The 113,450-nt window shown below is 62.2% G+C and carries 106 protein-coding genes, 1 tRNA gene and 1 pseudogene (2 of these 108 running past the window's edge); 49 read left to right on the top strand and 59 right to left on the bottom strand.

The genetic code is table 11. The features are described 5' to 3' along the window. From EJ066_RS01440 to EJ066_RS01390, 10 genes are all read left to right on the top strand, one after another. Positions 1-267 carry the final stretch of an ABC transporter ATP-binding protein gene (locus tag EJ066_RS01440; protein WP_126034476.1) on the top strand. Its footprint begins 1,398 nt before the window's first position, so 267 of the gene's 1,665 nt are visible here — the last part of the coding sequence; the start codon falls outside the window, past its left edge; its stop codon occupies positions 265-267. A gap of 38 nt (positions 268-305) precedes the next feature. Beyond that, the gene (locus EJ066_RS01435) at positions 306-1,976 is read left to right on the top strand and encodes a peptide ABC transporter substrate-binding protein (protein ID WP_126034475.1); all 1,671 of its coding nucleotides are present in this window, start codon (positions 306-308) and stop codon (positions 1,974-1,976) included. Between the two features lie 63 nt (positions 1,977-2,039). Further along, positions 2,040-2,990, top strand: coding sequence for an ABC transporter permease (locus EJ066_RS01430; protein ID WP_126034474.1), 951 nt, complete (start codon positions 2,040-2,042; stop codon positions 2,988-2,990). 34 nt (positions 2,991-3,024) lie between these two features. Then, complete coding sequence (locus tag EJ066_RS01425; protein WP_065009362.1) at positions 3,025-3,903, top strand: ABC transporter permease; 879 nt, start codon at positions 3,025-3,027, stop codon at positions 3,901-3,903. A gap of 58 nt (positions 3,904-3,961) precedes the next feature. Then, entirely contained in the window at positions 3,962-5,275 is a 1,314-nt protein-coding gene (locus EJ066_RS01420; RefSeq protein WP_126043710.1) for an FAD-binding oxidoreductase, read from the top strand. Positions 5,276-5,354: 79 nt separating this feature from the next. After that, entirely contained in the window at positions 5,355-6,782 is a 1,428-nt protein-coding gene (thrC, locus tag EJ066_RS01415) for a threonine synthase (protein WP_126034473.1), read from the top strand. A 29-nt stretch (positions 6,783-6,811) separates the two neighbouring features. After that, positions 6,812-7,783, top strand: a complete 972-nt coding sequence (locus tag EJ066_RS01410; RefSeq protein WP_126034472.1) for a homoserine kinase — start codon at positions 6,812-6,814, stop codon at positions 7,781-7,783. Further along, the gene (locus EJ066_RS01405) at positions 7,774-8,964 is read left to right on the top strand and encodes a glycine C-acetyltransferase (protein ID WP_126034471.1); all 1,191 of its coding nucleotides are present in this window, start codon (positions 7,774-7,776) and stop codon (positions 8,962-8,964) included. Before EJ066_RS01410 ends, EJ066_RS01405 begins: the two co-directional genes overlap by 10 nt. Further along, on the top strand, positions 8,964-9,998 hold the full coding sequence (gene tdh / locus EJ066_RS01400) for an L-threonine 3-dehydrogenase (RefSeq protein WP_126034470.1): 1,035 nt from the start codon (positions 8,964-8,966) through the stop codon (positions 9,996-9,998). The genes EJ066_RS01405 and tdh overlap by 1 nt, the downstream gene beginning before the upstream one ends. Positions 9,999-10,887: 889 nt before the next feature. Further along, positions 10,888-12,210, top strand: a complete 1,323-nt coding sequence (locus EJ066_RS01390; RefSeq protein ID WP_126034469.1) for an FAD-binding oxidoreductase — start codon at positions 10,888-10,890, stop codon at positions 12,208-12,210. A gap of 304 nt (positions 12,211-12,514) precedes the next feature. Here EJ066_RS01390 and ltaE read toward each other — a convergent pair whose 3' ends face one another. The 4 genes from ltaE to EJ066_RS01365 form a co-directional block, all read right to left on the bottom strand. Beyond that, the gene (gene ltaE / locus EJ066_RS01385) at positions 12,515-13,546 is read right to left on the bottom strand and encodes a low-specificity L-threonine aldolase (RefSeq protein WP_126034468.1); all 1,032 of its coding nucleotides are present in this window, start codon (positions 13,544-13,546) and stop codon (positions 12,515-12,517) included. A gap of 73 nt (positions 13,547-13,619) precedes the next feature. Continuing rightward, entirely contained in the window at positions 13,620-14,675 is a 1,056-nt protein-coding gene (locus tag EJ066_RS32510; RefSeq protein WP_189644413.1) for a cupin domain-containing protein, read from the bottom strand. Positions 14,676-14,686: 11 nt separating this feature from the next. Next, positions 14,687-15,685 carry a 4-hydroxythreonine-4-phosphate dehydrogenase PdxA gene (gene pdxA / locus EJ066_RS01370; RefSeq protein ID WP_126034467.1) on the bottom strand — a complete coding sequence of 333 codons (999 nt, stop codon included), beginning with the start codon at positions 15,683-15,685 and terminating at the stop codon, positions 14,687-14,689. Then, entirely contained in the window at positions 15,682-16,749 is a 1,068-nt protein-coding gene (locus tag EJ066_RS01365) for a four-carbon acid sugar kinase family protein (RefSeq protein WP_126034466.1), read from the bottom strand. The genes pdxA and EJ066_RS01365 overlap by 4 nt, the downstream gene beginning before the upstream one ends. A 74-nt stretch (positions 16,750-16,823) precedes the next feature. Between EJ066_RS01365 and EJ066_RS01360 the strand changes: the two genes are divergently transcribed. Further along, positions 16,824-17,702: a LysR family transcriptional regulator gene (locus EJ066_RS01360; RefSeq protein ID WP_126034465.1), complete on the top strand. Its 879-nt coding sequence runs from the start codon at positions 16,824-16,826 to the stop codon at positions 17,700-17,702. Positions 17,703-17,743: 41 nt separating this feature from the next. Here the strand turns inward: EJ066_RS01360 and EJ066_RS01355 are convergent, their stop codons facing one another. Beyond that, a complete protein-coding gene (locus tag EJ066_RS01355; RefSeq protein WP_126034464.1) occupies positions 17,744-18,682 on the bottom strand; it encodes an ornithine cyclodeaminase family protein in 939 nt (312 codons plus the stop codon). Positions 18,683-18,980: 298 nt separating this feature from the next. Between EJ066_RS01355 and EJ066_RS01350 the strand changes: the two genes are divergently transcribed. From EJ066_RS01350 to EJ066_RS01340, 3 genes are all read left to right on the top strand, one after another. Next, positions 18,981-19,847 carry a GNAT family N-acetyltransferase gene (locus EJ066_RS01350; RefSeq protein WP_126034463.1) on the top strand — a complete coding sequence of 289 codons (867 nt, stop codon included), beginning with the start codon at positions 18,981-18,983 and terminating at the stop codon, positions 19,845-19,847. Between the two features lie 20 nt (positions 19,848-19,867). Further along, positions 19,868-21,037 carry an alanine racemase gene (locus EJ066_RS01345; protein WP_126034462.1) on the top strand — a complete coding sequence of 390 codons (1,170 nt, stop codon included), beginning with the start codon at positions 19,868-19,870 and terminating at the stop codon, positions 21,035-21,037. 94 nt (positions 21,038-21,131) lie between these two features. Then, on the top strand, positions 21,132-22,586 hold the full coding sequence (locus EJ066_RS01340; protein ID WP_126034461.1) for an aldehyde dehydrogenase family protein: 1,455 nt from the start codon (positions 21,132-21,134) through the stop codon (positions 22,584-22,586). A 258-nt stretch (positions 22,587-22,844) separates the two neighbouring features. Here EJ066_RS01340 and EJ066_RS01335 read toward each other — a convergent pair whose 3' ends face one another. The 3 genes from EJ066_RS01335 to EJ066_RS01325 all read right to left on the bottom strand — a co-directional run bounded on the left by EJ066_RS01335 (position 22,845) and on the right by EJ066_RS01325 (position 26,034). Then, positions 22,845-23,510 (bottom strand): GntR family transcriptional regulator, encoded by a 666-nt coding sequence (locus tag EJ066_RS01335; RefSeq protein ID WP_126034460.1) that lies wholly within the window; start codon positions 23,508-23,510, stop codon positions 22,845-22,847. 80 nt (positions 23,511-23,590) lie between these two features. Beyond that, the gene (locus EJ066_RS01330) at positions 23,591-24,961 is read right to left on the bottom strand and encodes an aspartate aminotransferase family protein (protein ID WP_126034459.1); all 1,371 of its coding nucleotides are present in this window, start codon (positions 24,959-24,961) and stop codon (positions 23,591-23,593) included. Next, positions 24,958-26,034, bottom strand: a complete 1,077-nt coding sequence (locus tag EJ066_RS01325; protein WP_126034458.1) for a phosphotransferase — start codon at positions 26,032-26,034, stop codon at positions 24,958-24,960. The genes EJ066_RS01330 and EJ066_RS01325 overlap by 4 nt, the downstream gene beginning before the upstream one ends. 583 nt (positions 26,035-26,617) lie before the next feature. Here EJ066_RS01325 and EJ066_RS01320 point away from each other — a divergent pair. The 3 genes and pseudogenes from EJ066_RS01320 (at position 26,618) to EJ066_RS01310 (ending at position 30,354) form a co-directional block, all read left to right on the top strand. Then, positions 26,618-27,307 carry a haloacid dehalogenase type II gene (locus tag EJ066_RS01320; RefSeq protein WP_126034457.1) on the top strand — a complete coding sequence of 230 codons (690 nt, stop codon included), beginning with the start codon at positions 26,618-26,620 and terminating at the stop codon, positions 27,305-27,307. A 124-nt stretch (positions 27,308-27,431) separates the two neighbouring features. Then, a pseudogene (locus EJ066_RS31590) lies at positions 27,432-27,913 on the top strand (GNAT family N-acetyltransferase). Between the two features lie 812 nt (positions 27,914-28,725). Continuing rightward, a complete protein-coding gene (locus tag EJ066_RS01310; RefSeq protein WP_126043708.1) occupies positions 28,726-30,354 on the top strand; it encodes a recombinase family protein in 1,629 nt (542 codons plus the stop codon). Here EJ066_RS01310 and EJ066_RS01305 read toward each other — a convergent pair. Then, positions 30,311-30,387: transfer RNA gene (locus EJ066_RS01305), tRNA-Met, on the bottom strand. The genes EJ066_RS01310 and EJ066_RS01305 overlap by 44 nt on opposite strands. A 331-nt stretch (positions 30,388-30,718) precedes the next feature. Here EJ066_RS01305 and EJ066_RS01300 point away from each other — a divergent pair. After that, complete coding sequence (locus EJ066_RS01300; protein WP_126034456.1) at positions 30,719-31,684, top strand: Gfo/Idh/MocA family oxidoreductase; 966 nt, start codon at positions 30,719-30,721, stop codon at positions 31,682-31,684. 54 nt (positions 31,685-31,738) lie between these two features. Here the strand turns inward: EJ066_RS01300 and mnmA are convergent, their stop codons facing one another. Next, positions 31,739-32,929, bottom strand: a complete 1,191-nt coding sequence (gene mnmA / locus EJ066_RS01295; protein WP_126034455.1) for a tRNA 2-thiouridine(34) synthase MnmA — start codon at positions 32,927-32,929, stop codon at positions 31,739-31,741. Positions 32,930-33,186: 257 nt separating this feature from the next. Between mnmA and EJ066_RS01290 the strand changes: the two genes are divergently transcribed. Continuing rightward, positions 33,187-33,462 carry a DUF1153 domain-containing protein gene (locus EJ066_RS01290; protein WP_006203587.1) on the top strand — a complete coding sequence of 92 codons (276 nt, stop codon included), beginning with the start codon at positions 33,187-33,189 and terminating at the stop codon, positions 33,460-33,462. A 345-nt stretch (positions 33,463-33,807) separates the two neighbouring features. Here the strand turns inward: EJ066_RS01290 and EJ066_RS01280 are convergent, their stop codons facing one another. After that, positions 33,808-34,185, bottom strand: a complete 378-nt coding sequence (locus tag EJ066_RS01280) for a flagellar export protein FliJ (protein ID WP_029349790.1) — start codon at positions 34,183-34,185, stop codon at positions 33,808-33,810. A 450-nt stretch (positions 34,186-34,635) separates the two neighbouring features. Here EJ066_RS01280 and ctrA point away from each other — a divergent pair, with 450 nt between their 5' ends. After that, a complete protein-coding gene (ctrA, locus tag EJ066_RS01275; RefSeq protein ID WP_006203583.1) occupies positions 34,636-35,331 on the top strand; it encodes a cell cycle two-component system response regulator CtrA in 696 nt (231 codons plus the stop codon). A 168-nt stretch (positions 35,332-35,499) separates the two neighbouring features. Here the strand turns inward: ctrA and EJ066_RS01270 are convergent, their stop codons facing one another. Beyond that, positions 35,500-35,868: a response regulator gene (locus tag EJ066_RS01270; protein ID WP_126034454.1), complete on the bottom strand. Its 369-nt coding sequence runs from the start codon at positions 35,866-35,868 to the stop codon at positions 35,500-35,502. A gap of 247 nt (positions 35,869-36,115) precedes the next feature. After that, positions 36,116-36,745, bottom strand: a complete 630-nt coding sequence (locus EJ066_RS01265; RefSeq protein ID WP_126034453.1) for a histidine phosphotransferase family protein — start codon at positions 36,743-36,745, stop codon at positions 36,116-36,118. 440 nt (positions 36,746-37,185) lie between these two features. Here EJ066_RS01265 and EJ066_RS01260 point away from each other — a divergent pair, with 440 nt between their 5' ends. Next, positions 37,186-37,722 (top strand): EipA family protein, encoded by a 537-nt coding sequence (locus EJ066_RS01260; protein WP_126034452.1) that lies wholly within the window; start codon positions 37,186-37,188, stop codon positions 37,720-37,722. Positions 37,723-37,846: 124 nt separating this feature from the next. Next, complete coding sequence (locus EJ066_RS01255; RefSeq protein WP_126034451.1) at positions 37,847-39,013, top strand: hypothetical protein; 1,167 nt, start codon at positions 37,847-37,849, stop codon at positions 39,011-39,013. A gap of 31 nt (positions 39,014-39,044) precedes the next feature. On the opposite strand, the gene EJ066_RS01250 is transcribed toward EJ066_RS01255, so the two are convergent. The 6 genes from EJ066_RS01250 to EJ066_RS01225 all read right to left on the bottom strand — a co-directional run bounded on the left by EJ066_RS01250 (position 39,045) and on the right by EJ066_RS01225 (position 43,954). Next, on the bottom strand, positions 39,045-39,848 hold the full coding sequence (locus EJ066_RS01250) for an RNA methyltransferase (protein WP_126034450.1): 804 nt from the start codon (positions 39,846-39,848) through the stop codon (positions 39,045-39,047). A gap of 145 nt (positions 39,849-39,993) precedes the next feature. After that, positions 39,994-40,332 carry a metalloregulator ArsR/SmtB family transcription factor gene (locus EJ066_RS01245; RefSeq protein ID WP_126034449.1) on the bottom strand — a complete coding sequence of 113 codons (339 nt, stop codon included), beginning with the start codon at positions 40,330-40,332 and terminating at the stop codon, positions 39,994-39,996. Between the two features lie 128 nt (positions 40,333-40,460). Beyond that, positions 40,461-41,267 (bottom strand): HugZ family protein, encoded by an 807-nt coding sequence (locus EJ066_RS01240; RefSeq protein ID WP_126034448.1) that lies wholly within the window; start codon positions 41,265-41,267, stop codon positions 40,461-40,463. A gap of 35 nt (positions 41,268-41,302) precedes the next feature. Beyond that, positions 41,303-42,478, bottom strand: coding sequence for a CaiB/BaiF CoA-transferase family protein (locus tag EJ066_RS01235; RefSeq protein ID WP_126034447.1), 1,176 nt, complete (start codon positions 42,476-42,478; stop codon positions 41,303-41,305). A gap of 6 nt (positions 42,479-42,484) precedes the next feature. After that, positions 42,485-43,246 carry a 3-hydroxyacyl-CoA dehydrogenase gene (locus tag EJ066_RS01230; RefSeq protein ID WP_126034446.1) on the bottom strand — a complete coding sequence of 254 codons (762 nt, stop codon included), beginning with the start codon at positions 43,244-43,246 and terminating at the stop codon, positions 42,485-42,487. Positions 43,247-43,417: 171 nt separating this feature from the next. Next, complete coding sequence (locus tag EJ066_RS01225) at positions 43,418-43,954, bottom strand: N-acetyltransferase (RefSeq protein ID WP_126034445.1); 537 nt, start codon at positions 43,952-43,954, stop codon at positions 43,418-43,420. Positions 43,955-44,237: 283 nt separating this feature from the next. Between EJ066_RS01225 and EJ066_RS01220 the strand changes: the two genes are divergently transcribed. Then, positions 44,238-45,227: a glutathione S-transferase family protein gene (locus EJ066_RS01220; protein WP_126034444.1), complete on the top strand. Its 990-nt coding sequence runs from the start codon at positions 44,238-44,240 to the stop codon at positions 45,225-45,227. Between the two features lies 1 nt (position 45,228). Here the strand turns inward: EJ066_RS01220 and EJ066_RS01215 are convergent, their stop codons facing one another. Next, positions 45,229-45,729, bottom strand: coding sequence for an NUDIX domain-containing protein (locus EJ066_RS01215; RefSeq protein WP_126034443.1), 501 nt, complete (start codon positions 45,727-45,729; stop codon positions 45,229-45,231). A gap of 53 nt (positions 45,730-45,782) precedes the next feature. Here EJ066_RS01215 and EJ066_RS01210 point away from each other — a divergent pair, with 53 nt between their 5' ends. After that, positions 45,783-46,697 (top strand): metallophosphoesterase, encoded by a 915-nt coding sequence (locus EJ066_RS01210; RefSeq protein ID WP_126043707.1) that lies wholly within the window; start codon positions 45,783-45,785, stop codon positions 46,695-46,697. Between the two features lie 111 nt (positions 46,698-46,808). Here the strand turns inward: EJ066_RS01210 and EJ066_RS01205 are convergent, their stop codons facing one another. The 9 genes from EJ066_RS01205 to EJ066_RS01160 form a co-directional block, all read right to left on the bottom strand. Next, positions 46,809-47,432, bottom strand: a complete 624-nt coding sequence (locus tag EJ066_RS01205) for a hypothetical protein (RefSeq protein WP_126034442.1) — start codon at positions 47,430-47,432, stop codon at positions 46,809-46,811. A 223-nt stretch (positions 47,433-47,655) separates the two neighbouring features. Then, on the bottom strand, positions 47,656-48,459 hold the full coding sequence (locus tag EJ066_RS01200) for an alpha/beta fold hydrolase (RefSeq protein ID WP_126034441.1): 804 nt from the start codon (positions 48,457-48,459) through the stop codon (positions 47,656-47,658). Between the two features lie 124 nt (positions 48,460-48,583). After that, positions 48,584-50,362, bottom strand: coding sequence for a hypothetical protein (locus EJ066_RS01195; RefSeq protein WP_126034440.1), 1,779 nt, complete (start codon positions 50,360-50,362; stop codon positions 48,584-48,586). Between the two features lie 402 nt (positions 50,363-50,764). After that, positions 50,765-52,441 (bottom strand): 2-isopropylmalate synthase, encoded by a 1,677-nt coding sequence (leuA, locus tag EJ066_RS01190; protein WP_189644502.1) that lies wholly within the window; start codon positions 52,439-52,441, stop codon positions 50,765-50,767. Between the two features lie 634 nt (positions 52,442-53,075). Next, positions 53,076-55,145 carry a TonB-dependent siderophore receptor gene (locus tag EJ066_RS01180; RefSeq protein ID WP_245455056.1) on the bottom strand — a complete coding sequence of 690 codons (2,070 nt, stop codon included), beginning with the start codon at positions 55,143-55,145 and terminating at the stop codon, positions 53,076-53,078. 218 nt (positions 55,146-55,363) lie between these two features. Continuing rightward, a complete protein-coding gene (locus EJ066_RS01175; RefSeq protein ID WP_126034437.1) occupies positions 55,364-56,452 on the bottom strand; it encodes an AbrB family transcriptional regulator in 1,089 nt (362 codons plus the stop codon). Between the two features lie 72 nt (positions 56,453-56,524). Next, positions 56,525-56,833, bottom strand: a complete 309-nt coding sequence (locus EJ066_RS01170) for a putative quinol monooxygenase (RefSeq protein ID WP_126034436.1) — start codon at positions 56,831-56,833, stop codon at positions 56,525-56,527. Positions 56,834-56,879: 46 nt separating this feature from the next. Then, the gene (locus EJ066_RS01165; protein WP_126034435.1) at positions 56,880-57,680 is read right to left on the bottom strand and encodes an SDR family oxidoreductase; all 801 of its coding nucleotides are present in this window, start codon (positions 57,678-57,680) and stop codon (positions 56,880-56,882) included. Between the two features lie 68 nt (positions 57,681-57,748). Further along, on the bottom strand, positions 57,749-58,186 hold the full coding sequence (locus EJ066_RS01160) for a DsrE family protein (RefSeq protein WP_126034434.1): 438 nt from the start codon (positions 58,184-58,186) through the stop codon (positions 57,749-57,751). A gap of 97 nt (positions 58,187-58,283) precedes the next feature. Here EJ066_RS01160 and EJ066_RS01155 point away from each other — a divergent pair, with 97 nt between their 5' ends. The 3 genes from EJ066_RS01155 (at position 58,284) to EJ066_RS01145 (ending at position 60,062) form a co-directional block, all read left to right on the top strand. After that, positions 58,284-59,357 (top strand): hypothetical protein, encoded by a 1,074-nt coding sequence (locus tag EJ066_RS01155; protein ID WP_126034433.1) that lies wholly within the window; start codon positions 58,284-58,286, stop codon positions 59,355-59,357. Between the two features lie 76 nt (positions 59,358-59,433). Further along, the gene (gene vapB / locus EJ066_RS01150; RefSeq protein ID WP_126034432.1) at positions 59,434-59,679 is read left to right on the top strand and encodes a type II toxin-antitoxin system VapB family antitoxin; all 246 of its coding nucleotides are present in this window, start codon (positions 59,434-59,436) and stop codon (positions 59,677-59,679) included. Continuing rightward, the gene (locus tag EJ066_RS01145) at positions 59,676-60,062 is read left to right on the top strand and encodes a type II toxin-antitoxin system VapC family toxin (RefSeq protein WP_126034431.1); all 387 of its coding nucleotides are present in this window, start codon (positions 59,676-59,678) and stop codon (positions 60,060-60,062) included. The genes vapB and EJ066_RS01145 overlap by 4 nt, the downstream gene beginning before the upstream one ends. Positions 60,063-60,068: 6 nt before the next feature. On the opposite strand, the gene EJ066_RS01140 is transcribed toward EJ066_RS01145, so the two are convergent. From EJ066_RS01140 to EJ066_RS01120, 5 genes are all read right to left on the bottom strand, one after another. Continuing rightward, positions 60,069-61,016 carry a cation diffusion facilitator family transporter gene (locus EJ066_RS01140; protein ID WP_126034430.1) on the bottom strand — a complete coding sequence of 316 codons (948 nt, stop codon included), beginning with the start codon at positions 61,014-61,016 and terminating at the stop codon, positions 60,069-60,071. 5 nt (positions 61,017-61,021) lie between these two features. Next, the gene (locus tag EJ066_RS01135) at positions 61,022-63,211 is read right to left on the bottom strand and encodes an anthranilate synthase (protein WP_126034429.1); all 2,190 of its coding nucleotides are present in this window, start codon (positions 63,209-63,211) and stop codon (positions 61,022-61,024) included. A gap of 248 nt (positions 63,212-63,459) precedes the next feature. Continuing rightward, positions 63,460-64,551: a succinylglutamate desuccinylase/aspartoacylase family protein gene (locus tag EJ066_RS01130; protein WP_126034428.1), complete on the bottom strand. Its 1,092-nt coding sequence runs from the start codon at positions 64,549-64,551 to the stop codon at positions 63,460-63,462. Between the two features lie 108 nt (positions 64,552-64,659). Continuing rightward, complete coding sequence (locus tag EJ066_RS01125) at positions 64,660-66,036, bottom strand: FAD-containing oxidoreductase (protein WP_126034427.1); 1,377 nt, start codon at positions 66,034-66,036, stop codon at positions 64,660-64,662. Beyond that, the gene (locus EJ066_RS01120) at positions 66,033-66,494 is read right to left on the bottom strand and encodes a DUF4126 domain-containing protein (protein ID WP_126034426.1); all 462 of its coding nucleotides are present in this window, start codon (positions 66,492-66,494) and stop codon (positions 66,033-66,035) included. The genes EJ066_RS01125 and EJ066_RS01120 overlap by 4 nt, the downstream gene beginning before the upstream one ends. A 148-nt stretch (positions 66,495-66,642) precedes the next feature. Between EJ066_RS01120 and EJ066_RS01115 the strand changes: the two genes are divergently transcribed. Further along, positions 66,643-67,200 (top strand): sugar O-acetyltransferase, encoded by a 558-nt coding sequence (locus tag EJ066_RS01115; RefSeq protein ID WP_126034425.1) that lies wholly within the window; start codon positions 66,643-66,645, stop codon positions 67,198-67,200. Positions 67,201-67,209: 9 nt separating this feature from the next. On the opposite strand, the gene EJ066_RS01110 is transcribed toward EJ066_RS01115, so the two are convergent. Next, positions 67,210-68,196, bottom strand: coding sequence for a helix-turn-helix domain-containing protein (locus EJ066_RS01110; RefSeq protein WP_126034424.1), 987 nt, complete (start codon positions 68,194-68,196; stop codon positions 67,210-67,212). Between the two features lie 127 nt (positions 68,197-68,323). On the opposite strand from EJ066_RS01110, the gene EJ066_RS01105 reads away from it, so the two are divergent. Then, entirely contained in the window at positions 68,324-68,971 is a 648-nt protein-coding gene (locus tag EJ066_RS01105) for a cysteine hydrolase family protein (protein WP_126034423.1), read from the top strand. Positions 68,972-69,275: 304 nt separating this feature from the next. Here the strand turns inward: EJ066_RS01105 and EJ066_RS01100 are convergent, their stop codons facing one another. The 8 genes from EJ066_RS01100 to EJ066_RS01060 form a co-directional block, all read right to left on the bottom strand. Then, positions 69,276-70,955 carry a formate--tetrahydrofolate ligase gene (locus EJ066_RS01100; RefSeq protein ID WP_126034422.1) on the bottom strand — a complete coding sequence of 560 codons (1,680 nt, stop codon included), beginning with the start codon at positions 70,953-70,955 and terminating at the stop codon, positions 69,276-69,278. A gap of 315 nt (positions 70,956-71,270) precedes the next feature. Continuing rightward, complete coding sequence (locus tag EJ066_RS01095; RefSeq protein WP_126034421.1) at positions 71,271-71,666, bottom strand: ester cyclase; 396 nt, start codon at positions 71,664-71,666, stop codon at positions 71,271-71,273. Between the two features lie 80 nt (positions 71,667-71,746). Next, positions 71,747-72,871, bottom strand: a complete 1,125-nt coding sequence (locus EJ066_RS01090) for a DUF2333 family protein (RefSeq protein ID WP_126034420.1) — start codon at positions 72,869-72,871, stop codon at positions 71,747-71,749. A 34-nt stretch (positions 72,872-72,905) separates the two neighbouring features. Beyond that, positions 72,906-74,210 carry a DUF6638 family protein gene (locus EJ066_RS01085; protein ID WP_126034419.1) on the bottom strand — a complete coding sequence of 435 codons (1,305 nt, stop codon included), beginning with the start codon at positions 74,208-74,210 and terminating at the stop codon, positions 72,906-72,908. A gap of 45 nt (positions 74,211-74,255) precedes the next feature. Further along, the gene (locus EJ066_RS01080; protein WP_126034418.1) at positions 74,256-76,166 is read right to left on the bottom strand and encodes an ATP-binding protein; all 1,911 of its coding nucleotides are present in this window, start codon (positions 76,164-76,166) and stop codon (positions 74,256-74,258) included. 24 nt (positions 76,167-76,190) lie between these two features. Further along, positions 76,191-77,336 carry a hypothetical protein gene (locus tag EJ066_RS01075; protein WP_126034417.1) on the bottom strand — a complete coding sequence of 382 codons (1,146 nt, stop codon included), beginning with the start codon at positions 77,334-77,336 and terminating at the stop codon, positions 76,191-76,193. A 220-nt stretch (positions 77,337-77,556) separates the two neighbouring features. Continuing rightward, positions 77,557-78,645, bottom strand: coding sequence for a hypothetical protein (locus tag EJ066_RS01065; protein ID WP_126034415.1), 1,089 nt, complete (start codon positions 78,643-78,645; stop codon positions 77,557-77,559). A 272-nt stretch (positions 78,646-78,917) separates the two neighbouring features. Continuing rightward, positions 78,918-79,529: a thymidine kinase gene (locus EJ066_RS01060; RefSeq protein WP_126034414.1), complete on the bottom strand. Its 612-nt coding sequence runs from the start codon at positions 79,527-79,529 to the stop codon at positions 78,918-78,920. 229 nt (positions 79,530-79,758) lie between these two features. Between EJ066_RS01060 and EJ066_RS01055 the strand changes: the two genes are divergently transcribed. The 3 genes from EJ066_RS01055 to choV all read left to right on the top strand — a co-directional run bounded on the left by EJ066_RS01055 (position 79,759) and on the right by choV (position 82,846). Then, entirely contained in the window at positions 79,759-80,694 is a 936-nt protein-coding gene (locus EJ066_RS01055; protein ID WP_126034413.1) for a choline ABC transporter substrate-binding protein, read from the top strand. Positions 80,695-80,813: 119 nt separating this feature from the next. Further along, positions 80,814-81,668 carry a choline ABC transporter permease subunit gene (choW, locus tag EJ066_RS01050; RefSeq protein ID WP_126034412.1) on the top strand — a complete coding sequence of 285 codons (855 nt, stop codon included), beginning with the start codon at positions 80,814-80,816 and terminating at the stop codon, positions 81,666-81,668. Further along, entirely contained in the window at positions 81,665-82,846 is a 1,182-nt protein-coding gene (gene choV, locus EJ066_RS01045) for a choline ABC transporter ATP-binding protein (protein WP_126034411.1), read from the top strand. The genes choW and choV overlap by 4 nt, the downstream gene beginning before the upstream one ends. 201 nt (positions 82,847-83,047) lie before the next feature. Here choV and EJ066_RS01040 read toward each other — a convergent pair whose 3' ends face one another. Further along, on the bottom strand, positions 83,048-83,773 hold the full coding sequence (locus EJ066_RS01040) for a cold shock domain-containing protein (RefSeq protein ID WP_126034410.1): 726 nt from the start codon (positions 83,771-83,773) through the stop codon (positions 83,048-83,050). 28 nt (positions 83,774-83,801) lie between these two features. Then, positions 83,802-84,899 (bottom strand): hypothetical protein, encoded by a 1,098-nt coding sequence (locus EJ066_RS31225; protein WP_189644412.1) that lies wholly within the window; start codon positions 84,897-84,899, stop codon positions 83,802-83,804. A gap of 255 nt (positions 84,900-85,154) precedes the next feature. Between EJ066_RS31225 and EJ066_RS01030 the strand changes: the two genes are divergently transcribed. Beyond that, a complete protein-coding gene (locus EJ066_RS01030; RefSeq protein WP_126034409.1) occupies positions 85,155-86,192 on the top strand; it encodes an MBL fold metallo-hydrolase in 1,038 nt (345 codons plus the stop codon). 173 nt (positions 86,193-86,365) lie between these two features. After that, on the top strand, positions 86,366-86,671 hold the full coding sequence (clpS, locus tag EJ066_RS01025) for an ATP-dependent Clp protease adapter ClpS (RefSeq protein ID WP_126034408.1): 306 nt from the start codon (positions 86,366-86,368) through the stop codon (positions 86,669-86,671). 168 nt (positions 86,672-86,839) lie between these two features. Here the strand turns inward: clpS and EJ066_RS01020 are convergent, their stop codons facing one another. Genes EJ066_RS01020 through EJ066_RS01005 form a run of 4 tightly spaced genes read right to left on the bottom strand, consistent with a single transcriptional unit; the run spans position 86,840 to position 93,683 of the window. Beyond that, the gene (locus tag EJ066_RS01020) at positions 86,840-88,942 is read right to left on the bottom strand and encodes a hypothetical protein (RefSeq protein ID WP_126034407.1); all 2,103 of its coding nucleotides are present in this window, start codon (positions 88,940-88,942) and stop codon (positions 86,840-86,842) included. 3 nt (positions 88,943-88,945) lie between these two features. Beyond that, positions 88,946-91,768 carry a DUF4159 domain-containing protein gene (locus EJ066_RS01015; protein WP_126034406.1) on the bottom strand — a complete coding sequence of 941 codons (2,823 nt, stop codon included), beginning with the start codon at positions 91,766-91,768 and terminating at the stop codon, positions 88,946-88,948. After that, positions 91,765-92,679, bottom strand: a complete 915-nt coding sequence (locus EJ066_RS01010; protein WP_126034405.1) for a DUF58 domain-containing protein — start codon at positions 92,677-92,679, stop codon at positions 91,765-91,767. Before EJ066_RS01010 ends, EJ066_RS01015 begins: the two co-directional genes overlap by 4 nt. Continuing rightward, on the bottom strand, positions 92,679-93,683 hold the full coding sequence (locus EJ066_RS01005; protein WP_126034404.1) for a MoxR family ATPase: 1,005 nt from the start codon (positions 93,681-93,683) through the stop codon (positions 92,679-92,681). The genes EJ066_RS01010 and EJ066_RS01005 overlap by 1 nt, the downstream gene beginning before the upstream one ends. A gap of 146 nt (positions 93,684-93,829) precedes the next feature. Between EJ066_RS01005 and EJ066_RS01000 the strand changes: the two genes are divergently transcribed. Genes EJ066_RS01000 through EJ066_RS00990 form a run of 3 tightly spaced genes read left to right on the top strand, consistent with a single transcriptional unit; the run spans position 93,830 to position 96,356 of the window. Further along, positions 93,830-94,459 (top strand): DUF1285 domain-containing protein, encoded by a 630-nt coding sequence (locus EJ066_RS01000; RefSeq protein ID WP_126043705.1) that lies wholly within the window; start codon positions 93,830-93,832, stop codon positions 94,457-94,459. Then, the gene (locus EJ066_RS00995) at positions 94,459-95,091 is read left to right on the top strand and encodes a CoA pyrophosphatase (protein ID WP_126034403.1); all 633 of its coding nucleotides are present in this window, start codon (positions 94,459-94,461) and stop codon (positions 95,089-95,091) included. The genes EJ066_RS01000 and EJ066_RS00995 overlap by 1 nt, the downstream gene beginning before the upstream one ends. Beyond that, positions 95,088-96,356 (top strand): CCA tRNA nucleotidyltransferase, encoded by a 1,269-nt coding sequence (locus EJ066_RS00990; RefSeq protein ID WP_126034402.1) that lies wholly within the window; start codon positions 95,088-95,090, stop codon positions 96,354-96,356. Before EJ066_RS00995 ends, EJ066_RS00990 begins: the two co-directional genes overlap by 4 nt. Before the next feature lie 5 nt (positions 96,357-96,361). On the opposite strand, the gene EJ066_RS00985 is transcribed toward EJ066_RS00990, so the two are convergent. The 3 genes from EJ066_RS00985 to hemF all read right to left on the bottom strand — a co-directional run bounded on the left by EJ066_RS00985 (position 96,362) and on the right by hemF (position 98,219). Next, positions 96,362-96,547, bottom strand: coding sequence for a DUF1059 domain-containing protein (locus EJ066_RS00985; RefSeq protein ID WP_126034401.1), 186 nt, complete (start codon positions 96,545-96,547; stop codon positions 96,362-96,364). 254 nt (positions 96,548-96,801) lie between these two features. Beyond that, positions 96,802-97,062, bottom strand: coding sequence for a DUF1344 domain-containing protein (locus EJ066_RS00980; RefSeq protein ID WP_126034400.1), 261 nt, complete (start codon positions 97,060-97,062; stop codon positions 96,802-96,804). Between the two features lie 248 nt (positions 97,063-97,310). Beyond that, entirely contained in the window at positions 97,311-98,219 is a 909-nt protein-coding gene (gene hemF, locus EJ066_RS00975; RefSeq protein ID WP_126034399.1) for an oxygen-dependent coproporphyrinogen oxidase, read from the bottom strand. 107 nt (positions 98,220-98,326) lie between these two features. On the opposite strand from hemF, the gene EJ066_RS00970 reads away from it, so the two are divergent. Further along, the gene (locus EJ066_RS00970; protein ID WP_126034398.1) at positions 98,327-98,584 is read left to right on the top strand and encodes a hypothetical protein; all 258 of its coding nucleotides are present in this window, start codon (positions 98,327-98,329) and stop codon (positions 98,582-98,584) included. On the opposite strand, the gene soxR is transcribed toward EJ066_RS00970, so the two are convergent. After that, complete coding sequence (gene soxR / locus EJ066_RS00965; RefSeq protein ID WP_126034397.1) at positions 98,581-99,027, bottom strand: redox-sensitive transcriptional activator SoxR; 447 nt, start codon at positions 99,025-99,027, stop codon at positions 98,581-98,583. The genes EJ066_RS00970 and soxR overlap by 4 nt on opposite strands. A gap of 218 nt (positions 99,028-99,245) precedes the next feature. Then, positions 99,246-99,704 (bottom strand): tRNA (cytidine(34)-2'-O)-methyltransferase, encoded by a 459-nt coding sequence (locus EJ066_RS00960; protein ID WP_126034396.1) that lies wholly within the window; start codon positions 99,702-99,704, stop codon positions 99,246-99,248. Between the two features lie 438 nt (positions 99,705-100,142). Here EJ066_RS00960 and EJ066_RS00955 point away from each other — a divergent pair, with 438 nt between their 5' ends. The 4 genes from EJ066_RS00955 to EJ066_RS00940 are packed head-to-tail and all read left to right on the top strand — an operon-like array spanning position 100,143 to position 104,714. Next, a complete protein-coding gene (locus EJ066_RS00955; protein WP_126034395.1) occupies positions 100,143-100,568 on the top strand; it encodes a hypothetical protein in 426 nt (141 codons plus the stop codon). A 29-nt stretch (positions 100,569-100,597) separates the two neighbouring features. Continuing rightward, positions 100,598-102,472, top strand: coding sequence for an ABC transporter ATP-binding protein (locus EJ066_RS00950; protein ID WP_126043704.1), 1,875 nt, complete (start codon positions 100,598-100,600; stop codon positions 102,470-102,472). A 10-nt stretch (positions 102,473-102,482) separates the two neighbouring features. Continuing rightward, complete coding sequence (locus EJ066_RS00945) at positions 102,483-104,366, top strand: ABC transporter ATP-binding protein (RefSeq protein WP_126034394.1); 1,884 nt, start codon at positions 102,483-102,485, stop codon at positions 104,364-104,366. A 33-nt stretch (positions 104,367-104,399) separates the two neighbouring features. After that, positions 104,400-104,714: a DUF6665 family protein gene (locus EJ066_RS00940; RefSeq protein WP_126034393.1), complete on the top strand. Its 315-nt coding sequence runs from the start codon at positions 104,400-104,402 to the stop codon at positions 104,712-104,714. 203 nt (positions 104,715-104,917) lie between these two features. On the opposite strand, the gene EJ066_RS00935 is transcribed toward EJ066_RS00940, so the two are convergent. Next, complete coding sequence (locus EJ066_RS00935; protein ID WP_245455055.1) at positions 104,918-105,601, bottom strand: DUF1326 domain-containing protein; 684 nt, start codon at positions 105,599-105,601, stop codon at positions 104,918-104,920. A gap of 177 nt (positions 105,602-105,778) precedes the next feature. On the opposite strand from EJ066_RS00935, the gene EJ066_RS00930 reads away from it, so the two are divergent. Further along, positions 105,779-106,480: a helix-turn-helix domain-containing protein gene (locus EJ066_RS00930; RefSeq protein WP_126034392.1), complete on the top strand. Its 702-nt coding sequence runs from the start codon at positions 105,779-105,781 to the stop codon at positions 106,478-106,480. A gap of 396 nt (positions 106,481-106,876) precedes the next feature. On the opposite strand, the gene EJ066_RS00925 is transcribed toward EJ066_RS00930, so the two are convergent. Next, complete coding sequence (locus EJ066_RS00925) at positions 106,877-107,233, bottom strand: cupin domain-containing protein (protein WP_126043702.1); 357 nt, start codon at positions 107,231-107,233, stop codon at positions 106,877-106,879. Positions 107,234-107,522: 289 nt separating this feature from the next. Between EJ066_RS00925 and petA the strand changes: the two genes are divergently transcribed. The 6 genes from petA to EJ066_RS00895 all read left to right on the top strand — a co-directional run bounded on the left by petA (position 107,523) and on the right by EJ066_RS00895 (position 112,182). Beyond that, positions 107,523-108,083: a ubiquinol-cytochrome c reductase iron-sulfur subunit gene (petA, locus tag EJ066_RS00920; protein ID WP_126034391.1), complete on the top strand. Its 561-nt coding sequence runs from the start codon at positions 107,523-107,525 to the stop codon at positions 108,081-108,083. A gap of 17 nt (positions 108,084-108,100) precedes the next feature. Then, positions 108,101-109,405, top strand: a complete 1,305-nt coding sequence (locus EJ066_RS00915) for a cytochrome b N-terminal domain-containing protein (protein WP_126034390.1) — start codon at positions 108,101-108,103, stop codon at positions 109,403-109,405. An 89-nt stretch (positions 109,406-109,494) separates the two neighbouring features. Beyond that, positions 109,495-110,367: a cytochrome c1 gene (locus EJ066_RS00910; RefSeq protein ID WP_126034389.1), complete on the top strand. Its 873-nt coding sequence runs from the start codon at positions 109,495-109,497 to the stop codon at positions 110,365-110,367. Positions 110,368-110,581: 214 nt separating this feature from the next. Next, positions 110,582-110,875, top strand: a complete 294-nt coding sequence (locus EJ066_RS00905) for a type II toxin-antitoxin system ParD family antitoxin (protein ID WP_126034388.1) — start codon at positions 110,582-110,584, stop codon at positions 110,873-110,875. Between the two features lie 3 nt (positions 110,876-110,878). Continuing rightward, a complete protein-coding gene (locus EJ066_RS00900; protein ID WP_126034387.1) occupies positions 110,879-111,247 on the top strand; it encodes a type II toxin-antitoxin system RelE/ParE family toxin in 369 nt (122 codons plus the stop codon). A gap of 389 nt (positions 111,248-111,636) precedes the next feature. Then, on the top strand, positions 111,637-112,182 hold the full coding sequence (locus EJ066_RS00895) for an adenine phosphoribosyltransferase (protein WP_126034386.1): 546 nt from the start codon (positions 111,637-111,639) through the stop codon (positions 112,180-112,182). A 36-nt stretch (positions 112,183-112,218) separates the two neighbouring features. Here EJ066_RS00895 and EJ066_RS00890 read toward each other — a convergent pair whose 3' ends face one another. The 3 genes from EJ066_RS00890 to corA form a co-directional block, all read right to left on the bottom strand. Next, positions 112,219-112,689 (bottom strand): MaoC family dehydratase, encoded by a 471-nt coding sequence (locus tag EJ066_RS00890; protein WP_126034385.1) that lies wholly within the window; start codon positions 112,687-112,689, stop codon positions 112,219-112,221. Then, positions 112,686-113,147 carry a MaoC family dehydratase gene (locus EJ066_RS00885; protein ID WP_126034384.1) on the bottom strand — a complete coding sequence of 154 codons (462 nt, stop codon included), beginning with the start codon at positions 113,145-113,147 and terminating at the stop codon, positions 112,686-112,688. The genes EJ066_RS00890 and EJ066_RS00885 overlap by 4 nt, the downstream gene beginning before the upstream one ends. A gap of 135 nt (positions 113,148-113,282) precedes the next feature. Then, on the bottom strand, positions 113,283-113,450 hold the end of the coding sequence (corA, locus tag EJ066_RS00880; RefSeq protein WP_126034383.1) for a magnesium/cobalt transporter CorA. Its footprint extends 807 nt past the window's final position; 168 of the gene's 975 nt are visible here — the last part of the coding sequence; its start codon lies beyond the right edge, outside the window; the stop codon is at positions 113,283-113,285.

The following is a 113,450-nucleotide window of genomic DNA, read 5'->3' as shown; positions in this document are numbered from 1 at the left end:
GACGTGTCGATCCAGGCGCAGATCCTGCAGCTGCTCGACCAGATCCAGCGGGAGACCGGCGTGTCGATGATCTTCATCACCCATGATCTGCGGGTCGCCAGCCAGATCTGCGACGAAATCGCGGTGATGCAGAAAGGGCGGATCGTGGAGTTCGGTCCCCCCTCGCAAATCTTCCTCGACCCGCAATCAGCCTACACGCGTGAGCTGGTGGCGGCGATTCCTGGAGAGCAGCCGGGACCGACCCGTCCGGTTGCGGCAAATGGGTAAGAGCCACGGCGGACACCGCCAGAACAAGGGGAATTTCAATGACTGAACGTACGAACTCCAAATCGAACTACTCACGGCGCGATGCGTTGCGAATGCTGGCCATCGGCGGGGCCGCGGGCCTCATTGCGCCCAATCTGTTGGGCAAACCCGCCTTCGCCCAGAACCCTCCCGCGAGCCCAACCGGCCGCGTCGTCGTCGGATTTTCGCAGGAACCCACCGTCTTCAATCCACTGATGCCGCATACCGAGTGCGACGACGCGGTGCATTTCTCGGTGTTTGATGCACTCGTTCGAATGGACCCCAAGGGCGTTCTTCAGCCCAATCTTGTGGTCGAAGTGCCCAGCCAAAAGAACGGCGGCATTTCGGAGGACGGACTTGTGTGGCGCATCCGCCTGCGTGATGACGTCCGCTGGCACGACGGCCAACCTTTCACGGCCGAGGATGTGAAGTTCACGCTTGAGCTCATCACCAATCCGAAATTCCGCGCGTGGCGCACGGCGGGTCATTCGCTGGTGCGCGACATCAAGGTTGTCTCGCCGACCGAGCTCACCTGGCGGATGGAGGAGGCTTTCGCCCCCTACCTGTCGTTTCTCGCCGAAACCTTCATGGTTCCCAAGCACATCCTCGAAAAAGAGGCGGACCCGAACGCCGCCGCCTTCAATCAGGCGCCTGTCGGCACTGGCGCATTCAAGTGGGCGCAGCGCATCGCCGGCGATCACATCGAACTCGTCGCGAACACGGACTATGCCGGGGAGGGCCCTTATTTGGAGCGGCTCGTCTTCAAATACATCCCCGACATGACAGTGCTCTACACCCAGTTCAAGAGCGGCGACATTGATCTTGTCGACCAGGCATTCATAACCGCCGACAACTATGCGGAAGCCGGCACACTTCCGGATCGCGTGGTCATGTTGGAGCGCGGAGCATCGGTCGAGTCGATCTATCTCAATCTTGAGAAGCCGCAATTCAAGGACCCTGCGGTTCGCCAGGCGCTCTACGCCGCAATAGATAGGAAAGCGATCCTCGAAGGACTTTATTACGGGGTCCACAACCCCACCGAGACCTTCATGCCGCAGAATTCCTATTACTACAATCCGAACCTGCCGGCGCAGGAGTTCAACATCGAGCGCGCGAGCCAGATCCTCGACGAGGCCGGCTGGGTACCCGGATCCGATGGAATACGAGTGAAGGACGGGGTGCGTCTGTCGTTCGCAAACTCCACCACCTCCGGCAACCACCTGCGCGAGCAGACGCAGCAGTTCTTGCAGCAGACGTTCGCCGAGATCGGGGTGGAGATGACCATTTCGAACCTGCCGGCCGCCGTCATGTGGGGTGATTTCTGGCTCAAATCGCAGTTCGAGTCAGCCATCTCCGGTGTAACCAATGTCATCGCAGGCGACCCCGACGCTACCAACCGCCTGCACACAAAGGCGATCGTCGCGAAGGGCGGAAAGGGCTCGAACACCGGCCAATACTCCAACCCGGAGGTTGATGCGCTGCTCGACAAGGGTACCCGCACCTTCGATCGGGAAGAGCGGCGCGCCATCTATCTGCGTGTTCAGGAAATTGTTCGTCAGGATCTGCCGTTCCTGCCTCTGTTTGCCTACGCCAATGTGTTCGGCCGCAAGGCAGGGCTGGAGGGTTTCGAGGCAAATTCCAACACCCGCGTCGCATCCTGGCATGCCGCCGGATGGCATTGGAAGGCCTGACATACTTACGCCGCCGCCTTAGGGCGGCGGCGTGTCACCGGCGTCTTGAAAGGGGAGAGTTGAATGCGTGGCTTCCTGCTCAACCGGCTCTCGCAGAGCCTCATCCTGCTCCTGATCGTGTCGGTCATCGGGTTCGTTGTCCTGAACTTGTTACCGGGGGGGCCACTGGCGCAATTCGGGCTCGATCCCGGCATGACGCAGGACGATCTCGATCGCCTGAAAGAGCAACTAGGGCTCAATCGGCCGCTGTGGATGCAATATCTCGATTGGGCCTGGCGGCTTCTCCAGGGCGACTGGGGCCACTCGTTCCGCGATGGGGCGCCGGTGCTTTCGGTGATCGGCCGGCATCTCTTTGCCACGCTGCTGCTGATGGGCACATCCACCGCGATCGCAATCGCCATTGGCACCTGGATCGGCATCCGTGGCGCCACGCACCGCTACTCGCTGTTTGACCATCTGGCGACGGTTGGCGCCATGGTCGCGCTGTCGATCCCGACCTTTTGGTTCGGGCTCGTCGGCATCTACATCTTTTCGCTCAAGCTGGGCTGGGTCCCTGCGGGCAACATGTACACCATCGGCGACGGCTCGGTGCTGAACTATCTGCACCACCTTATCCTGCCCAGCCTCGTGCTGTCGCTGGTGCATGTGGCGATCTGGAGCCGCTACATGCGCACCTCCACCCTCGACGCGATCAGCCAGGATTTCGTCAAGACTGCCCGCGCCAAGGGCCTGACCGAGCGCCGAGTCATAATGAAACACGTCGTTGGCAATGCACTGTTGCCGATGATCACGCTGGCAGGGGTGCAACTTCCCAGCATCCTGACCGGCGCACTGGTGACGGAGACAGTGTTTACCTGGCCAGGCATGGGGCGGCTGTTCCTCGACAGCCTCGGCTACAGCGACTACCCGGTCGTGATGGGGCTGCTGATGTTCTCGGCCATCCTCGTCATCCTGGGCAACCTGATCGCAGACATCGCGGTGGCGATCGTCGACCCGCGCATTCGCCTGGGTTGAGCGCGCAATCTCACCCCTGACAGGAGGCAGCCACATGACCGCTCTCGTCGCAAATGCAGGACAAGGCCGCTGGTGGCGCAGCCGCACGGTGCGCCGTTTCACGAGTCATCATCTGGCGCTGCTGGGGGTGGCGATGATCACGCTCCTCACGCTGGCATGCGTCTTCGGCCCTCATCTTCTGCCCTATGATTCGCTCTACATCGATTTGCGCGCCCGATTTTCCCCGCCGCTGACCGGCCACCATTATCTGGGGACAGACCCGCTGGGGCGCGATCTGGCAGCGCGATTGCTCATGGCGGGAAGGATCTCGCTGGCGGTGGCCTTCTTCGCCATGTTGCTGTCGACGCTGATCGGAACGCTCGTCGGCGTAATCGCGGGCTATCGCGGCGGCTGGATCGGCGCGGCGCTGATGCGCACGGTCGATGGCTTCCTGTCTTTCCCGTCAATCTTCCTGCTGCTCGCTTTGGCCGCGGCACTGAAGCCGAGCCCGGCCATGGTCACGGTGATCATCGCGGTCACCAGTTGGATGGAAGTGGCTCGAATTGTCGAGGCCGAGGTCCGCTCTCTGCGCGAGCGCGAGTTCGTCCTGGCTGGGCGCATGCTGGGATTGAGCGGCGCCCACATCATGTTCCGGGAGATCCTGCCCAACGCCATGGGACCGATCATTGTGGCCGCCACATTGACAGTTGCGCACGCGATCCTTCTGGAAGCCTATATCAGCTTCCTGGGCTATGGCATTCAGCCGCCGCTGGCCAGCTGGGGTAACATGCTGGAGGGCGCCCAGCAGTATCTGGCGAGCGCGCCTTGGCTGGCGATCATCCCGGGCGCCGCCATCACCATCGCCGTAACCAGCTTCAACTTCATCGGCGACGGACTGCGCGATGCGCTCGACGTGCGAGATGACCGTGTCTGATTTCGTCAGCAAACGCGACCCACTGCAGATCCTAAAAACGCAACGAGAAGTCACGCACGTGCATGAGGAGAAAGTCGCCGATAAGAACACGCCATACTGGTGGGAAGCCGCACCTGTCAGGCCGCTGCCGTCGCAGCCGCTGGCAAAGCGGCTAGATGTGGCAATCGTCGGCGCTGGCTATGCCGGGCTGTCCGCCGGGCTGGTGCTGGCGCGTGAAGGACGGTCAGTTGCGGCCTTCGATGCGATGAACCCCGGGGAAGGAGCTTCGTCGCGCAACGGCGGGATCACCAGCGGAAGCATCCGACCGAACTATGCGACGATCACCAGGCGCTTCGGCGAGGCGAAGGCGATGGCGATCGAGGCCGAGGGCAAGATCGCCCGCGAGTTCCTGTACGACTTCATCGAGACGGAAGGGATCGACTGCGATTTCCAGCTGGTCGGCCGGTTCATGGGTGCTCTCGGATACGACCAGTACCAGAAGATGGCCCGTGGCGCCGAGGCGCTGGCGAAGAGGCTGGGGATCGAATCCTACGCTGTTCCGCATGCCGAGCAGTGCAACTACATCGGCACCGACTTCTACCGCGGCGGCACGGTTCGGATGGACATTGGCGGTTTGCACCCGGCTAAGTTGCACGCCGAGCTCCTGCGGGTGGCCTTGGCTTCCGGGCTGACGGTCCACTCACGAACGCCCGTGATTTCCATCGAGAAAGATGTGTCCGGGTTCCGTGTGGCGACATCGGCCGGGACTGTGCAGGCTCGGCAGGTGCTGGTCTGCACCAACGGATATACCGATGGCGGCGCGCCCTTCCTGCGCCGCCGCCTGGTTCCCGTCCGCAGCCGAATCATCGTCACCGAGGAGCTTCCGCCTGAATTGATGGCGCGGCTGATGCCCAAGCTGATGATGATGGGCGAGAACCGGGAGCTGGGCTTCTACTATCGTCCTTCACCCGACGGCAGGCGCATTCTGCTCGGTGGGCGAGACAGCTCCCGCGGCAACAGCGATCCGACAGCCCCGACGCTCCGCCTGCGTAACGGTCTGATAGAAATTTTCCCGGAGCTGGAGAAGGTTCGCCTTTCGTACAGCTGGTTCGGCAACGTGGCCATGAACCGCGACATGCTGCCCCGCATCTTTGAAAAGGATGACATCGTCTATGCCACCGGCTTTTGCGGTTCGGGCGTGGTCTGGGCACCGTGGGTCGGCACGCGTGCCGCCTACAAGCTGATGGGTCGCGCGCAAGACGCTGGCACGGCTTTCGACTTCCGACCGCCAGCTTCCATCCCCTTCTATAGGGGTGATCCCTGGTTCTTGCCGGCGATCATCAAGGGCTATGCGCTGAAGGACAAAATCGCCTGGTGGCGTGCCCGCCGCTGACGGCCAAAGGTGGCGGCCTTTTGACCATTCGCCGCTGCGGCACCGGCTGAACGATCGCGGCTACAAGGAAGAGTATCACATGTACTACATCTCCACGCGCGGTTATCCCGAACGCAGGAAGTTCTGCGAGATCCTGCTTGAAGGTCTGGCGCCGGATGGCGGGCTCTATGTGCCCGAGACCTACCCGCTTGTGGATGACGCCATGCTGGATCGGTGGCGCGCCCTGTCCTACCCGGACCTCGCCTTCGAAATCCTGTCGCTCTACGTCGACGATATTCCGCCCACCGATCTGAAGGCCATCTGCGCGAAGACCTACACACCCGAGATATTCGGGACCGTGAGGATCGCGCCGGTGCGCGCGCTTGAGACAGGTCTCCACCTGGCGGAGCTGTCGAACGGGCCCACGCTGGCGTTCAAGGACATGGCCATGCAGTTGCTTGGCAATCTCCTTGAATATGAACTGGCCCGCCGGGGTGAGGGACTGAACATACTCGGGGCGACCAGCGGCGATACGGGCAGCGCGGCGGAATATGCGATGCGCGGCAAGAGGGGCATCCGCGTCTTCATGATGTCGCCGCACGGACGCATGAGCGCCTTCCAGCAAGCCCAGATGTTCAGCCTGCAGGACGAAAACATCCAGAACATTGCCATCGAAGGAGTATTCGACGATTGCCAGGACATCGTGAAAGCCGTGTCCGGCGATGCCGACTTCAAGCGGCGCCACCGGATCGGCGCCGTGAATTCGATCAACTGGGCCCGGCTGACAGCTCAGGTGGTGTACTACTTCTTTGCCTATTTTCAGGTGACGGAAGAGAATTCGTCAAAGGTCGACTTCACCGTTCCCTCGGGCAATTTCGGGAACGTTTGCGCCGGTCATGTCGCGCGCATGATGGGGCTCCCGATATCCCGTCTGATCGTCGCGACCAACGAGAACGACGTGCTCGATGAGTTCTTCCGCACCGGTCTCTATCGCGTGCGGGGCCGCTCGGATACCCATGAAACCTCAAGTCCTTCCATGGACATCTCTAAGGCCTCGAACTTCGAGCGTTTTGTGTTTGACATGATTGGGCGCGATGCAGGTCGGACGAGGTCCTTATTCGACGGCCAACTCAGGGAACAAGGGTTTTTCAATCTCAGTAGTGATCCCGCCTTCGCGCACGCGGCAGATCGTTTCGGCTTCCGCAGCGGCAAGAGCACCCACGCCGACCGGTTGGAGACGATCCGTGACACCTGGCAGCGTTCCAACACGCTGATCGATCCGCATACGGCAGATGGGGTGAAGGTCGCGCGCAAGCACTCCGTTCCGGAGACCCCAATGCTCGTGCTGGAGACGGCCCTGCCGGTCAAATTTGCGGGAACGATCAGGGAGGCGTTGGACCGCGAGCCGGATCGACCGCGGCAGTTTGATGGCATAGAGGGTTTGCCGAAACGGTTCAAAGTCCTTCCCGCCGATGCACAGGCCGTGACGAGCTACATCGCCGAGATCGTGCAGCGTGCCGCCGGCTGAAGAACTGCGTATCGGGACCGATTCTCGCCATGGCTGTCTATACAGAGCTGTCAGTCGACGAAGTCGCAGCGTTCTCGCGAGCGCTGGGTCTGGGCCGGCCGCGTTCCGTTCGGGGCATCACGACCGGAATCGAGAACACGAGTTACTTCGTGGACACCGGAGTCGGAGAGTATGTGCTCACGCTGTTCGAGCGGCTCGCATTCGAGCAATTGCCCTTCTATCTCCATTTCATGAAGCATCTTGCGGCGCGGGAAATGCCGGTCCCGGATCCGGTTGCCAACGCCAGTGGCGAAATCCTTCACTCGCTGAAAGGCCGGCCTGCGGTGGTCGTCAACAGGCTCCCTGGCAAGAGTGTGACAGCTCCGACAAAGTCGCATTGTCGCTCCGTCGGGGAGATCCTGGCGCGGATGCACCTGGCCGGGAGCGATTACCCACGACACCAGGTCAATCCGCGAGGTCTCGGATGGTGGGATGAGGCGGTGCCGGTGATTGGCGGTTTCGTCTCGAGTGAACAGCGGTCGTTGCTCACGAGCGAGCTGACCTTCCAGAAGCAGATCGCCGCCTCCTTGACCAACGAGCAGCTTCCCAAAGGGCCGGTGCACGCCGATCTTTTTCGCGACAATGTGCTCTTCGACGGCGAGCAGCTAACGGGCGTCTTCGATTTCTACTTCGCCGGCTGCGACGTTCTTCTGTTCGACATCGCCGTGTGCCTGAACGACTGGTGTGTCGATGGTTGCACCGGCCGCCAACACGACGAGCGAGCCGCCGCTTTCCTCGGCGGCTATGAGTCCGTTCGCGCGCTTACTCCAGCCGAACGCTCATTGCTTCCTGCAATGCAGCGGGCAGGAGCATTTCGTTTTTGGCTTTCGCGTCTATGGGATCTGCACCTGCCTCGCGAGGCTGCGCTGCTCAACGCACATGATCCCACTCACTTTGAGCGCATCCTCCACGTGCTTCGCGGAGAGAACACAACACGGGAGGTGGAGGCATCATGGCGATGACCTTGGAAGACCACATTCGAGAACTTGTTTCACAGATGGAGACGGAGGGCCTCTACAAGAGGGAGCGCGTCATCACGTCGATGCAGTCGGCGGAGATTGCCGTTGCCGGTGGCGGCAGGGTGCTGAACTTCTGCGCCAACAACTATCTGAGCCTCGCCGACAGCGAGGAACTGCGCGAGGCGGCGAAGGCGACGCTCGACCGTTATGGCTTCGGCATGGCCTCGGTGCGTTTCATCTGCGGCACGCAGGAGGAGCACAAGCAGCTCGAGGAACGCATCTCGCGCTTTCTCGGCATGGAGGACACGATCCTCTATTCCTCCTGCTTCGACGCCAATGCCGGGCTGTTCGAGACGCTGCTCGGCGAAGAGGACGCCATCATCTCCGACGCTCTGAACCACGCCTCGATCATCGACGGGGTGCGGCTCTCCAAGGCTCAGCGCTATAGATATGCCAACAACGACATGAAGGAACTGGAGGAGCGGCTCAAGGAAGCGGCCGACGCGCGCTTCTGCCTGATTGCCACGGACGGCGTGTTTTCGATGGACGGCGTGATTGCCAACCTGAAAGGCATCTGCGACCTCGCGGAAAAATACGACGCGATGGTGATGGTGGACGACAGCCATGCCGTCGGCTTCGTCGGCGAGCATGGCTGCGGCACGCCGGAATATTGCGGCGTGGAAGGCCGGGTCGGCATCCTCACCGGTACGCTCGGCAAGGCGCTTGGCGGCGCCTCCGGCGGCTATACCAGCGCGAGCAGGCCGATCGTCGAATGGCTGCGCCAGCGCTCGCGGCCTTATCTCTTCTCCAACACGCTGATGCCCGCGATCGCGGGCGCGTCACTGAAGGTACTCGACATGATCGAAGAGGGCGGCGAGCTGCGCCGCCGGCTCTACGACAATGCCGAGCGCTTCCGCGCCGGCATGACCAAGCTCGGTTTCACGCTGGCCGGCGCCGACCATCCGATCATCCCGGTGGTGATCGGCGACGCCGCACTCGCTTCGAAAATGGCGGACATGCTTCTGGAGCGCGGCATCTATGTGATCGGTTTCTCCTTTCCGGTCGTTCCGAAGGGGCAGGCGCGCATCAGGACGCAAATGTCGGCCGCTCACTCTGCGGGCGATATCAACCGGGCGGTCGAAGCGTTCGGCGAGGTGGGACGCGAACTGGGAGTGATTTCCTGATGTCCAACATGATGCGCGCCCTCGTCAAAGCTCGCCCTGAGCCCGGCATCTGGTTGGAACGCGTCCCGATCCCGGAGATTGGGCCGAACGATGTGCTGATCAAGGTCAAGAAGACGGCGATCTGCGGGACGGACGTCCACATCTACAATTGGGACCAGTGGGCGCAGAGAACCGTGCCGGTGCCGATGGTGACCGGCCACGAATTCGTCGGTACGGTCGCCGATGTCGGCTCCGCGGTGACGGAATACAAGCTCGGCCAGCGCGTGTCGGGCGAGGGGCACATCGTCTGCGGCCACTGCCGCAACTGCCGCGCGGGCAGGGGGCATCTGTGCCGCAACACGCTGGGTGTCGGCGTCAACCGGCCGGGCTCGTTCGGCGAATATGTCGCCATCCCGCAGCACAACGTCGTGCCGATTCCCGACGATGTGCCGGACGAGATCGCGGCGATCTTCGATCCGCTCGGCAATGCAGTCCACACGGCGCTCTCCTTCGATCTGGTGGGCGAGGATGTGTTGGTGACCGGCGCGGGGCCGATCGGCATCATGGGTGCGCTGGTCGCGCAATGCGTAGGGGCGCGGAAAGTTGTGATCACCGACATCAATCCGACCCGTCTCGCCTTGGCGAAAAAGCTTGGCGTCCATAATGTGGTCGATGCCTCGAAGGAAAAACTCGCCGACGTGATGCGCGAGGAAGGTATGAAGGAAGGGTTTGACGTCGGCCTCGAAATGTCCGGCTCGGCGCATGCCTTCCGCGACATGATCGACACCATGAACAATGGCGGCAAGATCGCCATCCTCGGCATCGCGCCGACCGGCTTCGAGATCGACTGGAACAAGGTCATCTTCAAGATGCTGCATCTCAAGGGCATCTATGGCCGCGAGATGTTCGAGACCTGGTACAAGATGATCGCGCTGGTGCAGGGGCCGCTCGACATCTCCGGCCTGATCACCCACCGCATCGGCATAGACGACTACCAGGCCGGCTTCGACGCCATGCGAAACGGCAATTCCGGCAAGGTGGTGATGGACTGGTGAGGCGAGGCGGCCTCCAAGGGTTGCCAGCGATGGTATGAATAGCAGGCAGATTAGCGCGACCTACCCATGCTGAGGGCGACGATGACGCTGGCTTGGGGCTATCGAATCCAAAGCTTGATCGTGCCCGCCACCGCCAGGCGGGTAGTCGCGTTGAGGCATTCCACTGCGGACTGGGCAAGGAAATGAAAACGCATAGTCATCGTTGGCGGTGGAGCTGGAGGTCTTGAGCTTGTTCGCCGGCTCGGCCGCAAGGATTTCGATATCATTCTTGTGGAGCGGAACCACACCTATGTCCAGAAGCCGCTCTTCCAAGAGGTTTTGTGGCCGGGTCATTGATACAAATCTTGACAAGATCGGCTATCGCAGGCCTTGGGCGCCGCTTCTTCTACGGGTCGCTGGAGGTGATCGATCGCAAGACGCCGCAGGTCATAGTGGCGCTGACGCGTTCGCTAATTTCGTGTGTTCGGGCAAAGCGAACCCTAGAACCTGAGGACCGGCGCAGGGTGAAAATATCATTCGGCGTGATGGTGGCTACTATCAGGCGCTCTGCCGTGTCCCTCTCCAAGGTTCTCGATTACGGAATCGACCTCCAGGAGGCGACCGATCTGCCGCGCTTGATGTCGACATCTAGGGTGCCGAGTTCCACAACTTCGCTCGTAGGCTCAAGAGCCTCAAGCGCGATCCAACGGACTCACGAGCAGGTTGCGCCGCCCTGCGCCGAACTGGAACTCGGTCGCGCTTGAGCAGCTCGTATCGATCAAGCGATCAAAAACCTGCACATCTGGCGAAGTTCTGGATGATTTCGGCACATTCTTTCGAGCGCACGATGCGATGAAGGGCTGATCGGAGCTTTGCTTCCGCATTCTTAGCAGCCGAGGTTGGTTGAAACATGTCGCCCCGAGTCGAACGCATTCACAGCGATGAGCGTCTTCCGGCCGAGGTCGACGTCGTCATCGTCGGCGGCGGCATCCTCGGCTCTACGGCCGCCTATTTCCTGGCGAAGCGTGGCCTCTCTGTGGCTCTGCTCGAGAAGGGCCACGTCGCCTGTGAACAATCGAGCCGAAACTGGGGTTGGTGCCGCCAGCAGAACCGCGATCGGCGCGAACTGCCGCTCTCGGTGATCTCCATGCGACTGTGGGACGAGCTCACGCGCGATATCAATCGGGACCTTGGATTTCGACGGTGCGGTCTCGTCTATGCGACTCACGACGAGGCTGTGCTCGCCGGCTGGGAAAGGTGGCGCGAGGTCGCCAGGGAGTACGAGGTCGACACCCGCGTGCTGAGCCGGGCGGAGGTGGCCGAACGCGTCCCCGAAGCGCGCGACAAATGGGTCGGCGGGACCTATTCGGACCGGGACGGTAAGGCCGAACCTGCGCTCGCCGCGCCGGCTATCGCCGATGGGGCCAGAGCTCTGGGCGCCACGATCCACCAGGAATGCGCCGCGCGGGCGCTCGACTTGGCCAATGGCAAGATTGCGGGCGTGCACACGGAGAAGGGCTACATCAGAACCAGCGCGGTGCTGTGCGCCGCTGGCGCCTGGTCCTCGCGCTTCCTGAGGCCGCTCGGGATCAGTTTCCCCCAAGCGAGCATCCGGCAGACCGCGCTGCGTTCCACCCCGACAATCAATATAGGCGAGGCGGTCTCCACACCCTACTGCACGATCACGCGCCGACTGGACGGCAGCTATACGCTTGCGATCAGCGGCAAGGCGAACCTCGAAATCACGCCCCAGGCTATCCGGTATAGCCGGGAATTCATGCCGCAATTCTTGCGTCGCCTGAAGAACGTCAGGCTCGGCATCGGCCAATCGTTCGTTTCGGGGCCGGATTCATTGCCGGCGCTCCTGACCAGTGACGATCGGATATTCGAAAAGAATCGCGTGCTGGACCCTCCACCCTTGAAATGGCTGGTAGGCCAAGTGGTGGAGAGTGTCCGGAAAACCTTCCCTCAACTCGGCGATATAGAGATCGATAGCGCCTGGGGCGGCTTCGTCGATTGCACGCCGGACGCAGTGCCTGTGGTGTCGCAGGTGGACGGGGTGAAAGGCCTCGTCCTCGCGGCGGGCTGCTCGGGCCACGGCTTCGGTTTGGGTCCGGGGCTTGGCCATCTGGCCGCAGAGCTCGTCGTAAACGACACGCCTTGCGTCGATCCTACACCGTTCCGCCTGTCGCGTCTGGTCGACGGTTCGAAGCTGGACATCGCCGCTATCTGAAGATCAGCCGAAAGTCAGGCCTGCCGCACACGACGCGAAGTCAAGGTGTCAGTAGACGGTGAGCGGACTCCCCACGTTCCCTCGCAGTCAAGTCTGCGAGTGCATGAGCTCAAAGTGGTAGGAGTTACACCAGAATCCGCTCGGAAGAGCGCCACGCTCGGTCGACCTGCCCGGTCGGCAGCACCCCTAGCCTGGGAGGAAGGTTGGGCTTCGATCGGGCGCTGTCCGTCCAACCTTCGGATCATCCCGCCTGCGGCTGAAGGCGGGCGCGGTCTAACGGCTCGATCTTTGCCGTACTGTGCGCTCACGGCGCCTCCGCGACCTCGCGCACCGCTGCGATTGCCTCGTCAACGGCGACACGATCGACGTCGAGATGGGTAACCCAGCGCATCCGTCCACCCGGCCAGAAACTCGCCGCGATGCCGAGTTCACGCAGCGCTTTTGAAAGCTGGGTCGCCAGCTCGGGCGCGAGCTCGACAAACACTACGTTGGACTGCGGCGGCGTCACCTGCAATCCCTCGATACCCGTGAAGCCGTCCGCGAGTGCCTGAGCGTTGGCGTGATCCTCGACCAGACGGTCGACGTGATGGTCGAGCGCGTGCAGCCCCGCCGCAGCGATTATTCCCGCCTGCCGCATTCCGCCGCCGAGCATCTTGCGCCACCGGCGCCCACGGGCGATCAATGTGGCATTGCCAACCAGTACTGATCCGAGCGGCGCCCCGAGCCCCTTTGAAAGGCACAACGACACGCTATCGAAGCCCTCTGCCAGGTACCCGACATCAATGCCGAGCGCCGCTGCCGCGTTGAACAGGCGCGCACCGTCAAGGTGAGTGGCGAGCTTCCGCTCCCGTGCAAATTCGACGACCTCGGCCAGATGTTCTCGCGGCAATACCCGCCCGGCGAACGTGTTCTCTATCGTGACCAGACGCGTGATTGCAAAATGCGGATCGTCATCCTTAACCGCGGCGTGTAGATCCTCGATGGGGATAGTGCCGTCGGCCCGGACCGGCAAAGGCTGCGGCTGGACCGAGCCCAGGACGGCAGCGCCCCCCGCTTCCCACAGATAGGTATGCGCTCCGCTCGCGCAGAGATACTCCTCGCCGCGCTGGCAATGGCTCATGATGGCAGCGAGATTGGCCATAGTGCCGGTCGGCAGCAGGAGTCCCGCTTCTTTGCCGAACATCGTGGCAACGCGCGCCTCGAGCGCCTGGACCGTGACATCATCGCCCAACACATCGTCGCCCACTTCGGCGGCCGCCATCGCCGCACGCATTTGTGGGGTGGGGCGGGTGACCGTATCGGAGCGGAAGTCGAGGCGGATAGCATTGGATTGCATTATCGAGACCCTATCGAGGTGAACTACGGTGCCACCGAACTGCGGTGCCAGTCCACGAGTTCGCGCACTCGCCTCAAACCCGACCGAGCTCGGTCACCCTGCGCGCATACTTTGCCGAGCCGGTGTTCACCGTGCTGTCCGGCTCAAGCAGCATGACCTCGCAGGTGTCATCCAGGGCGACTGGGCAATGCTCTACGCCATGCGGCACGACGATGAATTCGCCCGGCTCGACGATCTCGTCGCGATCGCGGAACTTCATGAGCAGGCGCCCCTTGTGCACGAAGAACAGCTCGTCCTCCTGCGGGTGGAAGTGCCAGACGAACTCGCCCGCGAACTTGGCGAGCTTGACCTGAATGTTGTTGACCTGGCCTGCGACCTTGGGCGACCAGGTATCCGAGAAATGCTCGAAGGAGCGCGCCAAATTCTTCTTGTGGAACGGCGAGATGTGCCTGTTGAGCGCGGCGACGTCGCGCAGGATCGCAGCGAGCTGGCTCGACACATCCTTTTCCGGCGCCGGGTATTTGCCATCGAGCGCGGCGGTGCCGATGGTAAAACCGGCGGCTCCAGCGTCCTTGACCACGCCGATCCGCGCCGGTGTATCGATGGATCCGGCGACATAGACGGGCTTGGATACTGCGGCACAGACTGCCTTGATCAGCACTGGCACGTCTTCCTTGGACCGGTAGGCTAATAGGTCCAGGCCATGCACACCATCGCGTGCCGCGAGCGTCCGGGCACTGTCGACGATCTCGGCAATGCTGCCTTCCAGCACGCTCGGGTGGCCCGCGATACGGCCCGGGAAGGGGCAATACTGGATGTCTGTGCCGGCGATCACCGGCAGGACGTCATCGACGCGCGTGCCTCCCAGCAACACATCCACGCCAATCTCGGTCGCGGCGCGTGCAGAGGCGATCTCACTGTCGCGGTCGAGCGACACGACTTCCAGATAGGATGTCGCCCCGCCCGCCTTGATGGCGGCGTTGAGGGATTTCAACTGCTCGATCGGCAGGCCGATATCCTTGAAGCCGATGTGGCGTACGCCGAGCTTCAAGGCGGTCTGGAGTTGTTTGGACGCGTCCTCGACAGTGCGGTCGTTGCGGGTGAGCATGAAGATGAAGCGAAGGCCCATTGGACTACCCTCTAAAGTTCCTTGGTCTTGGTTTGCGCGGCGACGAGCCGCCGGGCGTAGGTGAGCGCGGTCTCCAGACTGGTGGGATCGGCGATGCCTTGACCTGCGATATCGAATGCCGTTCCGTGGTCGGGGCTCGTGCGAACGAACGGCAGGCCCAGCGTGATGTTCACGCCCTTCTCGAGTCCGAGATATTTTACCGGGATCAGGCCCTGGTCGTGATATTGGGCTACGACCACATCGAAGCGACCCTTGCGGGCCTGCATGTAGACCGTGTCGCCGGGCCATGGGCCGCTGGCATCGATGCCCTCGGCGCGCGCCGCCTCAATCGCTGGCCGGATGATCCGGATTTCTTCGTCACCGAAGAGACCACCTTCGCCGGCATGGGGATTGAGCCCTGCCACTGCAACGCGTGGTGCCGCAATCCCGAGGGCCTTGCCGCCGTCATGGGCCAACCGGATCGCCGACATCTGCGCGTCGAAATCCGCCTGGTCGATAGCCTTGCGAAGCGACGTGTGGATGGTGACGAGAACCGTGCGGATATCGTCATTGGCCAGCATCATCGCAACTCGCTTTGCGCCGCCATAGTCGGCCAGAATCTCGGTATGGCCGGGATAGCGAATGCCCGCGCATCCCATCGCTTTCTTGTTAATCGGTGCTGTAACGATGCCGCTGATGGTGCCGGCCTTAGCCGCTGTTATGGCGGCTACAATTGCATCGAAGGAAGCCTGGCCGGAAATGGCGTTGACGGTCCCAAGCGGCGGCAGCGCCCGGATCTGGGTCGCCTCGACCACCTCGATGGACCGCGGCTCGAAGCGTGTTTCTCCAAGTCCGGCGATATGCCTGACCGTCAGGTCGAGACCCAGACGACGGACGACGTCCTCCATCACGAGGTAGCTGCCGAAGATGACCGCGCGCTCATCGCCTCTGGCCAACGTCTTCGCCACGATCTCCGGGCCGATGCCGGAGGCATCACCCATCGTGATGGCAAGGGGAGCGGCTCGGGTCATGACAATGCTTGTTCTCGTACTATAGTGTTCTGGCGGAGTTGGGCGATTGCACGACGAAGCGTATCGTCGTCACCGAAGCCACCGGCCTTCATGGCGATAAGAAGCTCGCGCCCATCCCCGAGCAAGGCGCGACCCAGCGGAAAGCCTGGCTCGAACTCCCGCAGGATATCGAACGCCCGGATATTCAGGCCGTCGAGAATGGCTTCCATAGTATCCCCGCCGGTGGCGATCACGACATCGAAGCGCTTGTCGCGCAGTCGTCCAGTCGCATCCTGAGCGATGTCACGCAACACGGACATGGGATCATCCGCGCGCCAGACCGGAGCCCGCAGCAAGGTGACCCCAGCTTCCGCGGCGATCTCATCGGCCTGACGATGGCTGAGCGGGTTGGCGCTGCCGATTGCGACTAGAATGTCGCCATGAGCCGCCACGGTCGCATTCGATCCACCCGCAACCGTCGCAAGGCGTTTCGCCAAGGCCACCGCCATGCCGGGAGAACCCACCCAAAGGATCGATTGCGGTTCCGGCAGAGCGGCAATCTGTGTGTCGAGATCGTCCTGCGTCGCGGCGTCGAGGATGACGACGTTGCCGACGGTGTCAGGAACAAAGTCGACCAGCCGCGAGTGCCGCGCCGGATGAACGGGGTCGCGGCAGTAGGCGGTTTCGCCTACCGGTACGCCATCCACAAGTTGAACGCCTCTGACGGTCGTGCGTCCTGCAGCGGGGAACGCCGGGCCAAAGACAAGCATCTTGCGGCCGCTTGCCTTGAAAGCGGCCTCCAGCTCAGCCGTCACATGGCCCCGCAGCGTGGAGTCCACGGTTTTGTAGAGGACATCGCGCGAAGCGAGTTGCGCGGCAAGGTCCGCCGCGCGTTCCGCAGCCTGCGTCGCGGCAACAGATCGAGATCCGCTATCGACGGCGACGATCGTTGCCCCCTCCTTCGGCAGGCATCCCCGGCCGACTACGGCTCTCAAGCCCCGCTCGACGAACGGGCCGGCGCCGTCCGCGGCGCTGGTCAGGTCGTCGGCAAGGATGCCGATCGTATACTGTCTATTGGTTCGCATGAATCAATTATGCCGACCCAAAGCCGTTCATAAAGCGATAGTTTTTCGGTCTGATCGGTGATAAGAAATCACCGATGAAGCGGTCCGACATACCCTCGCTGGATGATCTTCGAGCGTTCGAGGCGACGGCTCGTCTCGGCTCGGTCCGGCTGGCCGCGGACAGGCTCGCCTTGACCCATGGGGCCATCAGCCGTCGGATTACCAAGCTGTCCGAAGATCTTGGATTCAAGCTTTTCGAGAAAAGTGGCCGGGGCCTGCGGCTCACGCCGGCTGGAGAGACCCTCAACCTCACGCTTGGCCGGTTCTTCACGGAACTGGCGACAACCGTCGAAAGCCTCCGGACCGCCAACGCTCGGCAAAACGCTCTGGTTCTCTCCTGCGAACCCTCGGTCGCGATGCGTTGGCTCATTCCGCGACTGGCGAACTTCCAGAGCGCGCATCCCGATATCGCCTTGCATCTGTCAGTGGGCGGCGGTCCCGTCGAGTTCCGTCGCGACCGGATAGATATCGCCATTCGCCGGCTCGACTTCGCGCTGCCCGACGCCTGGCATGTCCAGCGCCTTTTTCCTGAAAAGATGGGGCCGGTCATGAGCCCTCACCTCGCGCCGGCGTTTGCCTCGGGGGAGTATATCGCGCTGGGTTCAAAGACCCGGCCGGGCGCGTGGTTGCACTGGCTTTCCCTCCACCCCTCGGTGCCGCGCCCCACGGAAATCCGCTTCTACGACCATCACTTTCTGATCGTTGAAGCCGCATCGGCGGGGTTGGGCGTTGCCCTGAGTCCCATGGTCCTTGCAACCGACGACATAGATAGAGAGCGGCTCATCGCACCGGCCGGTTTCGATCCCGACGGGACCCACTACGGGCTCATATGGATAGGAGAACCTGAACTGTCTGGGAAAGTTCACGATCTTGCTCGATGGCTGGAAGCAGAATGCAAGATTTCGTTTGGCTGAGAAGGTATGCAGTAGAAGTCGGTCAAGTCCCTCGTGCGCGATCAGCGGTGGGACGCCTTAGCGCGGATCAGCGCCTCGGCCATGTAGAGATCCTGTAGGGATATGCCGGAACTGTCGAAGACGGTGATCTCCTCGTCGGAACGGCGTCCCGGCCCACGGCCTTCGATCACATCGCCGATTGGCGTCACGATGAGTGTGCCCGCTTCGACCGACTCGCGCACATGCTGGAACTCACCGATTTGAAGGGACTGGGAAGGCAGGTCGCAGAACAGGCTTGCCCTCGACAACAATTCGCTCGCCAATTCGCGCTTGCCCGGGGCATCCGAACCCATGCTCACGATATGAGTCCCGGGGTTCACCCACGTCGCATCGAACAGCGGTTGGCGCGAGGGTGTCGCCGTCACCACGATGTCGGCCGAGCGTACGGCTTCTTCGGCCGGTACCGCGCGTGCAGTCAGGCCGTGGTCCCGGATCCGGTCTACGAAAGCGTCGCGGCGTGGTGAGGGACTGGCCACGATCAACACGGTCTCGATGGGGCGGATGCGAGCAAGGGCTGTCACCTCGAAACCCGCCTGATTGCCTGCGCCGAAGATCGCCAGAAGCTTGGCTTGCTTCCGTGCAAGAAGATCGGCCGCAACCGCGTCGGCGGCGGCCGTCCTGTAGGCGTTAACCTTACCGGCCTCAATCACCGCACTGAGTCGTCCGGTTTCCTGGTCGAGCAGGACGACGGTGGAGTTGTGGCGGGGCAGGCCGCGCGCGGGATTGCCCGACCAGAAGGAGCCGATCTTGACTCCGGTTAGCTGGTCCGACGAACCGGATTTGATTGAGAAGGTATTGGTCGCCTCCCGTGCACGCCCGAGAACCGCAGGGAAGACCAGGCTCTGTTTCGAAGCGGCAGCAACGAGAGCTCTCCGCACGGCCTCGAAAGCCAGTTCATGGGTGACCAGGGCGGCTGACTCCTCTTCGCTGATGTAGATCATCCCGAATACCTCCTGAGCAACGGTTCATCGTTGGGCGTGTTTGCGACTGTCCGATTGCGGGGGGCTTGGATCGCGTCCGTTGTGAACCCGTGCGGGCGCAACACGGATCGCCAAACGATGAAAGCGAGGCGATACGAGGCGCCGGATATACTTCGCCCGCTTTGCGCAGTTTGGTATGCCGAGGAATGGCTCAAAACGAATAATCTCGCTGATCTGAACGAGCAAAACAGCAGCGAAATCTGTGCGCCGGACGCCACCTTGAGATTCGATCTCTGGATGAAGTGAAGGCTGCTTGCGCATGGCCGTTGGACTCAACACTGACATTGTCGGCGATCCGACCGAGCTGATCGCGTTCGAGACCAGCCATGTGCCGGGCGCGCTGAAGCTGTCGCAGGAAATGGGCTGGCCTTACCGCAGCGAGGACTGGGAGTTTGCCGCCAGGTTGGGCGAGGGCCTTGTCCTCGAGCGTTCAGGCGAGGTGATCGGCTCGGCAATGTGGTGGAACTACGGGCAGGCCTATGCCTCGGCCGGGATGATCATCGTCACCCGCTCCGCGCAAGGCGGCGGCAATGGCTCGCGGCTCTTCAACGCGTTGCTTGAGGCGACGGAAGGTCGCAACGTGCTGCTCAATTCGACCGAAGATGGGCTGACGCTCTACAGGCAACGCGGCTTCACCGTTTGGGGCACCGTGCTCCAGCACCAAGGCCCGCTGAACGTCGCCGTGTCGGCGAAGGCCTGCGGCGACATCCGGCCTGCGACGGTTTCCGACCTTCCGGCGATCCAGGCTTTCGACGAACGGGCCACCGGCATGCCACGAGGGCCGATGGTGGCCGCGCTTGCCGAAGTGGGCGACGTGGTGGTGATAGAGCGCAGTGGAAGGATCGCGGGTTATGCCATCGCAAGGAAGTTTGGACGCGGCTACGTGGTCGGCCCTGTTGCCGCCGAAAGCGCCGAAGACGCGCAACGCCTGATCCTGGATCATCTTTCCAAGCTCCACGGCCAGTTCGTGCGCATCGACGTCTATGCCGAGCATGGATTGGGCGACTGGCTGGAAAGCCTGGGCCTTGTCAGGGTGGGCGGAGCCACCGCCATGGTCAAGGGGCGGCGGCCAACGCCCGATGGCGCGGCCCGCATGTATGCCTTGGCGAACCAGTCCTTCGGTTAGTTTTGAGGAACATCGGGAACATGGCAACGAACGCGGAATTGCTGAAACCGGTCCAGAAGATCGACGGCCTTGTCACCCCGGCGCTGTTGCTGGATCGCGGGAAGCTCGAGCGCAACATAAAGCGTCTCGCCGACCGCGCCAGGAGGCTGGGCGTCGTGTTGCGCCCGCACATGAAGACGGCCAAGAGCATCGACGTTGCTCGACACGTGTTCCCGGACGAACCCGGCCCGATCACGGTCTCGACCATCGCCGAGGCGGAATACTTCGCCAGCCACGGCTATCGCGACATGACCTATGCGGTCGGCCTGTCGCCGGCCTCGGCTCTGCGTGCCGCGGAGCTTTGCGGCCGCACCGGCGTCGACCTGAAGCTGCTGCTTGATACCGTTGAACAGGCCGATGCCCTGGCCGATGTCCGCAAGGCCACGGGCGTCACGCCGTCCGTGCTCATCGAACTGGATTGCGACGACCATCGCGGTGGCCTCAAGCCGGACGATCCCAAGCTCATCGAGGTCGCCGATCGGGTCGTCGCTGCGGGAGCCAACCTTGCCGGCGTCTTGGCCCATGCGGGCGAGTCCTATGGCTTGAGCACGTCAGACGCGCTGGTGAAGGCAGCCGAGAACGAGCGTTCGGCCACCGTGCGCGCCGCCGAAATCCTGCGCGCTCGCGGTCATGCATGCCCGATCGTCAGCCTCGGCTCGACCCCGACCGCGCACTTCGCCAAGAACTTGGACGGCGTCACGGAGTTGCGCGCCGGGGTCTACATGTTCTTCGACCTCGTCCAGCACGGGGTCGGGGTCTGTGCCATCGACGACATCGCGATTTCCGTGCTGGCCACGGTGGTCGGCGCTAAGCCGGAGAAGGGCTGGGTGCTTGTCGACGCGGGGTGGATGGCGCTCTCGCGCGATCGCGGCACCGCGAGCCAGCGGGTAGATCAGGGTTACGGACTGGTATGCGACGGGGCGGGTTGCGTGCTCGAAGACGTGATCGTATCACAGGCCAGCCAGGAACACGGCATCCTGGCGATCCGCAGCGGCTCGGCCAAGAGCATGCCAGACCTTCGGGTCGGTACCCGGGTGCGGATCCTGCCAAACCACGCCTGCGCGATGGCCGGCCAGCACGATTTCTACAGCGTCGTCAACGGAGGAAGTCCGGAGATCGACGCGCGGTGGGAGCGGATCCGCGGCTGGTAGAAGTTCCGCTGGCCGGCGATCCCCGGATATTTCTGGCGTCCCCGGTTCCTGCCAATCCTCGGCGCCTACCTATTGGGATGAAGGACCTCGTGACATGACCACGCCCCTCGAGCACCTGTCTCGCAACGGCCGCCTCGGCACATTCTTCATCGACGGCGAATGGCGCGCGCCAAGGGGCACTGGCCAGGCCGCCGTCACGAATCCGGCGACGGAAGAAGTGGTGACGCGATTTCCGCTCGGAAATGGCGAGGACGTGGACGCGGCCGTTTCCGCGGCCCGCCGGGCATTTGCCACTTGGAGCCGGACCGAGCCGGAATATCGCGCGAGCTTGCTCCATCGTCTGCAGGCGCTGCTCGAAACGCGCCGTGAACTAATCGCACAATGCCTGACCCTCGAAATGGGCGCAGCCATCGGCTATGCGCGCACGGCGCAGGTTCCGCTGGCGATCGCCCATGTGAAGACCGCTCGTGATGTCCTGACAGCCTTCACCTTCGTCGAGCAGCGTGGCCACACGGCTGTCACCCGCGAACCGGTCGGTGTCTGCGCGCTGATCACGCCATGGAACTGGCCGCTCTACCAGATCACCGCCAAGGTCGCGCCGGCGCTCGCCGCGGGCTGCACGCTCGTGCTGAAGCCAAGCGAGCTTTCTCCCTTGAGCGCCCTTTTGTTCGCCGAGGCTATCGAGGAAGCCGGCTTTCCCGCCGGTGTCTTCAACCTCGTCCATGGTGATGGTCCGTGCGTAGGGGCGCGTCTCGCATCCCACGCGGATGTCGACATGATCTCGATCACCGGCTCTACCCGAGCCGGGATCGCGGTGGCCCAGGCGGCCGCACCGACCGTCAAGCGCGTCGCGCAGGAGCTCGGCGGCAAGTCGCCGAACGTGATCCTGCCCGACGCCGATCTCGATCGCGCCGTAGCTCTGGGCGTGGCCGCTGGCTTCCGCAATCTCGGCCAGTCATGCAGCGCGCCAACCCGTATGATCGTGCCGCGGGCGCGGCTTGCCGAGATCGAGTTGATCGCCGAGCGGGCCGCGGACGAGATCGTCGTCGGCGATCCTCTCTTGGAGACCACCACGCATGGTGCAATCGCCAACCGCGCCCAGTTCGACCGGATCCAGACCATGATCGGCGTCGGCATTTCGGAAGGCGCAAAGCTCGTCACCGGCGGAGAGGGCCGTCCGAACGGCCTGAATGTCGGGCTCTATGTCAAGCCGACGATTTTTTCGGAGGTGCGCAGTGACATGCGCATCGCCCAGGAGGAGATTTTCGGGCCGGTTCTCTGCATCATCCCCTACGACACGGTGGACGAGGCCGTCGCCATCGCCAACGACACCGTCTATGGCCTCGGGGCGCATGTGCAGGGCAGAAATATGAATTGTGCCAAAGACGTTGCGTCACGCATCCGCGCCGGTCAGGTGCATCTCAACTATCCGGCCTGGGATCCCCACGCGCCGTTTGGCGGGTTCAAGCAATCAGGAAACGGACGCGAGTATGGTCTCGAGGGCATGTTGGAGTATCTCGAGGTCAAATCTATACTCGGTTATTTCTAGGCTCCTGCATCGTGCAGAAACGCTGCCCTTCATGCTATGTGCCGCGAATAGCTGTCTGTTTGGGAGTACCCTCGAAGAGCCTCGGCCCTTGGCAGTCCGGTATTACGGCATGCTTGATGTTTGGGAACAACGCTGACCTGCCACGGTTTAGGAAGTCCCGGTTAAGGGAAGGGCAGTCGCCCAAGCCGTTGGGTATGGGAAGGCGGGACAAATTTCTGTTGGCCAGTTCTGCGCCGTGACGAATGTAGGGAGCGCTTGTCAGCGCTGATCGAGCAGCTTGATCTGGAGATCTTGCCAGTGCTCCTTGAAGGCCTCCCGGGCGGTGTCGAAGTGGCGGCTTCTCAGGCTTTTGACAAGTCGCTCATGCTCCAGCGCCATTTCCTCGGCGGTGCCATAGAAGGCCTGCCGCTGGACGAGAAGAAGCTCGATCTCCCCTTCGAGGTTCGAATAGGCTCGCTTCAGGCGGGCGCTCCCACTTGCTGCGATGATGGCGCGATGGAAGTCGCGGTCCGCTGTAACCAACGCCGACCTGTCTGAGGACAGGGTCGAGGCATGCATGACCGCAACCGCCTCGAGCGCTAGGGGCGGAATGACTCCGGTCAGCACGATAAAGCGAATGGCTTCGCCCTCTATGGCGCCCCGCACCCGTGTGATGTCGACAATGTCGTCCGCTCCGAACTCGGGCAGCATGAAGCCTCGGTTCGGGATCTGGCGCAGCAGGCCCTGTGTGACGAGCAACTGGGCCGCCGCACGGAACGTGTGCCGAGAGGTCGAATGCTCCTCGCACATCCTGGCGTCGCGGAGGAATTCGCCAGGCTGAAAATCTCCCGACAGAATACGGCGTCGCAGGTCCTGCGCCAGGATATCCACAGCGCTAACGGGGACGGGTTCAGCGTTGGCGTCAAGGTCCTGTACTTGCTTCATGGGCCGGGTCGTTGATGATGTTGCGCGTGCAGCTGCGTCAGGTGCCGCAGCGCCGGCAAAGGATCCTATTGCATCCGCTCCTAGGTCTGCACCGCCCGCAGCGCATTGTCGACACCTTCGAGCAGACGTCCCGCATTCGCTGATGTGAAGACAAGAGGGGGCCTGATCTTGAGAATATGCGCATCTGCTCCGGTCGCGGAGATGAGAATGCGCTGGTCGCGCAGAGCATTGACGGCCGCAAGCGCACGATCCATGTCCGGAACCTTCCTGTCGCGGTCCTTGACGAGCTCGATGGCGAAATAGAGGCCCGCCCCACGCACATCACCGACGAATTCGTATTTGTTCTGCAGGTTGCGGAGGCCGTCGAGGATTTCACCGCCGACCCTGGTCGCGTTGTCCATCAGATTCTCTTCGAAAATCGTGTCGAGCACGGCCTGCGCGGCGGCGATAGCGACGGAATTGCCACCGAACGTGTTGAAGTAGCGCATGCTGGCCCCGAACTCGGCTACGAGTTCGGGCCGCACCACCAGGCCCGCAACCGGATAGCCGTTGCCCATGGGCTTCCCAAGGGTGACGATATCCGGATCGACCTTGTGTCGGGCGTGTCCCCAAAGGTGGGTGCCGGTCCGCCCGAAACCGGATTGCACTTCGTCGGCGATGACCAGGCCTCCGGCCTTGCGGACGACTTCAGCAACTGGCGCCAGCACATTGGTGGGGTCGACATAAAGACCATCGGAGGAGAAGACGGAATCAGCGATGAATGCGGCCAGGCCGTCGCCATGCCTTTCGAGGTCAGCAATCTGTCGGGCAACATCCTCCGCCATCCGCCGGCCGATTTCCGCGACGGGCAGGCGATAGGAGTCCGGGGCAGCGACCGTTCGAACGTAGGGATCCAGCGCCGATTTCTTGCCGAGCGACGGCGAGATTGCCGCCACCGCGCCGCTATTGCCGTGATAGGCTTCGGCCGTGACAATGACGCCGGTCTTGCGTGTGTGATAACGCGCGATACGCAAGGCGAGATCGTTGGCTTCCGAGCCGGTGCAGGTGAACATCGCGCATCCGGTCCGGCCGAGTTCGCCACCGAATGTCTTGATCAGGGTTTCGGCATAGTCCAGCATGGGTTCCTGCATGTAACGCGTGTGGGTACAGAGTATTTCGAGCTGCTTCTGGATCGCCTCGACGACACGCGGATGAGAGTGACCCAGCGATACCACGTTGTTGTAGGCGTCGAGATATTCGTTGCCATGCTTGTCATAGAGGAAGACGCCCTTGGCGCGCGAAATCTCCACCGGCGACTTATAGAAAAGCCGATAGGCGGGGCCAAGCAGCCTTTGCCGCCTGGCCAGATGCGCCGCGGCTTCACTCGGGAGATGAGCCGCATCCTGAGGGTTGAAGCCATTCGCCATGTCGCCACGGAAGCCCTTGGGCAGGGTAGTCGCTTGCTGGGTCATTGCGGTTCCTCTCGCGTCAGAAGGTCCGATATTTGTGCGGTCGACATCGAGTTGAACCACTCGAGATGAGCCCACCCCGCCTCGGTGTTGCGCAGGATGTAGCGGCTGTTCTCAGGAAAGAGCTCGGCTCGCCAGCAGGTCAGAAGCGCGCGGACCGCAAGTCGGCCCTGTGCCAGGAAGGGGATGAGCCGGAGTTCCTCGTCCGTCAGTTCAGCGTGGCGGAGATAGCCGCGCAGAATGTCACGCGGTTCGTCGAACAGGTCACGCCGCTTCCCACGGTCGAAGGTTTTGGGCATCTGGTTCATCAACGCCGTGGAGACATCGACGGCGATGGCAGTACGAACCGCATCGCCGAAGTCGATGACGCCGGTCAGGAACTCCGAGCAAGTGTGATCAACCACCAGGTTCGACGTATTGAAATCGTTGTGGAGCACCTGCCGCCGGCACAGGTCGAGCTGCGGCTTGATCTCTGCAAACCGCTCCAGCGCACGGATGGTCCATGCGCGCTTGCCGCCCGCTGGGATGAAGCCCAGCAGATCGGAGAGATCGAGCAGGTGGGTGACGTCCCATGCCAAGGTCCGAGAGTCGGCGGGATGGGAGAAATCGGCCATGGCGTGGCGCAGTTTCGCCAGGACCTCGCCGATCCGCTCGCGCTGCTGCGCCGTGGAAACTGTCCGGTCGAGTGGGATACCATCGAGGAAGGTGACGAGCCGCACCACACGCCGCTCCCCGGCACTTGTCGTGACGACGGGCAAATCAGCGCCATCGACGTCGCGATGGGGATGGGGGATGGGCAGGTCCGGAGCGCGCTCTGCGATATGCCGCAACAGGGTGACCTGGAAATCGAGTTCTTCCACCCGCTCGGAAGGATGAGCGATTTTCAGGACGAATTTCCCGCGGTCCGCGCAGTCGAGGAGAAACGTGTCATCTTTCTCGGTCTCAAAGCGCGTGGCCGAGCCGCGAATATTATAGAGACGTTCGGCGATTACTTCAGCTTCCGCTGCACCGACGGGATGGCAGGCTTCGGAAAGTTCCGACGCGCGGGCTGGCTTGGTCTGTTGATAGTAACCCATGTTCCACTCAGTTCAGGTGCCGCCGAAACAGGGCTTCAACGCCGCAGGCTTCGCATCTCGCGTGCCATTTTGTACAACAATCTGTGCAGAAGTTCAAGATAGGCTTCTGGTTTGAAGGGGCGGGCAGTGGAAGCCTCGACCCATTTTGGGCTTCAATCCGCAGGTGTCTGGTTCAGTGCCATCACCAAAGATCACAAATTATCAAGTGATATCTGCCTAATATGGACCAGCGGTCCCTTCCGTGTAACGCGGACATCAAGGTGCGCGCCTTGCACCATCATGCCGTCGATAGCAGACCGGCACCGAACGCTCTCTCATAATTGTTGTACAATTATTTTTTAGAAGGGTTGCCCGAAATGCAGTGCGAGCGGGCCTGCGCGGGGGTGTCGATCGTGACGGCACGCTTGGCCACCCGTCCGGCCTTGCAGGTGGCAGGGCGACAGATTGTGCCTAAGGAGCGGCCAAATTCAGTACAATGCACTTCAAGCAGCGAACGTTCGAAAAGTTATGCTCCACTGTTCGCACAATTATGGCGTGCCGAGAGCGGCCAGTCTGGATCGTCAAATTGAAAGGAACGCACGCCATGACCAAATTTAGGCCAAAATATATCACCTTCGACTGCTATGGTACGCTGACCAACTTCGACATGGCTGGTGCAGCGCGGCGTGTGTATGCCGAGCGTCTCTCTGCTGAGGCGATGGCCAACTTCGTCGAGGCTTTCAGGGGCTATCGCCTGGACGAAGTCCTGGGAGCTTGGAAGCCTTTCGCCGAAGTGGTGCACAATGCCGTCGAACGCAGCTGCAAGCGGATCGGTATCCAGTTCAAGCCCGAAGACGCGCAGCGCATCTCTGATGAAGTGCCAACCTGGGGCCCGCACCCGGACGTTCCGGCAGGGCTCTCCAGGGTGGCGAAGGAAATTCCGCTGGTGATCCTCTCGAACTCGATGAAAAACCTGATCATGTCGAATGTGGAAAAGCTCGGCGCGCCCTTTCATGCCGTCATCACCGCCGAGGAGGTTGGCGCCTATAAGCCGCTGATGAAGGGCTTTGAGTATATGCTCGACAAGCTCGGCTGCGGTCCCGAAGACATCACCCACGTCTCCTCCTCGTTCCGCTACGACCTGATGACGGCCTACGACCTGGGGATCAAGAGCAAGGTCTGGGTCAACCGCGGCCACGAACCCGCCAATCCGTTCTATGAATATACCGAGATCAGGGATATCGGCGGACTAGCCGCCGCCGTCGGCCTGGAGCCGGTCCTGAAGCGCGCCTGAAAAACTAGCGCTCAGGCACTGTTGCTACGATGAGACCGGGGCGGTTCATTCGCCCCTTCTCTTACCGTTCGAACGGAAGCAAGCATGGCCTTTTGGGGATCCCTTCCGCACGAGTGACGCCGTCATGCATTTACGCCCCGCCTCATTCGCTGACGCTCCCGCCGTCTGGTCGATCATCGGGCCCGTGATCCGAGCGGGAGAAACCTATGCGCTTGATCGCAACCTGAGCCGGGCAGACGCAATTGCCTACTGGATGGGAGCAGACAAGGAAGTCTTCGTTGCCGAGGAAGCGGGCGCCATCCTCGGCACCTACTATATGCGTCCCAACCAGGCTGGCGGTGGTCGGCATGTTTGCAACTGTGGATACGTCACAGCACCTGTCGCGACAGGTAGAGGCGTCGCACGCCGTATGTCGAACACTCAATGGCGACCGCCCGGGCCCACGGGTATCGGGCCATGCAGTTCAACTTCGTGGTGAGCACCAACCAGCGCGCCATTTCGCTATGGCAGAAGATGGGTTTTGACGTCGTGGGCACGTTGCCGGGCGCGTTCAGGCACCCGACACATGGCTATGTTAGCGCCTTCGTTATGTATCAAGTGCTATGAACGAATTTGGCGTGCGCTCGACTTAGCCTCTCCGTCGCTCACTGCCGCTATGGTGGAACAGTCTCCGTCATGAAGTGCGTTGTCTGATTTCCATTGGATTAGAGCACCTGCCACACCCTTCGTCGCCGGCAATCACCCCAGATTGCAAGGATTCAGTTACTCGCTTCACAGTTCCGTCATTCGGCTAGTTTCTATGCCGATAGACTGCCGTCAGTGACTGGATTCGGCACGTCGAGACTGGCCACTGGGGTTCCCACCAGGCGCGGAACGATACGGAAGGACGGCTGACTTGTGTCCACGAAAAAGCCAATGAAATCAAGAATTTGAATACGTCCTCCGGGCCTACCATATTTGTTCGAGCGATGCGACTTCGCCTTCTCAAATCGCCACAATTAATGAGTGTCGGTATCGGTGGTTGGGTGTCCGCGATTTGAATCTGCGGTTTTTGCAGACCAGGCTGAACGGAGAGCAACCGATTAGGCTCGCGGATTTCCGAAAAGCACGCCGTGCTATCCCTTTCTGCGACCGATGGATTGGACGGCTTTTCTCATCTCCCGCAAGTGCACATCTTGGGAGACATGGACCAAGATCATGATTCAGGCAGGATTGAAGGAGACCACGCATCCTGCGGACTGCTATTTTTCGCAGGAGTACAGCCGGGCCGTAGCGAGCGCTACCCGCAATGGTTGTGAAATCCCAAAAACGGGCCTTGCTCCGAGCGCCTGACAGAGCGATTCTGCGCCTTGCACGCGCACTCGCGCGCCAAGCGGCCCGCGAAGATCACGCGCGTGAATTGGGCGAAAGAATCAATCATGAATCGAGCCGCGATCTACGCACGCTTCTCAACCGATCTTCAGAATGAGCGATCGATAGACGATCAACTCGCGCTATGCCGAACGTATGCCGAGCGCGAGCGTTTGGATGTCGTCGCGACGTTTGACGATCGCGCTCGCTCCGGCGGTTCGGTCGTGGGGCGTGATGGTTTGCTCCACCTCATGGATAAAGCTCGTGAGCACGAATTTGATGTGCTGGTCGTGGAGGCCCTAGATCGCCTCTCTCGCGACATGGAAGACCTCGCAGGCATCCACAAGCGCCTTTCATTTCTTGGTATCGAAATTCGTGCCGTCCACGAGGGCGTGGTCAACACAGTCCTGGTCGGGCTTCGTGGTCTAGTTGGGCAACTTTATCGAGAGGACATTGCTCACAAAGTTCGGCGCGGCCAAGCCGGCCGGATCAACAGAGGTCTCCACGCCGGTGGATTGACCTACGGCTACTCTTACGTTTTAGGCGACCCTGGGAAGCGCCTGATCGCAGAGCATGAAGCTGCGATCGTGCGTCGTATCTTCAGGGAGTACGTCGATGGACAGACCCCGCGTGATATTGCGCACAATCTAAATAGAGACCGCATACCGCCGCCTCGTGGTCGAGCCTGGAATGCCTCTACTATCAATGGAAATGCGCAGAGAGGGACGGGGCTGCTTCATAATGAGCTTTATGCTGGCCGCTTGATCTGGAACAGGGTCAGAATGATCAAGGATCCTGATACGGGGAAACGTGTCTCGCGTCCGAATCCCAAGGGTGAATGGCGAATAGTCGAAGTACCCGGCCTTGCTATTGTTTCGTCCGACCTGTTCGACGCAGCACAAGCGCGGAAGAAGGCGCGCGCAACCACCCATCCAAGCCATCAGCGCCGACCACGGCATATGTTGGCGGGGCTCCTGAGGTGCGGTGCCTGTGGTGCGGGAATGTCGTCAAAAGGCATGGACAAGTCCAAGCGCATTCGCATCCGCTGTTCCGCCGCGACCGAAAGCGGAACATGCGCTGATCCTAAGACCTTTTATTTGGATACGGTCGAAACTGCAGTTCTGAACGGGCTTACCGCCGAGTTGCGCCATCCTGAAGTGATTGCCCAGTACGTCCAGACGTACCACGAAGAACGGAAGCGCTTGGCAGCCGACACCGATGCCAGGCGCACTCGTTTGGAACGACGGCTTGAAGAATTGTCTCGGGAGATCGAGCGGCTGGTCAACGCCATTGCCAAAGGCCACGGCGACCCAGCCGTACTGGGACCGCAATCAACAACGCTAAACGAAGAGCGTAAGTGCATTTTGGCAGAGTTGGATCGGGTGCCCACCGCGACCGGAGTGATCGCGCTGCATCCTGCGGTGCTGGCACGCTATGAGGAACAACTGAACCAGCTTCAGACAGGGCTTGCCAAGGGCATCGCTACTGGCGATTTCGAATCTGCAGAGTCGATGCGGGACTTGATCGAAACCGTCACGGTGTTTCGAGATCCATCGAGGATCGGCGGGATCGAAGTCGAAATCGCTGGGCGGCTAACGGCACTCTTGGGCGAGGGTGCCTTCCCCCACGGCGTCAAAGGAGTGGGGGGAATGGTGGTAGCGGGAGAGGGACTTGAACCCCCGACCCCAGGATTATGATTCCCGTGCTCTAACCAACTGAGCTACCCCGCCAGGGCGGCGAAAGGCCCGAAATCCGCCTTAAATCGGAAGGCATATCGAAGCGTTCGCCAAGGTCGGGCGGATATAAGGTTGGGACGGCAAGCCTGTCAAGCATCGATGCAGCCGGCATGCCAAGCATATTCCGTCGCATCGGAATCGATTTTCGGAAAGCACGATGCGGAGATTCAAGTCTTGAGACGCGCACTTTGTGCGTCCAAGTGGACGCATGTCGTTCTGATCGCCGAAAAGCTTTGCCGGGCAGACATTTGAGCGCACATGCCGGGGTTGAGTTCGACGGGGCGCGCCGCTATGTCTCGGCCACGAAATTCTAGAGTTGGAATTGATGAAACCGCGCATTGCAGTCCTCGGTTGCGGATACTGGGGCAGCAACCACATCCGCACCCTCAAGGCGCTAGGAGCGCTGCACGCGGTCTCGGACGTCAACCGTGCCCGTGCCGAAGGGTTCGCCAGTGAACAGGATTGCCTGGCGATCGAGCCGGAGGCGCTGTTTGTCCACGACGACATCGACGCCATCGTCATGGCGCTGCCGCCGCAGTTCCACGCCGACATGGCCGTGCAAGCCGTCCAGGGCGGCAAGGACGTGCTGGTGGAAAAGCCGATTGCGCTAACGGTGGCGGATGCCGAACGTTCGGTGAAGGCGGCGGCCGACAATGGCCGCGTCTTCATGGTCGGCCACGTGCTGCGCTTTCATCCCGCCTTCGAGACGTTGAAGGCGCTGATCGATAATGGCGAGCTCGGCGAGGTCCGTTATATCCATTCGCACCGGCTCGGGCTCGGCAAGTTCCACACCGAGAACGACGCGCTGTGGGATCTTGCGCCGCACGATCTGTCGATGATCCTCGCCATCACCGGCACGGAACCGATCGAGGTGCGCGGCGAGGGGGCAGCGCTCCTCGACAATCTCAGCGATTTCGCGCATCTGCACATGCGCTTTCCCAACGGTCTGCGCAGCCATCTCTTCGCGTCGCGGCTCAATCCCTACCGCGAACGACGGCTGACCGTGGTCGGCACCAAGGCGATGGCGGTGTTCGACGATGTCGAACCGTGGGAGCGCAAGCTCGCCGTCTACCGCCACGCGGTATGGCAAGACAGCGGCCAATGGGCCTTCACCACCAACGAGCCGTCCTATGTGGCGGTGGGCGAGGGCATGCCGCTGACGCGAGAGCTCGAACATTTCATCCAATGCATCGAGACGCGGGCAGAACCGCGCACCAGCGGCGAGGAAGCCATCAGGGTGCTGCGCATCCTGACCGCGGGCACGGTTACCCACACAGGATCGTCTTCCTGAGAGAAAAATGCCGCTGTGTTAGTTGGAGCCTGATCCATCCCGATAGAATCGGGATCATTCGGCGGGAACTTGCGCCGGCCGGGTCGCCAGCCGTGTCAGCATCGCCTCGGCCTCGGCGCCACGCTCGGAACGCTCGATGAAACCGCCGCCGAACACGCGGGCCTCGTTGCCGTCGTCGGAATAGAGAACGCAGGCCTGGCCCGGCGCGATGCCGGACTCGCCGTCGACCAGCTCCACCGAGGTGATGCCGGCGCTGTGATGCAGCACGGCCGGGCGTGGCGGGCGTGTCGAGCGGACCTTGGCGAAAAGCTCCAGCCCGGCCGCCGGGATGTCGGACAGCGCAGCGTCGCCCAGCCAGTTCATGTCGCGCAAATAAATCTTGTGCGTCTCCAGCGCCTCGTGCGGGCCAACGACGACGCGGGCCCGGTCGGCGTCGAGATGGACGACGTAGAGTGGCTCGCCCGAGGCGACGCCGATGCCGCGGCGCTGACCGATCGTGTAGCGCAAAATACCTTCATGGCGGCCGAGCACGCGGCCGTCGATATGGACGATGTCGCCCGGATTGGCAGCAGTCGGCTTCAGCTTGGCGATGATGTCGGAATATTTGCCCTGCGGCACGAAACAGATGTCCTGACTGTCCTGCTTGGCGGCGACTGTCAGTCCCATCTCCTCGGCAATAGTGCGAACCTCCGGCTTCGACACGCCGCCGAGCGGAAAGCGCAGATAGTCGATCTGTGCCTGTGTGGTGGCGAACAGGAAATAGCTCTGGTCGCGGTCCGCGTCGACCGGCCGGTACAGGGCGCGATGGGCGCCGTTGGCGCCGGAGCGTATATAATGGCCGGTGGCCAGCGCGTCGGCGCCAAGCTCCTTGGCGGTCGCCAGAAGGTCGGCGAACTTCACGGTCTGGTTGCAGGAAACGCAAGGGATCGGCGTTTCGCCGGCCACATAGCTCTCGGCGAAGGGGTCGATCACCGCCTTGCGGAAGCGCTCCTCGTAATTGAGCACATAGTGCGGGATGCCGAGCGTCTCGGAGACGCGGCGGGCATCGTCGATGTCCTGGCCGGCGCAGCACGAGCCGGCCCGGTGCGTTGCCGCGCCGTGGTCATAAAGTTGCAGCGTGACGCCGACGACATCGTAGCCCCCGCGCTTCAAAAGACCGGCAACGACCGACGAATCGACGCCGCCCGACATGGCGACAACGACGCGGGTGTTTTCGGGACGTCCGGGAAGATCGAGGCTGTTCATGGTTCTTTCGTTCTGCACGGCACTTGAATGCCAATGGCAGGAATATAGGTCAAGCTTTCCAGGTGCGCCAGCTTCGCGAGCTCGCCGATTTTTTTGAACGGATTCAGCGCTTGCGGGCAGATATCTCAAATGCCGACGAAAAGACTAACGCGGCGTTCATGATCCTTACCTAGCTATTAGGGTCTGCTTAGGCAAATTTTAAAGCTGTGGCGGTATTGTGGTGTGGATTGGGTCTTTGAGTTTTTGTAGAGAGTACGATGACCGATCTTGTTAGACCGCGAGTCAAATATGTTATTGGGCCTGACGGCAGCCCCCTTACGATTGCCGATCTGCCGCCGACGAACACACGCCGCTGGGTTATCCGGCGCAAGGCGGAAGTGGTGGCGGCTGTGCGCGGCGGCCTTTTGAGCCTCGAAGAGGCGTGCCAGCGCTACAAGCTGACCACCGAGGAATTCCTGTCCTGGCAGGCGTCGATCGACGAATATGGCCTTGCCGGGCTGCGCACGACGCGCATCCAGCAATATCGGCATTAAGGCTGGTTCGAGGACGTCAAAAGGCGCGACCATCCGCGCCCTTTTTGTTTTGCCGGAACGGCTCTCTCTGCTTCAGACCATCAGCACCACCTTACCGATCGGCCTGGCGGCGAGAAAGGCATGGGCAGCGCCTGCTTCTTCGGATGGAAAGGTCTCTGCCACGTGGACGGCAAGCTTTTTCGAGCAGCCCTCACATCAGGGATACTTGGGCGCGGGCGGTCGCGGACAATGACAGGAATTTGGTAGCGCAAGCCTGAAACTGGTGCCCGCCCGATCAGGGCGGCGACGTTCCAGATGAGCAACGCCCTGATCGCGGGGGCGTCGATTGGCCTAAAAGCCTTGTTTTCAGCCGATCATGGCGCTGCGGCCGCCGGTCTCGGCGTCGCGGATCTTGGTGTCGCGCGATTCGAGCATTTCCGCTTTGGAAAGTTCCGCTTCGGCTTCGCCGAGCAGTGATTCGGCAACGCTTCGCTGCTGGGCAAGGTCGCTTTGCGAGTTTCTGAGGTTGTCGCGGCGCAGGCGCGCTGCCTTGGCGAAGGTTGGATAGGCAAAATGGTTGATGTCGGTGATGCCGGCTTTCTTTTCTTCGGCGGTGATCTGAAGCTCTAGTTCGACAGCCATGCGCTCGAACTCGGCGATCATCATGTCGAGTTGCAGCAATTGCCGCCGCTTCTCGTTCACCTGAAATTGCTTCAGCCGAACGAGGTTCTCACGTGACTTCATGATTCGGTACTCCTGGAAACGCACACCTGCACATATCGTCCAATCCACCTGGCAAACGCAGGCTTCACCCGTCTCCACCGACTTTACCGGAACTATGGGAAACAAACTCCTAAAGTTTTTTGCCGGCGGTAACCATTCGTTTACGGGCATTGTTAATCATACGGCTCAGGACTTAAGGCCGGGTAAAAATTCCGGCTCTCGATGCGGAAGCACGGCCAGCGAGTCCGAAGAGTCACTTAGTCTGGCTTATTAATGTTTTGCATTAGCGGTTTGGTCCTGTGATTCGTCATTAGATTCAACAAGGTGTAGAAAGGGGTTAAAAAATCTGATACCGTCAGCGGCACGGAATTAGGTTTTGTTAACCATTCGATGGCAGCCTCTGCTCAGGCAATCACTGCTCCGGTCCTAGACGGGTCGTGAAATGGTCCGGCAGCAGAAAAGGGGAATGAAATGCGTGTTCTGCTGATAGAAGATGACAGTGCAACCGCACAAAGCATCGAGCTGATGCTGAAATCAGAAAGTTTCAATGTCTATACGACCGATCTTGGCGAAGAGGGTGTCGATTTAGGCAAGCTCTACGACTACGACATCATCCTTCTCGATCTCAATCTTCCTGACATGTCTGGATATGAGGTCTTGAGAACACTTCGTCTTTCCAAAGTGAAGACGCCGATCCTCATCCTCTCCGGCATGGCCGGCATCGAGGATAAGGTACGCGGCCTCGGCTTCGGCGCAGACGATTACATGACCAAGCCGTTCCACAAGGACGAACTGGTCGCCCGCATCCACGCTATCGTGCGGCGTTCCAAGGGCCATGCCCAGTCGGTCATCACCACCGGCGACCTGGTGGTCAATCTCGATGCCAAGACCGTCGAGGTCGGTGGCCAGCGCGTGCATCTGACCGGCAAGGAATACCAGATGCTGGAGCTGCTCTCGCTGCGCAAGGGCACCACGCTCACGAAGGAAATGTTCCTCAACCACCTCTACGGCGGCATGGACGAACCGGAACTGAAGATCATCGACGTCTTCATCTGCAAGCTGCGCAAGAAGCTCGACGCCGCTTCCGGCGGACAGAATTACATCGAGACGGTTTGGGGCCGCGGCTATGTGCTGCGCGAGCCGGAAGATATCCGCGTCAGCGCCTGAGCCGACAACGCCGACCCGATCGGTTTTTCCGACAAAAATCCGGCTTCGGCCGGATTTTGCGTTTATGTTGCAGATATTGGAGCGACGTGCGTCCACTTAAACGCACAATGCACGCTCCAATTTGCACATTGTCTTTCGGGACCGAAGGTCGGCTGACGGTCGGACGGGTCAGGCGGCTGTTTTCAAGCTGCGGAAGCACTCGAGAAGTTGCGACCGGTTGAACGGCTTCAGCAGATAGCCTTGAGCGCCGGCGCGCTTTGCCCGCATGATCGAAGCGACGTCGACCTCAACCAGCGAAATCAGGATCTGGGGCTGAACCGGGCTTTCCATGGCGCGCACGCGGCGGATGACGTCCACCGCCTGAATGTCCGGCAAGGCGCCGTCGACGATGATGATGTCCGGCATGTCGGCCGCGCACATCTCGACCGCGTCAAGCCCGCTTGCTGCTTCGATGACCAGCATGTCAGAACCACCCAGGATGCGCCTTGCAACCTTCCTGATGACGCTCGAATCGTCGACGAACATGCAGCGTTTCATTTCCGGCCCCCTTTGCCATGCGGCAATCCGGCAGTGTTACCGTACTGAAAGGCACCATAGGTCCATCCGGTAAAGAAGCCGAAAAGCCATTCGGTAAAATTTTTGAAAGAACGGCTTTTACGTAGGTTTCTTCATCGATGCTTCAGGCCGATCTAGGCGCGGAGGCTCATCGCATTCGAGTGTGGTATCTTATTAAGTATTGCCTAGAAAAGTACTTTTCTGTTCTTTTCAACTAGCTTGGTAAACTTCAGGCAGCGGAAAGCACGATTTCTTCCGCGGTCGCGTGAATCGATATTGTCATGTTGGCCTCGCGCGCCAGAAGCAGCGTGTAGTAGGGCTGCACCGAATGCGCGTCGATCGGTTCCTCGGGCTTGTGGCCGGAATGGAGTTCCAGGAATTTGGGTGGCACGCGCAGCATCGGACCGCTCGCGGCGAGCGCAAACCGGGGTTCGGTGTCCAGGTTTTCAAGTGTGACCGCAAGCTTGCCGCCACGCGGAATGGCGGCGTTGGCGACGAGAATGAGGTTGAGCAGCAGCTTGACCTTATTCTTGGGCAACAGCGCGCGGGTTCCGTTCCAGACCAGTTCCGGCTTCTCGTTCTTTAGGAAGGCGATGGCAACGGCCTCGGCGTCCCCGGTGTCGATCATCATGCCGGCAGAACCGGCTGCGCCGAACGCGATGCGAGCGAATTGCAAGCGGGCCGAAGCGTTCCTGGCGCTCTGGCGAATCAATTTCATGGCGTCTTCGTCGGCGCCGCCTTCATCGAGCAGCTCGAGCCCGTTGTTTATGGCACCGACCGGCGAAATGATGTCGTGGCAGACCCGGCTGCACAAAAGCGCTGCGAGATCGGGTGCGGAAAGGGTGAAAAGCTCAGCCATAGGCGAAAGTCCCTGCAAAATTTCACTAGAAATGGCCGGGCGATCGATGATCACGCCTGTCCATGCGAATCACGCTCTCTCCCACGGCCTACTGAATACACAGCGCCTGAGCGTGCAGCAACAAATCCGGAATTGTCGTTATCGAAAATGTGTGTTCACGCAGGTTCGGGACTGCGCGGGCGACGCGAAACCAGCCTTCTAACCGCCATCTTCATGTGAAAGCTTAATGGTTGAAAAAGGATTACGGCATAGTTTGCCCGTAACAGTCATCCTTAACGGCCGCCAAGAGCCGCACGGATGCGAGGCGTCGGCGAAAGTGCTCCCTGACGGAGATTGGAAGCATGTTTTCCCGATACTACGACCGGACTTTTTTCCGTGTCATCACAGACCGGACCTTTTTCCGTGTCATCACAGACCGGAGTTTTCTCCGTGTCGTCTCAATGGCGATCGCTCTCATGGGCCTTGTCGTCTTTTCAACCTCGGCTTCGCAGGCCCAGGAATACACCGCTCAGGAGATCGTCGATTCCGGTCATAAATTCTTCGGTGCGACGTCGGGCGGGCTCGCCACCGTAGTCGAGAAGATATTCTCCTCCTACGGCCTGCCCAATGGCTATTTGCTTGGCGAGGAAGGCTCGGGTGCGCTGATCGGTGGCCTGACCTATGGCGAGGGCACACTCTACACCAAGAATGCCGGCGACCACAAAGTGTTCTGGCAGGGGCCGTCACTTGGCTGGGATTTTGGCGGCGAGGGCTCGCGGGTGATGATGCTGGTCTATAATCTCGACGATGTGAACAGCCTCTACAATCGTTTCGGCGGCGTTGCCGGCTCTGCCTATATCGTGGCTGGCGTCGGCTTCAACGTGATGAAGAACAACAATATGCTGCTGGTGCCGATCCGTACCGGCGTCGGCGCCCGGCTTGGCGTCAATCTCGGCTATCTCAAGCTTACCCAGCGAGCGACCTGGAATCCGTTCTGAGCAGGCGGGTGCCTCGTCACCTCGAAACATTGCTGCGGCAGACCCTTGCCGCAGCGCTGGAATTCCGTCATGCGAACGTGGCACAGTCCTAACGGTCGTTTGCCGTCCATAACGGATAGTCACCTTGGTTCAGTCGGTCCTGTTCTTTGTTCTCGGCTTTCTCTGCGCCGCCTTTCTGGCGCTGATGATTGCCCCGGCCATCTGGCGGCGGGCCGTGATGCTGACGCGCCAACGTGTCGAGGGCTCGATGCCGCTGACGCTGGCCGAGATCCAGGCGGATAAGGATCGCATCCGGGCCGAGTTCGCCATGTCGACGCGCCGGCTCGAAATGAGCGTCAAATCGTTGCGCGAGAAATCGGCTGAACAGCTTGTCGAGATCAGCCACTGCCGCGAGGCCCTGAAGGGGCTGGCGGTCGAGCAGAAGGACAAGAAACGGGCCCTTTCCGAACTCGAGGCCAAGGACGAAGAACTTCGCCAGCGCGAAGACCAGCTGCAGCTTCTGTCTGATCGGCTTGCTCAAGCCGAGCGCGCTCTGGAAAAGCGTGCGCTCGAGCTGGAAAAGCTGGAGCACATGTATGACGACGCCAGCTTTTCTTCCAGCAGCCGTCAGATCGAACTTGTGGCGCGCGAATCCGAACTGCAGAAGCTGGCCGACGACATTTCAGTGCTGCGCAGCCAGCGCAAGGCGGCGGACAGGCGTCAGCAGGAGATCGCAGCAGAGAGCAAGGCCGCGCGGGACGCTTTGAAGGTCGAGAAGAAAAGGACCGGCGACCTGGACAAGAAGGTCGAACGCCTGCTCGCCACGCTTGCCGATCGCGAGGACAAGCTTGGCCGCCGTGAAAAGGAAATCGCGCGGCTTCGCGAAAAGTCGAAAAGCGAAAGCGTGGAAAACGCGTCGGCGGTGCGTCACGTCGGAGCGCAAGGCAATCAGGCCAGTGCGGCCGTCCAGGGCGACGACCTCGAAAAAGCGATTGCCAAGCTCGACAGCGACCGGGAGCGGCTGGAGGCCACGCTGACGGCGCTGGCCCGTGAGAACAAGAGGCTGAAAACGGATATTGCCGCCTTCGAGGCATCCAAATCCCAAGACGGCAACGATACGCGCCGCGCCACCGCAGCGTTGCGCGAGCAGATGAGCGAACTGGCGGCGCAAGTCGTCGTCTTGACGGCGAAGCTCGAGGGGCCTGAGTCGCCGATCGCCAAGGTGCTTGCGGCACCCAAGCAACCGGGAAATGGCGAACGCAGCCTTGCCGATCGCGTGCGGGCGCTGCAGAAGGCCGAATCGACGCATTGAAACCCAGGCACTGGATGCTGTCTCCCGCGGCTCAGGTCCTGCTTGCGGAAAAATAATGCAATGCGATGGCCGACGCGGCGGCGACATTCAGACTGTCAAAACCTTCAGCCATACCGATTCGCACCGTCCGCAGGCGGGCGAGCAGCCTCTCGGGCAGGCCGTCGCCTTCGGTGCCGAGGTAGAGCGCCAGCCGTTCCGTCCTTTTGGCATCGCGGATGTCGGTCTGCCCGTGCGGCGACAAAGCGAACTGGCCGAAGCCCAGCCGGTCGAGCGCCGCGGTGAAACCGACGGTCTCGGTGAAGGAGGCGAAGGGAACTTTCAGCGCGGCGCCGACCGAGACGCGGATCGCCTTGCGGTACAGCGGATTGCAGCAGGTCGCATCCAGGAACACGGCATCGGCGCCGAAGGCGGCGGCGTTGCGAAAAATGGAGCCCATATTGTCATGGTTGGCGATGCCGACCAGAACGACGACTAGCGCGCCGGCGGGCAAGGTGTCCAGCAAGGCCTCTGCGGGCTGCGCCGCGCCCTTGCGGCCGATCGCCAATATGCCGCGATGCATGTGGAAGCCGGCGATCTTGTCCATGACCTCGCTGGCCGCCACGTAAACCGGAAGGTCCGTGGGGGCCTTGCGCAGAGTTCCATCGAGGCCGGCCAGCCGGTTTTCGAGTACCAGCACCGATTCGGCCGCAAAGCGTTTGGCCGAGAGCAGCATTTCGAGCACCACCTTGCCTTCGGCAACGAAGCGGCCTTGCCGGCCGGCAAGGTCGCGCTCACGGATGTCGAGATAGGCGGCGACGCGCGGGTCTTGCGGGTCGTCGATATGAATGGGGCGCATCTGTTCCTCAACGAGGAAAAATCATCAGCGAGGTAAGAGGCGCGTGGGCCAGTTCTTGTCTTTATGCATGTCGTCGTTCCAAAAGCGCCGCGCCCCCCGGGTTCACGCCCAAGAGTATGCCTTGGGGATGACATGCATCAATCGGTCAAGCCCCGGCACGGCGCAGGCGGTAGGCCATCTGCGACAACTCACCCTCACCGAAAATCCCGTCGAGCATGTTGAGAAGTTCGCGCACGGCCTCGGATTTGCAGGAATAATAGATCATCTGTCGGTCGCGTCGGGTCTCGACGAGATCGAGCGCCCGCAATTTGGCCAGATGTTGTGACAGGGCGGATTGGCTGAGCAGAACCTTCTCTGCGATAGCGCCGACCGACATTTCACCATCTGCCAGATAGTTCATGATCAACAGTCGTTTCTCGTTGCCCATCAGCGTCAGAAACGTAGCTGCTGATTCGGCGTTGGCGATTAGTTTTGTCGAGACCATCGATCCCCCATACCTTCCTGCTTATCCGACGCTATGGGGGCAATAGCGTCTGACTCCATAGACTCACTTGTGAATGTGCGCTGGCGATTCAACGCTACCGGGAAAGGGTAGAACATTTGGCTCAAATCTCAAGGGTTGCTTTCGATCCGACGCGATTTACTGTCGGGCTGTGTTTGGTCCACCGCCCGGCCGGTCCTTGCCATGTCGACCAAAACATGCCTGAGCTCGCGCGCGGCCCCCAACGGCTCGGGGAAGAAGACCCGACAGACATCGTCGCCCAACGCCAGGTCCATGCCATCGGCATCGAAGCCGGTGATGACCCAGCCGTCACCTGCGGCTCCGGCGAAATGGCGCGCATAGACGGCAATTGCATCGCTATGGTCGGCATTCATGTGGTCGAGGGCGGATTGTTCGCCGGCGGCAAGCTCTTCGACGACCGGTGCGGTCGTGACCAGATCGGCGCGCTCGAGCAAATAGGCCTTGCCGAAGCCGCCGTTGAGGCTGGCGCGCTCCGGCTCGAGGCGGAAGATCGAGAAGTCGCCAAGTCCAACATAGAGCTTCGCCTTGGGATTGCGGTTGAGATAACGCCGTTCGGCGCGGGCGTGCTCGCCGGATCCGCGCTCGAGCTGCGCCGCTCGACAGACGAGTGTTATTCGCGGGTGCGCCAGCGGGTCGCCCTTGCCGGGCTCGCCGACAAGCAGCGAACAGCGCGGGTCGGCAAGGATCGCGCCGGTATGCGCGGACAGCATCGATACGAGGATCAGCGGCGTGCCGTCGATATCGGTGGCGACGCCAACCCTGCTGGCCAGCGGCGAACCGGTCCCGGGCTCGATCACTGCCAGCGCGCCGAAACGGGCGCTGCGGATCAGAGTCTTCGCCAGCCTGATCGCCTTGGCGTCGGTTTCGCGAATCACGTCCTTCTTCCGCTCAGTCAAACGCTCACCTCGTTAAGTTGATCTCTTATCTCCAGTTATCGATCAATCACACCGGATTTGACAAGGGCCTCAGTCTCGCTTTCCGAAAAGCCGAAGCGTGCCAGCACGGTTGCCGCCTGACGATCGTGATCGGCCGGCATGGCGGCAAGCGTCGGCCGGGAGCGCGAAAAGCGCGGTGCCGGGGCGGGGCGCTCAAGCGCACCCGACGTCACAAAGGCGTTGCGAGCGCGGTTGTGCGGATGATCCTCGGCTTCCCGCAGCGACAGAACCGGTGCAACGCAAGCATCGGTCGCAGTAAAGAGGCGGACCCAGTCGTCCCGTGTCTTCTGTCCGACCCGATCGACAATGGCGGCGCGCATCTCTGGCCACAACGTCCTGTCGTATTGGCCGCGTACAAAACGTTCGTCGAGCGGCAGCAGTCCTGCGAATTCGGCGAAGAACCGGGGTTCAAGACAGCCGACGGCGATGTGCCGTGCGTCCGCCGTCTCATAGGTGTCGTAGAAGGGCGCGCCGGAATCGAGCAGGTTCGCGCCGCGCCTGTCACGCCACAGGCCCGCTGCCATCAAGGCGTGCACAGGTGTCGCCAGCATCGAAGCACCCTCGGTCATCGCGGCGTCGATCACCTGGCCCTTGCCGGAGCGCGAGCGCTCAAACAAGGCGGCCAGCGCGCCGGCAATCAGCATCATGGCGCCGCCGCCATAGTCGGCGATGAGGTTGAGCGGTGGGACTGGCCGGCTTGCTTCCTGGCCGATGGCGTGCAGTACACCGGAATAGGCGAGATAGGTGATGTCGTGGCCGGCACGACCCGCCAGCGGTCCGTCCTGGCCGAACCCCGTCATGCGGCCGTAGATCAGCGTCGGGTTGCGCGCCAATGCCGCGTCCGGCCCGAGACCAAGCCGCTCCATGACCCCAGGACGAAACCCTTCGATCAGCATGTCGGCCTTTTCGGCAAGGCGCAGCACCAGCTCGACGCCTTCCCTGCGCTTCAGGTCAATCCGCAGGATGGAGCGGCCGTGACGGTCGATGTCGTACTCATCCGGCAGCGACAACAACGGCTGGGTTGACCCAAGCCGCTCGATGCGCAGCACCTCGGCTCCCATCTCCGACAACATCAGGCCGGTCATGGGCACCGGTCCAAGCCCGGCCATTTCGATCACCCTCAGACCGGCGAGCGGGCCGGTCTTCGCTGCCGGGGCGACTTCGGCACTCATGGTCGGCTACTTCGGCGCCATGCGGATGGCGCCATCGAGACGGATGGTCTCGCCGTTGAGCATCTGGTTTTCGATGATGTGCAGCGCAAGCGCTGCATATTCGGAAGGCTCGCCAAGACGGGACGGGAAGGGCACTGCGGCGCCCAGCGAATCCTGCACCTCTTGCGGCATGCCGGCCATCATCGGCGTCTTGAAGATGCCAGGCGCGATGGTGCAGACGCGAATGCCCGACCGGGCAAGGTCGCGCGCCACCGGCAGCGTCATGCCGACGACGCCGCCCTTGGAGGCCGAATAGGCCGCCTGGCCGATCTGGCCGTCATAGGCGGCGACCGATGCGGTGTTGACGATGATGCCGCGCTCGCCGCCCTCCAGCGGCTCAAGCTTCGCGGCCCGGTCGGCGACGAGGCGGATCATGTTGAAGGTGCCGATCAGATTGACCTCGATCACCTTGCGGTACTGGTCGAGCGGGTGCGGACCGTCCTTGCCGATCGTCTTCATGCCGATGGCGATGCCAGCGCAATTGACCAGGATACGGGGTTCGCCGAGCGTTTTTGCCACTTCCGCAACGCAAGCCGCACCGCTGTCGGCGCTGCTCACGTCGCATTGGATGGCGATGCCCCCAATATCGGCCGCAACCTTCGCCGCGCGCTCGATGCCGAGATCGAGGATGGCGACGCTGGCGCCCTTCACGGCCAGCGCACGCGCCGTCGCCTCGCCGAGGCCGGAGCCCCCGCCGGTGACGATCGCAATCTGGCCGTTCGGGTTCATGTCGGCGTCCTCCATCTAAAGCGCGTCGCGTTGAAACGGGATCAATCGACGCGCTTTAAGTCTTTGTTTTATGCATGTCGTTGTCCCAAAATCGCTGCGCACTTTTGGGCGACATGCACGTCGGGCGCATGCTACGAAGCCCGACAGAGCGACGCAACAGCATCCGGACGGTCATGCTATCGCGGCGACGTGCGCGGCAACCCTTGCCTGATCGGCGTGGCAAACGTCCCCTATCAGCCTTGCCACCGCGCCCGGCACGATCTCATGCGACAAAAGCCGGTCGAGATCGACCGGGCGCGGCATGGAGATTTGCCCACGCGGGATTCTCTTGAAGCCAAGTGGGCCGTAATAGGGCTCATCGCCGACAAGCATCACGGCTGACATGCCGGCCTTGGCGGCGGCTTCCAGCGCGATCGCCACCAGCCGGCGGCCGATGCCGAGATTCTTGAAGGCCGGCCGCACGGCAAGCGGCCCGAGCATCAGCGCCCGGCCGGCGCCGGCCGCGATGCGCGTCATGCGCACCGAGGCGACAACGATATCGCCATCGACGGCCACGAAGGACAGAGCGCGCTCATGCGGGCCGCCCTCACGGATTTTGTAGGCGGCCAGCACGAAACGGCCCGGCCCGAAGGCTTCTTCGTTGATGGCTTCGATTTCGGGGTCATGCGCCGGGGTTTCCGGCAGGTATTTCACGTCGGCAAGGCTCATGGTCTTTGCGTTCCGGTATACGAGGAAAGGTTTGCTGCAAACGGCAGCGTTCGCCAGTCAGCGCTTCATCAAGCGCGGGCGCCCTTTCGTCGTCGGTCGAACCGGATCAAAGCAAAGTCGAACATGCGGATTTCCGCTAGCACCAATCTTCAGCCATCGCAATCGGCCGTTTTCGCTTGCCGCGCTTCGTTGTTGCTCTGGCAATTGACGAACTGTTCAACGCCTGGTGGTTTCCGCATGGTCGGCTTGCGCCTAAATCCCTACGGAAACGAAAGGACATCGCATGGGATTGCTGGTCGACGGTAAATGGCAGGATCGGTGGTACAACACCAAGGACAGCGGCGGCCGGTTCGTGCGGGCGCAATCGCAATGGCGCGACCGGGTCACGGTTGACGGCACGCCGGCCGAAGGCCGCAAGCGCGGCTTCAAGGCCGAGCCCGGCCGCTACCATCTCTATGTCTCGCTTGCCTGTCCCTGGGCGCACCGGACGCTGATTTTTCGAGCACTGAAGAAGCTCAAGGACGTGATTTCCGTCTCGGTCGTCCATCATTTCATGGGCACCAACGGCTGGACGTTCCTGGCCGAGGACGGCGCCACCGGCGATACGCTCTACGGCCATGATTTCCTGCATCAGATCTACACCAAGGCCGATTGCGCCTACTCCGGCCGCGTGACGGTGCCGGTTCTGTGGGACAGGCGAGAGCAAACAATAGTCTCCAACGAATCCTCCGAGATCATCCGGATGCTCAATTCCGCCTTCGACGAATGGGGCGACGCCAGCCTCGACTTCTATCCGAAAGCACTGCGCGGCGAGATCGACGCGGTCAATGCGCTGGTCTATCCCTCGATCAACAACGGCGTCTACCGCGCCGGCTTCGCCACCACCCAAGCGGCCTATGAGGAAGCGTTTGGCGAACTGTTCTCAGCGCTCGACCAACTCGAGGACCGCCTGTCTCGCCAGCGTTACCTCGTCGGTGACCGCATCACCGAGGCCGATTGGCGGCTGTTCACCACGCTGGTCCGCTTCGATCCGGTCTATGTCGGCCATTTCAAGTGCAACCTGCGCCGCATCGCCGACTATCCGAACCTGTCGAACTATCTGCGCGATCTCTATCAGGTGCCCGGCGTCGCGGGTACGGTGAGCCTGCACCACATCAAGGCGCACTATTACGGCAGCCACCAAACGATCAACCCGACGCGCATCGTGCCGGTCGGGCCGGAACTGGAATACGCCGCGCCGCATGATCGCAATCGATTCAGGAAGGCGGCGTGATCTACCAGTAGGGCGATATCGCCGCGCCGCCAAAAATCTCAGCAAGCCGCCGCAATGTGGCCGGCGTCGTCCCCGCCGGCAGGCGGTCGAGCGGGAAGAACCCGGCTGCGGCGATCTCGCGGTCCGGCAGCTTCGGCGCCGCCTGATTGAATTGCTCGACCAAATAGAAGCCGACATGGTCGCGGCCGCTGGCCCGACGGTTGAAATGCATCGATTTCAGCACCGGTGGCGCTGTCAATGCAATGTTGCCCTCCTCGAAGAGTTCGCGCGCCAGCGCCTCGATCAGCGTCTCGCCCACCTCGACGCCGCCGCCTGGAAGCTGCCAGCCCGGAACATAGGTGTGGCGAATGAGGAAGACGGAATTGGAGGCGCGGTCGTGGACCAGGCCGCGCACCCCGAGCGTCATCGGTCGCCTCAGCACGAAGTACAGATGAAACAGCCTTGCCCTGAGACCCGGCCAGCCGGTCTGGCGTAACGCTTGCTCCGGATCCGGAAGCGTCATTACCCACGAAACCGTGGGTGGAAAGCAGCGCGCGCGTCGCTTATGAAGAGAGGATGTTCAGGCTCGCGCATATTTCCGATATCCATCTGGGACCGCTTCCCGGTGTAACCTATCGCGATCTCGCCTCCAAGCGGGTGGTCGGTTACGTCAACTGGCAGCGCAACCGCCGGCGCCACATGCACGATGCCGTCATCGACACGATCGTTGCCGATATGAAGGCGAGCGCACCGGATCACCTTGCCGTCACCGGCGATCTGGTCAATCTGGCGCTCGATGGCGAGATCGAGATGGGTAAGCACTGGCTGGAGACGCTGGGTTCTCCCGATGATGTGTCGGTCGTTCCGGGAAACCACGACGCCTATGTGCCTGGCGCCTTCGACAAGGCCTGCCGGTCATGGGCGGCATGGATGACCGGCGACGGCGTCAACACGCCGGTCGACCGCGATTCTTTCCCCTATCTGCGCGTGCGCGGCAATGTCGCGCTGATCGGTGTCACGACGGCGCGCGCCACGGCTCCGTTCATGGCCAACGGCTTCTTTCTGGAAGATCAGGCGGAAAGACTGCGCGAAGTACTCGACGCCACGGCCAAGCGCGGGCTGTTCCGGGTGGTCATGATCCACCATCCGCCAGTGCGCGGCGCCGTTTCGCAGCCCAAGCGGCTGTTCGGCATTGCGCGCTTCCACAAGGTCGTTCACCGGCATGGGGCCGAGCTTGTGCTGCACGGCCATTCGCACGAGCCGACGCTGTTTTTCATCGGCGGTCGGGGCGCCAAAATTCCAGTCGTCGGCGTCGCCGCCGCAGGGCAGGCGCCCGGCGGCAGACACCCGGCAGCGCAATATAATCTGTTGGACATCGATGGCGAAATGGATAACTGGCGGATCAGGCTGACGCGACGTGGTCTGACCGGACCGGCCATCCCGCCTTCCGATCTGGAGGTTCTGGACCTTGGCGCGGACGCTATGGCCTAGAGCCTGTTCCATCCCGATCGAATCGAGATGGGGGCTCTGTCTTCTTGTTTGATCATGATATCCAGCGAAAACCGGATTCCACTTTTCGCCACGCGGACCTTCGGTTCAGGGTCATGGTCTAAAGCTCAGTCCCATCGCAACGAGGCGGTCCCAGAACAACACGATCGATACGGCCAGCCCGACCAGGGCGCCGGCGGCGATCACCCCCAGGCCGGAGAGGAAGGCCGACCAACCCTTGCCGCGCGGGACGGACCGCGGCGGCGGCTCGGCTTCCAGGACCACGGTACGTTTCAGTCCCGCGACAGCCTGCTCGACCCCGCCTTCCATCATTCTCTGGCGTTCGACGACGCGCTCCGCGACGTAGCGCGTCACCTGATCGGCAACCGCTTTCATCTCGGTCGATTCTGCGAGCACCACGCGGCCGATGCGGGTGTCCTTGAGGAAGCGATAGGTGCGGCGGTCGCGCGCCATGGCGACATGGCTGACGGCGTCGATCCACAGGCGCGGCTGCAGCCCTGACGACACGGCGAAGTCGAAATTGTCCATGTCGGCGGGCACGTCAGAGAAGATGGGCGCGAGTTCGGCGGCAAGCAAATCGAGCCGCATGCGATGCGCCTCGCGCATGTCGACCACGACGTCGTCGCGGTCGGCGAAGCCGTTCTTCACATCGCGGATGGCGTCGGACAGTTTTCGCGACTGATCGATCTGAGTGATATTCTGGCCTGCGTCCTTCATCGGCGTTTGCCTCGCGGGTTTGGTTAACAACGAATTAACATAGCCGTCGGCAAAATGCACTTGTGAGATCGATAGGCCTTTGAAGCGCGTCGCGTCTGAAGGGGGCGATGCGATGCGCTTTAAATTCTTGTTCTTATGCATGCCGTTATCCCAACACCGCCGCGCACCCTCGGTTCAAGATCGAGGGGCTCGAAGCCGCGCCATCATGCTTTGGCAGGAGGGATCAGTTCGCCGCGGCAGCGGATTTTGGACGAAGCGGCCTGCTGCGGCGTTTTATATTGCGGCGCGCGATCTCGGCGATCAGGGCGGGTGCTTCCTCGACCAGCATATGGCCGGCCTCCAAGACGTGGTGCAGGTGGAAATGCGCCGGCAGAGCATCGGCCTGGGTGAAAGGCAGCACCGCGTCATCTACTCCCCAAACCACCATCACCGGCATATCAAGCGTTTCGAGCCGTTCGCGCGGGATGACGCCCTGCCGATCGTTCCTGGTCATGGCGGCTGCGATCTCGACAAATTTCTGCAACTGGCCGGGACGCGTACGCATTTCACCGAGAACATCCACGATGCGCTCCGAGGGCAGGCCTTGCGGTCCGGACATGGCGGCGAGGCAGGCATGAATCTCGCTTCTGTTGGCAGCGGCGGCGTAACGGCGCAACAGCGGCCCATTGATCTCAGTTCCAAAGCCGCCCGGCGCCAGAAGCGTCAGCGACGCTATCCTTTCGGGTTCGGCCAATGCCATCAGCACCGCCGCCGCTCCGCCCATCGAGTGGCCAACGAGATGCACCCTCCTGATTCCGCGTGCGGCGAGGTCTGCTAGAACGGCCTGGGCAGCCGCCTTGGCCGGACCGCCGCTCGGGAAATCGAGGGACAGCCCATGGCCCGGAAGATCATAGGCCAGCGTCCGTGAACCAAGCGCGAGTGTCGAAATCACCTCGTGCCAGTCGTCGTGGCAACCGCCGAAGCCATGCAGGAAGACAACCGTCTTCGGGCCGGCGCCCCGTTCGGCAGCGTAAAGGGATGAAATCATGAAAATTTATGGTTTTATTGCAAGACAAGCAGGATGCTAAATTCCGAATCGTGGCTGGATTGCGCCTTGTCCAGGCCGATGGCCAGTAAAATTCTCGCGATCAGGCGAGCAGGTTTAGAGGCAGCTAACTGGCATTGCCGAGCCCGGCGGCACGCAAGGCCTCGACCAGCCGGTCGGTCAGATCGGCGGGGTATCTCCTCTCGACAAAGGTCGCGCGCGGATCGGCAGCGAATTTCGGGAATTTGACAGTCATCTCGTCCACGAGTTCGTGTGCCAGTTGATCGCGGCCGGCCGCCTTCGCTCCGATCAGCCGCGCAGCCAGATAGTGCGATTTCATCGCCGTCGTTTGCAACGCATCGCTGGCAAGCGCGGCCTTGTTCATATCTCCGGTCATGAACTGGCCGATGAAAAGCCCGTAATCCCACCAGGTCGGATGGGCGCTGGAGGTTTCGGCGGCATGAGCAAGGATCGGCGTTCCCTCCCTGTACCTGCCGGCGAAAATCAACCCATAAGCGTAAGCTGCCGCCATGCTGAGGTCGTAAGGATTGAGTTCGTAGGCCTTGCGGATCCAGCGGATCGATTCCTCCGAATTGCCGAGGCGGGAATTGAGATAGCCATAGGCGCGGTGCGCATAGGGGCTTGTCGGCCCCATCTGCACGGCTCGACGGGCAAGAGACACCGCCTGTTCGATCGTTGCGCCGGCTGGATAGGCGTAGTGATCCGTGGCCACCTCGAGATGCAGGCCCGCGAGTTCCGAATAGACGAGCGACGACTTCGCATCCAGCTTGGCCAGGTTTTCGAGACAGCGATAGGCGGCTTCATGGCTTTTGGCGCTTTGGTCGAGATAATACTTGTCGTTGAGCAGCAGACACTCCGTCAGGCCGGTCTGAATGCCGCTCTGTTCGATATAGTTGTAGATCGTGCCCGAGGCGGGAATGGCCGAACTCAAAATGCCGGCGACACTGTCCTCGACGGTGGAGGGGGTGCTGTCGGCGGCAGTCAAATTGCGTGACAGCAGGACCCGTCCGGTCGCCACGCTTTGAAGCTCCAGGGTAACATCGCCTGCCGTTGGTCCCGGCAAGACATCGAATACGAAGCTGATGGCATCGGTGACAGGATCGGGCGGGCCTTCGGCGTCCCGACCGATGAAGCTGACCGTATCGAAGCCGCTGAGGCCAGCGCGCAGCGATGCCGCGACGCGGGCAGCCTCGGCGCTGTCGGCTTTCACAGCAATGTAGACGAGCGGAAGAGTTTCAATCGGAGCCCATGACGCGATGCTGCCGGTTGCCACTGCGCTTTCGATCGTCGACGCGGTATCGCCTCCCGCCAGCAATGCGCCGCTTCCCTGACGAAGGATCAGCACGCCCAGCATGGCGATGACCAGAACGATCGCCAACCAGAAGAACTGGAGATGGCGCAGCAGCGAGGGCGCCGGCTCGCGGACGACAGGGGGCATCAACGATACGGCACGTGCGGCGATGCCGGGTTCTTCGAGCGATCCCGATAAGGCGGCCGCCGCCTCGATGTCTTCCTCCGGCTCCGGCTCGACCGGCAGGCGGATCGCGTTGAGTTCATAGGATGGAACATAGCCGCCACGCGGAATGGCGATGCGGATCGGCTCGGCAACACCCTCGTTGGCAAAGTAATGCTGCAGAAGCTCGCGCAGCCTGCCCGCCTGCACCCGCACCACGGCGTCGGTCGCCGGATCGAAATCGCCGTCCTTGCCGAAAACATCCATCGCGATGGAAAAGCCCTTGAGCTTGTCGGCTTCGCCTGCCTGCTCGCGCTCGACCAGATAGCGAAGCAGTTTACGCGCTCGCTCGGATCGTCCGAACGTTTCGCTGGCTAGCAATCGTTCCAACGTCTCGCGCACTGCGGGGGCGGCAGGCGTGGCATGCTGCAAGTGTCGATCCTTTCGAAGTCGGCACAGGTTGAGACGCGATCATATAGCGCCTGCATTGCCATACAAGCATGCATCCATTATGCGATCGCGTACCCCACCGGATAATTTTCCGGTGGTTAATGGTGCGAAGGACCAAGGCAAGATGATACCATCCGAGTTCATCTTGCTCCAGCCGTCAGCTTTCGACGGCTTGTCTGGAGTGTGTTGATATTCAGGTGATGCCGGCCTGCAAACAGCGGTTTCCTGCGCGTCCGGTACTCATGTACCCAAAAGTACGCTCCGCTCCGGCCTACGCCGGCCGTAGCCCTCATAAGCGCCTCCGTCCTATGAAGGCTACGGCCGGCGTAGGCCGGAGCGGAACCCGCTGTTTTCGACTCGGCCTGACCTGAATCTCAACACACCCTAGTCGACCTCTTGGCCGACGATGCGGTTGGCGGCGGAAACCACGGCTTCCAGCGAAGCTGCGACGATGTTGGTGTTGATGCCGGCGCCGAACAGCTTGCCGCCGGGATGCTCCATCTCGACATAGGAGATAGCCGAAGCATTCGAGCCGCGCTGCATGGAATGCTCCGAATAGTCGAGCACCGACATCGGCACGCCGACATGGCGCGACAGCGCGTCGACGAAGCCGTCGATCGGGCCGGTCCCGGAGCCTGATATCGTCACCTCCTTGCCCCTGTCGAGGATGACCGCCTCCACCGCACGCCGGCCCTTGGTCTCGATGTCCGGATAGGTGTGGTGGTCGAGGAATTTCAGCCGCGCGCCGGGCTGGTCGACATAGGTGTCGAGAAAGCGCTCGTAGATGCGCTTGGCCGGCACCTCCTTACCCTCTGCGTCGGTGATCGCCTGGATAGCTTGACTGAACTCGATCTGCAGGTTGCGCGGCAAGTTGAGGCCATAGTCCGCCTGCAGCACATAGGCGATGCCGCCCTTGCCGGACTGCGAGTTGATGCGGATGATCGCCTCGTAGTTGCGCCCGACATCGGCCGGGTCGATCGGCAGGTAGGGGACTTCCCAGTGCGGCGTGTTGGCCTTGCGCAACGCCTTCATGCCCTTGTTGATGGCATCCTGATGCGAGCCGGAAAAGGCCGTGTAGACGAGCTCGCCGACATAGGGATGACGCTCGGGGATCTTCAACTGGTTCGAATATTCGTAGACGTCCTTCATCCGGTTGATGTCGGAGCAATCGAGCTCGGGATCGACGCCTTGCGTGTACATGTTGAGCGCCAGCGTGACGATGTCGACATTGCCGGTGCGCTCGCCATTGCCGAACAGCGTGCCTTCGACGCGGTCCGCGCCCGCCATCAGGCCGAGCTCGGTGGTGGCTACGCCGGTGCCGCGGTCGTTGTGCGGATGCAGCGAAATGAGCAGGTTCTCGCGGTTGTCGAGATTGCGGCACATCCATTCGATGCGGTCGGCGTAGATATTGGGTGTCGACATCTCGACCGTGGACGGCAGGTTGATGATCAGCTTGTTTTCCGCCGTCGGCTTCACGATCTCGGTGACGGCGTTGCAGATTTCCAGCGCCACTTCGAGCTCGGTGCCGGTAAAGCTCTCCGGCGAATATTCGAAACGATAACCGCCGCCGGCTTTCGCCGCCATGTCGGTGATCATCTTGGCCGCATCGGTGGCGATCCGCCTGATGCCGGCGACGTCCTTTTCGAAGACGACGCGGCGCTGCAGTTCGCTGGTCGAATTGTAGAAATGCACGATCGGGTTGGTGGCGCCCTGCAGCGCCTCGAAGGTGCGGGTGATCAGTTCCGGCCGGCACTGCACCAGCACCTGCAGCGAGACATCGGCTGATACATTGCCCTCTTCGATGCACCAGCGGGCGAAATCGAAATCGGTCTGCGAGGCCGACGGGAAGCCGATCTCGATCTCCTTGAAACCCATGTCGAGGAGCAGGGCGAACATGCGCGCCTTGCGCTCGTGGCCCATCGGGTCGATCAGCGCCTGGTTGCCGTCGCGCAAGTCGACCGAGCACCAGATCGGTGCCTTGTCGATGACCTTCGAAGGCCAAATACGGTCGGTGAGACCGACGGTCGGGTAAGGTTGGTATTTGCGGGCTGCCTCCGGCATGCCCCGGGCAGCGTCCGGCATGCCCCGGGCTGCCTCTGGCATGCCCCGGGCTGCCTTTGCGGCAGGCTTGCCGATCTCCCCGCCATTTGGACGGATGTCTTCTCGTGCGTTCATTGTCGTCTCTCCCGGCGGCTCGCGGGATCCACCTTCAGGCGGATTTGGTGCCGAGCGGCGCCTTTACCAGATATTCATTCGCTTGATGTGACTTGCCAAGGAGCATGCGCGTGAGCGGCGGTTCGACCGCCGGGCGCTCCTTCAGCGAACCCGGCGATCGCCGATAAGGCCGAGAAGCAGCAGGGCGGAAGCAAGTGCGCGCGCGGTCTCACCGGCAAAGCCGGTCTGACGGGAAGCGACGGAGGTGGCGCGCGTGTTCATGGCGGTTCTCATACAGGAGCAGCCAAAGCGAGGCAAGTGGCTGCGTCCTGGCGTGCTCCGCCGTGACCAAAGAGATCACGACGTTCTGCGTGCGTGTCCAAGGCGGATGTTTCGCCGTCAACACGCGCCGAGGCATTCGTCGAAGTCGATGGTCCCGAGACCGGAATCGGGTCGCAATGGTGGAGACCATCGACAACCCGGTTTTACCGGCTTGGGCGCGAGGCCGGAACCGCCGGGCTGCTGCCGGTGATGACGGAGATCAGAAGCGGTAGCGCAAGCTGGCGAACAGCGAGCGGCCTTCGTCGCGGTAGCAATAGCCGGCCGAGCAGATCGTCTTCTGATTGTCGAACAGGTTTTTGGCATTGACCTGCAGCTTCACGCCTTCGAGCTTGGGGTTGCGATAGCCGAAATCATAAGAGAGCGAGGCGTCGACGAAGGCGCGTGCGTCGTTCTTGAAAGTGTTGGCGTCATCGCCGTAGCTGCTGCTGGCGACGCGAACGCCCGTGCCCAGCCCCAGTCCCTCCAGCGTGCCGTTTTCGAACTGATAGTGCCCCCAAAGCGACAGGATGTGATTTGGCGTCGTTGACAGTTCCTTGCCCACGGTACCGTCGGCGCCGCGTTCGATTTTCACCCGCAGATAGGTGTAGGAGGCAATGAAGCTGAAGCCGTTGTCGAGGGAGGCATTGGCTTCCAGCTCGACGCCGCGCGAGTTCAGGTCGAGCTGACGCTGCTTGTTGATGCCGTCCCAGACCTGGAAGACGACACCGTCCTTCTGGTCGATGTCGAACAGGGCGGCGCTGACGGTCGCGTTATAGTCCGGAATTTCGTATTTGACGCCGATCTCCTTTTGCGTCGCGATGGTCGGGCGGGCGACACGGGAGATGTTGCTGGAGACGTCGTCATAGACGAAGCCGATGTTGGGCGAGAACGACGTCGAATAGTTGACGTAGGGCGTTAAGCCCCATTCGGTCTGATAGGACAGGCCGAGCCGGCCGGAGAAGGCGCTGTCGTCCTGCTCGGACTGAGTGAAGTCGGCGGCGGTGGAGGTGGTGTCGACCCAGTCGTAGCGACCGCTGGCGAACAGGGTGAAGTCGTTCCACTCCATCTGGTCATGCAAATAGACGCCGACCTGGTTCATCTCCTGCCCGCCGGCGTAGGGGACCGGAGCGGCCTTGATGTCGTCGACGGAGACGTAGGACAACCCGCTGCCAGCATCATAGTCCGACCAGGCGTAGTCGACGCCGGCTACCGCGGTGTGTCTGACCGGACCGGTGTCGAACTCGAACTGCGCCATGTTATCAACGACGAAGTTCTTCATGTTCTCGGTGTAGTGGCCCCAGTAGCGCTCCAGCGGCTGGTCGAGGCCGGTCGAATAGTTACCGCTATATTCGATGTCGCTGTCGACAGCGTTGTAGCGAAGGTTCTGCCGCACCGTCAGCACGTCGTTGAAGCGGTGTTCGAATTCATAGCCGATGCGGCCCTGGGTCTGGTCGAAGTCGTTCCAGGCGGGATCGCCCTCATAGAGGTTCGAGAGCACGCCATAGGCCGAGTTGTAGAACGCGGCCGTGCCGCCGGTGACGGATTTCGAATATTCGCCGAGAATGGTCAGCTTGGTGTCCTCGTCCGGCTTGAAGGTGACCGCCGGCGCCAGATAGATCTTGTCGTCGGGATAGAAGGGCAGGTCGGTATCGCTTTTGCGGCCGAGGCTGGTGAAGCGGTAGAGGATGCTGCCGTCCTCGTTCACCGGCCCGGATGCGTCAAGCCCAGCCTGGAAGCGATTATGCTCGCCCATGAGCATTTCGACTTCGCGGTACTGCTCTTCCTTGGGGCGTTTGGTGACGACGTTGACGATGCCGCCCGGACCGCTGACGCCGTAAAGGGACGAAGCCGGACCTTTCAGGATGGTGACGCCCTCAATGCCGTAAGGCTCCGTCTTGAACCATGCCGAGGGCCCGTTGTACTGGCGCAGCCCGTCGCGGAACATGCCGTTGTAGAAGGCCTGGAAGCCGCGCAGGAAGAACGCATCGTAGCGTGTATCGAAGCCGAAACTGTTGGGATTGGCACTGGCTGTGTAGCCCAGCGATTCATTCAGCGTGCGCGGCTTCTGGTCCTCGATCTGCTTTTGCGTCACCACCGAAACGGCCTGTGGAATCCTGGCGATCGGCGTGTCGGTCTTGGTGCCGATGCGGTCCTTCTTGGCGACGTAGCCGTCTTGCACCAGAATCTCGTCGCTCTCGGCGTCTACCAATATCTTCTCGAGGACGGTGACATTTCCGGCGTCCTGGGCGTGAGCCGGTCCGGACTGGCCGAGCATCGCAGCGCTGCTCAACAGTGATATCCCCAAGCGCCACGTCGTCGGTCGCGTCCGCATCAACTCGTCTCCACTGTCTCGTACAGGTTTGCGGTCCCGCGCTCTCAAATTTGAGTATTTGAGTCAAGTATTTTTTGCAGCTTGCGCTCAGGCTGGCCGGCGTCGTCGCCGGGCGGCAAAACGTGTCCGGTTTCCGTGAAGCCGGCTAAGAATACAGGGGAAAATGCGGCAGGTCCTTATTCCCTCAGGCTTCGCGCCACCAGCCGCGCCACGCTCGGCCCGACCAGCAGCACGACGAGGAAGCGTGCCGATTGCAGCGCCATGACGAAGGAGATGTCGACGTGCTGCGCGGCGGCGGCGATGATGGCGACGCTGTCCATGCCGCCGGGGCTGGTCGCCAGATAGGCGGTCAGCGGATCGATGCCGAGGAGATGGCTGATCGTGAAGCCGAGGCCGCCGCAAAAGGCGATTAGGATGATGATCGAGCCGAGGATCTGCGGCAGCGCCCTTGTCGCGTGGCGCAGAATCGCCCTGGTGAAATTCAGGCCGATGGTCCAGCCGATCATCGTATAGCCGAGCGCGAGCAGCCAAGGCGGCAACTGCATCGTCACGCCTAGTCCGAGATGGACCGCGGTGCCGAAAATGAAGGTGCCGAGGAAGAAGGGCGACGGCAGCCTGAGCAGCTTTCCGACAAGGCCGCCGACGAACGCCACGCCGAGAGTTGCGGCAAAGGCTTGCGGGTCGATCGGCGGGAACCAGATGATGGCCGGGATCTCGATGCCTGATGTGTCGACCCACATCTTTGCGACAAGCGCCGCAGTCATCGAGACGAAGATGACGCGCAGATATTGCATGAAGGCGACTAGGCGCTGGTCGGCTCCGAAGGCGCCGGCCATCAGCACCATGGCGGTGGCAGCGCCCGGTGACGAGCCCCAGACCGCGGTGGTGCCGGGCAGGATACGCCAGCGGCTGATCAGCCAGCCGAGCAGGCTGGAGGCCGCGACGGTCGCCATCACAACGCCGAGGAAGAGCGGCCATTCCTGGTAGAAGACGGCAAAGATGTCGGTGGAGATCGAACTGGCGACAAGGCAGCCGACGATCGCCTGCGCGGAACCGAACAGGGGGAGCGGCACGCGCACCGTGGCGCCGTTGGTACCGGCGAGGATCGCCGCCAGCATAGGTCCGATCAGCAGTGCCGCCGGCAAGGCGGCGAACTCCAGCGCGCCGGCGAACAGGATCGAGAAAATCAGGAGGGCCAGCCACTGCCAGACTTTGGGCATTCGCGTCATGCGTTCGACGGTCGGCTGGTCTGGCAAGGAGTCCATTTTTTCGGTCTTAGACCCGAAGAGGCGAGATGCGAACCCCGTGGCAGCGAAAAATGCGGCCGCTCGCAGGTGTCAGCCGGTTTTGCCGTCGGTCAGGCCGAAGCCACCCACGGGCCGGGTCTCGACCTGGAATTCGAAGCCGGCAATGAATGGCCGTGCCTTGGCGATTGCCGCCTGGACTTCCGGCAGCTGCAGGGATGCCTTGTGGCTTGCCTGGTCGGCCCACACTTCGGTCACCCAGATCGCGTCGGCGTCGGCCGGATCGGTGGCAATGATGTAGCTCAGGCAGCCGGGCAGGGCGCCGGTGCTGGCGCGCAGAACGTCCATGACTGCATCGCGCTGGCCGCGCGCCGCCCGCATCTTGCCGATCAGACCGTACATTGCCGTTTTCTCCATTGGCTTGCGCGACAAGTATGCAGGTCGGCGCTCACGGCATCAACTGGCCACCATTGACCTCGATCACCTGGCCGATGACGTAGCCGCTCAACAGAGCGGAGGAGAGGAACAGATAGGCGCCGACGCAGTCCTCGGGCGTGCCGGCGCGGCCCTGCGGAATGGTGGCCACCATGGCCTGCATCTGCTCTTCGGTGGAATAACGCTCATGGAAAGGTGTCGCGATGGTGCCCGGCGCCACCGCGTTGACGCGGATGTTGAAGCCGATCAGTTCCTTCGCCATGCCGCGGGTCACATTGGAGACGAAGGCCTTGGCGGAGCCGTAAAGGCCGGCGCCGCCGCCGGCGCCATTGCGCGCCGCGATCGACGAGGTGTTGACGATGAAGCCGCCCTGGCGCTTCAGCCAAGGTATCGCCTTGCGCGAGGCGGTCAGCACGGAGCGGGCGTTGATATCCATCACAGCGTCGTAATGCGCCTCGGTCTGCTTGGCATAGGGCACGCGCCCAAGCATGCCGCCGGCATTGTTGACCAGCCCGTCGAGCCGGCCGAAGTGTTGCGCACTGTCCTCGACGACACGCTCGACATCGGCGGGGATCGAGAAATCGCCCTGGACAAGGAACACCTCGCCGCCGCCGTTGCGAATGGCCTCGGCCAGGTTTTCAGCCGCCGCCCGACTTGAATTGTAATGCAGTGCGACGCGGCATTTCTGCGCGGCATAGGCCACTGCAAGTGCCGCCCCGATGCCGGTCGAAGCGCCGGTGATCAGCACCGCCTTGCCGGCGAGGTCGGGGATGACCAAAGAGGAGACAACAAGACTGGTTGTGGTGGCTGGCACGTCTGTTCCTCCGGACTCTACCTGCTCTTCGTAAGGTCTCGCCGCCCTCATGTTCAAGTCCGATGGGCTCAGGGCCGCAAATAGGCGTAGCCCTGGCGCTGCAATTCGGCGAGCTTGACGACACCGCCGGTCTCGGCGGCATGGAAGCCATCGAGCAGATCGGTGAGCGCAACATCCATGCCATGCATGGTGTTGGCGCAAGCGTGCGGGGTCAGCCCGTCGCGAACCAGGCTGGAAAAACGGCTGGAAATGGCAGCGGACGCGCTCTTCGACTTGAAAGCGGCGAGTGCCGGGCCATGCACGACCAGCACGATGTCGATCTTGCCGCCGGTGCCCTCATAGTGATTCTTGATGTTGCCCAACACGAAGCCGACCTTGTCGAGGTCGCTGAGGTGGTAGGCGACTTTTTGGCTTTCCTCTTCCACGGCCGCCGCCTGGACCTGGCGCAGCCCGAAAAGGCCGGTGGCTCCGGCAAGAGCCACGCGAAAAATATCGCGGCGTCGCATGACGTCATCCTCCTGTTGCCGGCCTCGCAAATTGCATGGCTTCGGCCTCGATCCTAGCATAAATTGAAGCCACGTCCTGTCGGGCGAGGAGGGGCATATGACGTCGAAGATCATTCTGTGCGCCGGGCTTGGTGTCGCCTTGCTTGCCGCACTTGCCGGCACGGCGTTCGCCGACGACACGCTCACCGACCTCAGCCCAGACGGCAAGGATGCCTGTTTCGGGCGTGTCTACGATGCCGCGCATCTCAAGGCGCATCCGCACCAGAAGGTGGCGCGGATCTTCTTCTACCATGGCAACGATCCGGTCAGCCATCCGAACGAAGAGCCGAGCAGCGGTCCGTCCGGCTACACCGGCTTCATGGCGACGACGGTGCGCGGCGCCAAGAAGCCCGAATGGGTCGGCGGTTGGTGCGGCAAGGGCGATCCGCAGTCGAGCGAAATCCACTGCGGCATGGAATGCGACCGCACCATGGCCTCACTGAACGTCGATGAAAAAGGCCGGTTGATCGTCTTCGGTGTGCAGCGAGACCTTTATCTCGATGCCGGCGCCGAGGAAGAGTTGGGCGAAAAGGAATATGCCAGGCAGGCACTCGGCACCGAGGATGACGGCTTTCGGCTCGACCGCATGCCGGCGGAGGCCTGCAAGGCCGAATTCGCGCGCATCGATCCGATCGACCCGGCACTGGGGGCGCCGCTGCGCGAGCGGCTGAAGCCGGACCAGCCCTTCTGCTACGGGCGCGACTACGATGCCGCGCATCTTGGCTCGCATCCCGATCAGTTCACCCGGACCATCCGGGTTTTCCGAGGCCCGATCGAGTTGGCCTCCTTCGCCAAGGACGGCGATCCCACAAACTGGCCAAACGGCGCCGACATTGCCGTCACCGTCACCACGCGCCAGAGCGCCGCCGAGGTCACGCAGAGCTACAGTTGTGAAGGCGAAGCGGACCAGTGGCGCTGTGTGGCGAGCACTAAGACGAGCGACTTTGCCTGCGATATAGCGGCCAGGGAGATCTATCTGCGTCGCGGTGTCAACGGCACGATGATGCTGGCCAATCCCAACAGCAGCCTGCCGATCGTCGACCTGTGCTCGAAGGCAGCCGACGACAAGACGATGTCCGATGACAAGGTCTATCGGCTGGAGCCGATACCGCAATCCGCCTGCGCGCCTTGAGATTTGTGGCGGCCATCTTGTCTATGTGGCGAAGTGGTATATATCTTTGCCGTATATCATTGAGGAGATTGGCACGATGGAAAAAGCAAAGGTGTTCTGGTCAGGCCGCTCGCAGGCGGTGCGGCTGCCAAAGGAATTCCGTTTCGAAACCGATGAGGTTTCGATTCGCCGCCATGGCCAGAGTATAATCCTCGAACCGCTCGCGAAGGACTGGGCCTGGCTCGACCAGGTGATAGGTCCGCTTGACGATGATTTCGCCGAGGCAGCACTGGAACGTCCAGCTGAGCAGGACCGGCCGGCTTTGGATGACGTTTTCAAGTGATCTATCTGCTCGACACCAATGCGGTCATCGCGATCATGAAAGGTGACGCAGATCTGCAGGCACGGCTCAAGCCATACAGGCCGCAGGATTTCGCACTTTCGGCCATTGTCGTGCACGAACTCTACTACGGTGCTCAAAAGAGCCAGCGAAAGGCCGACAATCTGGCGCGCATCGAAGCGCTCCAGTTCCCGGTACTCGAATTCGATCGGGAAGATGCAAGGCATGCCGGCGAGATTCGGGCGACGCTTGCGACGTCAGGGACCCCGATTGGTCCCTATGATGCGCTGATTGGTGGGCAGGCGCGGGCCCGGAACCTCACGCTGATAACCCGCAATGCACGGGAATTCGAGCGGATCAAAAACCTCACAATCGAGACCTGGTGAATCGCTTCACGCGAACGGCACGGCCGTCGTGCCCTTGGGCAGCTTTGCCTCGTCATCGGGCTCGACATGGATGGTGACGCGAACCGAGGGGATTTCTGCCTTCAGCGCGTCCTCGATGCGGTCGCAGATGACGTGGCTGGCGCCGACCGACATATCGGCGTCGACGACCAGGTGGAACTCGATGAAGGTGGCGCGGCCGGCGATGCGCGTCTTCAGATCGTGGACTTCCATTGCGCCCTTGCAATTGGCCGAGATGATGTCGCGTATGTGCATGTGCTCTTGCATGTCGACGGCGCGATCCATGAGGCCGCTTAGCGATTCTCCGGTAAGCTTCCAGCCCTGGTAGAGAATGTTCACCGCCACGAGGAGCGCAAGCAGCGGGTCGAGGATTTGCCAGCCGGTCATTACTGCGGCGACAAGGCCCACGATGACACCAACCGAAGTAAGCACGTCGGTCATGATGTGCTGGCCGTCGGCGACCAGCGCCGGCGAGCGTTTGGCGCGGCCGTTGCGGATCAGCAGGAAGGCCCATATTGCATTGACGAGAGCCGCGCCGGCGTTGATCGTCAAGCCTTCCCATGGCTGTTCGAGCGACGCCGGGTTCTGCAGCGACTGCCACACCTTGGCAATAATCAGCAGCGCCGCAACGACGATCAGCACGCCCTCGAGTACCGCGGAGAAATACTCGGCCTTGTGATGACCGAACGGATGGTCGCTGTCGGCCGGTTTATGGCTGATGCGGATCGCCCAGAGAGCGGCGGTCGCGGTGATGACGTTGACGATGGATTCCAGCGCGTCGGAATAGAGGGCGACGGAGCCGGTGATCCGCCAGGCGACAAACTTCAGTCCCATTACCAGGAAGGCGATGACGATCGACCAGAAGGCGAGGCTCGCGACCTTGCGCTTGGCGGCCGCTTTTGCTGCGGTCGCCGTCCTGTTTTCCGTTTCGGCCATAGTGGCTAGGCCGCCTTTTCCTTGGCCTTGCGCGGCAGATGCGCAACGATGTTCTCGATGATGCGCATGCCGGCATTGTGGCCGAGCGTCATGATCGACTCGGGGTGGAACTGCACCGCGGCAATCGGCTCCTTGCGGTGCTCGAAGGCCATGATGACGCCTTCCTCCGTCTCGGCCGTGACGACGAAGCCGTCGGGCAAGCGCACCGGATCGGCGAAGATCGAGTGATAGCGGCCGACCGTCACCTCCTTGGGCAGGCCGGAAAAGATGATGCCCGGCTTCGACACGCGGATGCGCGACGGCTTGCCATGCATCGGCACATGCAACTGGCGCAGCTCCCCGCCATAGGCTTCGGCCAGCGCCTGCAGGCCGAGGCAGACGCCGAAGATCGGCAGGTCGCGCGCGCGCGCCCGTTTGATGGTGGCGGCGCAGTCGAAGTCCTTCGGCGTGCCGGGGCCGGGCGACAGCACGACCAGGTTTGGCTTCAGCCGGTCGAAGACCTCGTCCGGCACCGGCGTGCGCACGGTCGAGACATTGGCGCCGGTCTGGCGGAAATAATTGGCCAGCGTGTGGACGAAGGAGTCCTCGTGGTCGACCAGCAGGATGTTGACGCCGTCGCCGACGCGCGCGGTGGAGCGTTCGGTATCGGCGGCATTGCCTGACTTGGCGTCGCGGATGGCGGAGAGCATGGCGGATGCCTTCAGTTCGGTTTCAGCTTCTTCTTCCTCGGGAATGCTGTCGAAGAGCAGCGTGGCGCCGGCGCGCACCTCGGCGATGCCGTCCTTGATGCGAATGGTGCGCAAGGTCAGGCCGGTGTTCATGTCACCGTTGAAATTGACCATGCCGATCGCCCCGCCATACCAGGCGCGTGGGCTCTTCTCGTTCTGCTCGATGAAGCGCATAGCCCATAATTTCGGCGCGCCGGTGACAGTGACCGCCCAGGCATGCGACAAAAACGCGTCGAAGGCGTCCATGCCTTCGCGCAGCCGCCCCTCGATGTGGTCGACGGTGTGGATCAGGCGCGAATACATCTCGATCTGGCGGCGGCCGATGACGCGCACCGAGCCTGGGTCGCAGACCCTCGACTTGTCGTTGCGGTCGACGTCCGAGCACATGGTCAGTTCGGATTCGTCCTTCTTCGAATTGAGCAGCTTCAGGATCTGCTCGCTATCGGAAATGGCGTCGTCGCCGCGCTTGATCGTGCCGGAGATGGGGCAGGTCTCGACCCGGCGGCCGTTGACGCGCACGAACATTTCGGGCGAGGCGCCGATCAGATACTCGCCTTCGCCGAGATTGATGAAAAATGAATAGGGCGAGGGGTTGATGGTCTTCAGCTTGCGGGAGATGTCGGAGGGCGGCGTCTCGCAGCGCTCGTAGAACATCTGGCCGGGCACGACTTCGAACAGGTCGCCGCGCTTGAAACTCTCCATCGCCTTGCGCACCAGATTGGCATATTCGCCGGGCTCATGGTCGCCGCGCGGCGGGATGCGGTCGGCGGTCTTGAACGGTTCGACGATTTCGTCGCGCGGCAGGCCTTCCGTCGAAAACCCGTCGCCCGAATAGTCGTAGCGGTCGGTCCAGGCCTTGGTCGAATAGTGGTCGACGACCAAAATCTCGTCGGGCAGGAACAGCACAAGGTCACGTTGGCTTCGTTCGCGCTCGAGCTTGTAGTCGACCGGGTCGAACTGGAAGGCGAGATCGTAGCCGAAGGCACCGTAGAGGCCGAGATTGGCGTCTTCCTCCGTCTTGAACAGAGCGGTGATGGCGCGCAGCACGGTGAAGACGGAGGGAACGCGGCTGCGTTCTTCTTCGGTGAAGACACGGCCGGGCTCGGCCACGTCGAGGCGGATCAGGCTCTTCGACGTCTCGGCGACCGTCACGTCGTCAAGGCCGCCAAGCGCCTTGCCGATCACCGGCAGAAGCACCTCGCCACGGCTGTTCAGCGCCTCGATGCGCATGGCGCGGCCGCGCGCCGAGATCACCAGCGGCGGGTCGATGATGGCGGTGTCCCAGCGCGTGTAGCGGCCGGGATATTCGTAATTCGAGGAAAACACGGCGCCGCGGCGCGCGTCCAGCCCGTCGATATAGGCGTCGATCGCGCCTTCGTAAGGCCGGTCGTGGCGCTCGCGGGTAATCGTCACGCCACCTGCCGTGACGAAGCGCTCCGCCCCGTTGTCCAGAATTTTCGTCGTCATTGCCGTCTCCATCTTGGGGCAACGGACCCGGGGCATGCCTAGAAAAACAAATGGCCGCCCGGACATTCCGTTGCGGCCACCCTCTATTTTCACGCGCACGCGTTCGAACAGGCCGCTGTCAGCGAGCCCACCACCAAACGGTCTTGATCGAGCGCATGTTCATGGGCAATTCCAATAGCGGCGATTGAACGGCCGCGCAACTGGATTCAATGGAGGGGAAGGGGAGGGCCCGGGGAAGGGCTTGAGCCTCAGTCCTCCAGCGTCCCCGACCTTGCATCGGCGCTCTTCCTGTCGCCGACCAGCTTCAGCAGGTCTTCGCCGGCGCGGATGATGCGCCGGGAACGCCGCGTCAGGATGACGCCCGCCTGAGGCGCGAACACCTGCGTGCGGCCGCCGGCTTCGCCCGGTGCATGGACGATGGTGGCGAGCAGTGCGCCCTTGGCGACACGGTCGCCGGGCTTCACGTCATAAAGGATCGCGCCCGCCCGGGGCGCCGGCATCATGTCGATGTTTTCGAGCGGTGCGATGATACCGGTGAAAGAGCTTGGACCGGTAAAAGAGTTGGGACCGGCAAAGCCGCCGGGCGCGGGCAGGGCCTGATCCTGGATCACGCCGCGCGCCACCAGCAGCCGATAGAGCCCTTTGGCGTCGGAGCCGGCCAGAGCGCCGTCGACATCGAGTATGCCGCGATACTCGACCGTGGTGGCGACGCGCCGGTCGAACCGCGCCACTTCGGCCGGCGCCTTCAGATACGGCATGATCGAGGCGCCCTCGAAGGTGCCGTCGGTATCTTCATCCCACAGCACCACCGCATCGACACCCATGGCGGCCGCGCAATCCGCCATCGCCGGCCACAGGCTGGCGTGGACGTAGAGATAGGCGAGGCCCTCGTCGTCGCAATGCAGGTCGAGCACAATGTCGTGGCCGATCGACAATTGCAGCAGCCGCGTCTTCAACCGCTGATCGGCCGTGCCAAGCGTGGTGTCCGGCAAGAGCGCCGTGTCGGGCGCGGCCAGCAGCGGAAAGCCGCGGTTGAAGTTGGTGCGCGTGCCCAAGTGGAAACGGCCCTGATGCTCGCCGAAATGATACTGGGCACGGCCGATCGGATTGGCTTGGGGTACGATGGTGATATCGCCCTTGATGCGGCCTTCCGCTTCGGCCTTTTCAAGCAGCGGCATCAGCGCATCGATGGCGACGACGCCCGGCAGTTCGCCGGCATGAAGCGCCGCCTGCAGATAGGCTGACGGTGCCGCCTCGTCCGCTCCCTCGAAGCAGAAAACCGGGAATTCGTAGGAAACGCCTTCGGTGTCGCCGGCGATGCGTTCGATCGATTTCTGCATGGAATGCCTCCAGGAAAGGGGGCCGAACACATGCCCTTTCCCCAATACGCTGTCGATTGGTCCAGTCCGCGGCGCTATGGGCGCAACGAGCGCCGAAGCGCCTACCATTTAGGCCAGCGGCTTCAATTCCTGGGCTATGGTGGGCAGAAGTTCCGAGACGTTGGGGTGGATGTGCATGGCGCGCGCCAGCGTGCTGACCGGCGCCTTGGCGTACATCAGGTCGAGCACGCAGTGTATCGCCTCGTCGCCACCGGGGCCGAGCACCGAACAGCCGAGGATCTTATTGCTGTCGGCATCGACCAGGATTCTCATGAAGCCTTGCGTCTCGCCTTTCTCGACGGCGCGGCCGACGCGGGTCATCGGCCGCTGGCCGACCAGCGCGCGACGGCCGGATTTCCTTACCGCAGCCTCCGTCATGCCGCAGCGGCCGAGCGGCGGATCGATATAGAGCGCATAGGCCTCGATGCGGTCACTCACCTTGCGCGGATCGTTGTCGAGCAGATTGGCGGCGACGATCTCGTAGTCGTTGTAGGAGGTATGGGTGAAGGCGCCCTTGCCGTTGCAGTCGCCCATCGCCCAGATGCCGGGCACGCTGGTGCGCAACTGGTCATCGACGACGATGAAGCCGCGTTTGTCGACCTCGACGCCGGCCTTGTCCAGGCCGAGATCGTCGGTGTTGGGAGTCCGGCCCACTGCCAGCAGCACATGCGAGCCGACCGCCGCCGCCTTGCCGGCGGAGAAAGTCACGGCGATGTCGTTGCCCTGGCGGGCGAATCTGATGTCGTCGGCGCCGAGATGGACCGTAATGTCTTCGTTTTGGAAGATGGACAAAATGGCGTCCGAGACATCCTCGTCCTCGCGGCCGATCAGCCGCGGGCTTTTTTCGATCACCGTGACCTCCGAGCCAAAGCGGCGGAACATCTGCGCGAATTCGAGTGAGATGTAACTGCCGCCGACGACGACCAGATGGCGCGGCAACTCGTCGAGATCCATCATCGACGAATTGGTCAGGTAGTCGATGTCGTGGACGCCGGGCAGGTCGGGCACCGAGGCGCGGCCGCCGGTGTTGAGGAATATCTTCCCGGCGCTCAGCACGTCGTCGCCGACGCGCACCATGTTGGCGGCAACGAAGCGCGCATGGCCGCGATAGAGCGTGCATTTGTCCATGCCGGCGATCCAGCTCTCGAGGTTGCCGCGGGCGTCGTTCGACACCTTATCCTTGCGCGCCTTGATCGCCTTGTAGTCGACGCCGACCGGGCCGGAGAGCGTCACGCCGTAGTCGGCGGCGCGGCGGGCCAGATGCGCGGCATAGGCGCTGGCCACCATTGCCTTGGTCGGCATGCAGCCAGTGTTGACGCAGGTGCCGCCGACCAGTTTCCGTTCGACCAGCGCTACGCTCATGCCGGCCGCCGTCAGCCGGCCGGCGAGCGGCGGTCCGGCCTGTCCGGCGCCGATGATGATGGCGTCGAATGTCTTCGCCGTCATGCCACGGCCGCCACGATCAGCAGGCCGCCGACGATCGCCACCGCGTCCTCGATAAGGGCGGCTGGCAGGTCCTTGCCGAAGGCGGCGGCCAGGCGTTTGCGTAGCTCGGCGCCGCCCAGCGTGCCGATCACCGCGCCGATGGCGCCGGCGATCAGGCCGCCGATAGTGGCGCCGCCGGTCGCGCCGATCACCGCGCCGGTGAAAGCGCCCATGACGATGCGCGCGCCGAACTGCTGCGGCACCTTGCGGCTTGGCGTCGACGGCAACTGGTCGGTGACCAGTTCGACGATGGCCAGGATGGTGAAGATGCCGACGGCGATCCAGTGGCCCATGAAACCAGCCCAGGTGCCGGCAACCGGCAGCCAGCCGAGATACGCGCCCCAGGCGACGGCGGCGGGCGCCGTCATGGCGCGCAGGCCGGCGACGACCCCGATCAGAAGTGCGAGAATGTAAAGCATGATTGACCCCCTCGATCACCGGGCCAGGACAGTCCGACAAGAGCAGGCTAGCATAGGCTTGGCATTTGACCAGTGGCGGCGTCCACGCTGGCGCTATCCAGTTTGCATTGACTGTGCTTTGGAACGATTTTGGGACAGGAGGCGCGCCATGGCTGGAAGTGAACGCACAAGAATGGCGGCGGGCGAGTGGTACACGTGCCTCGATGACGAACTGGAGACGTTGCGTGTCATCGCGCGCGATGCGATTTTCGAACATAACAGCCTGCCGCCTGGCCGCCGCGGCAACATCGGACCGGCGCTGAAATCACTGCTCGGCGCAGCAGGTGAGGGTGCGCGCATCGAGGCGCCGTTCCACTGCGCTTATGGCTTCAACATCTTCCTTGGCGACGGCGTCTTCCTCAATGCCGGCTGCACTATCCTCGATACGGCGCCAGTTCGTATCGGCAAGGGAACGTTGCTCGGCCCCAACGTGCAGATCTATTGCGCCGAGCACCACAAGGAGGCGGCGGGTCGAAAGGCGGGTCTGGAGATCGCGAAGCCGGTCGAGATCGGCGAGAATGCCTGGATCGGCGGCAGCGCGATCATCCTCGGCGGCGTCAGCACCGGCGACGGCGCCATTGTCGGCGCGGGTGCCGTGGTGACGCGCGACGTGGCGGCAAACACCACGGTGGTCGGCAACCCGGCGCGGCCGGTCAGGCGCGGCTGAGCATCTGGATCAACGCGAGGCGGCGTGCGCGTCCTGATAGGCGCTCTTCGAGAATTCGCGCCGGTACTGCACGGGTGAGGTCCTGAGCCGCGCCGCGAAATGCTGGCGCAGCGAGGTGGCGCTGCCGAAACCGGCCTCGAAGGCAATCGTGTCCATCGATTTTTCCGTTGCTTCCAGCAGCCGCTGCGCCAGCGCGACGCGCTGGTCGATCAGCCAGTCGCCGAAGCTGGTGCCGATCGATTTTTGAAAGCGGCGCGTGAATGTCCGTCGGGTGAGGCCAGCGGCGTCGGCGACGCTGTCCACGCTGTGCGCCTCGCCCAGCGTCTTGCGCACCGTGTCGAGGGCTTGTGTGAAGCGGTCCGCATTCCCGGTTCTGGCGATGGGACGTTCTATGAACTGGGCCTGCCCGCCTTGCCGATGGGGAGACAGGACGATCTGCCGGGCGAGCCGAAGTGCAGCCTCCGCGCCGTAGCGGGCCCGTACGATGTGGAGACAGCAGTCAAGCCCGGCGGCGACGCCGGCCGATGTCATGACATCGCCATTGTCGATGTAGAGCACGTCCGCGTCGACGATTATGTCGGGATAAAGCGCCTTAAGCTGCTCGGTATAGGCCCAGTGCGTCGCGGCTCGCTGCCCCGAAAGCAGTCCGGTCGCCGCGACAGCGAATGTGCCGAGGCACAGGCCGACAATCAATGCACCGTTCCGGTGCGCTCGCCGGAGCGCCTCCACCAGAAACGCCGGTGGCGGATCGTCGAGGTCTCGCCAGCTTGGGACGATCACAATGTCCGCGCCGTCGAGGCTGCCAAGCCCATGCGGCGCAGTCACGGTCAACCCTGCCTCGGTATGGATCGGCCCGCTTTCGATCGCGCAGATGCGGAAGTCGAAGCGCGGCAGGCCGAGCGCGGTGCGATCCTCGCCGAACACCAGGCATGGCACGGAAAGGTGGAATGGGCTGATGCCATCGAAGGCGATGGCGGCAACGATTGGATCGGTCATGGGAGCACCAGTGAGGGTTGGTCCGGATTGTCCCAATTCTTTCGAATAATGTCAATCGGGACACTTTTGCGATCCAGCGGCAGGCCTATCCTCGACCCATCGAAGCCAGACGGGAAAGGAAAACTCCATGTCCGAACCAACCAGCAGCACGACGCCACGCCGCGCCCTCATCGTCGTCGACATCCAGAACGACTATGATGGCGGCAATCTCGCCATCCAGCATCCGCCGTTCCGCGACAGCGTCATCAACGCAGCACGCGCGATGGACGCGGCCGCCGAGGCAGGTATCAAGGTCGTGGTCATCAAGCAATTGGCGCCCGAAACGTCACCGGTTTTCGCCAGGGGCAGCCACGGCGCCGAATTGCATCCCGAGATATCAAGGCGAAGCCGTGATCACTATGTCGAAAAGACCTTACCAAGCGCCTTCACCGGCACGGACCTCGAGGACTGGCTGCGCGCCAACGCCATCGATACGATCACGGTCGTCGGCTACATGACGCATAATTGCGATCTGTCGACCATCATCCACGCAGTCCACATGGGCTTTGCGGTGGAGTTCCTGTCCGACGCCACCGGTTCGGTGCCCTATGCCAACAGCGCCGGCTATGCTTCGGCAGAGGACATCCACCGGGTGGTGACCGTGATCCTGCAGTCGCGCTTCGCCGCCGTTCTCAAGACCGCCGAATGGATCGACTGCCTGAAGACCGGCGCGCTGCCCGAACGTGACACGATCCACGCCTCCAACCAGCGCGCGCTGGCACGGAACGCGGCATAGGCAGGCTCAGCCGAGATTTCTTGAGGTGTATTGATGTTCGGCCGGCCCGCAAACGGTGGTCTTCCGCGTTCCGGTACTAACACCAATTGTTGAAATCGGTGCTGCCCCTCATCGCCCTGCCGGGCACTTCTCCCCGTGAAGAACGGGGAGAAGGGACTTGGCCGCAACGCTGGCGCCCCCTCTCCCCGTTCTTCACGGGGAGAGGGTAAGGGTGAGGGGCAACGCCAACGCCTGGAATGGGCAAGTGTGACGGTCGAATTCAAACCCGTCTTCGACTTCGTCTCGGCACCGGAATAAACAGCCCTTAAAACAGGCCTTCGATCTGGCCCATCTCGTTCAGCAGGATCTTTTCCGAGGACGGCGCCTTGGGAAGGCCGGGCATGGTCATGACCTCGCCGCAGATGACGACGATGAAGCCGGCGCCGGCCGACAGCCTGACCTCGCGCACCGGCACGGTATGGCCGGTCGGCGCACCGCGCAGGTTTGGGTCGGTCGAGAAGGAATATTGCGTCTTGGCCATGCAGACCGGCAGATTGCCGTAGCCGGCGCGCTCCCAGGCGTGGAGCTGGTCGCGCACCGACTTGTCGGCGATCGCTTCGGAACCGCGATAGATGCGCTGGACGATGGTGTTGATCTTCTCGAACAGCGGCATGGCGTCGGGATAGAGCGGCGCAAACTGCGACGCGCCGGATTCGGCCAGCGCCACCACCTTGTTGGCGAGCTCCTCGATGCCGGTCGAGCCGTTGGCCCAGTGCTTGCACAGGATCGCCTCTTCGCCCATCGAGGCAACATAGTCCTTCATCGCCTGGATTTCAGCGTCGGTGTCGGAATAGAAATGATTGATGGCGACCACCGCCGGCACGCCGAACTGACGGATGTTCTCGATGTGACGGCCGAGATTGGCGCAGCCCTTCTTGACCGCCTCGACGTTCTCGTGGCCGAGGTCTTCCTTCTTGACGCCGCCGTTCATCTTCATGGCGCGCACGGTGGCGACGATGACGGCTGCCGCCGGAGTCAGGCCGGCCTTGCGGCACTTGATATCGAAGAACTTTTCGGCACCGAGATCGGCGCCGAAACCGGCTTCGGTGACGACATAGTCGGCAAGCTTCAGCGCCGTCGTGGTGGCGACGACCGAATTGCAGCCATGGGCAATGTTGGCGAAGGGGCCGCCATGGACGAAGGCCGGATTGTTCTCCAGCGTTTGCACGAGGTTGGGCTGCATGGCGTCTTTCAGCAGCACGGCCATGGCGCCGTCGGCCTTGAGGTCGCGGGCATAGACGGCCGACTTGTCGCGGCGATAGGCGACGATGATGTCGCCGAGGCGCCTCTCCAGATCCTTCAGGTCGGTGGCGAGGCACAGGATCGCCATGACTTCCGAGGCGACGGTGATGTCGAAGCCCGCTTCGCGCGGGAAACCGTTGGCGACGCCGCCGAGCGAACAGATGATCTCGCGCAGTGCCCGGTCGTTCATGTCCATGACGCGGCGCCAGACGACGCGGCGGATATCGATGCCGAGGTCGTTGCCCCAATAGATGTGGTTGTCGATCAGCGCCGAAAGCAGATTATGCGCCGTGGTGATGGCATGGAAATCGCCGGTGAAGTGGAGGTTCATGTCCTCCATCGGCACAACCTGCGCATAACCGCCGCCGGCAGCACCGCCCTTGACGCCGAAATTGGGGCCGAGCGAGGCCTCGCGGATGCAGACGATCGCTCGTCTGCCGATGCGATTGAGTCCGTCGCCAAGGCCAACTGTCGTCGTCGTCTTGCCTTCGCCGGCCGGCGTCGGGTTGATGGCGGTGACGAGGATCAGCTTGCCGTCCTTGTTCGCCTTCACCGAGTTGATGAACTCGGCGGAGATCTTCGCCTTGTCGTGGCCGTAAGGCAAAAGGTGCTCGCTCGGAATGCCGATCTTGCGGCCGATCTCCTGGATCTGCTTCTTGTCGGCGGCGCGCGCGATTTCGATGTCGGACTTCACTTCGGCCATGGCGGCTTTCCTCTGGATTGGACGGTGGAGGGGACGGGTTTGATCAGTGTGGTCGCAAGCCTGTTTGAAACAGCCCGGCACTGCAGGCGCGGGCACGTTCTAACCCTGTCGCTGCCGTGGCGTCAACTTTCATGCAACTATGTTTCCTATGAAGAAAGACTGTTCTGGTTTCCCGGTCGACCTGTCCCGGGTCTTCGCGCCCGGTTGTCGCGCCGTATAGAAGCCAGAGCACGCGCCGTTTTGCCGTCTCAAAACAGCCGCGGAATGCACGGAATGCGACAGGCTCAAGCGCACTGGGCGCTGCGAGCGGTTGCGCTAATATGCGCCGATCTGGCGCAGCAGCCCCAGGCCGTCAAGTTGACCGAAATGTTCGACCACGACGCCGTTCTCAAGCCGATCGATGTGGATCACGCCAACCGAGACGCAGTTTCCGCTCGGCTCGACGCCATGAAAGATGCCGGTGTGCGTGCCCTGAAAACGACAGCGCGTAACCACTTTGTCGGCGGCGCTGACGTAGTCGTCGATGACGTGATGCCCGTCCGGGAATCCAACGAAGAATTCGGCCAGGGATTTCCGCCAGTCATCGAAGCCGATCGGGTTGGCGCTGCCGAGATGAACGGCGAGATCTGGAGAGACCAGGCTGGACAGTCTATCCCATTCCTGCGCATCGATCGTGGCGTAGAAGTTTCGAGCAAATTCCCGGATATGCATCTCGTGTCCTCGCTGGCTGTGCCCCGCGGTTGAACGACGAGGAGACGATCAGGTTCCGCTCCCGGAGATACGCAGCCGAACTATTGCGTCAGCACGTTGCTGATCTCGACCAGGTTCGAGCGCACCCTCAGTATGTAAAAGCCCATCGTGGTCAGATGCGTCGGCAGCAGCCAGCCATCCTCGCGGCCATTGGCGATGATCAAGGGCTGGATCTTCAGGGCCGAGACGAATTGCGCATCCATGGTGTCCCACAGATTCTGCAGGTGCTTTTCCTTGATCACGTCCTCAAAATCGGCCTCGGCACCCTTCATCAGCCCGTAGTAGGCATAGAGCTGGCCATAGGCGAACCAGTAGCGGTCATCGGCGCGGAAGTCGAACCAGCCATTGTTGTGGTTTTCGGAACGCTCCTTGAGGATGGCGGAGGTCGAGCCGATGTCGCTGGCGATGCGGTCGAGATACTGCTTAAGGTTGTCGGCGCGGGCGTCGAACACCGCCTGGCAGGTTTCCAGCCGGGCATTGAAGGCGCGAAGCTTGCGCACGGCATCGCGATAGTAGCTCGGCGTCGGCGTCTTCGGGCCGAAGGGGCTGATGCCGAAATACCAGGTCTCTTCATCGAACTGCAGATTGCCGCGCGCGTCCTGCAGGTCGGCATCGATCTGCGATGTGGTGCGGACGCGGCCGAGATTGTCGGCAAGCTCGGTCGCCGTGCGCCGCACCGCCTGGTTGATGCCGCGCTGGAACGAGGCCTTGTTGTCCATGAACGGCGTGTGGTCCCAGTCGATGCCGAACAGGCCAAGCTTGTAGAGGATCATCGACGAGATCCAGGCATTCTGGTTGACGTTGAAGTCGGTGAGGTCGGCTGCCACCTGGGCTATGCCTGAGTTTCCGCAGGTCCTGGCGGTGTCGGTGCCGGCGCCCGCCGCTGTCTGCTCGCCAGCGGAGACGTTACGGGTCTCGAACGTATATGTGCTGACGTAGTTCGGGTTGAAATTGTTCCACCACTGGGTGGCGTAGAAGAAATTGGCATAGAGGCCGATCAGCACGAGCAGTGCGAGGCCGAGCACCGCCTTCAGGATCCAGCCGCGCTGCGCGTACCAGCGCCCGGCCCACATGAACGGCCACAGGATCACGCCAATGACGAAACCGATGCCGCGGCCGATCCACTGGAAAATCCAGGTGAAGAAATTCACGATCGGATCAAGCATGGCAATGTCACCCCCTCGTCAATCAGTCGGTCATTCAATCAGTCAGGCCGTAGAGGCGTGTGCGAAACGTCGCCTTGTCTTTCAGATATGTGGTTTTCAGAACGTCCACAACATGCGATCGCCAGGCGTCGCTGAAGCCGCCATAATCCCTGTAGAAGCCCGGTTTGTTGAAGACATAGCGCGAGACGAAGTCCTGTGGCACGAAATCCGAGATCAACTGGTTGGTCAGCCAGGCGTCGGCATGGTCGGGCTTGGCCCGGATCACCAGGAAACGCTGCTGCGGGAACACGTCCTCGATGTTGAGACGGCCGAGGTGAGCGATCTCGCGCTTGGCGGCGTTGAGGAAGGGAAAATTGCCCTCCCTGGTGATGAGGTCGGTATGGCCATGGATCCAGGTCTGCAGCCAGACCTTGTCGACGTCGGTCAGATTGCGGTCGGGCTCGGCGTCGCGGATCAGCGCGCGCACCACCATTTCGGCGCGATGTTCGAGATAGCCTGACGTTTCGATCCATGAGGCACGCGGCAGCTCGATGCGGCCGGTGGCGGCGAGGAACTTGAACACCCTGTCGGCATCGTTGATCGAGAGGTAGCTTACCTGCCACGGTCGCGAGCGGCGGAAGCCGGGTGCTGCCGGGTCGCTGATCACGGTCGTCATGTCCGGGTCGACGAACACGTAGAGCCCACCGAAATGGCTGGTCCAGTAGGCGCTGTGGCGAAAGATCACCTGATCCGGCACCAGCGCGTTCTCGCGGATGTCGCCGCAGATCTTGGCCAGTTCCACCATGCGGGTGAGCATGGCGTTGTCGCGCCAGGCGTCCGGCTCCTGCTTCAGCCGGTCGACGAGCTTGCCGAGTTCGGCGGCCTTGCCGAGCACGTCTTCCGCCGACAGCACCTTGAACTCGACCTGGTTGATCGACAGCAGATCCTCGATGTCGTCGACCTTGGGGACCGAATCCTCGATCTCGCCGTAGATGACGTCCTTGATGGTCAGCGCGTCGATGGCGCGCTGGTTCTTCGACATGAACTCGAACATCAGTTGCGAGGTGTTGGAAAAGGCGGTGTGCACCACCGGCAGGTCGATCTGCGACGGCGTCAGAATGATGAAGCGGCGGTTGATCTCGTTGGGATCGAGATAGTTGTAGTCGCCGCATTCCTCGGCCACCTGCGGCGAGAAGCCGGTGCGGTCGATCTCGAAGCTTTTCAGCTTCGTCGGCTTCAGGCCGAAGGCAGCCATGGCCTTGTTGTAGCGCTGGATGAGATGCGGCTCGTCGACGGTCAGCAGCCGGCCATAGATCAGCTCGTTCTCGCGCAGCAGCTCGGATTTCCTGGCGGGGCTCATCTATCCCTTCTCCCCGTGAACGGGGAGAAGGAAGGGGCGCCAAGTTCACGCATTCCACAGGCCCTTCTTCTTCATCTCCTCCATTTCCCTGGCTGCCCGTTCACGCAGCCGCGCGTCGCGCAGCAGCTTTTCCACCGCCGCGTCGTTGGACTTGTCGGAGTAGCGGAACTCCGAATCGGCGTAGCGGTTGACCTCCTGCATGACCATATCCATCGAGAACGGCCCGCGCAGTTCTTCGATCATCGCCTTCTTGTCGTCGTAGCCCTTGTGCATGAAGACTTCCGGCTTCTCGAACCATTCGTCCGGCAGCTCGATGTCCATGGCGCGCATCTTGATCGCGTCGGTGACGTTCTTGATGGCGCGGCCGGTGAAGCGCGGTTCGGCATCCTTGATCATGTGCAAATAGGTGCCGATGTCGGCCATCGACTTCGGTTCGCCGTTCTCCTTCATGTAGCGCTCATAGACCCGCATGAGCCCATCTTCCCTGGGCTTCTCGTGCCCTTCATAGGCCTCCATCACCGCGCGCTGGACTTCCTGGGCGGCATAGAGCTTGTGGTCGCCGAGCGGGATCTTGTGGTTCTTGCCGGCGAGCAACACGAAGATGTCGATGTAGTCGTCGCGCGTTTGCGGCCCATCGACCAGCCAGCGCGCGCCGGCGCGCTGGCGCAGCGCGTCGTCGACATTTTCGGGATAGTTGGAAAACATGCCGAAAGAGCAGTTGCCGCGCACGACGGTCGCCGCGCCGGCAAAGGCATCCATCAAGACGCCGGTGATTTCCTGTTGGCCGGCCGAGGCGCGATCGTCGGAGCGGCGCGCCGCCACCTGGTCGATGTCGTCGATGGTGCCGAAGCCGATGACGCGGGGGTTCAGCACATTGTTGATGAACTGGCGGCAGTTCTGGCCCGACTTGCCCTGGTAGGAGGAGATCTGGTCGACGCCGAAATTCTCGTAGGCGAAGGGATAGCCGGCGACCTCACAGTAGCCGTTGACGAGACCGGCGATCATCTGGATCAGCGTCGTTTTTCCGGTGCCGGGCGCGCCGTCGCCGATGAAGGTGAATAAGAAGCCGCCGAGCTCGACGAACGGGTTCAGCTCGCGCTCGAAATCGTAGGCCATCAGCATCTTGGCGAGCTTTACCGACTGGTACTTGGCGATGTGGTTGCCGACGACCTCTTCCGGCTTTTTGAAGGTCATTACCAGCGGCTTCGACCGCTTGCCCGGCGCGACGTCGAAGCCGTCAAGGGTGAAGTCGTCGACGTCGATGCGGATATGCGCGTTCTCGAACGGACCGACGCCGTCGAAGCGGCCCTTTCGCGCCAAAAGCCCGTCGATGGCGACACGGGCGAAGGCGCGCGCCCTGGTCATCAGGTCGGCGTCGTCCGACGAGCCTGATATCGCCCTGTCGAGGCCGGCGACGATCGACTTCACCGCATCCTGTGGCGTGTCGAACAGGAAGTCCGGCTCTGGCGTGTCGTTCGGCGCTTCGCCGTCGCTGTCAATCAGCTGGAACAGGTAGGAAGCAAGGCTGAAGGCCGAAATGTAGGCCGAAGCCGACAGAAGCTTCTTGAAGGCGGCGGCCTCGTCGCCTTCGAGCGGGGCGCGGGCGTTCCTCGCCTGCAGGCTTTCGAGGTCTGAACCTTCGGCGAAGACGTCCGATATGGCCAGCGCGATCGCCAGCCCGCGTCGGGTGCGAAACAGCAGCATGTGCTGCGCAATGCTCAGCAGCTGATCGTCGGGATGGACGGCGCCGACTGTCTTGGTAAGCTCGACCTCGCGCGTGCGCCGCACCGAGCCGACCGAGACGGTCGAGACGAACCGGCGGTTGGTGCCGGCCAGGGCGGTGCCAGAGGAACGCGACGGGTCCTCCAGCACGACGAAGCGGGTGATGAAGCTCTGTGCCGTGGCGCGGTGCTTTTCGATTGCCGCTTCCGAAATCGTGGTCAGGCCGGTGTCCATGAAGGATGCTCCGCGGTTTGACGGTCAGACGTCGCTGATGACCTGTCCCTTGGACAGGATGTGGACCTTGTAGCCCGAAAAGATCTTCTGTGCCTCGCCGGCGGCGTAGAGCGCCTGATAGGCCTCATGCGGGATCAGCGCGTGGTTCTCGTAGCTCGACACGCCCTGGCGCGCGGCCTCCAGATCGTCAGTGTTGATAAAGAATTCCTGCGTCGTCTTCTCGCTCGAAAACAGGCCCTTGCGGCCGGGTTTCTCGGCCTTCGAATAGACCTCCTGGACGGTCCAGGTCAGCAGCCAGGCATTTTCCGGCTTGCGCACCTTGGCCAGCACGTCGCTCACCGTCGAATTGTTCTCGGTGATCCCTGCCGAATAGAAGGGGCCGAGCACGACGCGCCGCAGCTGCTTGGGGTGGAGCGGCTCGAAATTCTTGTCGAGGTTGACGGCGATCGTCGCCGGCGACAGCGTGTAGGCGGAATTCTTCTCGGTGAAGTCGTCGAAACGGTGGGCAAGCTCGGGATTGAGCAACCCTTCAACGGGAAGCGGAATGTCGACCTTGTCGTTGAGCTTGCCATTGCGGTCGACAAGCTGCCCGATCATCTCTTCAGAGGAATCCTCGACCGTCACCATGTAGACCAGCGGCAGGTTGGCGCTGCCGTCGAAGGCAGCCCAATGGACGAGGTAGTAAGGCCGCCCCGTCTTCGGATTGACCGAGACTTTTGCCGTCTGCGCCAATGTGAAGGGCCCGAAGGTTGTCTCGCTCCTGACGCCCTCCAGATAGAGCCGCTCGGCCATCGATTTCTGCAGCGCCTCGGGGAATTCCTTGTGGCGCAGGATGAAGTCGGCCATTTCCTCACGCAACTCGCCGGCCAGCGGTATGTTGGCAAGCCGCGTATCGGCCTGGCGGCGGTCGTTCTCCAGCTCGAGCACGTTCTGGAAGACCGGAAAGCCGCTTTCGGCGCGCGAAATGCGGAACGTCTCCATGAAGCCCAGCCGATTGCGCCAGCAGGAAAAGGAGCTGTCGAGCCGCGCAATGTATTCAGCGACGATCTTGGCAACGATGCCGTGCCGGTAGAGCGGCGAGCGGTCGTCGCGCATGAACACTTCGAGGCCGCTGAGTGCCGCCGAGATCGCCGAGAAATAGCGCGCCGCCGCTTCATTTTCAGGGGTCATGATACTGGTCCTAAGGAGGCGCCAAACACCCCCCTCTGTCCTGCCGGACATCTCCCCCTCAAGAGGGGAGATCGTTCGTCATCCCGGCTTTCGCCACTCTTCAGCGCTGCAGAAAAATGCGCGGCGACAGAACTGCCAATCTCCCCCCTTGCGGGGGGGATGCCCGGCAGGGCAGAGGGGGGCGTGACAGAGTGCGACACTGAACTGATAAGTGCGGCAACTACGACTGCACGTAGTTTGCCGCATTGTGCTTCTTCAGCACCTCATCGAAGCGGCGGGCAAAGGCGTCGTCGGCCAGCTTCTTGCGGCGCTGGATATCGGCGGTCGCCACCATGTTCTTCTCGTGCATTTCGAGGAGATCGCCGATGTGCTTCTGCGAGGCAGCACCAATGCCGGCCATGGTCTCCTCGGCGGTGTTGTCGACCTGGCTGCCCAGCGTGTTGATCTTGTGGGCGACGTCTTGCTGGGCGGCGGTCTTCAGCGAGTCCTCGAGGGCCTTGTAGAGCACGATGCGCTGCTCGGTATCGATGGTCAACTTGTTGATCAGCGTCGACTGCGCCGCGATCTGGTTGTTGAGCGAATCGACAAAGGTCTGGAACATCGAGGTGTAGCGCTCCAGCGTCTGGCTTTCGGCCAAAAGTTCCTGCTCCTTGGCCTGCTTCTCGTTGTATTCGGTGGCTAGTTTCGAACGCTCGCCTTCAAGCTGCGTGCGCTCCTTCTGGCTGGTCGAGGCGGCGATCCTGTTCTCGATGTCGAGCAGCATCGGGTTGAGCTCCTCGATGCGCTTCTGCACGGCCTCGAGATTGGACATGGTCGTCTTGCGGCGTTCGATCACCTGCGAGAGGCTGGCCTCGGACGTCTTGTAGCGCTGGTCGAGGACCTCCTTCTGCGCCTTGAGGATGCCGACGATGGTGTCGGACTTCGCCAGCAGCTCCTGGAGATTGCCGGCCAGCGACATGTTGCGGACACGGTCGGTGCGCATGCGCTGCTTGCTCTGGCTGGAAAACATGCCGATGAAGTTTTCCCAGCCGGTGTAGTTCTTCATACTTTCGAATTCGGCGCCGAAGACGTTGGTGGCGTCCTCCAGCCCGATGATCAGGTCGGCGATGTTGCCTTCCATCACCTTCTGCTGCTTCAGCACATCCTCGATGCGGGCGTTCTCGAGTTCGAAATTGGCGTCGCCGATCTTCTTGTCGGCCTTGGCGAGCGTATCGAGCATCGTGCCGGATTGCTCGATCTTGGAGCGCATGTCCTGCACGACCTGCTTGGTCTTGGCAATTTCGGCATCGAAATTCTGCAATGTCGCCATGTGGGCCTCCCGCTTCGGCATCTGTTTCATGTCGCGAACCGCCGCGAATATATGTGTGGCACAAAGGGAAGGGAAGGCGGAAGATTAGGAGCGTTTTAAGGATGGCGCCGAATCCGGCACAAAAAAACCGCCTTGGCGGCGGGTCACTGGCGCAATCAGCACCGTGCCGGAATTGTTAGCATAATTGCCGGCACAAAGCAAGAACAAACATGTTATGATCACGTTTCCTCGCACCTCCCTTCGTCCCGGTCGGGTGCCGTCTCTGCTTCCGGTCAGGCTTTGGTGAAGCCGATGAAATCGTCGGGCGTGGCGCGGCCCATTTCTTCTTCCCAATGGCGGCGGCAGAGCGAGACATAGACATCCTTGCCGATCGCCACCTGTTCACCCTGCCTTGCCACCTTGCCATCCGCGCCGAGGCGCACGACCATCGTCGCCTTGCGGCCACAGCGGCAGATCGTGCGCACCTCGCGCAGATCGTCCGATATCGCCAGAAGCGCGCGGGAGCCGGAAAACAGCTTGCCCTGGAAATCCGTGCGCAGGCCGTAGCACATCACCGGGATGTTCAGCCGGTCGGCGATGCGGGCGAGCTGCCACACCTGCTCCTCCTCGAGGAACTGCGCCTCGTCGACGAAGACGCAATGCACCGTCGTATGGTCGTGATGCTCGGCGACCCGGGCAAACAGATCGTCGCCGTCGCGGAACATCTCGGCTTCCATCTCCAGGCCGATGCGCGACGAGATCAGCCCGGTATCGCCCTTGCGGTAATGGCCGGCGACGAACAGCATCGTCGTCATGCCGCGCTCGCGGTAATTGTACGAGGCCTGCAGCAGCATCGTCGTCTTGCCGGCATTCATCGTCGCATAGTGGAAGTACAGCTTGGCCATGGGCTCTTTTAAGCTGAGTTGTCCGGGTGCGGGGAGAGGGCGTTCCCGCATTCCACCGGAAAAGCGGCCGGAGCAGCAGGTTGCGTGTCGCTGATCGGCCAGCCCGCGCCGTTGTTCGCGATTGCCTTATCGCTTGAAACCGCACCAGAATGGTGTTTGGCTGACGAAACAAAGCGGAGATGAAAACCGTAACTTCGCTTCGCCAAAGAATCGAAATGGGAGAATAACCATGTCGCGTATGAATTCCTTCGTCGCCGGCCTCGGCCTGGCGGCTTTTTTGTCCACCAGCGCAGCTTTCGCCGGCGATCCGGAAAGCTGCAAGACGGTGCGTCTCTCCGATGTCGGCTGGACCGACATCCAGGCCACCACCGGCGTCGCCTCGGTGCTGCTCACCGCGCTCGGCTACGAGCCGGAGGTGATCCAGCTTTCGGTTCCGGTGACCTATGCGTCGCTGAAGAACAAGGACCTCGACGTCTTCCTCGGCAACTGGATGCCGTCGATGACCAACGACATCAAGGATTACACCGCCGACGGCTCGGTCGAGACCGTCAGCGAGAATCTCAGTGGCGCCGGCTACGGCATCGTCGTCCCGACCTATGTCGCCGATGGCGGCGTCAAGACGCTGACCGATCTCGGCAAGTTCAAGGACAAGTTCGACGGCAAGATCTACGGCATTGAGGCCGGCAATGACGGCAACCGCATCATCCTCGACATGATCAAGGACCCGGCGGCCAATCTCGAAGGCTTCGAACTGGTCGAATCCTCGGAGGCCGGCATGCTCACCCAGGCCGAGCAGTCGATGAAGAGCAACGAATGGATCGCCTTCCTCGGCTGGACGCCGCATCCGGTGATGGGCGCCATGAAGATCACCTATCTCGACGGCATGGGCGACAGCGGCTTCGGCGCCGCCACGGTGCATACCAATGTGCGCCAAGGCTACATGACCGAATGCCCGAATGCCGGCAAGTTCCTCGCCAATCTGAAGTTCGATCTGGACATGGAAGGCGAGATGATGGACGCGATCCTCAAGGGCGGCGACGCCAACACGGTCGCGACCGACTGGCTGAAGGCGCACCCGGACGCGGTCACCCCCTGGATTGCCGGCGTGACCACTTTCGACGGCGGCGACGCGGCGGCGGCGGTCAAGACCGCGCTCGGAAGTTGAGCCGACTTTGCATTCGGTAACCGGAACAAGGGCAGCCACGGTGGAAAGGGCTGCCCTTTTTCATATCCTGTGACAAGATGACCGGCCGGCAAGGACGGCGCCGACAGAAGAGGGGATAGATGGATCCGATCTCGAAATTCCTGGTCAGCTACCAGATCCCCATAGGCGCCTGGGGAAAGGCCTTCTTCACCTTCCTCACCGACAATTTCAACACCGTCCTGAGGGCCTTCTCCAACGGCCTCAATTTCCTGCTCGACGGGATGGTCGACGGTCTTCTTTTGCTGCCGCCGGTCCTGCTCATCGCGCTGATCGCCTTGCTCGCCTATGCCCTGCAGCGTTCGAAGGGGCTGGCGCTCGCCGTCTTCATCGGACTGCTGTTCATCCTCAACCAGGACCTCTGGAAGCAGACGGTGGAGACGCTGGTGCTGGTGGTTGCCGCCGCCGCCGCCTCGATGGCGATCGGCGTGCCGCTCGGCATCTGGGCCGCGCACAAGCCGAAGATCTATCGCTTCATGCTGCCGGTGCTTGACCTGATGCAGACGCTGCCGACCTTCGTCTACCTGATCCCGGTGCTGACCTTGTTCGGGCTCGGCAATGCGCCCGGCCTCATCGTCACCATCATCTTCGTCATCCCGACTCCGGTCCGGCTCACCCATCTCGGCGTCACCTCGGTGCCGAAATCGATCATCGAGGCGGGTGAGGCGTTCGGCGCCACCAGGCGCCAGTTGCTCTGGAAGGTCGAGCTGCCTTCGGCGCTGCCCACCATCATGGCCGGCCTGACCCAGTCGATCATGCTGTCGCTGTCTATGGTGGTGTTCGCGGCCCTTATCGGCGCCGGCGGGCTCGGCACCGAGATCAACCGGGCGCTCGGCTCGCGCAGGATCGATCTCGGGCTCGAGGCCGGCCTCGCCATCGTCGTGCTGGCCATCGTGCTCGACCGGATGACCCGTATTGGCGTTGGAGGCAAGAAATGACCGTCGCCGTCGATTTCAGGAATGTCGACATCGTTTTCGGCTCCGACCAGGCCGGCTCGCTCGCGCTCATAGACAGCGGCGCCAGCCGCGCCGAGATCCTCGAAAAGACCGGCAATGTGCTGGGCTGCGCCGGGGCAAGCCTTACCGTGCATGAGGGCGAGATTTCCGTGCTCATGGGCCTGTCCGGCTCCGGCAAGTCGACGCTGTTGCGCGCCGTCAATCGGCTGAACGTCGTTTCGCGCGGCCAGGTTCTGGTCAAGGACGGCGACAAGACGGTCGATGTCGTCACCTGCGACGAGGCGACCCTTCGGCGGCTGCGGCAGAAGCAGGTGGCGATGGTGTTCCAGCAGTTCGGCCTGCTGCCGTGGCGCACGGTGGAGGAGAATGTCGGCCTCGGTCTCGAACTCGCCGGCGTGCCCGAAGCCGAGCGCAAGGAGCGCGTGCATCGCCAGCTCAAACTGGTCAATCTCGACCAGTGGGCGAAGAAATACGCGCACGAGCTTTCCGGCGGCATGCAGCAGCGCGTCGGGCTGGCGCGCGCCTTCGCCACTGAAGCCCCGATCCTGTTGATGGACGAGCCGTTCTCGGCGCTCGACCCGCTGATCCGCACCAAGCTGCAGGACGAGCTGCTGCAGCTTCAGGCCGAACTGAAGAAGACCATCATCTTCGTCAGCCACGACCTTGAGGAGGCGCTGAAGATCGGCAGCCACATCACCATCATGGAAGGCGGGCGCATCGTGCAGACCGGTGCGCCGGAGGACATCGTGCTGCGCCCCGCCAACGATTATGTCCGCGACTTCATCGCCAATGTGAATCCACTCTCGGTGCTGACCGCCTGGAACGTGATGCGTGACCGCCGCGACCTCGACCACGGCGAGGACGGCTGGGTGTGGCTCGACCGCCGCAAGACGACGCGTTTCAAGATCGACGAGCACGGGCTGGTGGCGGCGGCCGAACGCGACGGCAAGCCGGCGGTGTGGGTCTCCTGCGCCGATGTCGAGGCGCAGCCGGAAGAGACGGCGCAGGTGTTCTGGGCCAATCCGGGCACGTCGCTGAAGACCGTGATGCTGGCCATTTACCGCTCGCAGACAGCACCGGTTGCGCTGTTCGACGACCAGTCGCGCTTCGTCGGCGCTATCGGCGTCAGGGATGTGCTGTCGGCGGTGCTGCGGCGATAAGGGCCGTATCGAACGTCGGCGAGCCCCCTCGTTAGGGCAGCCTCAACTGCGCTCCATCAAAGCTTGTGTTTTTTCGGCCTAACAGACCGCTGTAGCAAGTGGCAACGGCCACGCACCGCGTCAGAGCTGTCGCGCAGCACGCTGGCAGGGGCCGGCCAGATTGGCGATGCGGGCACAACAGTCGGGCAGCAGGCAGCCGCGTTAACGCTCACGTTTGATGGTCAACGCTCTAGGCTTGCCATATTTGGTACTCACCTCAAAGGAAACTTTGTCAGAAATGCGAACGTGAGATCCCGAAAATTCCGTAAGTTTGAAGTAGTACTCAATTTGTTTATCACCTCCTCTTATAAAACCAAATCCTTTCTCACCATCAACACTAATAACTGTTCCAATTAGACGACGCTTTACGCTTCTCTTAACTCTGATTGGTCTGCCAACATTCAGGGCTTTGCTCAATCCATAGAAAATCTCGTATTCCATACCAGTACGCACCTTGGGAGCCATGTTCGCAAGTGTCCTTTCCCTAAAGCACCACCTGATAAAAAGCTCAGAGTCCTTACTTTCGTCCTGGTCCCTTTCTTTGTAGCAAATGACATTTTGATCATAGAGAAATTGGAGAAATACCGTGTCATTCTCAAAAAATTGCGGCAATTTCTTTCCGGAAGCTGCGCATTGGGCAACGAATTCGTTAAATGCTGAGAGGTATTCCTCATATGTAAATTTCCGCTTTCCGCGCAAGTGGAGAAAGAATTCCAAAAAAGTATCGTATTCATCTTGAGAATAGTAGAAAAGAAGTTGGTCCCGAATCTCTCCAAGTAAATACTCCGCATGAGCATCTCTGAAAGAAGAGTCACTAAAGTCGATATCAGAAACGTATTCCGTAGATCCTGATTTCTTCTTTAGTATATCTTGAATTGTTGCAATCATACTGTTAACATCCCTAGGCCTGTAGTAGCTAAAACGAAGGAACGCTAAAAAAGAATTTGACACCCTTTTCTCCTGAAATTGATGCTGCCTTTACGTTTTCGGCAAAGAATGGGAAATAATGATCCCACGCTTGTCCGAATTTTTCAGGCGGTTCATCTTGCTGTATTGCCAAAAGTCTGTCGGCAACCTTGAAAAGAAGGGAGCTTCTATAATCCTTATAGGTAGTCATCCAATTTAAGAAAACAGAGTTGTCCCGAAGTTTCGTATTTATGTTGTGGAGGCCGGTTCGTAAAAATATATCTGGCCTAGCTAAAAGAACAATTCTAATCCTACCCTTTGTGTCCTTTATATTTGCCAAAAAATCGTGGTTTACAGACCATACTGCTTCGGTCAGCCCTCTCACGCAGTCGAAGTAATCAGCGTACGCGATGTCAGATGGTCTAACATCAATTCCATCAATAAATATTATAATGTTGTCATCTAACTTTAGTCCGGTCAGAGCTGATTCGAACGTTTTTCTTATATTTAGAAGATTTGTCTGGAACACCGATCTTGAGTCATTGGCTTGAAATCCTGTTTTCGCAGACAGGCCACTTTCGATCCCAGCGTACTTCGCCAATAGAGAGGAGGCCAGTTCGCCTGATTCCACGAACGTGAGCATTTTTACGATTTCTGGAGCGAAAGCGTTTTCATAGAAATCGTCAACAGCCTTTTTGAGGGCCGCTAATTTTGTAAAACGTCTTAGGAATTCTGGGGTTCCTGAATGAGAAATAACACTTGTTGCACTTGCCATTAGAAGTATGGTTCTCCATACTTCTGTATATTGGCTAAGTGGAAGATGACCTTGTCGCTTAAGCTCAATGAACTTTTGATATTCTGTCTGTCGCACGTCAAAAGTAGATACTCTGTTCTTCTTGTAAATTGTATTTGCCAAATAGGTAGCGTAAGCAGTTTTACCTGTGCCTTTCTCGCCTACGATATAATAGACATTTGGGTTTATGATTCTGTCTAAGAAGTCGTCTCCAACAAAATATTTTGAAAGAAGCGACTTATTCTCTCGTCGTCTATAGTTTTCTGCGTTGCTGAATCCAACATTCAAATCAACAAAAGGTTTATACCCCGGCATTTAGACGACCCCCCCGATGTCCAGCGTAGATTTTGAACGAAACGCAGATTGCAACAATTTGGGATCGATCGCAATTTCCGAATTTGCGGTCAGTAGCAGACTCAATCGCGCCGGAAGCTAATGTTGGTACGACCTCGCCTGTTGACCAAGGTGATCGACCCGGCTGGCGGGCGCGGGCACCTTGCATTATTGTAATGGGTGAGCCCGAAGCGGTGACACTGCGGACGGCGAGGTGCAAGGGTGTATGTGGCAGAAATGATCTTTCGGCAGCTCTTCGACTCCGTCTCGGGCACCTACTCCTATCTGCTCGCCAGCCGCCGGGGCGGCGAAGCCCTGATCATCGATCCCGTGCTGGAGAAGGTCGATCGCTATCTCCAGCTCGTGCGTGAGCTCGACCTCAAGCTCGTCAAGGCGGTGGACACGCACCTGCACGCCGACCACATCACCGGCCTGGGCGCGCTGCGCGACAAGACCCAGTGCATCACCGTGATGGGCGAGCAGACCAAGGCGGACGTGGTTTCGATGCGGCTTTCCGACGGCGACAAGCTCACCATCGAGGGGCTTGCGCTCGAGGTGATCTACACGCCCGGCCACACCGATGATTCCTACAGCTTCATTCTGCCGGACCGGGTCTTCACCGGCGATACGCTGCTCATCCGCGGCACTGGCCGCACCGATTTCCAGAATGGCGATCCGCGGCAGCAATATGAATCGATCTTCGGCCGCCTGCTCAAGCTTCCGGACGAGACGCTGATCTACCCGGCTCATGATTACAAAGGCGAGACCGTCTCGACCATCGGTGAGGAAAAGGCCTTCAATCCGCGCCTGCAAGTGAAGTCGATGGAAGACTATGTCGAGATCATGAACAATCTGAAGCTTGCGAATCCGAAAATGATGGATGTCGCCGTGCCGGCCAACATGAAGGTCGGGTTTCATCAGGAAGAGATTGCGCGGCGTGGCTGGGCTATCACGGCCGAGCAGGCGCTTGCGCTGGTGGGAAAGCCCGAAGTCGTGCTGATCGATCTGCGCGAGCGCTCCGAGCGAGAACGGCACGGTATCATTCCGGGGGCGCTGCATGTGCCCTATACGACGCTGCAGGAGAACATCGCCGCGGGCGGCATGCTGCATGAGCTCGCCAGGTCGACCAGCAGGCGACTGCTGTTTTATTGCGCCTTCGGCGAGCGCTCGGCCATGGCGGTTCAGGCGGCGCAGGATGCGGGGATTGCCAGCGCCTGGCACATCCACGGCGGCATCGACGCCTGGCGGAAGGCGAGCGGCCCGCTCTCGCGCTAGTGTGGCTGTCTGATCCCAGGCTTTGGTGATGCAATCCCCGCCGCCAGCGGCAATCTCGGACTTGTGAACGGCCGCGTCCGCCGGACCGCGGTTTGCGGCCCGCTCAAAATGGACGACCGCTTTTGCCTATGTCAGAATAAAAGCGAAATTCTTGCGCGCGACTGCCGGTTCCGATGCCTGAGATCGTCACCAAACCCAGCACTAAAACGAAGCCGAAGACCGAACGGCCGAAGCTCTACAAGGTCATCCTCCTCAACGACGATTTCACGCCGCGCGAGTTCGTGGTGACGGTGCTCAAGGGCGAATTCAAGCTGAGCGAGGACCAGGCGCGGCGGGTGATGATCACCGCGCATCAGCGCGGCGTCTGCGTCGTCGCCGTCTTCACCCGGGACGTCGCCGAGACCAAGGCGACGCGGGCGACCGATGCCGGCAAGGCCAAGGGCTATCCGCTGATGTTCACGACGGAACCGGAGGAGTAGCGCGCTTTTTCCTTCTCCCCTTGTGGGAGAAGGTGGCCTCGCGAAGCGAGGTCGAATGAGGGGTGTTCCAGCGAACACCAACGCCTCATTCCGTCCAGCACCCCTCAACCGTCTTGGCGCTACGCGCCAATCCACCTTCTCCCACAAGGGGAGAAGGAAAAGGCACCGCTACCGCCCCTCGCGGTACCACATCGAGCCCATGGCCAGGAGCAACAGGCCGAGGCCGAGGAAGCCGCCAAACAGCGGCACGCGCGAGACGGCCTTCAGCACGCTGTCGTCGGTGGTGCGCAGGCCGATCCAGTCGTTGCCGGTGGCCGCGCCTGAGGAGCGGACCGGGACGACCGAGGGCAGCGTCACGCCGCCTGCGGGGTTGCCAAGGGCCGACCCAAGAGCTGACGATGGCGGCGCAAGCCGGCGCACGCTGCCGCCGGTGGCCTCGGTCGGCGCTTTCAGCCGGCCCTCGGTGGAGACGACGTCGGTGAATTCCGGCGCATTGATCGGGCCGACATGGGCAAGCGCCTTCAGATCGCCATTGCCGACCTGATAGAGGCCGATCTCGTTGGTCTCGATGCTGCCCAGGAAGACGCCGGGCTCGGATTCTTCGAGCTTGACGGTCAGCGCCTTGCCGGACGGGGTGATGACCTGCGCCGGACCGGGGTCGTCGCTCATCGTTTGGCGGCGGATTTCCAGCACCATGCCGCGGCCGTCGGCGGTCAGCCGTTCCTCCTCGAGTTCGGGCTCCTTCATCAGCCAATGGGCGATGCGGCGATAAAGCTGAACATGCGGGCCACCGCCCTCGAAGCCGCGCGCCCACAGCCAGCCCTGGTCGGACAGGAACATGCCGACGCGGCCTTCGCCCTTGCGGTCAAGCAGCAGCAGCGGTCGGTTGTCGGCGCCCTTCATCACTGCTTCGCCCTCGGGATTCTCGACACCGATGGTGCGGAACCAGCGGCTCCAGTGCGGCGGCTCGGTGGCGGAGCCGTCGAGCCCGCGCGTCACCGGATGGCGCTGGCCAAGCTCGGTGAGGCGCGGATAGAAGGCCTTGTCGACGACTTCGCCTGTCGGCAGCGCCGGCAGCGCCGACATCAAAGGCGTGCGGGCGATCGAGCTTTCGCCGGCATATTCAGGCCCTGCCGCGATCAGCAGCGCGCCGCCCTTTTCGACATATTCGGCGATGTAGTCGTAATAGAGGATCGGCAGCACGTCGCGGTGCTGGTAGCGGTCGAAGATGATCAGGTCGAAATCCTTGATCTTCTCGACGAACAGCTCGCGCGTCGGGAAGGCGATCAGCGACAATTCGTTGATCGGCGTGCCGTCCTGCTTTTCCGGCGGCCGCAGGATGGTGAAATGGACCAGATCGACAGAGGCGTCGGATTTCAGCAGGTTGCGCCAGGTGCGCTCGCCGGCATGCGGCTCGCCGGAAACCAGCAGCACACGCAAATTCTCGCGGATGCCGTCGATCAGCGCGATGGCGCGGTTGTTGGTGTCGGTGAGTTCGCCGGGCTCGGGATCGATGGCGAGCTCGACGATGTTGCGGCCGGCGTTGGGAATGGTCACCTGCAGCGGCATGGCCTGGCCGATGACGGCGCGCTCGACCGAAACCTGCTCGCCATTGACCGACACGCGCACATCGACCGAGCCGGTCTCATTGTTGGTGGCGATGACGCGATAGGTCATTTCGAGCGGCTTGCCGACCAGACCGAAGCGCGGCGCATTCTCGAAGCGGATGCGGCGATCCTTTTCCTGGTCATTGCCGGTGATCAGCGCGTGCAGCGGGGCGTTGAAGTCAGGTGTGCCGGCGGGGGCGTCATGCACCTCGCCGTCGGTGACCATGATCGCGCCGCCGATACGCGAAGGCGGCACGTCGCGGAACGCGCTTTCAAGCGCGCCGAAAAGCCGTGTTTCGGTTCGCTCCTCCGCGGCTTCCGACTTGCCGGCCTCGACGACGCGGACGTCGAACTGCTTGAAGCGGCCGAGGCGCTGCTGAAGCCCGGCCAGCGCCTCGTCGGTCTGCCTGGTGCGCTCGCCGATGTCCTGGCTCTGGCTGCGGTCGACGACGACGGCGACAACGCTTTTCAGCGCCTCGCGCTCTTCGTCGAGGAACACGGGGTTGAGCAGGGCCGCAGCCAGCGCGAGCAGGGCGGCGAAACGGAAGACAGCGCCGCGCTGGCGAAACCACAGGCCGGCCAATGCCAGCAGCAACAGCGGCGCCAGCACCAGGCCAAGCAGCGGCAAGGAGATGAGCGGTTCGAAGGCAAGCGACCAGTTCATGGCTTACTGCCCCAGCCGTTCGAGCAGCACCGGCACGTGCACCTGATCGGATTTGTAGTTGCCGGTCAGCATGTACATCATGATGTTGACGCCGGCGCGCAGCGCATAAATGCGCTGCATCGGGTCCGACGGCACGGTCGGCAAAAGCGGGTCGCCATTTTCGTCGACCGCCCAGGCGCCGGCGAAATCATTGGCGGTGATCATGATCGGCGAGACGCCGTCGCCGGTGCGCACCGGGCGGTTCTCGACGTTGCTGGCTTCGAGCGACGCCGCGACCCAGAGCGGGCCGCCGGCGAAGCGTCCGGGAAACTCAGGCAGGATGTAGAAGGACTTGGTCAGCACGTGGTCCGATGGCACCGGTTCCAGCGGCGGCACGTTGAGATTGCCGAGGATGTCGCGCAGCCGCTCCGTCGCCGGGCTGGCCGAATCCGCGCCGATGCCGGTGGCGAACTGGTCGCGCGTGTCGAACAGCACCGTGCCGCCCTGCTGCATATAAGCGTCGACGCGGGCGATCGCAGCCTGGCTCGGCATCGGTGCGGCAGGGTCGATCGGCCAATAGATCAGGGGATAGAAGGACAACTGGTCCTTCGAGATATCGACGCTGGCCGGCGCCCCCGGCTCGAGCGCGGTCTTCTCGATCAGGAAGCGGGTCAGGCCCTCCAGCCCGGCCTGGCTGATCGAATCGACGCTTCGTTCGCCGGTCTGCACATAGGCGATCCGGGTCTTCGAAATGTCCTCGATCGCCCGCTCATCGCCGGGTTTGGCATCGTCGGCGCGGGCGATATCGGCGTGGCCGACCAGGGCGCCGAGCGCAAGCAACAGGGCGGCGGTGGTTGCGGCAGCGCGGGCGCGTCGGGGCCGGCGCGAGAACAGGCCGCCCATCCAGAACACGGCCAGCGTGTCGAGCACCATCAGCACAAGGGCTGCCGCCACCAGCGGACCCTTCAAATTGCGCGATTCGTCGAAAGCGTACTGGACGGTGGTGACCGGCACGGTGATCCGAGGACGGACCAGCGGTGCGAAGCTGCTTTCGGCATCGAGCAGATTGTGGGCAAAGACGCCGGTCTCGGATCCGTACAGGCCGGGCGGGTTCTCGAACGTCACCGGCAGCGGGCCGGCACCCGGCACCAGCGGCCGTGCATCCGGCGTTGGCGGCACCAGCGTGCCGTCGGCTGATATCATGCGGTAGGGCGCCAGCGAAGTGGCGGCGGCTTCGGCGTTGGCGACCGCGGCACCCTGATTGCGCGACAGTTGCACGATGCGGCGCAGCATCTCGACGAAGCTGCCGGAGATCGGCAGGTTCGACCAGGTTGCCTCCGGCGTGACATGGAACAGGACGAGCGTGCCCTTGCCCTTCTTCATCCCGGTCACCAGCGGCGTGCCGTCGGCAAGCGTGGCCCAGGTGCGCTCGACGATGTCAGGCGTCGGCTCGGCCAGCACCTGCCTGGTGACGGTGACCTCGGCGGGCGGAGCCAGGTCGGCGAACGGGCCTGTCTTCGGAAAATCGGTGACCGGCTGCGGCATCGTCCACGACAACGCGCCGCCGAGCGAGCGCTCGCCGGTGCGCAGCCTTACCGGCAGCAGGTCGTCGTCATTGCCGGCGGCGACCAGCCGCGAGCCGGCGAACCGCACCAGCGTGCCGCCATTGTCGAGCCAGTCGACCAGCCTTTGCCGCACTTGCTCAGGAATGGTGCCGATATCGGCCATGACGATCATCGCCGGCTTTTGATCGAGGAGTTGCGGGATGGCGTCGGCAAGGTCGGCGCTCGACGGTTCGGCCAGATCGGCGAAGGGCTGCAGCGCGCGGCGGATGTAGTACAGCGGCGACAGAAGCGGCTGCGCCTGGTCGGCCTCGGCCTGCGACAGCAGCCCGACGCGGCGGCGCTTGGAACTCTCGTCGAGCACGCGCACGGCGCCGGCCTGCCGCTCACCGTCGAGCGCGATCGAGGCGAAGTCGTTGCGCAGTTCGAACGGCACCGCCATCGTGCCGGTAGCGGTGGATTCTCCGGGTGAGAAGGTCAGCGTGGCGTCGGCGATGCGGCGGCCCTTGTCGTCGAAGGCGCCAGCGGTCACCTGAGCCGGCGCCGGATCGCCCGGCGCGCGGATGGCGGTCAGTTCAAAGCCGTCCACCTGGTTGTCGGCGCTGGTCAGGCCGATCAAGGCAGGCCGGTCGGAAACGGCCCAGACCACACGCGCGGCGTTCTTCGACAGAAGCGTGTTGAAGGCGGCCTCGTCGCCTTCCGCCGCCAGACCGTCGGCGAGCACGGCGACGCTGGCGCCCGGCAAGCTCTCCAGTGTTGCCGCGACGCGGGCGTAGACGGCAGGGCGGTCGGTCGGGATCGGCCGCGGCTTTGCCGCGCGCAGCCGGTCGAGCGCGGTTGCGGCGTCGAAGGGGCCGATCTCGGCGTTCGGCTTTTCGGCGGTGAAAGCGATGATGACGGGCACGTCGTTGGAGCTGGCGTCGGCGATCAGTCGTTCGGCGGTGGCGACGCGCTGGCCCCAGTCGGCGGCACTCGCCCAGTCATTGTCGATGACCATCGCAAGGGCGGCGCCTTCGGCCGGCAGTCTTTCACGCGGGTTGAAGACAGGTTCGGCCAGCGCCGCAACGATAAGGGCCGCCATCAGCAGCCTGAGCAGCGTCAGCCACCACGGGCTCTGCTGCGGTGTCTCCTCGCGCTTCAGCACGCGGGCCAGGATCTTCAGCGGCGGGAAGATCTCGGTCTGCGGCTTGGGCGGGGTGAAGCGTAAAAGCCACCAGATCACCGGCAGGGCCAGAAGGCCCCACAGCACCATCGGCGCCCCGAAGGAGAGCGGCAGCCAGCTCATGCGCTGATCCTCCCGGCTGAGCTGCCATTGAGGGTCATCGCCATATGGACACGCACCAGCGCCTCGGAGGCGAGGCGGTCGGTGTGGTTGACGGTGAAGCTCCAGCCGAGCCGCTTGCACCAGCCGGCCAGTTCCTGGCGGCGGGCGGTGTAAAGCAGGCGGTATTCATCGCCCAGCGTTTCGGCGCGGCCGGCGGTCAGCTTGTCGCCGGTCTCGGGATCGGTGAATTCGGTGCGGCCGGCATAGGGAAATCTCTCTTCGGCCGGGTCGGCGACCTCGATCAGATGGGCACGCACGCCGTGGCGGGCGAGCACGTCGAGCCAGGCAATGGTGTCCTCGACCGGATCGAGGAAATCGCTGACGATGACGATGTCGCAGAAGCGGCGGATGCCGGACAAATCGGGCTTTGCCGGCAGCTCGCCGGCATGGGCGAGCTGCGCCGCGATACGCTCGGCGCCGTTGCGGGCCGTGAACGGATCGGTCAATCCGGGCCAGGCGATGCGCTCGCCGCTGCGCGACAGAAGCTCGGCCATGGCCAGCGCCAGCACCAGCGCGCGGGATTCCTTGGAGACGGCGGCCCCGGCCGATTTGTAGAGCATGGAAGGCGAGGGGTCGGCCCACAGCCACACCGTATGGGCGGCCTCCCATTCGCGGTCGCGCACATAGATGTGGTCGTCACGGGCCGAGCGGCGCCAGTCAATACGCGAGGAATCGCCTTCGACATAGGGCCGGAACTGCCAGAAATTCTCGCCGATGCCGCGCTTGCGACGGCCGTGCCAGCCGGCGATCACCGTATTGACGATGCGGCGCGCCTCGACCAGCAGGTCCGGCACCAGCGACGCCCGCAACCGCCCGCGTGCGAGCGCGTCACGCGTCGCTGCCGGTGCCTGGGCCTCGCCTATACGCGCCATCAGATGCCTTTTGCCAGTTTCGCTACCACGTCGCGCACGGTCGTGCCCTCGGCACGGGCGGCGAAGGTCAGCGCCATGCGGTGCTGCAGCACTGGCTCGGCCAGCGCCCTGACATCGTCGACCGACGGCGCCAGCCGTCCATCGTAGAGCGCGCGGGCGCGGGCGCATAGCGTCAGCGCCTGGCTGGCGCGCGGGCCCGGACCCCAGGCGACGTGCTTGTCGGTCTCGGCATTGCCCTGGCCGGGGCGTGCAGAGCGCACCAACTGGAGGATCGCGTCAACGACGCTTTCGGGCACCGGCATGCGGCGGATGAGGGTCTGGATCTCCTGCAGCCGCGCCGGCTGCAGCACGTTCTGCGCCTTGGCGTCCTCGATGCCGGTGGTTTCCAGAAGGATGCGGCGCTCCGCCTCGATTTCCGGATAGAGGATGTCGACCTGCATCAGGAAGCGGTCGAGCTGCGCCTCGGGCAGCGGATAGGTGCCTTCCTGCTCCAGCGGGTTCTGCGTCGCCAGCACGTGGAAGGGCGCCGGCAGATCGTGACGGACGCCGGCGATGGTGACGTGGTATTCCTGCATCGACTGCAGCAGCGCCGACTGGGTGCGCGGCGAGGCGCGGTTGATCTCGTCGGCCATCAGCAGCTGCGCGAAGATCGGCCCAGAGATGAAGCGGAAGGAACGTTTGCCGAATTCGTCCTGCTCCATCACCTCGGAGCCGAGAATGTCGGACGGCATCAGGTCGGGCGTGAACTGGATGCGGCCGGAATCGAGACCAAGCACGATGCCCAGCGTCTCGACCAGCTTGGTCTTGGCGAGGCCGGGCACGCCGACCAGCAGCGCATGGCCGCCGGCCAGCAGCGCCACCAGCGTGCGTTCGACGACGCTTTCCTGGCCGAAGATGACGCGGCCGACACCCTCGCGGACCCTGGAAATGTCGGCCAGCGCCGTCTCGGCTTGGGCGATCATGTCATTTTCGCTGATCGGGCTTTCCTTGATCATCACGCTCATGCAGCATCGATCCTTCTCGTTGGAAATACCAGCTTGCACCTTCGGCGCCGCAGAGTGCCGCGATTCGGCCTGGCATGGCGCCTGTCCTTGAACTTAAATCACAGACTTAGGCTGACAAGCGGAACAACAGTGACTATTTCGTGACCATGACAGAACGCGCCAACCATCGTGAAGAGAGCCTGACGGCCGCCACCGAGGCGCACGGGCTGGAAGCGATGATCTCGCGTGCCGCCCGCGCGGACAAGGGGCCGGCACCGGTGGAGCGCTGGAATCCGGCCTTTTGCGGCGATCTCGACATGGAGATCAGACAGGACGGCACCTGGTTCTACCTGGGCACGCCGATCGGCCGCATGCCGCTGGTGCAGCTTTTTTCCTCCGTGCTGCGCAAGGACGAAGACGGCAAGACCTATCTGGTGACACCGGTGGAAAGGGTCGGCATCCGCGTCGTCGATGCGCCCTTCATCGCCGTCGAAATGGACGTTTCCGGCACCGGCGATGGCCAGGTCATCACCTTCCGCACCAATGTCGGCGACGTGGTCGAGACCGGGCCGGACCATCCGCTGCGCTTCGTCGACGAGGACGCCACCGGTGGCTTGAAACCCTATGTGCTGGTGCGCGGGCGGCTGGAAGCGCTGGTGGCGCGGCCGGTCATGTACGAACTGGTCGAGCATGGCGAGGAGATCGAGGTCGGCGGCAGAAGGATGTTTGCCGTCCGCTCCAAGGGGGCGGTTTACCCGATCATGCCGGCGGAAAAACTGCAGCGGCTGAGTGCGTGATGGACCAGGTGACTCCGACGCCGTTTTCCACCGATGATTTTCGCGCACGCGTCGCGGCGCAACCGCTGGCGCATGCCGCCGACGATTACGGCGACCACCGCTTCAATCCCGGCCATCCGCGTCTGAAGTCCGCCAAGGCACTGCGCGATGCCGCCGTGCTGATCCCGGTGGTCGATCACGGACGCGACGCCACGGTTCTGCTCACCAAGCGGGCGGAAAAGCTGCGCAACCATTCAGGGCAGGTGGCCTTTCCCGGCGGCACGATCGATGCGACCGATCCGAGCCCGGAGGCGGCGGCATTGCGCGAGACATTCGAGGAGATCGGTCTTGGCCAGGACCGGATCGAGATCATCGGCCGCATGCCCGATTATGCCTCCGGCAGCGGCTACCGCATCGCCCCGGTGCTGGCGATAGTGCGGCCGGGGTTTTCGCTGGCGCTGAATTCCGATGAGGTCGACGCCGCGTTCGAAGTGCCGCTGCGCTTCCTGATGGACCCGGCCAACCACGGCCGCGACAGCCGCATGTGGAACGATCTGGAATGGGTCTTCTACGAGATGCCCTATGGCGGCCAGCGTATCTGGGGCGTCACCGCCGGCATCATCCGGACGCTCTATGAAAGGCTCTACACGTGAGCGGCCGGGTGTCGCTCGCGGGCAAGGCCGACTGGCTCGGCGAACAGCACCTGCAGCGCCTGCTGGCGGCGCTGGCGGATGGCGGCGAGGAGGCGCGTGTTGCCGGCGGCGCGGTGCGCAACGCGCTCATCGGCCAACCTGTCGCCGACATCGATATCGCCACCACTTGCCTGCCCGATGAAACCATCCGCCGTGCCGAGGCGGCGGGCTTCAAGGCCGTGCCGACCGGCATCGAGCACGGCACGATCACGATTGTCGCCGGCGGGAAGCCCTATGAAACCACCACTTTACGCGCCGACGTCGAGACCGACGGACGGCGGGCCAAGGTGTCGTTCGGGCGCGACTGGAAGGCCGACGCGGAACGCCGCGATTTCACCATCAACGCACTCTATGCCGAGGCCGACGGCACGATCGTCGACCTGGTTGGCGGCATCGCCGATATCGAGGCGCGGCGGCTGCGCTTCATCGGCGATCCGGAGGCGCGCATCCGCGAGGATTATCTGCGCATCCTGCGCTTTTTCCGCTTCTTCGCCTGGTATGGCGACGGCCGGCCCGATGCCGAAGGGCTGAAGGCTTGCGCCCGGCTGAAGGATGGGCTCAGCCAACTCTCCGCCGAGCGCGTCTGGTCCGAGCTCAAGAAGCTGCTGTCGGCCCGCGACCCGTCGCGCGCCTTGCTGTGGATGCGCCAGGCCGGCGTGCTCACCAGCGTTCTGCCGGAGAGCGAGAAATGGGGCATCGATGCGATCCATGCGCTGACCAGGGCCGAGAAGGATCTGGGCTGGACGCCGGAACCGCTGCTCAGGCTCGAAGCAATCGTGCCGCCGGACGCCGCGCGGATGAAGATGCTCGCCGAGCGGCTGAAATTCTCCGTCAGCGAAGCCGGCCGTCTCAGGCAGTGGGCGCTGACCGCGCCTGTCGAGGCGAAGACCACCGAGGTGGAATTCGGAAAACGGCTCTATCGTGGCGATCATCAGGGCCTTGCCGATCGCTTGCGGCTGTCGCTGGCTTCCGCCCGAGCCCGCGCCGTCGAGGACAATGACGCGCTGCTTGAAGCCGGCGGCTTCTCGCGCCTGCTGGCCTTCGCCGGAACATGGAAAAAGCCCGACTTTCCGCTCAAGGGCGCGGATCTGACGACGCTTGGCGCGTCGCCCGGGCCGAAACTCGGCGCAATCCTGAAAAACCTTGAAAACGAGTGGGTCGAATCCGGCTTTGCGGTCGATCGCGGCGCGCTTCTCAAGCGCGCCGCGCAGGCACTCGAAACTTAGGCAAATCAGGCCGCGTCGCGGGCCTTTTCGATGCGCGAACGGATGGCTTCGATCATCGTCTCGCGGATAATTGTCTCGCCATGGGTCTCGCGCATGTGCTCGACCGCACGACGCATGACTTCGGCTTCCTCGTCGGCGCGCGTATGCCAGTCACAACCCGGGACGAGTGAGCCGCAGTGAAATTCCTTCATCGGATTCTCCCTTTTTCCTCCTTGGAGCGCCGCGCGCTTGCTTGAACGCGGAAGCTCCAGCACCTTTGATCAACGCATGATCCTGTCGGAAACCGGTTCGGTTTTCAGGTCATGCACGGGGGAAGCAAGCATAACACGGTTGAATGGGCTTTGGTTGCGGCAAAGACCGAAAAAGGCGGAGCATCGCTGCTCCGCCTTTATGCTACATAGAGCAAGACCGGACGTAGTCTCGTCTCACTCCAGGGGGCAGGCCATCACTTCACGATCCTGACTGCCTCGGCAATTTTGTGCTTGCCGCTCATGTCCCACGAAACGCGGACCTTTTCGCCGGCCTTCAGGCCAGGATTCTTGAAGGCCTTGGGCAGCGTAAAGGTCGATCCGTCGTCCAGAACAAGGCTCATGGCCGTTCCATCATAGGTCTTGACCGTGCCTGTGGTGTGCTTGACCGCTGCGAAGGCAGCGCCACCAGAGGCAAGAACGGCAACAGCCGCAACCGTCATAACAAGCTTGCGCATGGCATGCTCTCCTGAAAAATGAGGGCACCGTTTGGGAAGGTGCCCCACTCGATCATGGGCCGTCCGGTCGCGTCGGGTCGCGGTTCCAGAGGAGGCGAGAACCGCCGGCGTTTCCCGGCCCGGAAACGACAATTAGTCCTGTTTTTTCAAACGGATATTAGACGAAAAAGATATTCGGTGCGCCACATTCGCCGCCAAAATCCAGCGATTTGGACCTGATTGCGGTTCACGCCCAACTCACCGAGATTTTACGGCCATTTTACCTCCGGCGGCAGGCTGGACAGGATCGAGGCGACGTTGCCGCCGGTCTTCAGTCCGAAGATGGTGCCGCGATCGTGAAGCAAGTTGAATTCGACGTAGCGGCCACGGCGAATGAGCTGCTCTTCGCGGTCGCCGTCGGTCCAGTTATCGTTGAAATTGGCCCGCACGAGATGGCCATAGACGACGAGAAAAGCGCGCCCGACATCCTGGACGAAGTTGAAATCGGCGTCCCAGCCGCCTCTGTCCTCGTCCGAATGCAGCCAGTCGAAGAAGATGCCGCCGGTGCCGCGCGGTTCGTTGCGGTGCGGCAGGTAGAAATACTCGTCGCACCAGGCCTTGAATTTCGCGTGGTCGGCGACGCCAGCGTGCTTCTCGCAGGCGAATTGCATGGCGCGGTGGAAGGCAACCGTGTCCGGGTCGTCCTGGCTGCGGCGATGGTCGAGCACCGGCGTCAGGTCGGCGCCGCCGCCGAACCACTGGCGCGAGGTGACGACCATGCGTGTGTTCATGTGCACCGCCGGCACATTGGGGTTCCACGGGTGCGCAATCAGCGAAATGCCGCTCGCCCAGAAGCGCGGGTCTTCCTCGGCGCCCGGCATCTGCTTCCTGAACTCCGGCGAGAACTCGCCATAGACGGTGGAGGTGTGGACGCCGACCTTCTCGAAGACGCGGCCACGCATCATCGACATGATGCCGCCGCGGCCGTCGTCGCGCTCCCACGGCGTCTTTTCGAAGCGGCCGGGCGACCACGAGGCCTGCGGCCCCTGCAGCTCCTGCTCGATCTGCTCGAAAGCGGTGCAGATGCGCTCGCGCAACGTCTCGAACCACAGCCGCGCCTTCATCTTCTTCTGTTCGATGTCGGCCGGCAGCCCCGCCGCTATTTCGGGTCGTTGCAAATGCTGTCTCCGGTTGTGGGGCGCGTGCCCCGACAAATGACTCGTCTTTTCCGGCCGCGATCCCTAATCTCTTGGGTGCAAGGGTCAAGTGTGAATGGAGTTCTTTCGTGCGCACTCCGGCAAGACCGCCGCTGGATGGCCTGAAGAAGAGGCTCGACCGTTCGCGCGCCGAGCGCGAGCGCATGCCGCGGGACGGGTTCCTGCGCGAGACCTTCGTCCTGCCGCGCTCCGATGCGCGCCTCAAGGCGCAGGAGTGGTTCGAACGCTTTCCCAAGCAGGCCTACTGGACCGAGATCGAAAGCTGGTTCGAGCGGCCGGGGGACGTCATCGAATTCACGATCAGGCGGCTGCCGGCAGCGGATTAACGAGCGACCAACAGCCGCCTTGCTCCCGGGCCTTGGGCGCTCAATCGGTCTTCTTTGTTCCGCAGCGGGCACTTGTCGATCGACATGCAGCCGCAGCCGATGCAGTCGGTCAGGCCGTCGCGCAGCTTCTTCAACTGAGCAATCTTCTGATCGAGCTGATCACGCCAGGCCGTGGAAAGCAGGTTCCAATCCTCGCGCGTTGGCGTGCGGCCTTCAGGCAGCGATTCAAGCGCGGCGCCGATCTCGGCCAGCGAGATGCCGACCTCCTGCGCTATCCTGATGATCGCCACACGCCTCAGCACGTCGCGGCCGTAGCGCCGCTGGTTGCCCGACGTGCGGTGGCTGCGGATCAGGCCGCGCGTCTCGTAGAAATGCAGCGCCGATACCGCCACGCCGCTTCGCGTGGCGACCTGGCCGACCGTCAATTCCTTCACCGCAACCATTCGAATTTTCCGCTTGACCTCAAGTTAAGTTGAGCTTGTAACGAAGAAACCCAGGACATGCAAACCAGACATGCAAACCGCAGGAGAAGGCGATGTGCGCCTGGGTGAGAATGACAAGAGAGGGCGCGGTCATTGGCCAGGAAGCAGCCGGGGGCCAGGAAGCAGCCGGGGGCCAGGAAGCAGCCGTGATCGCTGCGCCCGCCGACGGTCTGCAAATCCTATCTGAGCTGCCGGATCGCCTCGCCGGCCACCATGGCGACGGCAAGCGCGACGTTGATGCTGCGCGCGCCGGGCTGCATCGGGATGATCAGTCGCGCATCCGCCACCTCGTGGACAGGATCCGGCACGCCTGCGGATTCGCGGCCGAACAGAAGAATGTCGGCATCGGCGAAGGCGAAATCCGTGTAGGCGGTCGCGGCTCTGGTCGACAGCAGCACCAGCCGCCGCGCTTCGCCTCTGCGCCAGTTCTCGAAGGCGTGCCAGTCGACATGTCGGGAAAGCCGCGCCATTTCGAGATAATCCATGCCGGCCCGTTTCAGCGCCCGGTCGGAGAGCGGGAAGCCGGCCGGTTCGATAATGTCGACGCCGAGACCGAGACAGGCGGCGAAGCGCAGGATTGTCCCGGTGTTGCCGGCGATATCCGGCTGGTAGAGCGCGATGCGGAGACGATCGTTCATTTCCGCGTCTTTCTAATAAGTGGCAGACTAATAAGTGGCAGATCGGCCACAGCGCGTTCATGGTTTTGGAAATTTCTGGACTGGCGGGTGGTCATTTTGTGCGAAGTCGGTTATACGCCGGGCATTGTCAACCCGAACCGATGGAGGGGTAATTCATGATGATCATGCACATCCAGCGCCCTTCTTGTGGGCTTACCAGCCTGCCGGCGGTTTCGGTACGACGATTCTCCTGACCCTTTAGACTTCGATCGCACCGATTCTTCGCCGAAATCTCTTTTCGGCCTTCGGAGGAATCCTGCGATGTTTTTCAAGCTGTCGAAGGGGCTAAACGCCCCACCTGAACACGCCTCTGGTCAATCTTTGCCTTTCGCTGGCCATTCGCCCGCGAACAGGCCGGATTCACCCTTTTTTCCGTATTTTCACATGGAGGACGGACCGATGTTCGATCCCTGCAAGATTCCCGGCTCAAGAAGCCTGCACGAGCGCAGGATGGCGACCTGGGCGCTTTTGATCGGCGAAACCTATTCGTCGGCGGTTCACGCCGAGATCCGCCGGCGTCCGCATCGCGGCATGCTGCCGGACGTCGATTTCTCACGCGCGGTTCCCGACCGCAGCCGGCCGTCGCTGGTGCGCCGGCTCATCAGGCTGATCCGCCCTGGCGCAAAAACAGGCGCGAAACTCCGGGTTGTCGACACAGCACCGTCAGGATCGTCCAACGAGCCTGTCGGCGAAAAGCCCGCGACGTCCTATATGGCGCGAAGCAGGATCGGCGGCCCGGGTTCACCCGGGACGCCGATCCTTGATGCCAAGCGCTCCCAGGACGACACGCGCTCCAAGGACGCTATCCGCTCCCGTGCCGCGTGAGCGAAAACAAGCATATGAGTGCCAAGACAATGTTCCGCTGGTTTGAAAAGAAGCTCGATCCGTTCCCCGCCGAGGAGCCGGTCGAGCCGCCGAAGACGCTGATCGCCTTCTGCGTGCACTATACGCGCGGCGCCTGGCCCTACATCGGTCTCGATGCGGTGCTGGTGACGGCTATCGCCCTTGCCGAGGTGTGGATGTTCGGCTTTCTCGGCCGGATCGTCGACTGGCTGTCGGCGCAGAACCGCGAGACGTTCCTTGAGACCGAGGGATGGAAGCTCGCCGGCATGGCTTTCGTCGTGGTGTTCGCGCTGCCGGCGACGGTCTGGTTCCATTCGCTTCTCAGCCAGCAGACGCTGATGGGCAATTATCCGATGCGTATCCGCTGGCAGGTGCATCGCTACCTGCTGAAGCAGTCGATGACCTTCTATCAGGACGAGTTCGCCGGGCGCATCGCGACCAAGCTGATGCAGACGGCGCTCGCCGTGCGCGAATGCGTCATCAAGCTCATCGACGTGCTCAACTATGTCGTCGTCTATTTCCTCGGCATGCTGGTCATCGTCGGCTCGGCCGACTGGCGGCTGGCGGCGCCGCTTGCCGTCTGGCTTGCGGGCTACATCGGGCTGTTGCGCTACTTCATCCCGCGGCTGGGCAAGGTCGGCGAGGAGCAGGCCAACGCGCGCTCGACCATGACCGGCCGCGTCGTCGACAGCTATTCCAACATCCAGACGGTCAAGCTGTTCTCGCACGCGCGCCGCGAGGCGTCCTTCGCCAGGGAAGGCATGGCCGGCTTTCTCGAGACGGTCTATCGGTCGATGCGGCTGGTGACGCAGCTCTACGGCCTGCTCTACGTCCTGAACTCGCTGCTGTTGTTTTCGGTCACCGCGATCTCGCTGTGGCTGTGGCTCGGCCAGGCGGTGACGATCGGCGCCGTCGCCGTGGTCATCGGCCTCGTGCTTCGGCTGTGGGGCATGTCGCAATGGATCATGTGGGAGATGTCGGGCCTGTTCGAGAACATCGGCACGGTGCAGGACGGCATCGGTTCGATCTCGCTGCCGCGCCTGGTCGAAGACCGGCCCGGGGCCAAGGACATTGCCGTGACCAAGGGCGAAATCCGCTTCGAGGACATCCGCTTCCACTACGGCAAAAAGAAGGGCGTGATCGAGAGCCTGTCGCTGACGGTGAAGCCGGGCGAGAAGGTCGGCATCGTCGGCCGCTCGGGTGCCGGCAAGTCGACGCTGGTCAACCTTCTGTTGCGCTTCTACGACCTTGAAAACGGCAGGATCCTGATCGACGGCCAGGAAATCGCCTCGGTGACGCAGGATTCGCTGCGCGCCCAGATCGCCATGGTGACGCAGGACACCTCGCTGCTGCACCGTTCGGTGCGCGAGAACATCCTCTATGGCCGGCCGGACGCCAGCAACGAGATGCTGGTCGAGGCAGCACGCCGCGCCGAGGCGCTTGATTTCATATCAGGGCTTTCGGACGCTAAAGGCCGCACTGGTTTCGATGCGCATGTCGGCGATCGCGGCGTCAAATTGTCCGGCGGCCAGCGGCAACGCATCGCCATTGCCCGCGTTATGCTGAAGGATGCGCCGATCCTCATTCTCGACGAGGCGACGTCTGCGCTCGATTCCGAGGCCGAGGCGGCCATCCAGGAGAACCTCTACAAGCTCATGCAAGGCAAGACCGTCATCGCCATCGCGCACCGGCTGTCGACCATCGCGGCGATGGACAGGCTCGTCGTCATGGACAAGGGCCGCATCATCGAGGAAGGTTCGCACGAGGAACTCGTCGCCAGCGGCGGGCTCTATGCGCAGCTTTGGCAGCGCCAGTCGGGCGGCTTCCTGCTCGACGACGGTGCGACCGCCAACGATGCCATGGTTAGGGGTCAAGCAGCAGAATGATGGCCACCGAATGATGATTGCCGTCTATCGCTGGTTCGAGAACTGGGTCTATCCGTTCAGGGAGCCCGCGAGTCTTCGGCCACCGGTCAGCGTCAGGGGGTTTCTCTGGCATTATGTCGGCCAAGCGAAGGTCGCCTTCTTCGCCATGCTGGTCATCGGCGGCATCGCGCCGCTGGTCGAGGCCGGGCTGTTCTACTTCGTCGGCAGGCTGGTCGATATTCTCGACCAGCTCCCCGAGGAGCGCAGCTGGGACGCGCTGTGGGCTGCCGCCGGCCCCGAACTTGTCTTCATGGCTGCCGTGGTGCTGGTCATCCGCACCACCGTCGTCGGCCTGGCGGCGCTGGTCGACGAGCAGACGATCACGCCCGGCTTCTACAATCTGGTGCGCTGGCAGGCGCACCGCCATGTCTCGCGCCAGTCCTACGCCTTTTTCCAGAACGATTTCGCCGGCCGCATCGCCACCAAGGTCTGGCAGGCGGGACAGGCGACCGGCGATTTGATGGAGAGCTTCATCGAGGTCGTCTGGTTCATGGTCGTCTATACGGTGACGACGCTGGTGCTGGTCGCCGGCCTCGACTTGCGGCTGGCGGTGCTGGTGGTGATCTGGATTACCGCCTTCGGCTGGCTGGCAAAACGCTACGTGCCGGCGATCCGCAAGCATGCCGAGGAGACCGCCGAGGCCGGTTCGATGATCACCGGCCGCATCGTCGATTCCTATTCGAACGTGCAAACGCTGAAGCTGTTCTCCGCCGACGGCGACGACCGCTACATCAGGAGCGGTTTCGATATCTATCTCGACGCGCTGCGCCCGTTCACCCGCCGGCTGACCGGCGTGCGCATGGCGCTGACGACGCTTTCGGGGATCATGATCACCGCGATTGCCGGTTTTGCCGTCTATCTCTGGGTGGAAGGCACGATCACCGTCGGTGCCGTCGCCTTCACGCTGTCCCTGGTGTTGCGGCTCAACATGCTGCTCGGACGGCTGATGATGCAGCTCAACGGCATCCTGCGCAATCTCGGCGTGCTGGAAAACTCCAAGGCGCTGATCTCGCAATCGCTCGGCCTGACCGATGCGCCTGACGCCAGGGAGCTTGTCGTGACCGGCGGCCGGATCGACGTGAAGAAGGTCGAGTTCCACTACGGCAAGGGGTTCGGGGTGCTCAACGGCATCGACCTCGTCGTGTGGCCGGGCGAGAAGGTCGGGCTGGTCGGACCGTCCGGCGCCGGCAAGACGACGCTGGCCAATCTGATCCTGCGCCTCTACGACCTTGAAGGCGGCAAGATCACCATCGACGGCCAGGACGTCTCGGAGGTGACGCAGAATTCGCTGCGAGCCAATATCGGCGTCGTCAGCCAGGATACAGCACTTTTCCACCGCTCGCTTCGTGACAACATCAAGCTCGGCATGCCCGACGCAACCGAGGCGCAAGTGATCGCGGCGGCGAAGAAGGCGGAGGCGCACGACTTCATCCTCGATCTGCGCGACAATCGCGATCGCACCGGCTACGAGGCCTTTGTCGGCGAGCGCGGCGTAAAGCTGTCTGGCGGCCAGCGCCAGCGCGTGGCGATCGCCCGCGTCTTCCTCAAGGACGCGCCGATCCTGATACTCGACGAGGCGACCTCGGCGCTCGATTCCGATATCGAGGCGGCCATCCAGGAGAATCTGACGAGGCTGATGGAAAACAAGACGGTCATCGCCATCGCGCACCGGCTGTCGACCATCGCGGCACTCGATCGCCTGGTGGTGCTCGACGGCGGCCGCATCGTCGAACAAGGCACGCATGACGAACTGGTCGCGCTCGATGGTCTCTACGCGCGGTTATGGAAACGGCAGTCCGGCGGTTTCCTGTTCCACGAGGAAAGCGTGCTGGAAGAGACGCGGCCGGCGCAGTAGGGCCAGGGATTTCGGCAAGAACCGGAGTGAATGATGTCGGTGCGAATGCCATCGAATTTCGGACGGTCCGGCGCGCAGGAGTCAGCACTCGACCTGCTCGGCCATGAAATCCTCGGCGAAAAGGCGGCAGCACTTGGCCGCGCCGGCCGGCGCGTGGAAGAAACGCTGGCGAGGTTGCGTGAGAATGGCGACGATGGCGAACATCGTGCCCGGCAGCTCAGGGACGCGGCCGAGGCTGTCCACGGCTATTTCATCCAGCGCGAATTATGCGGCTTGCGCAAGCATGAGGCGGTGATCCGGGAGTACAACATCCCCAAGGCCGTGCTGGCGAGGCTCGGTGCGAAATAGCACGAGATGTAAGCTTTCAATCGGTTGTCCATCCGGTCTCGGGCGAGGAAGCTGAGGTTGCGAGACTTCAGTGGTTTCCCTAGGGATCGGATGAACATGCACAAGAACGCCCGTCTGTCGCCTCGGTCTCAATCGGATCGTTTCGTTGGAGCCGGCCGAACCGGTGCTCATGATGCACTGCCGCCATTCACCAAAACCCGGACTTATGCACCAAGCCACGCTGTGAGCCTTGATCTTTCGCGCACCAGGCCATCCTGATTGAAGTGGTGAATGCAAAAGTGCGCCCAAGTACCTTCGAACGCCATCTCCATATCGCCAGTGACCGATGTGCTGCCTAGTCCGAGTTCCGCGTAGGTAAACTCGAAGCTGCCGCTCGGACGGGCAATCGCAATATGAAACGGTTCACCATTGAACTCGTTAATCTTCGGGCTCGCCGTGCTCTTCAATATGCCTGGTATTTCGACCCTGGCGGTGCGCCCTTCCAGGTCGGCCACCACCTCGATCGGCAAGAACAAAGTCTCGCAAAACTCGGAACAGGTCGACGCGAAAACAGAGAAGAAATTGCTCAACGGCTTGCAGGCCCTGCCTGAGATTATTGTTTCCAAGGCGCTCCGCTGTGCTTCGTCCGCTCGTTCATCTATGACGATCTGACGTTTGCCGCCTCCGTCTTTGATCTCTCCAGGCCATTTGTACAGCCCCGCCCAGTTCAATCCTGCAAGCGGCGTCTCGTTGAAATGGCCTTCGGCAATGTGGCCGATGAAGGTCGACTGACAATAGCCGTGGGTGCTCGGCAGATTGAACTGGCAACCGCAATTGATCTCGCAATTGCAGTTATCATAGGTTTCGCTCTTCAATACCCATTGGTCCGCCATTGTTTTGTGAGCCATGTGTTCCTCCCTAGCTCAGATTTTTAGAGCGCCGATGTTGGCGCAACCATCACGAAGATGGCACAAGGGAGGAAGCGAGCTCCAGTTCAGGAATTGAAGTGACCCGGTATAGAATCTGAACTAGCCAGGAGCTGCGATCTGCCGTAGCGTCAGGTGAACCTAGGGAGGAGGTTCACCATGACACAAGCCAGCTATGGACAGTTTTGTCCGGTGGCCATGGCTGCCGAAGTGCTGTGCACGCGCTGGACGGTGGTGCTCCTGCGCGAGTTGGTGGCCGGCTCGACCCGCTTCAACGATCTGCGCCGCGGCGTGCCGCTCATGTCGCCGGCGCTTCTAGTCAAGCGGCTGCGTGATCTCGAGGAGGCCGGCATCGTCCATCGTGTTGCTTCGCGGACCGAGCCGGGAATTCTGGAGTATCAACTAACGCCTGCCGGACGGGACTTAAAGCCGGTGGTCGAGGCGATCGGCATATGGGGCCAGCGCTGGTTCAAGGCCGATGTCTCGTTGCAACATCTCGATCCGTCGCTGTTGATGTGGGATATGCACCGCAATCTCGATCCCTCACCGTTGCCGCCGCGGCGCTGTGTGGTTCGTTTCCTGTACCCCGAACTGCCGGCCGCCCGCCGGCAGTGGTGGCTTCTCATCGAGCCCGGTGCTGAGGTGGATCTCTGCTGGGTCGACCCCGGCTTCGATGTCGACCTTTACGTCACCGCCGACCTGCGCACCATGACCGCGATCTGGATGGGGCTGACGACTGTCCGCAAGGCGATGAGCGAGGGAAAGCTCCTGCTCACCGGCGATCGTGAGGTCGCCGGTCACATGCAGACCTGGCTCGGCCTGAGCCCCTTCGCGGCGGAAAAGAAGCTGGTTTCTGCGTAGCGTATGCAGCTTCATCGCTGTGGCGGCCGTGTCAGGGGATGGCCTTTGGCAACCTGCTCAAGAAAGTCGAGACCGCTTGCATCAGTCGCATTGATGGGGATTGATGGGGAATGACTGTTTCGAGCGGCCAGATCGACTCACAAACGTCTGAACTAGGTCATTGGTGCCGGTTCTTTTGAAGGTTGGAAGAGCGATGGGAATGTCCGCTCAGGTGAAGGTTTTCCAACGCGGGCCGAGGTCGGCCCGCACACACCCTCGCGCCGCGGCCCGCATCGAAAACCTTCGCCAAAGCGGTTGTCTAACCAAGCGTCCAGACTTCACCTAGTTTGACCATGATCTCCAGCGAAAACCGGTTTCCATTTTCGCTGACGTGTACCTTCGGTTCGCGCTCATGGTCTATTCCAGCCATTCGGTGATGAAGCTGCTGTTCTCGTGGATGTCGGTGGTCTCCAGCGGGCCTGGGCCGAGATTGGTGAATTTGTGCGGCGTGTTCGGCGGCACGATCAGGATCTGGCCAGCCGACGCCTCGATCTGCCGGTCGCCGACGGTGAACAGCCCGTTGCCGGTGCGGATGATGAAAATCTCGCAATAGGGATGCGTGTGCAGGCGCGGGCCGCCGCCGATCTCCGGCAGATAGTTGAAGATCAGGCAGCTTTTGGAGCCGTAGGCGCCGCATTGCAGTTCGCCCTGCCAATGGTCTGGCCAGCGGTCGGGGACCCCGGCCCATTTGTCGCGGTTGATGACATGCGCCATGGGTCGAGGATAGACCGAGGCCGGGTCTCCTGTCGAGGCAACGCAGGCGCTGCTTTGCGGTTGATTTCCGGTCGTTTTCACCATGCGGCCCGGCGCCAGATTGCGTCCCCGCGACAATCTGCCCTTGTGCCTTCACCCGTCTGGACAAAAACAGGCTTCACGCATAAACCGAAGTCCAAATGCCGGAGGAATTCGCTAGCCTGTTCGCCATGCGCTGTCGGGTTGGCGTGAATGAGCGGGGAACAAGGCTCGGCCACCGGCACGGAAGAGGCGAAAGGATCAGGCACCCGTGAGCGCAACCGACATCCAGGATCCCAACCGTCGTGATTTTCTCTACGTCGCCACCGGCATGGCCGCGGTGGTCGGCGCGGGCGCCGTTGCCTGGCCGTTCATAGACCAGATGCGCCCGGACGCCTCGACGCTGGCGCTGGCCTCGGTCGAGGTCGACGTCTCCTCGCTGACACCGGGAATGTCGCTCGTCGTGAAATGGCGCGGCAAGCCAGTGGTCGTGCGCAACCGCACCGAACAAGAGATGAAGGACGGCGAAGCGGTCAATCTGGCCCAGCTCAAGGATCCGCTCGCCCGCAACGCCAATCTGCCGGCCGATGCGCCGGCGACCGACGCCAACCGCACCACTCCGGGCAAGGAGGCCTGGATGGTGATGGTCCAGGTCTGCACCCATCTCGGCTGCATTCCGCTTGGCCAGGAAGGCGAGTTCGGCGGCTGGTTCTGCCCGTGCCACGGCTCGGTTTACGACACCGCCGGCCGCGTCCGCGGGGGGCCGGCGCCGGAGAACATGACGGTGCCGGTGTTCCAGTTCATTTCCGACACCAAGATCCGTATCGGCTGAGGCGAGGGGACATTTCGATGAGCGAGGGACACTCGACCTATACGCCCAAGACCGGTATCGGACGCTGGTTCGACGCCCGCATGCCGCTGCCGCGGCTGGTCTACGACAGCTTCGTCGCCTATCCGGTGCCGCGCAACCTCAACTATGCGTGGACCTTCGGCGGCATCCTGTCGATCATGCTTGTGGCGCAGATCCTGACCGGCATCGTGCTGGCCATGCACTACGCGGCGGACAGCACTCTCGCCTTCGATTCGGTCGAGAAGATCATGCGCGACGTGAATTCGGGCTGGCTGCTACGCTACCTCCATTCGAACGGCGCATCTTTCTTCTTCGTCGCCGTCTACATCCACATCTTCCGTGGTCTCTACTACGGCTCCTACAAGGCGCCGCGCGAGCTTCTGTGGATCCTCGGCTGCATCATCTACCTCTTGATGATGGCAACAGGCTTCATGGGCTATGTGCTGCCCTGGGGGCAGATGAGCTTCTGGGGCGCGACCGTCATCACCGGCTTCTTCAGCGCCATCCCGCTGGTCGGCGACTGGATCCAGCAGCTTTTGCTCGGCGGCTTCGCTGTCGACAACCCGACGCTGAACCGCTTCTTTTCACTGCACTATCTTCTGCCGTTCATGATCGCCGGCGTCGTCGTGCTGCATGTCTGGGCGCTGCATGTGGTCGGCCAGTCGAACCCGACCGGCATCGAGGTCAAGTCGAAGACCGACACCGTCGCCTTCACCCCTTACGCGACCATCAAGGACGCGTTCGGCATGATCGTGTTCCTGTTCATCTTCGCCTATTTCGTCTTCTACCTGCCGAACTATCTCGGCCATCCGGACAATTACACAGTCGCCGACCCGCTGAAGACGCCGGCCCATATCGTGCCGGAATGGTACTTCCTGCCGTTCTACGCGATCCTGCGCGCCATCACTTTCAATATCGGGCCGATCAACTCCAAGCTCGGTGGCGTGCTTTGCATGTTCGGCGCCATCGCCATGCTGTTCCTGGTGCCGTGGCTCGACACCTCGAAGGTGCGCTCGGCGGTCTATCGGCCCTGGTACAAGCTGTTCTACTGGCTGTTCGTGATCGATGCCGTTCTGCTCGGCTGGCTGGGCTCGCAGCCGGCCGAAGGCAGCTATGTCTTCATGGCGCAGATGGCGACATTGTTCTACTTCGCCTTCTTCCTGGTCGTGCTGCCTGTGCTCGGCCTGATCGAGACCCCGCGGCGGTTGCCGAATTCGATCACCGAGGCGGTGCTCGAGAAGAACAAAGGTGGCGGTGGCGGACATCCGGCCGGCGCGACAGCCGCACCGGAAACCAAGGGCTGAGCATGATCCCGAAAAGTGGAGACCGGTTTTCGGACAAGATCATGCTCGAGACGACGACAGCGCGGCAGAGAATCTCAAGGGGATTTGGCATGAAGAAGGTTCTCACCTCACTGGCGCTGCTCGGCCTTGTGTTGGCAGGCGCTGGGGCCGCGACCACCGGGGCCATCGCCCAGGAGGAGGCGCACAACGCAGCCGCGCCGACGCATTTCCCGATACACGAGCCGAAGGAGATGGACTGGAGCTTCGCCGGGCCGTTCGGAACCTACGACAAGGCGCAGTTGCAGCGCGGGCTGAAGGTCTACAAGGAAGTCTGCGCGGCCTGCCACTCGATGAATTTGGTGGCGTTCCGCACGCTGGAAGATCTTGGCTATTCGGAAGGGCAGATCAAGGCGCTGGCGGCCGAGTACACGATCAATGACGGTCCCAACGATGCCGGCGACATGTTCGATCGTCCCGGCATACCGTCCGACCATTTCCCGGCGCCGTTCCCCAACGAGCAGGCAGCAGCGGCCGCCAATGGCGGGGCTGCCCCGCCCGACATGTCGCTGCTGGCCAAGGCGCGCGGCGTCGAGCGCGGTTTTCCGCGTTTCGTCTTCGACATCTTCACGCAATACGCCCAGGGCGGTCCCGACTATATCCACTCGCTGCTGACCGGCTATGACGAGGAGCCGCCGGCGGGCATGGAGATACCGGAAGGCACGCACTACAATCCGTATTTCATAGCCGGCGTGTCGCTGAAGATGCCCAACCCGCTTTCCGACGACCAGGTGACCTATGACGACGGCTCGCCGCAGACTGTCGATCAATATTCCCGTGACGTGTCGGCCTTCCTGATGTGGGCAGCCGAGCCGCATCTGGAAGCCCGCAAGAAGACCGGCTTTCGCGTGCTGGTCTTCCTGTTGCTGTTCGGCGCGCTGGTCTATCTGACCAAGCGTAAGGTGTGGGCCGGCGTGGCGCACTGAGCTCCGGAAAGCCACGAGATCGAAAGGGCGCCGAAAGGCGCCCTTTGCATTTCCGAGCGCATCGGCCCGAAATCGGAATCGATCTTGCTTCGCTGACGTTCGGCTCGGAAAGCACGATGCGTGGATAAAAATGTTAGAGCGTACCGTCAGGCCAAGGCTATTGGCATAATATGCCATCGCTTATATGATGGGAGCAACAGCGAAGGAAATCCCGATGCCGACGCGCAACGTTGTCCTGACAGAGCACCACGAGGAAGTCATCGAGCGTCTGGTCGGTTCCGGCCGATACCAGAACGCCAGCGAGGTGCTGCGCGAGGGCCTGCGCCTGATCGAGCAGCGCGAGGCGCGCGAGGAGGCCAGGCTTGCTGCGCTTAAGCAAGCCGCCCGGGTCGGCTTCCGAGACATCGAGGAAGGCCGGTTCCAGGAGGTCGGCGACGACGGCCTGGAAGAATTCATCAGCGGACTTGGCCTGCAGGCGAACGCCCGAACCAGAAACAGCGGCCGCTGACGCATGGCCGTCTATCGGCTGTCCGCGACAGCCCAGCAAGACATCATTGAACTTCTCGCCTACACGGACGCCACCTTCGGCGAGGTCGCACGGCTGCGCTACGAGCGGCTCCTGGTGACGGCTTTGCGCGACATCGCGGCCGATCCCGAGCGGCTCGGAAGCCTTGCCCGGCCCGAGCTCGGCGAAAACATCCGCAGCTACCACCTCCGTTACAGCCGCGAGCTTGCTAAGACCGAGTACGGCATCGTCTTGCGTCCGCGCCATCTCCTGCTCTACCGGGCGGCTCGCGCCCACATTATCGGCATAGGTCGAATCCTGCACGATGCGATGGACCTCGAACGGCATCTGCCGGTCGACTACGGCGACGACTGACCTTGCTTTTCGGCAGCGAATCCACAGAAGTGCCAGAGCTGCCGTAATTCCGCGGATCAAGGCGTTCGAAGCGACGGTCTGAGGAGTGAACTAAGTAGGCAGAAGCGGCAGCGAGGGGAGGGTTTTGCCGTCAATTTTCGTCATTTGGTGAGCTCATCTGCCGGATGGCTTTTTATTTTATACCAATTGGTTACAGATCACGACCGTACTTTGTGCGTCCAAATGGACGCACGTCGCTCCAAGACCGCCCGGCTCCAGCCCTTTGCCGGACAATTTTCTGTCAGGCGCCACATCGCGGTAGCCGTCGCCGGCCGCGCCGGGTTACGGTCGGCCGGAGTTCCCTTCATGTCTTCAGGTCGAATCGGACGAATGCCCCGGAGAGCCGCCTCATGAAACCTTCGCTCGAAGACACGCTGCTTGCCTCAATCCGCACCATTCCGGACTATCCCAAGCCGGGCATCCTGTTTCGCGACATCACCACGCTGCTGAGCAATGCGCGCGCCTTCCGCCGCGCCATCGACGAACTGGTGCACCCCTATGCCGGCCAGAAAGTCGACAAGATCGCCGGTATCGAGGCGCGCGGCTTCATCCTCGGCGGCGCCGTCGCCCACCAGCTCTCGGCCGGCTTCGTGCCGATCCGCAAGAAGGGCAAGCTGCCTTACGAGACGGTGCGCGTCGCCTACAGCCTCGAATATGGGCTGGACGAGATGGAGATGCACAAGGACGGCGTGTCCCCGGGTGAAAAGGTGATCCTGGTCGACGACCTGATCGCCACCGGTGGCACCGCCGAGGCGGCGGTCAAGCTGTTGCGGCAGATCGGCGCCGACATCATCGCTGCCTGCTTCGTCATCGACCTGCCGGATCTCGGCGGCCGCGAGAAACTCGAAGCGCTCGGCGTGCCGGTCAGGACGCTGATCGGGTTCAAAGGGCATTGAGAGAGCGTACGCTTCTCCCACAGGAGAAGGAGCGCCTCACCCCACCTTCACCAATACGGCGCTTTCGAACTCGATGACCTTGTCGCCGCTCGAATCGACGGCCTCCGAGCTAAGGGTGAGCAGCCGCCAGCCCGGGCGCGAGGTTATGGGGCGGTGGGCAAGCGCGGTGCGGGTGAAGGTAACGGTCTCTCCGGCATAGACGGGCTTCGGCCATTTAAGGTTCTTGAAGCCGGGCGAGGGGCCGAATTCGGGTAAGGGACCAGGGCCGGTCCAGCGGGCGCCCTCGGTCTCCATGCGGGTCTCGAGGTTCAATTTCATCCAGGTGGCGGCGGTGTGCCAGCCCGATGCGCATAGGCCGCCGAATACGCTCTTCCTCGCCGCCGCCTCGTCGAGATGGAAAACCTGCGGATCGTATTTCCTGGCGAAGGCCTTGATCGCCTCGGGTTCGAATGTATGCGAACCGAGCGTGACGGTGACGCCGATGCAGAAGAACTCGTCGAGGCTCACGCGCTGGCCTCACGGGTCAGGAACATCACGGTGTTCTCGAGATCGAAGACGCTTTCGCCGCGCTGGTTGAAAAGCTCGCTGCGCATGGTGACAAGGCCGAGCTGCGGCTTGGATCGGGACAGGCGCTTGGCAAGGACGGTGGTGTTGCCGCTCAGGATGTCGCCGGCCAGCACCGGCTTCTTCCACCGGACCTGATCGACCCCAGGGGCGCCTTGGCAGGTCGAATCGAGCAAGAAGGCATCGCACAGCATGCGCATGAACATCGCACAGGTGTGCCAGCCGGAAGCCGCCAGCCCGCCGAGGATGCTGGCCTTGCCCGCAACCTCGTCGAGATGCATCGGCTGCGCATCGAATTCCCCGGCGAATTCGATGATCTCGGCCGCGCTCACCAGCTTCGTGCCGAGGTCGAGCGACGCGCCCTCGACGAAGTCCTCATAGGCCCAGGTCTTTCCGGTCATGGTCTGGAATCCGGTTCAAGATTGTACGATCGCGACGGATCGGGGTTCCCGGATGCAGGCGGGACGGGATTTGGTCAAGTAATTTCTGGTGCGCCAGGCCACCGCGACCAACGGATAACAGAAGGTTCGAAGGCTCTACAACCAGCCGCGGCGGCGGAAATACCAGAAGGGCAGAATCGCGGACACGATCATCAAGCCGACGGCGAAGGGATAGCCGAACTGCCATTTCAGTTCGGGCATGATGTCGAAATTCATGCCGTAGATCGAAGCGACCAGCGTCGGCGGCAGGAAGATGACGGCGGC

The sequence above is a fragment of the Mesorhizobium sp. M9A.F.Ca.ET.002.03.1.2 genome, assembly GCF_003952365.1.
In the GTDB taxonomy this organism is placed as follows: Bacteria; Pseudomonadota; Alphaproteobacteria; order Rhizobiales; family Rhizobiaceae; genus Mesorhizobium.
The sequence above is the reverse complement of the archived record's forward strand: the minus strand, read 5'-3'. Positions and strand labels throughout refer to the sequence as shown.

Coding starts and splice junctions, on each gene's coding strand:
- EJ066_RS01435 (WP_126034475.1), top strand. CDS start 306: ATGACTGAACGTACGAACTCCAAATCGAACTACTCACGGCGCGATGCG.
- EJ066_RS01430 (WP_126034474.1), top strand. CDS start 2,040: ATGCGTGGCTTCCTGCTCAACCGGCTCTCGCAGAGCCTCATCCTGCTC.
- EJ066_RS01425 (WP_065009362.1), top strand. CDS start 3,025: ATGACCGCTCTCGTCGCAAATGCAGGACAAGGCCGCTGGTGGCGCAGC.
- thrC (WP_126034473.1), top strand. CDS start 5,355: ATGTACTACATCTCCACGCGCGGTTATCCCGAACGCAGGAAGTTCTGC.
- EJ066_RS01410 (WP_126034472.1), top strand. CDS start 6,812: ATGGCTGTCTATACAGAGCTGTCAGTCGACGAAGTCGCAGCGTTCTCG.
- EJ066_RS01405 (WP_126034471.1), top strand. CDS start 7,774: ATGGCGATGACCTTGGAAGACCACATTCGAGAACTTGTTTCACAGATG.
- tdh (WP_126034470.1), top strand. CDS start 8,964: ATGTCCAACATGATGCGCGCCCTCGTCAAAGCTCGCCCTGAGCCCGGC.
- EJ066_RS01390 (WP_126034469.1), top strand. CDS start 10,888: ATGTCGCCCCGAGTCGAACGCATTCACAGCGATGAGCGTCTTCCGGCC.
- ltaE (WP_126034468.1), bottom strand. CDS start 13,546: ATGCAATCCAATGCTATCCGCCTCGACTTCCGCTCCGATACGGTCACC.
- EJ066_RS32510 (WP_189644413.1), bottom strand. CDS start 14,675: ATGGGCCTTCGCTTCATCTTCATGCTCACCCGCAACGACCGCACTGTC.
- pdxA (WP_126034467.1), bottom strand. CDS start 15,685: ATGACCCGAGCCGCTCCCCTTGCCATCACGATGGGTGATGCCTCCGGC.
- EJ066_RS01365 (WP_126034466.1), bottom strand. CDS start 16,749: ATGCGAACCAATAGACAGTATACGATCGGCATCCTTGCCGACGACCTG.
- EJ066_RS01360 (WP_126034465.1), top strand. CDS start 16,824: ATGAAGCGGTCCGACATACCCTCGCTGGATGATCTTCGAGCGTTCGAG.
- EJ066_RS01355 (WP_126034464.1), bottom strand. CDS start 18,682: ATGATCTACATCAGCGAAGAGGAGTCAGCCGCCCTGGTCACCCATGAA.
- EJ066_RS01350 (WP_126034463.1), top strand. CDS start 18,981: ATGGCCGTTGGACTCAACACTGACATTGTCGGCGATCCGACCGAGCTG.
- EJ066_RS01345 (WP_126034462.1), top strand. CDS start 19,868: ATGGCAACGAACGCGGAATTGCTGAAACCGGTCCAGAAGATCGACGGC.
- EJ066_RS01340 (WP_126034461.1), top strand. CDS start 21,132: ATGACCACGCCCCTCGAGCACCTGTCTCGCAACGGCCGCCTCGGCACA.
- EJ066_RS01335 (WP_126034460.1), bottom strand. CDS start 23,510: ATGAAGCAAGTACAGGACCTTGACGCCAACGCTGAACCCGTCCCCGTT.
- EJ066_RS01330 (WP_126034459.1), bottom strand. CDS start 24,961: ATGACCCAGCAAGCGACTACCCTGCCCAAGGGCTTCCGTGGCGACATG.
- EJ066_RS01325 (WP_126034458.1), bottom strand. CDS start 26,034: ATGGGTTACTATCAACAGACCAAGCCAGCCCGCGCGTCGGAACTTTCC.
- EJ066_RS01320 (WP_126034457.1), top strand. CDS start 26,618: ATGACCAAATTTAGGCCAAAATATATCACCTTCGACTGCTATGGTACG.
- EJ066_RS01310 (WP_126043708.1), top strand. CDS start 28,726: ATGAATCGAGCCGCGATCTACGCACGCTTCTCAACCGATCTTCAGAAT.
- EJ066_RS01300 (WP_126034456.1), top strand. CDS start 30,719: ATGAAACCGCGCATTGCAGTCCTCGGTTGCGGATACTGGGGCAGCAAC.
- mnmA (WP_126034455.1), bottom strand. CDS start 32,929: ATGAACAGCCTCGATCTTCCCGGACGTCCCGAAAACACCCGCGTCGTT.
- EJ066_RS01290 (WP_006203587.1), top strand. CDS start 33,187: ATGACCGATCTTGTTAGACCGCGAGTCAAATATGTTATTGGGCCTGAC.
- EJ066_RS01280 (WP_029349790.1), bottom strand. CDS start 34,185: ATGAAGTCACGTGAGAACCTCGTTCGGCTGAAGCAATTTCAGGTGAAC.
- ctrA (WP_006203583.1), top strand. CDS start 34,636: ATGCGTGTTCTGCTGATAGAAGATGACAGTGCAACCGCACAAAGCATC.
- EJ066_RS01270 (WP_126034454.1), bottom strand. CDS start 35,868: ATGAAACGCTGCATGTTCGTCGACGATTCGAGCGTCATCAGGAAGGTT.
- EJ066_RS01265 (WP_126034453.1), bottom strand. CDS start 36,745: ATGGCTGAGCTTTTCACCCTTTCCGCACCCGATCTCGCAGCGCTTTTG.
- EJ066_RS01260 (WP_126034452.1), top strand. CDS start 37,186: ATGGCGATCGCTCTCATGGGCCTTGTCGTCTTTTCAACCTCGGCTTCG.
- EJ066_RS01250 (WP_126034450.1), bottom strand. CDS start 39,848: ATGCGCCCCATTCATATCGACGACCCGCAAGACCCGCGCGTCGCCGCC.
- EJ066_RS01245 (WP_126034449.1), bottom strand. CDS start 40,332: ATGGTCTCGACAAAACTAATCGCCAACGCCGAATCAGCAGCTACGTTT.
- EJ066_RS01235 (WP_126034447.1), bottom strand. CDS start 42,478: ATGAGTGCCGAAGTCGCCCCGGCAGCGAAGACCGGCCCGCTCGCCGGT.
- EJ066_RS01230 (WP_126034446.1), bottom strand. CDS start 43,246: ATGAACCCGAACGGCCAGATTGCGATCGTCACCGGCGGGGGCTCCGGC.
- EJ066_RS01225 (WP_126034445.1), bottom strand. CDS start 43,954: ATGAGCCTTGCCGACGTGAAATACCTGCCGGAAACCCCGGCGCATGAC.
- EJ066_RS01220 (WP_126034444.1), top strand. CDS start 44,238: ATGGGATTGCTGGTCGACGGTAAATGGCAGGATCGGTGGTACAACACC.
- EJ066_RS01215 (WP_126034443.1), bottom strand. CDS start 45,729: ATGACGCTTCCGGATCCGGAGCAAGCGTTACGCCAGACCGGCTGGCCG.
- EJ066_RS01210 (WP_126043707.1), top strand. CDS start 45,783: ATGTTCAGGCTCGCGCATATTTCCGATATCCATCTGGGACCGCTTCCC.
- EJ066_RS01205 (WP_126034442.1), bottom strand. CDS start 47,432: ATGAAGGACGCAGGCCAGAATATCACTCAGATCGATCAGTCGCGAAAA.
- EJ066_RS01200 (WP_126034441.1), bottom strand. CDS start 48,459: ATGATTTCATCCCTTTACGCTGCCGAACGGGGCGCCGGCCCGAAGACG.
- leuA (WP_189644502.1), bottom strand. CDS start 52,441: ATGCCGGAGGCAGCCCGCAAATACCAACCTTACCCGACCGTCGGTCTC.
- EJ066_RS01175 (WP_126034437.1), bottom strand. CDS start 56,452: ATGGACTCCTTGCCAGACCAGCCGACCGTCGAACGCATGACGCGAATG.
- EJ066_RS01170 (WP_126034436.1), bottom strand. CDS start 56,833: ATGTACGGTCTGATCGGCAAGATGCGGGCGGCGCGCGGCCAGCGCGAT.
- EJ066_RS01160 (WP_126034434.1), bottom strand. CDS start 58,186: ATGCGACGCCGCGATATTTTTCGCGTGGCTCTTGCCGGAGCCACCGGC.
- EJ066_RS01155 (WP_126034433.1), top strand. CDS start 58,284: ATGACGTCGAAGATCATTCTGTGCGCCGGGCTTGGTGTCGCCTTGCTT.
- vapB (WP_126034432.1), top strand. CDS start 59,434: ATGGAAAAAGCAAAGGTGTTCTGGTCAGGCCGCTCGCAGGCGGTGCGG.
- EJ066_RS01140 (WP_126034430.1), bottom strand. CDS start 61,016: ATGGCCGAAACGGAAAACAGGACGGCGACCGCAGCAAAAGCGGCCGCC.
- EJ066_RS01135 (WP_126034429.1), bottom strand. CDS start 63,211: ATGACGACGAAAATTCTGGACAACGGGGCGGAGCGCTTCGTCACGGCA.
- EJ066_RS01130 (WP_126034428.1), bottom strand. CDS start 64,551: ATGCAGAAATCGATCGAACGCATCGCCGGCGACACCGAAGGCGTTTCC.
- EJ066_RS01125 (WP_126034427.1), bottom strand. CDS start 66,036: ATGACGGCGAAGACATTCGACGCCATCATCATCGGCGCCGGACAGGCC.
- EJ066_RS01120 (WP_126034426.1), bottom strand. CDS start 66,494: ATGCTTTACATTCTCGCACTTCTGATCGGGGTCGTCGCCGGCCTGCGC.
- EJ066_RS01115 (WP_126034425.1), top strand. CDS start 66,643: ATGGCTGGAAGTGAACGCACAAGAATGGCGGCGGGCGAGTGGTACACG.
- EJ066_RS01110 (WP_126034424.1), bottom strand. CDS start 68,196: ATGACCGATCCAATCGTTGCCGCCATCGCCTTCGATGGCATCAGCCCA.
- EJ066_RS01105 (WP_126034423.1), top strand. CDS start 68,324: ATGTCCGAACCAACCAGCAGCACGACGCCACGCCGCGCCCTCATCGTC.
- EJ066_RS01100 (WP_126034422.1), bottom strand. CDS start 70,955: ATGGCCGAAGTGAAGTCCGACATCGAAATCGCGCGCGCCGCCGACAAG.
- EJ066_RS01095 (WP_126034421.1), bottom strand. CDS start 71,666: ATGCATATCCGGGAATTTGCTCGAAACTTCTACGCCACGATCGATGCG.
- EJ066_RS01090 (WP_126034420.1), bottom strand. CDS start 72,871: ATGCTTGATCCGATCGTGAATTTCTTCACCTGGATTTTCCAGTGGATC.
- EJ066_RS01085 (WP_126034419.1), bottom strand. CDS start 74,210: ATGAGCCCCGCCAGGAAATCCGAGCTGCTGCGCGAGAACGAGCTGATC.
- EJ066_RS01080 (WP_126034418.1), bottom strand. CDS start 76,166: ATGGACACCGGCCTGACCACGATTTCGGAAGCGGCAATCGAAAAGCAC.
- EJ066_RS01075 (WP_126034417.1), bottom strand. CDS start 77,336: ATGACCCCTGAAAATGAAGCGGCGGCGCGCTATTTCTCGGCGATCTCG.
- EJ066_RS01065 (WP_126034415.1), bottom strand. CDS start 78,645: ATGGCGACATTGCAGAATTTCGATGCCGAAATTGCCAAGACCAAGCAG.
- EJ066_RS01060 (WP_126034414.1), bottom strand. CDS start 79,529: ATGGCCAAGCTGTACTTCCACTATGCGACGATGAATGCCGGCAAGACG.
- EJ066_RS01055 (WP_126034413.1), top strand. CDS start 79,759: ATGTCGCGTATGAATTCCTTCGTCGCCGGCCTCGGCCTGGCGGCTTTT.
- choW (WP_126034412.1), top strand. CDS start 80,814: ATGGATCCGATCTCGAAATTCCTGGTCAGCTACCAGATCCCCATAGGC.
- choV (WP_126034411.1), top strand. CDS start 81,665: ATGACCGTCGCCGTCGATTTCAGGAATGTCGACATCGTTTTCGGCTCC.
- EJ066_RS01040 (WP_126034410.1), bottom strand. CDS start 83,773: ATGATTGCAACAATTCAAGATATACTAAAGAAGAAATCAGGATCTACG.
- EJ066_RS31225 (WP_189644412.1), bottom strand. CDS start 84,899: ATGCCGGGGTATAAACCTTTTGTTGATTTGAATGTTGGATTCAGCAAC.
- EJ066_RS01030 (WP_126034409.1), top strand. CDS start 85,155: ATGATCTTTCGGCAGCTCTTCGACTCCGTCTCGGGCACCTACTCCTAT.
- clpS (WP_126034408.1), top strand. CDS start 86,366: ATGCCTGAGATCGTCACCAAACCCAGCACTAAAACGAAGCCGAAGACC.
- EJ066_RS01020 (WP_126034407.1), bottom strand. CDS start 88,942: ATGAACTGGTCGCTTGCCTTCGAACCGCTCATCTCCTTGCCGCTGCTT.
- EJ066_RS01015 (WP_126034406.1), bottom strand. CDS start 91,768: ATGAGCTGGCTGCCGCTCTCCTTCGGGGCGCCGATGGTGCTGTGGGGC.
- EJ066_RS01010 (WP_126034405.1), bottom strand. CDS start 92,679: ATGGCGCGTATAGGCGAGGCCCAGGCACCGGCAGCGACGCGTGACGCG.
- EJ066_RS01005 (WP_126034404.1), bottom strand. CDS start 93,683: ATGAGCGTGATGATCAAGGAAAGCCCGATCAGCGAAAATGACATGATC.
- EJ066_RS01000 (WP_126043705.1), top strand. CDS start 93,830: ATGACAGAACGCGCCAACCATCGTGAAGAGAGCCTGACGGCCGCCACC.
- EJ066_RS00995 (WP_126034403.1), top strand. CDS start 94,459: ATGGACCAGGTGACTCCGACGCCGTTTTCCACCGATGATTTTCGCGCA.
- EJ066_RS00985 (WP_126034401.1), bottom strand. CDS start 96,547: ATGAAGGAATTTCACTGCGGCTCACTCGTCCCGGGTTGTGACTGGCAT.
- EJ066_RS00980 (WP_126034400.1), bottom strand. CDS start 97,062: ATGCGCAAGCTTGTTATGACGGTTGCGGCTGTTGCCGTTCTTGCCTCT.
- soxR (WP_126034397.1), bottom strand. CDS start 99,027: ATGGTTGCGGTGAAGGAATTGACGGTCGGCCAGGTCGCCACGCGAAGC.
- EJ066_RS00960 (WP_126034396.1), bottom strand. CDS start 99,704: ATGAACGATCGTCTCCGCATCGCGCTCTACCAGCCGGATATCGCCGGC.
- EJ066_RS00955 (WP_126034395.1), top strand. CDS start 100,143: ATGTTCGATCCCTGCAAGATTCCCGGCTCAAGAAGCCTGCACGAGCGC.
- EJ066_RS00950 (WP_126043704.1), top strand. CDS start 100,598: ATGTTCCGCTGGTTTGAAAAGAAGCTCGATCCGTTCCCCGCCGAGGAG.
- EJ066_RS00945 (WP_126034394.1), top strand. CDS start 102,483: ATGATGATTGCCGTCTATCGCTGGTTCGAGAACTGGGTCTATCCGTTC.
- EJ066_RS00940 (WP_126034393.1), top strand. CDS start 104,400: ATGTCGGTGCGAATGCCATCGAATTTCGGACGGTCCGGCGCGCAGGAG.
- EJ066_RS00935 (WP_245455055.1), bottom strand. CDS start 105,601: ATGGCTCACAAAACAATGGCGGACCAATGGGTATTGAAGAGCGAAACC.
- EJ066_RS00930 (WP_126034392.1), top strand. CDS start 105,779: ATGACACAAGCCAGCTATGGACAGTTTTGTCCGGTGGCCATGGCTGCC.
- EJ066_RS00925 (WP_126043702.1), bottom strand. CDS start 107,233: ATGGCGCATGTCATCAACCGCGACAAATGGGCCGGGGTCCCCGACCGC.
- EJ066_RS00915 (WP_126034390.1), top strand. CDS start 108,101: ATGAGCGAGGGACACTCGACCTATACGCCCAAGACCGGTATCGGACGC.
- EJ066_RS00910 (WP_126034389.1), top strand. CDS start 109,495: ATGAAGAAGGTTCTCACCTCACTGGCGCTGCTCGGCCTTGTGTTGGCA.
- EJ066_RS00905 (WP_126034388.1), top strand. CDS start 110,582: ATGCCGACGCGCAACGTTGTCCTGACAGAGCACCACGAGGAAGTCATC.
- EJ066_RS00900 (WP_126034387.1), top strand. CDS start 110,879: ATGGCCGTCTATCGGCTGTCCGCGACAGCCCAGCAAGACATCATTGAA.
- EJ066_RS00895 (WP_126034386.1), top strand. CDS start 111,637: ATGAAACCTTCGCTCGAAGACACGCTGCTTGCCTCAATCCGCACCATT.
- EJ066_RS00885 (WP_126034384.1), bottom strand. CDS start 113,147: ATGACCGGAAAGACCTGGGCCTATGAGGACTTCGTCGAGGGCGCGTCG.